Source organism: Dyadobacter bucti, from assembly GCF_005869225.1.
Lineage (GTDB): Bacteria > Bacteroidota > Bacteroidia > Cytophagales > Spirosomataceae > Dyadobacter > Dyadobacter bucti.
In genome coordinates, this window is record NZ_SWFP01000001.1 from 749,730 (window position 1) to 865,072 (window position 115,343).

The 115,343-nt window shown below is 49.3% G+C and carries 72 protein-coding genes (2 of these 72 cut by a window edge); 34 read left to right on the forward strand and 38 right to left on the reverse strand.

All coding sequences use genetic code 11. The annotated features are described in order from the left end of the window. From FBF61_RS02805 to FBF61_RS02885, 17 genes are all read left to right on the forward strand, one after another. Positions 1 to 1,084, forward strand: the end of a protein-coding gene (locus FBF61_RS02805; protein ID WP_138475640.1) for an ATP-binding cassette domain-containing protein. Its footprint begins 1,166 nt before the window's first position; the window shows 1,084 of its 2,250 coding nt (coding positions 1,167–2,250); the start codon falls outside the window, past its left edge; its stop codon occupies positions 1,082 to 1,084. Positions 1,085 to 1,392: 308 nt separating this feature from the next. Next, a complete protein-coding gene (locus FBF61_RS02810; RefSeq protein ID WP_310590258.1) occupies positions 1,393 to 4,536 on the forward strand; it encodes a SusC/RagA family TonB-linked outer membrane protein in 3,144 nt (1,047 codons plus the stop codon). A gap of 14 nt (positions 4,537 to 4,550) precedes the next feature. Continuing rightward, positions 4,551 to 6,029 (forward strand): RagB/SusD family nutrient uptake outer membrane protein, encoded by a 1,479-nt coding sequence (locus FBF61_RS02815; RefSeq protein ID WP_138475642.1) that lies wholly within the window; start codon positions 4,551 to 4,553, stop codon positions 6,027 to 6,029. 44 nt (positions 6,030 to 6,073) lie between these two features. Continuing rightward, entirely contained in the window at positions 6,074 to 6,838 is a 765-nt protein-coding gene (locus tag FBF61_RS02820; RefSeq protein ID WP_138475643.1) for a phytanoyl-CoA dioxygenase family protein, read from the forward strand. Between the two features lie 39 nt (positions 6,839 to 6,877). Next, positions 6,878 to 7,936: an exo-alpha-sialidase gene (locus FBF61_RS02825; protein WP_138475644.1), complete on the forward strand. Its 1,059-nt coding sequence runs from the start codon at positions 6,878 to 6,880 to the stop codon at positions 7,934 to 7,936. A gap of 30 nt (positions 7,937 to 7,966) precedes the next feature. Next, positions 7,967 to 9,229, forward strand: coding sequence for a spinster family MFS transporter (locus FBF61_RS02830; RefSeq protein ID WP_138475645.1), 1,263 nt, complete (start codon positions 7,967 to 7,969; stop codon positions 9,227 to 9,229). Further along, positions 9,226 to 10,344 (forward strand): sialidase family protein, encoded by a 1,119-nt coding sequence (locus FBF61_RS02835; protein WP_138475646.1) that lies wholly within the window; start codon positions 9,226 to 9,228, stop codon positions 10,342 to 10,344. Before FBF61_RS02830 ends, FBF61_RS02835 begins: the two co-directional genes overlap by 4 nt. 25 nt (positions 10,345 to 10,369) lie before the next feature. Continuing rightward, positions 10,370 to 11,575 (forward strand): sialidase family protein, encoded by a 1,206-nt coding sequence (locus FBF61_RS02840; RefSeq protein ID WP_138475647.1) that lies wholly within the window; start codon positions 10,370 to 10,372, stop codon positions 11,573 to 11,575. A gap of 48 nt (positions 11,576 to 11,623) precedes the next feature. Beyond that, positions 11,624 to 12,316, forward strand: coding sequence for a GDSL-type esterase/lipase family protein (locus tag FBF61_RS02845; RefSeq protein ID WP_138475648.1), 693 nt, complete (start codon positions 11,624 to 11,626; stop codon positions 12,314 to 12,316). 23 nt (positions 12,317 to 12,339) lie between these two features. Continuing rightward, on the forward strand, positions 12,340 to 13,128 hold the full coding sequence (locus tag FBF61_RS02850) for an SDR family oxidoreductase (protein ID WP_138475649.1): 789 nt from the start codon (positions 12,340 to 12,342) through the stop codon (positions 13,126 to 13,128). Positions 13,129 to 13,169: 41 nt separating this feature from the next. After that, positions 13,170 to 14,132, forward strand: coding sequence for a hypothetical protein (locus tag FBF61_RS02855; protein WP_138475650.1), 963 nt, complete (start codon positions 13,170 to 13,172; stop codon positions 14,130 to 14,132). 58 nt (positions 14,133 to 14,190) lie between these two features. Further along, on the forward strand, positions 14,191 to 14,991 hold the full coding sequence (locus FBF61_RS02860) for an HpcH/HpaI aldolase family protein (protein ID WP_229214892.1): 801 nt from the start codon (positions 14,191 to 14,193) through the stop codon (positions 14,989 to 14,991). Between the two features lie 26 nt (positions 14,992 to 15,017). Beyond that, positions 15,018 to 15,971 carry an aldo/keto reductase gene (locus tag FBF61_RS02865; RefSeq protein WP_229214893.1) on the forward strand — a complete coding sequence of 318 codons (954 nt, stop codon included), beginning with the start codon at positions 15,018 to 15,020 and terminating at the stop codon, positions 15,969 to 15,971. 167 nt (positions 15,972 to 16,138) lie between these two features. Further along, complete coding sequence (locus tag FBF61_RS02870; protein WP_138475651.1) at positions 16,139 to 17,059, forward strand: Gfo/Idh/MocA family oxidoreductase; 921 nt, start codon at positions 16,139 to 16,141, stop codon at positions 17,057 to 17,059. A gap of 1,074 nt (positions 17,060 to 18,133) precedes the next feature. Beyond that, positions 18,134 to 18,913: an SDR family oxidoreductase gene (locus FBF61_RS02875; RefSeq protein WP_138475652.1), complete on the forward strand. Its 780-nt coding sequence runs from the start codon at positions 18,134 to 18,136 to the stop codon at positions 18,911 to 18,913. Between the two features lie 42 nt (positions 18,914 to 18,955). Next, positions 18,956 to 19,339 carry a RidA family protein gene (locus tag FBF61_RS02880; protein WP_138475653.1) on the forward strand — a complete coding sequence of 128 codons (384 nt, stop codon included), beginning with the start codon at positions 18,956 to 18,958 and terminating at the stop codon, positions 19,337 to 19,339. Positions 19,340 to 19,398: 59 nt separating this feature from the next. Then, the gene (locus FBF61_RS02885; RefSeq protein WP_138475654.1) at positions 19,399 to 20,334 is read left to right on the forward strand and encodes a 3-hydroxyacyl-CoA dehydrogenase family protein; all 936 of its coding nucleotides are present in this window, start codon (positions 19,399 to 19,401) and stop codon (positions 20,332 to 20,334) included. A 40-nt stretch (positions 20,335 to 20,374) separates the two neighbouring features. Here the strand turns inward: FBF61_RS02885 and FBF61_RS02890 are convergent, their stop codons facing one another. Further along, positions 20,375 to 21,241, reverse strand: a complete 867-nt coding sequence (locus tag FBF61_RS02890) for an AraC family transcriptional regulator (protein ID WP_138475655.1) — start codon at positions 21,239 to 21,241, stop codon at positions 20,375 to 20,377. 110 nt (positions 21,242 to 21,351) lie between these two features. Next, positions 21,352 to 23,793: an ABC transporter permease gene (locus FBF61_RS02895; RefSeq protein ID WP_138475656.1), complete on the reverse strand. Its 2,442-nt coding sequence runs from the start codon at positions 23,791 to 23,793 to the stop codon at positions 21,352 to 21,354. 285 nt (positions 23,794 to 24,078) lie between these two features. Here FBF61_RS02895 and FBF61_RS02900 point away from each other — a divergent pair, with 285 nt between their 5' ends. The 3 genes from FBF61_RS02900 to FBF61_RS02910 all read left to right on the forward strand — a co-directional run bounded on the left by FBF61_RS02900 (position 24,079) and on the right by FBF61_RS02910 (position 27,629). Further along, complete coding sequence (locus tag FBF61_RS02900; protein WP_138475657.1) at positions 24,079 to 24,483, forward strand: hypothetical protein; 405 nt, start codon at positions 24,079 to 24,081, stop codon at positions 24,481 to 24,483. 158 nt (positions 24,484 to 24,641) lie between these two features. Beyond that, positions 24,642 to 25,070: a hypothetical protein gene (locus FBF61_RS02905; RefSeq protein WP_138475658.1), complete on the forward strand. Its 429-nt coding sequence runs from the start codon at positions 24,642 to 24,644 to the stop codon at positions 25,068 to 25,070. Between the two features lie 9 nt (positions 25,071 to 25,079). Next, positions 25,080 to 27,629 (forward strand): M4 family metallopeptidase, encoded by a 2,550-nt coding sequence (locus FBF61_RS02910; protein WP_138475659.1) that lies wholly within the window; start codon positions 25,080 to 25,082, stop codon positions 27,627 to 27,629. 81 nt (positions 27,630 to 27,710) lie between these two features. Here the strand turns inward: FBF61_RS02910 and FBF61_RS02915 are convergent, their stop codons facing one another. From FBF61_RS02915 to FBF61_RS02950, 8 genes are all read right to left on the reverse strand, one after another. Beyond that, complete coding sequence (locus FBF61_RS02915; protein WP_138475660.1) at positions 27,711 to 29,306, reverse strand: RagB/SusD family nutrient uptake outer membrane protein; 1,596 nt, start codon at positions 29,304 to 29,306, stop codon at positions 27,711 to 27,713. 39 nt (positions 29,307 to 29,345) lie between these two features. Next, a complete protein-coding gene (locus FBF61_RS02920) occupies positions 29,346 to 32,765 on the reverse strand; it encodes a TonB-dependent receptor (protein ID WP_205748214.1) in 3,420 nt (1,139 codons plus the stop codon). Positions 32,766 to 32,970: 205 nt separating this feature from the next. Next, positions 32,971 to 33,987, reverse strand: coding sequence for a FecR family protein (locus FBF61_RS02925; RefSeq protein WP_138475661.1), 1,017 nt, complete (start codon positions 33,985 to 33,987; stop codon positions 32,971 to 32,973). A 99-nt stretch (positions 33,988 to 34,086) separates the two neighbouring features. Beyond that, positions 34,087 to 34,671, reverse strand: a complete 585-nt coding sequence (locus tag FBF61_RS02930) for an RNA polymerase sigma factor (protein WP_229214894.1) — start codon at positions 34,669 to 34,671, stop codon at positions 34,087 to 34,089. A 166-nt stretch (positions 34,672 to 34,837) separates the two neighbouring features. After that, the gene (locus FBF61_RS02935; RefSeq protein ID WP_138475662.1) at positions 34,838 to 37,144 is read right to left on the reverse strand and encodes an arylsulfatase; all 2,307 of its coding nucleotides are present in this window, start codon (positions 37,142 to 37,144) and stop codon (positions 34,838 to 34,840) included. A 37-nt stretch (positions 37,145 to 37,181) separates the two neighbouring features. Further along, positions 37,182 to 38,750: a RagB/SusD family nutrient uptake outer membrane protein gene (locus FBF61_RS02940; protein ID WP_138475663.1), complete on the reverse strand. Its 1,569-nt coding sequence runs from the start codon at positions 38,748 to 38,750 to the stop codon at positions 37,182 to 37,184. 43 nt (positions 38,751 to 38,793) lie between these two features. After that, positions 38,794 to 41,847 carry a SusC/RagA family TonB-linked outer membrane protein gene (locus tag FBF61_RS02945; protein WP_229214895.1) on the reverse strand — a complete coding sequence of 1,018 codons (3,054 nt, stop codon included), beginning with the start codon at positions 41,845 to 41,847 and terminating at the stop codon, positions 38,794 to 38,796. Between the two features lie 124 nt (positions 41,848 to 41,971). After that, positions 41,972 to 43,039 (reverse strand): sterol desaturase family protein, encoded by a 1,068-nt coding sequence (locus FBF61_RS02950; protein ID WP_138475665.1) that lies wholly within the window; start codon positions 43,037 to 43,039, stop codon positions 41,972 to 41,974. A gap of 543 nt (positions 43,040 to 43,582) precedes the next feature. Between FBF61_RS02950 and FBF61_RS02955 the strand changes: the two genes are divergently transcribed. Then, on the forward strand, positions 43,583 to 44,860 hold the full coding sequence (locus FBF61_RS02955) for a hypothetical protein (RefSeq protein WP_138475666.1): 1,278 nt from the start codon (positions 43,583 to 43,585) through the stop codon (positions 44,858 to 44,860). 35 nt (positions 44,861 to 44,895) lie between these two features. On the opposite strand, the gene FBF61_RS02960 is transcribed toward FBF61_RS02955, so the two are convergent. Continuing rightward, the gene (locus tag FBF61_RS02960; protein WP_138475667.1) at positions 44,896 to 45,684 is read right to left on the reverse strand and encodes a mechanosensitive ion channel family protein; all 789 of its coding nucleotides are present in this window, start codon (positions 45,682 to 45,684) and stop codon (positions 44,896 to 44,898) included. Between the two features lie 174 nt (positions 45,685 to 45,858). Here FBF61_RS02960 and FBF61_RS02965 point away from each other — a divergent pair, with 174 nt between their 5' ends. The 5 genes from FBF61_RS02965 (at position 45,859) to FBF61_RS02985 (ending at position 54,535) form a co-directional block, all read left to right on the forward strand. After that, on the forward strand, positions 45,859 to 46,413 hold the full coding sequence (locus FBF61_RS02965; RefSeq protein WP_138475668.1) for an RNA polymerase sigma-70 factor: 555 nt from the start codon (positions 45,859 to 45,861) through the stop codon (positions 46,411 to 46,413). Between the two features lie 77 nt (positions 46,414 to 46,490). Next, on the forward strand, positions 46,491 to 47,516 hold the full coding sequence (locus FBF61_RS02970; RefSeq protein WP_138475669.1) for a FecR family protein: 1,026 nt from the start codon (positions 46,491 to 46,493) through the stop codon (positions 47,514 to 47,516). Between the two features lie 164 nt (positions 47,517 to 47,680). Further along, on the forward strand, positions 47,681 to 51,346 hold the full coding sequence (locus FBF61_RS02975; RefSeq protein WP_138475670.1) for a SusC/RagA family TonB-linked outer membrane protein: 3,666 nt from the start codon (positions 47,681 to 47,683) through the stop codon (positions 51,344 to 51,346). Positions 51,347 to 51,356: 10 nt separating this feature from the next. Beyond that, positions 51,357 to 53,033, forward strand: a complete 1,677-nt coding sequence (locus tag FBF61_RS02980; RefSeq protein ID WP_166444405.1) for a SusD/RagB family nutrient-binding outer membrane lipoprotein — start codon at positions 51,357 to 51,359, stop codon at positions 53,031 to 53,033. Between the two features lie 269 nt (positions 53,034 to 53,302). Next, on the forward strand, positions 53,303 to 54,535 hold the full coding sequence (locus FBF61_RS02985) for a PQQ-dependent sugar dehydrogenase (RefSeq protein ID WP_138475672.1): 1,233 nt from the start codon (positions 53,303 to 53,305) through the stop codon (positions 54,533 to 54,535). A gap of 6 nt (positions 54,536 to 54,541) precedes the next feature. Here FBF61_RS02985 and FBF61_RS02990 read toward each other — a convergent pair whose 3' ends face one another. From FBF61_RS02990 to FBF61_RS03020, 7 genes are all read right to left on the reverse strand, one after another. Continuing rightward, the gene (locus FBF61_RS02990; RefSeq protein WP_138475673.1) at positions 54,542 to 56,797 is read right to left on the reverse strand and encodes a DUF4838 domain-containing protein; all 2,256 of its coding nucleotides are present in this window, start codon (positions 56,795 to 56,797) and stop codon (positions 54,542 to 54,544) included. A 3-nt stretch (positions 56,798 to 56,800) separates the two neighbouring features. Next, entirely contained in the window at positions 56,801 to 58,045 is a 1,245-nt protein-coding gene (locus FBF61_RS02995; protein WP_138475674.1) for an alpha-amylase family protein, read from the reverse strand. Between the two features lie 113 nt (positions 58,046 to 58,158). Further along, the gene (locus FBF61_RS03000; protein ID WP_138475675.1) at positions 58,159 to 58,605 is read right to left on the reverse strand and encodes a hypothetical protein; all 447 of its coding nucleotides are present in this window, start codon (positions 58,603 to 58,605) and stop codon (positions 58,159 to 58,161) included. A 301-nt stretch (positions 58,606 to 58,906) separates the two neighbouring features. Continuing rightward, positions 58,907 to 60,664, reverse strand: a complete 1,758-nt coding sequence (locus FBF61_RS03005; protein WP_166444406.1) for a SusD/RagB family nutrient-binding outer membrane lipoprotein — start codon at positions 60,662 to 60,664, stop codon at positions 58,907 to 58,909. A 12-nt stretch (positions 60,665 to 60,676) separates the two neighbouring features. Further along, positions 60,677 to 64,255 (reverse strand): SusC/RagA family TonB-linked outer membrane protein, encoded by a 3,579-nt coding sequence (locus FBF61_RS03010; protein ID WP_138475677.1) that lies wholly within the window; start codon positions 64,253 to 64,255, stop codon positions 60,677 to 60,679. Positions 64,256 to 64,305: 50 nt separating this feature from the next. Continuing rightward, positions 64,306 to 65,358, reverse strand: coding sequence for a FecR family protein (locus tag FBF61_RS03015; protein WP_138475678.1), 1,053 nt, complete (start codon positions 65,356 to 65,358; stop codon positions 64,306 to 64,308). 72 nt (positions 65,359 to 65,430) lie between these two features. Beyond that, on the reverse strand, positions 65,431 to 66,006 hold the full coding sequence (locus FBF61_RS03020; RefSeq protein ID WP_138475679.1) for an RNA polymerase sigma-70 factor: 576 nt from the start codon (positions 66,004 to 66,006) through the stop codon (positions 65,431 to 65,433). Between the two features lie 272 nt (positions 66,007 to 66,278). Here FBF61_RS03020 and FBF61_RS03025 point away from each other — a divergent pair, with 272 nt between their 5' ends. After that, entirely contained in the window at positions 66,279 to 66,866 is a 588-nt protein-coding gene (locus FBF61_RS03025) for an RNA polymerase sigma factor (RefSeq protein WP_138475680.1), read from the forward strand. Here FBF61_RS03025 and FBF61_RS03030 read toward each other — a convergent pair. Continuing rightward, positions 66,854 to 70,657, reverse strand: a complete 3,804-nt coding sequence (locus FBF61_RS03030) for an ATP-binding protein (protein WP_166444407.1) — start codon at positions 70,655 to 70,657, stop codon at positions 66,854 to 66,856. The two genes, FBF61_RS03025 and FBF61_RS03030, sit on opposite strands and share 13 nt — an antisense overlap. 460 nt (positions 70,658 to 71,117) lie before the next feature. Here FBF61_RS03030 and FBF61_RS03035 point away from each other — a divergent pair, with 460 nt between their 5' ends. After that, positions 71,118 to 72,098: an alpha/beta hydrolase gene (locus tag FBF61_RS03035; protein ID WP_138475682.1), complete on the forward strand. Its 981-nt coding sequence runs from the start codon at positions 71,118 to 71,120 to the stop codon at positions 72,096 to 72,098. A 65-nt stretch (positions 72,099 to 72,163) separates the two neighbouring features. On the opposite strand, the gene FBF61_RS03040 is transcribed toward FBF61_RS03035, so the two are convergent. The 4 genes from FBF61_RS03040 to FBF61_RS03055 all read right to left on the reverse strand — a co-directional run bounded on the left by FBF61_RS03040 (position 72,164) and on the right by FBF61_RS03055 (position 74,135). After that, on the reverse strand, positions 72,164 to 72,352 hold the full coding sequence (locus FBF61_RS03040; RefSeq protein ID WP_138475683.1) for a YodC family protein: 189 nt from the start codon (positions 72,350 to 72,352) through the stop codon (positions 72,164 to 72,166). 47 nt (positions 72,353 to 72,399) lie between these two features. Beyond that, positions 72,400 to 72,594 carry a hypothetical protein gene (locus tag FBF61_RS03045; protein ID WP_138475684.1) on the reverse strand — a complete coding sequence of 65 codons (195 nt, stop codon included), beginning with the start codon at positions 72,592 to 72,594 and terminating at the stop codon, positions 72,400 to 72,402. Positions 72,595 to 72,674: 80 nt separating this feature from the next. Then, the gene (locus FBF61_RS03050) at positions 72,675 to 72,974 is read right to left on the reverse strand and encodes a hypothetical protein (RefSeq protein WP_138475685.1); all 300 of its coding nucleotides are present in this window, start codon (positions 72,972 to 72,974) and stop codon (positions 72,675 to 72,677) included. A gap of 174 nt (positions 72,975 to 73,148) precedes the next feature. Next, positions 73,149 to 74,135 carry a Kelch repeat-containing protein gene (locus tag FBF61_RS03055; RefSeq protein WP_138475686.1) on the reverse strand — a complete coding sequence of 329 codons (987 nt, stop codon included), beginning with the start codon at positions 74,133 to 74,135 and terminating at the stop codon, positions 73,149 to 73,151. 315 nt (positions 74,136 to 74,450) lie between these two features. On the opposite strand from FBF61_RS03055, the gene FBF61_RS03060 reads away from it, so the two are divergent. Then, positions 74,451 to 77,885, forward strand: coding sequence for a metallopeptidase domain-containing protein (locus FBF61_RS03060; RefSeq protein ID WP_138475687.1), 3,435 nt, complete (start codon positions 74,451 to 74,453; stop codon positions 77,883 to 77,885). An 815-nt stretch (positions 77,886 to 78,700) separates the two neighbouring features. Here FBF61_RS03060 and FBF61_RS03065 read toward each other — a convergent pair. The 10 genes from FBF61_RS03065 to FBF61_RS03110 all read right to left on the reverse strand — a co-directional run bounded on the left by FBF61_RS03065 (position 78,701) and on the right by FBF61_RS03110 (position 96,437). Further along, on the reverse strand, positions 78,701 to 79,993 hold the full coding sequence (locus FBF61_RS03065; RefSeq protein ID WP_138475688.1) for an MFS transporter: 1,293 nt from the start codon (positions 79,991 to 79,993) through the stop codon (positions 78,701 to 78,703). Positions 79,994 to 80,000: 7 nt separating this feature from the next. After that, on the reverse strand, positions 80,001 to 80,786 hold the full coding sequence (locus tag FBF61_RS03070; RefSeq protein ID WP_138475689.1) for a 6-phosphogluconolactonase: 786 nt from the start codon (positions 80,784 to 80,786) through the stop codon (positions 80,001 to 80,003). Positions 80,787 to 80,835: 49 nt separating this feature from the next. After that, on the reverse strand, positions 80,836 to 83,670 hold the full coding sequence (locus FBF61_RS03075; RefSeq protein WP_205748216.1) for a TonB-dependent receptor: 2,835 nt from the start codon (positions 83,668 to 83,670) through the stop codon (positions 80,836 to 80,838). 29 nt (positions 83,671 to 83,699) lie between these two features. Beyond that, complete coding sequence (locus FBF61_RS03080; RefSeq protein ID WP_138475690.1) at positions 83,700 to 84,947, reverse strand: hypothetical protein; 1,248 nt, start codon at positions 84,945 to 84,947, stop codon at positions 83,700 to 83,702. Further along, on the reverse strand, positions 84,934 to 87,528 hold the full coding sequence (locus FBF61_RS03085) for a glycoside hydrolase family 20 zincin-like fold domain-containing protein (RefSeq protein WP_138475691.1): 2,595 nt from the start codon (positions 87,526 to 87,528) through the stop codon (positions 84,934 to 84,936). Before FBF61_RS03085 ends, FBF61_RS03080 begins: the two co-directional genes overlap by 14 nt. Beyond that, positions 87,529 to 90,411, reverse strand: coding sequence for a CARDB domain-containing protein (locus FBF61_RS03090; RefSeq protein ID WP_138475692.1), 2,883 nt, complete (start codon positions 90,409 to 90,411; stop codon positions 87,529 to 87,531). A gap of 201 nt (positions 90,412 to 90,612) precedes the next feature. Continuing rightward, a complete protein-coding gene (locus FBF61_RS03095; RefSeq protein WP_229214896.1) occupies positions 90,613 to 92,145 on the reverse strand; it encodes a glycoside hydrolase family 28 protein in 1,533 nt (510 codons plus the stop codon). Between the two features lie 50 nt (positions 92,146 to 92,195). Next, a complete protein-coding gene (locus tag FBF61_RS03100; RefSeq protein ID WP_138475693.1) occupies positions 92,196 to 93,113 on the reverse strand; it encodes a sugar phosphate isomerase/epimerase family protein in 918 nt (305 codons plus the stop codon). A gap of 294 nt (positions 93,114 to 93,407) precedes the next feature. After that, a complete protein-coding gene (locus FBF61_RS03105) occupies positions 93,408 to 95,282 on the reverse strand; it encodes an ulvan lysase-like protein (RefSeq protein ID WP_138475694.1) in 1,875 nt (624 codons plus the stop codon). An 81-nt stretch (positions 95,283 to 95,363) separates the two neighbouring features. Beyond that, on the reverse strand, positions 95,364 to 96,437 hold the full coding sequence (locus tag FBF61_RS03110) for a LacI family DNA-binding transcriptional regulator (protein WP_205748217.1): 1,074 nt from the start codon (positions 96,435 to 96,437) through the stop codon (positions 95,364 to 95,366). 332 nt (positions 96,438 to 96,769) lie between these two features. Between FBF61_RS03110 and cysC the strand changes: the two genes are divergently transcribed. Continuing rightward, the gene (gene cysC / locus FBF61_RS03115) at positions 96,770 to 97,327 is read left to right on the forward strand and encodes an adenylyl-sulfate kinase (RefSeq protein WP_229214897.1); all 558 of its coding nucleotides are present in this window, start codon (positions 96,770 to 96,772) and stop codon (positions 97,325 to 97,327) included. A 54-nt stretch (positions 97,328 to 97,381) separates the two neighbouring features. On the opposite strand, the gene cysQ is transcribed toward cysC, so the two are convergent. The 5 genes from cysQ to FBF61_RS03140 form a co-directional block, all read right to left on the reverse strand. Next, positions 97,382 to 98,143 carry a 3'(2'),5'-bisphosphate nucleotidase CysQ gene (gene cysQ, locus FBF61_RS03120; protein ID WP_138475696.1) on the reverse strand — a complete coding sequence of 254 codons (762 nt, stop codon included), beginning with the start codon at positions 98,141 to 98,143 and terminating at the stop codon, positions 97,382 to 97,384. 3 nt (positions 98,144 to 98,146) lie between these two features. After that, a complete protein-coding gene (locus FBF61_RS03125; protein WP_138475697.1) occupies positions 98,147 to 99,109 on the reverse strand; it encodes a glycoside hydrolase family 16 protein in 963 nt (320 codons plus the stop codon). A gap of 138 nt (positions 99,110 to 99,247) precedes the next feature. Then, on the reverse strand, positions 99,248 to 100,666 hold the full coding sequence (locus tag FBF61_RS03130; protein WP_138475698.1) for an aryl-sulfate sulfotransferase: 1,419 nt from the start codon (positions 100,664 to 100,666) through the stop codon (positions 99,248 to 99,250). A gap of 13 nt (positions 100,667 to 100,679) precedes the next feature. After that, positions 100,680 to 102,248, reverse strand: a complete 1,569-nt coding sequence (locus FBF61_RS03135) for a RagB/SusD family nutrient uptake outer membrane protein (protein WP_138475699.1) — start codon at positions 102,246 to 102,248, stop codon at positions 100,680 to 100,682. A 24-nt stretch (positions 102,249 to 102,272) separates the two neighbouring features. After that, positions 102,273 to 105,365: a SusC/RagA family TonB-linked outer membrane protein gene (locus tag FBF61_RS03140; RefSeq protein ID WP_138475700.1), complete on the reverse strand. Its 3,093-nt coding sequence runs from the start codon at positions 105,363 to 105,365 to the stop codon at positions 102,273 to 102,275. Positions 105,366 to 105,649: 284 nt separating this feature from the next. Between FBF61_RS03140 and FBF61_RS03145 the strand changes: the two genes are divergently transcribed. The 4 genes from FBF61_RS03145 to FBF61_RS03160 form a co-directional block, all read left to right on the forward strand. Further along, a complete protein-coding gene (locus FBF61_RS03145; RefSeq protein ID WP_138475701.1) occupies positions 105,650 to 109,771 on the forward strand; it encodes a hybrid sensor histidine kinase/response regulator transcription factor in 4,122 nt (1,373 codons plus the stop codon). A 143-nt stretch (positions 109,772 to 109,914) separates the two neighbouring features. Next, on the forward strand, positions 109,915 to 111,009 hold the full coding sequence (locus FBF61_RS03150) for a substrate-binding domain-containing protein (RefSeq protein ID WP_138475702.1): 1,095 nt from the start codon (positions 109,915 to 109,917) through the stop codon (positions 111,007 to 111,009). Positions 111,010 to 111,131: 122 nt separating this feature from the next. After that, positions 111,132 to 114,122, forward strand: coding sequence for a glycoside hydrolase domain-containing protein (locus FBF61_RS03155; RefSeq protein ID WP_166444408.1), 2,991 nt, complete (start codon positions 111,132 to 111,134; stop codon positions 114,120 to 114,122). Between the two features lie 221 nt (positions 114,123 to 114,343). Continuing rightward, positions 114,344 to 115,343 carry the start of a SusC/RagA family TonB-linked outer membrane protein gene (locus FBF61_RS03160; RefSeq protein ID WP_138475703.1) on the forward strand. It continues 2,015 nt past the right edge of the window, so the window shows 1,000 of its 3,015 coding nt (coding positions 1–1,000); it begins with the start codon at positions 114,344 to 114,346; its stop codon lies off the right edge, out of view.

Here is a 115,343-nt window from a genome sequence, read left to right on the forward strand (position 1 = left end):
GATCGTGGTCGAACATGACCCGGATGTGATCAAGGTGGCAGACCATATCGTCGATGTGGGGCCGCATGCCGGAACCAGGGGCGGCGAAATTGTTTTCGAAGGAAGTTTTGAAGACCTGGCGAAATCCGACACCCTCACCGGAAGGCATATTAAAAGATCGGTGTCGATCAAAGACCGTTTCCGGAAACCGGCGGGCAAGCTGCCTGTTACCAATGCCAGGGTCAACAACCTGCACAATATCAGTGTCGATATCCCTGCAGGCGTACTTACCGTAGTTACGGGCGTGGCGGGTTCGGGGAAAAGTTCGCTGATCAACCATGTATTTTTAAAACAACATCCCAAAGCCATTGTCATAGATCAGTCGGCCGTGGGAACTTCCACGCGCTCCAACCCTGCCACCTACACCGGGGTGATGGACGATGTACGGAAAGCATTTGCGAAAAACAACAACGTCAGTGCATCCCTGTTCAGCTTCAATTCCGAGGGTGCCTGCCAGAACTGCCAGGGACTTGGGGTTATTTATACGGATCTGGCTTTTCTGGATGCAGTCAAAACACCCTGTGAAATCTGCGAAGGCAGGCGTTTCAAAGAGGAAGTGCTGGCTTACAAACTCGACGGAAAATCGATTTCCGAAGTGCTTGAACTCACTGTTGAACAGTCGCTCGATTATTTTCAACAGGCAGATATCCGGCGGAAACTTCAGGCTATGAGCGACGTTGGCCTGGACTATCTGACACTCGGGCAGCCGCTCAGCACCTTATCCGGCGGTGAGTGCCAGCGGATCAAGCTGGCCAGCGAACTGCACAAAAAAGGCAGCATCTACGTCCTAGACGAGCCTACCACCGGGCTGCACATGTCAGACATCGGGCATCTGCTCTCCATCATGAACCGCCTGGTCGATTCGGGCAATACGATGATCGTGATCGAACATAACCTGGATGTGATCAAAAATGCAGACTGGATCATAGATATGGGACCCGACGGCGGCACCAAAGGAGGAAAAGTCATGTTCGAAGGAACGCCCCGCGAACTGCTTGAAAACAAGGATTCCATTACCAGCACATACCTGAAAGCCAGTCATTGAGGCCGCAGGACCGGTTACATCCGGTCCTTTCATTTATATGGTTCCGGTAGTATAGCGGGAGCTCTGTTTTCCGGGCTGCCACGGTGGTCTATTATACTGTAAACCAATCAAATCCCTCCATTTGTCCCCTGAAAAATAGTATTACAAAAGCAAACAAAAGTAGAGGAACGGCATTTTGGCGAAACTTAATTTTGTAAAAGTTAAATCAAGCCAAACCTTCTAAGCCCATTGCTATGCAAAAGAGAATATTACTAAATCTTTTTCATTGGAAGCATTGTTTGTTATTTGTTGTACTGATGTGCTTTTGTATGCCCGTTACGTTCGCTCAAACAGCAGTCAGGATCTCCGGAAAAATAGTTGACGAGAAGAACGAGGCACTGCCGGGCGTGAATATTCAGGTCAAAGGCACCACCACCGGGGCAAGCACCGATGCCGAGGGAAATTATACAGTGAGCGCCGAATCCGGCACATCGCTGATCTTTTCCTTTATAGGATACCAGAGCCAGGAAATACCGGTTGGCAACAGTTCCGTGATCAATGTGACCCTCAAAGCGGACGTCGCGGTACTACAGGAAGTGCTGGTGGTCGGCTACGGGGTACAATCCCGCGAAACATTGACCACCTCGATTTCAAAGCTGGATACCAAAGTATTTGAAAATGTACCATTTACCAACGCCGCCTCCGCTTTACAGGGCACAGTATCGGGGGTAAGGGTGCAGAGCACGTCGGGACAGCCCGGCGCAGCGCCAAGGGTGATCGTAAGGGGAGGAACGTCCATCAATAACCCCAACGGGGCCAGCCCTTTATACATTATTGACGGTGTGATACGTACCGACATGAACGATATCAATTCCGAAGACATTGAGTCCATGCAGGTGCTGAAAGATGCGGCTTCCACAGCTATTTACGGAGCGAGGGGTTCCAACGGCGTAGTGATCATCACCACCAAGAACGGAAAAGCAGGCCAGACCCGGATTTCCTATTCATACGACCTGACCACCTCCAAACCGGGAAAACTGTTTGAACTTGCCAATGCAAGGGATTACCTGACCATCAACCGGTTAGGTGTTTTCAGCGATGCCAAGTTCGGTGATTATACTTCCAGGCTGACATTGCCTATGGGATACGGAACCGGCAACGACCTCAGCAACAATACGGCCTTCACGACCCAGTACCTTACTGCCGCCAATGAGCATAAACTCAATGAAGGCTGGCAAAGCATGCCCGACCCGGCAGATCCGACCAAAACACTGATTTTCCAGGACACAGACTTCCAGGCCCTCAACTATCAGACAGGTATTTCGCACAACCATAACCTTTCTATTGCAGGCGGGACCGAAAAAGCGACTTTTAACGCAGGTGTGGGCTATATGGCGGCCGACGGTACTGTGATCACCACAAAATACAACCGGTTAAGCTTCAATCTTAACGGGGATATCAAGGTGAAGAAAAACCTCAGTGTTTTTTCAAGGGTAATGTATTCGAGGGCTAAATCCAATATGCCTTACGGTTCCACGGCTGTGACATTTTACCGGAATGCGGGCCTTGCCCCTACTGCCAAGTACAAATTTGAAGACGGGACACTGGCACCCGGCACCAACAACGGTATAGGAAACCCGGAATATCAGATGAATACCAGGGTTTACGACAATTCAAACGAGAAACTCACCCTCAGCCTCGGCTCGCACTGGGATATCCTTCCGGGATTGTCTTTTGATCCTCAGATTTCGATGTACAATGTATCCAGGGATATGCGCAACTTTCAGCCGGGTTACTGGAACGGCCCCCTTGCGTTTGTAGATTCCCGTGTATCCTCTGCCAGCGCATCCAAATGGCGGCAAACACAGGCGGAAGGTGTTTTTTCCTATACCAAAACACTGGCAAAAGACCACAATCTGGACTTGAAGGCAGGTCTCTCCTATTTTGTCCGCGATACCTCGGGTATCAGTGCCAGCGGCAGGGGCGCCTCTACCGACCTGATTCCTACTCTGAATGCGTCAGGGGAAGCCACGGCGGTAGGCGGTACCGTCACCAGTCAGAAGATCATGGGATATTTCGGCAGTGCGAACTACAACTACCGCCTCAAATACCTGCTCACTGTGAACATGCGCTACGACGGAGCATCCAATCTGGGTGAAGATTACAAATGGGGATTTTTCCCGGGGGTATCATTGGGATGGAACATCCATAAGGAAGATTTCTGGGGAGGTGTTTCCCGAACCGTGTCCCAGCTGAAACTGAGGGGAAGCTACGGGGTTAACGGAAACATTACCGGGCTGGGCGATTTCACTGCCGAAGGTGCCTATGGCGTAGGTAACAAATACGGAGGCGCAGCAGCGATCCAGAACACTGTGATCCCGAACAGTGAACTGAAGTGGGAACAATCCAAAACCTTCGATGTAGGGGCTGATCTTGGGTTTTTCGATAACCGGATCACCATGATCGTCGATTATTACAGGCGCGTGACCAGCAATTTGCTTACGAACCTCCCGCTACCCCAGTCCACCGGTTTTGGCAGCGTACTCACCAACCTCGGTACACTCGAAAACAGGGGATTTGAGATAGAACTGGGCGCCCGCGTGCTGCCAGCCAATTCTCCCCTGCAATGGAATATCGCCTTTAACGCTTCAAAAACAAAAAATAAGGTTCTGAAGCTGCCGTACAACGGCGTTGAAAATAACCGGGTGGGCGGTCTCCTGATCTGGGATGACGCAAGGCAGGACTACGCCTGGAAAGGAGGCTTACAAGAGGGCACCCGCCTGGGCGAAATGTATGACAGACAGCAGGTACGCATATACCCCACGGACGAAGACGCCAAAAACGGCCCGGTTGCTTCCTACATTGTAGGTGCGGACAAAACCCAGTACGGGGGTGATGTGGAGTTTTATGATGCGGACAAAAACGGCATCATCGATTCAAGGGACAAGAGATACATGGGGAATGCTTATCCGCTGTGGACCGGTGGGCTTTCCAACAGCCTGAGCTATAAGAACTTCAATCTGTATGTGCGGATGGATTATACCACAGGCCATACTATTTTCAACTGGGGACGGATGTTCCTGGACGGAAACATGTACTCCGACGGCAACCTCACCCAAAGAATGGTGGACCGCTCCTGGAAAAAACAGGGCGACATTACCGATATGCCCCGCTCCTACTGGGGTGGCGAAAGGGTACAGCGCAACCTGTTCGACGGGGTGACGACATCGGGAAATTCGATGTACATGGAGTCCGGGGATTTCCTGGCGATCCGCGAGGTCACACTCAGCTATTCGGTTCCATCCAAAATTCTGAACAAGCTGAAAATAGCCAATCTGCGGTTTAATGTGACAGCCAACAACATTCATTATTTCACCAAATATTTAGGACTGAACCCCGAAGAGGGAGGCGTGGACGACGGACGTTACGCAATGCCTAAAAATATCATCTTCGGAGCCAATCTATCATTTTGATAAAAAAGGAAATCATGAAAAAATTGAGAACAATACTATTGATCCTGCTGGTATGCTTATTCGGAGCTTCCTGTGATGTGCTGGACGTATCCCCTACCAGCGTGATCACCACCAGCTCTTTCTGGAAAACGCAGAACGATGCCGAAGGTGCATTGAACGGAATGTATGTCAATCTGAGAAACATATCCGGGGCCATTTATACAGTTGGCGAGCAGCGCAGCGAAGTTTTTGAGGGAGGCGTTTACGGCAGCGGCCGGAACGATCTCTTCCTCAACGAGCTCAGCGGCGACCAGCCTAACCACCCGGACTGGAGTGCATTTTACACGGTGATCAATTCCGCCAACCTGATCATCAAATATGTACCGGGTATTACTTTCAAAACGGAAGCCGCCAAAAACAACGTGCTGGCCCAGGCATACGCGATGCGCGCCTATACCTATTTTGTAATGACCAAAACCTGGGGCGACCTCATCATCCGCACCGAACCTACGGAAAGTTCGAATGCAGAGATCACCATCAAGGAGCGGGCACCCCAGGCCGAGATTTTCACCCTCATCAAAAGCGATATTGAACAGGCGCTGTCACTTTTTCCCGATAACACTTTTGCAACCGGCCGCTCAAAATGGTCGCGGGCTGCGGCCAATACATTGAAAGCAGACGTATTTCTATGGACAGGCAAGAAGCTCAACGGCGGGCAGGCGGATTTCACCACGGCCCTCAATGCCGTCGCGGAAGTGGAAAAAGCAGACGTTTCATTGCTCCCCAAATTTTCAGACCTGTTTGAGTATGCCAACAAAGGCAACAAGGAAACGATCATGACCATACGCTATCAGGATCTGGATGGCGCGGCCAATAACCAGTTCTGGCTCCACTGGATCATCGACAGCGCCGTTCCCGCTAATATCGACGCTGAAACCAAGGCTTTGATACAGCCGGTGGGCGGCGGCCAGGGGCTGCTCGTGCTGACTTCCCTCGTGCGGAACCAGTTTACCGAAGACGACACCCGGAAAAAGGGTTCATTCCATGAAATATTTACCTACGACGCAGCGGGCAAGCCTACGTTCTATTCCACACTGGCGATGAAAGGCCGCGGACTCCTGACAGGCGGAACGAGATTGTTCCTGAGCGACATTGTCCTTTACCGTTATGCCGATGTCATATTGATGAAAGCTGAGATCAAAAATGCCCTCGGACAAAACCCGGCGGAAGAGATCAACAAAGTGCGCGAGCGGGCCTACACCACCAATTACAGCAAGCATATTTTCGTGAACGGTACCAAAGAGGCCAATGACGAGGCGATTTTGAAAGAAAGGCTTTTTGAACTGGTGTATGAAGGCAAAAGATGGTGGGACCTGGTAAGGTTCGGAAAAGCATTCGACCTGGTGCCTAATCTCCGGAGCCGGAAAGGCCAGGACTACCTGCTGCTGTTCCCGATCGCCAATACCGTACTGAGCCTGGAACCGAAAGTAAAACAGAATCCGGGTTACAAATAATCTGGAAACCAGTAGTAAATACCCAATCAAACATTCTGTAAACAATGGATATTGAATTTGTTAAAAAGAGATTTGAAGAAGATGGTTATGTCTTCCTGCCAGGCTTCCTGTCGGAAGAAGAAATAGCTGTGCTGAATACAAAACTGGATGGCTTCATTGAAAATGTAGTGCCGGGCATGCCTGCCACAGATGTTTTTTATGAAGATAAAAATGACCGGTCTACGCTGAAGCAGATCATGCACGTATCGAAATACGAGCCTTCTTTTGCGCCTTTACTCCATGACAGCAAGTTCAGCAAAATCGCGGAAGAACTGCTGGAAGATAAGGTAGTACCCCGTATCCTGGAATATTTTAACAAGCCGCCCAAAATCGGAAAACCCACTCCACCGCATCAGGACGGCTACTATTTCATGCTTAAACCTGCCAAGGCCGTGACCATGTGGATGGCACTCGAAAATGTGGATGAGGCCAATGGGTGTGTCAGGTATGTGAAAGGCTCTCACCTGAAAGGCATGCGCCCCCACGGACGGACGCAGACACTGGGATTTTCGCAGGGAATAACGGACTTCGGCATACCGGAGGATATGGAAAACGAAATAGCCTTCCCCGCCAGACCGGGAGACTTGCTGATACACGATTCCCTCACCATTCACCGGGCCGACGGCAACCAGACCACCGACCGCACGAGGAAAGCGCTTGGCTTCATATACTTTGGGGAATCGGCCAGGGAAGACGTGGAGGCCAAGGCTGCATACCAGGCGCAGCTGCAAAAGGAAATGCAGGCAAGAGGCGAACTGGTTGCCGAATAACCTGCATACTAAATTTTCAACCACCAATCCCACCGACACATGTTAAAAATAAAATGGTTCATATTGATGCTCCTGCTGTCAGGTTTTTTCCTGGCCCAGGCCGGCACCAAGCTCCCAGGTGATTCGATCACGGTCACGAGGGTCTGGGACAAGGAAAACCACAATGCATTTCCTGATCTTGTGAGGTTCAAAGGTTATTTCTATATCACATTCCGCGAAGGGGCAAACCATGTCGGGAACGAAAACAATGGAAAAGTAAGGATCGTCAGGTCCAAAAACAGGAAGGACTGGGAATCGGTAGCGCTTTTTGATATGGACGCCGAGGATGTACGGGAAGCCCGGCTATCGGAAAGACCCGACGGAACCCTGATGGCGATCGTTGCGGCGGGCATTTTCAAAGACGGCAAATACCTGACGCTCGCGCCTTATGTTTCTTTCTCGGACGCCTCGGGGACAACATTTTCCCAGCCCGAAAAAACAACTTTCGGCAGCGACATCACACCCACCCTTGACTGGATCTGGCGGGTGACCTGGCACAAAGGTACCGGCTACGGTATCATGTACACGGCCGATTATAAAACGGTGGAAGGAAAGCGGGTCAGGACAATGTATGCACAGCTCCTGAGCACGAAGGACGGCAAACATTACGAAAAAGTGCCCGGGATCAATATTGATGGAAGTCCGAACGAATCCACCATCCGGTTTGACAAAAACGACAAAATGTACATTCTCGTCCGGAGAGAAACCGACGACAAGATGGGTATGCTTGCGGTAAGCGATTTTCCCTACAAAACCTGGACTTATCATAAGATGGACGTAAGGCTGGGCGGACCTAATTTTCAGTTTCTCGGCAAAGATCAGCTCATCATCGGCTCGCGCCTGCACGAAGAAAATACCGCTTTCACTGCCTTGCATGTAACGGACCTGAAAGGAAAAATCCTGAAGACCATCAAACTGCCCAGCAACGGTGACAGCAGCTATCCCGGCCTGATACTCGATAAAAAGGAGCTTTGGGTAGCCTATTATTCCAGCCATGAAGGCAAAGCAATCGTTTACCTCGCGCAGGTACCGGTAAGCCGTTTAAGCACCAAAAACTAATTGTAATTAAAGTCCATTGAATTAAAACCTATGTCTGCAACCGAAACAGCGCCATTGAAAGCCGAATATGTGTTACCCTCAGGAGCCTGGCGCGTTGTGGCCTTGTTATGTGTGGTCGGTTGCCTTAATTACCTGGACCGTACCATGATCACCACCATGCGCACGTCGATTGTACAGGCAATGCCTATGACCGACGCACAGTTCGGGTTGCTGACCTCGGTGTTTTTATGGGTATACGGTATCCTGAGTCCCTTTGCGGGATTTCTTGCAGATCATTTCAACCGAAGCCGGGTCATTATCGTCAGCCTTTTTATATGGTCGGCGGTGACCTGGCTCACTGCCTACGCCACTACTTTTGAACAGCTGCTGGCTACCAGGATCCTGATGGGCATCAGCGAGGCCTGTTACATTCCTGCCGCCCTGGCCCTGATCGTCGATTACCACCAGGGGCCCAGCCGCTCACTGGCCTCGGGCATCCACATTGCCGGGATCATGGTCGGCCAGAGTATGGGATTCGTGGGGGGCTGGATCGCCGAGCTGCACGACTGGAACACCTCTTTCAGCGTTTTCGGGGTGATTGGCGTGGTCTATTCGCTTGTCCTGCTGGTTTTCCTGAAAGACGCTCCGAAAAGCCGGGAAACTGAGGCGAAACCAGCCGGACCGCCGGTGCATTTTTTCGAAGCCGTCAAGAGCCTTTTTGCAGAAAAATCCTTTTTGCTGCTGATCGTTTTCTGGGCTTTTCTGGGCATCATCGGATGGATGGTGGCCGGATGGATCCCGACTTATTATCAGGAACATTTCAAACTTTCGCAGGGAATGGCCGGGTTATATGCAACGGGTTATCTCTACCCTGCTTCCATTGTGGGCGTTATCCTGGGCGGTTTCCTCACCGACCGCTGGGGCCGGCGCAATCCCGATGCCCAGATATACATTCCGGTGATCGGGCTGTTAATCGCCGCGCCCTGCATTTTTGTGGCAAGCTACACAGATATACTACCCCTGACTATCACGATGTTCATGGTTTACGGACTCACACGGATGTTCTGCGACACCAATATTATGCCCATACTTTGCCTGAGCGCCGATCCGCGTTACCGGGCCACGGGCTATGGGATACTCAACCTCTTTGCCTGTATCATCGGCGGGCTGAGTGTTTACGCAGGTGGCTTGCTGCGTGACATGCACGTGGATCTCGGCAGGATTTTCCAGTCGGCCGCGATCCTGATGATCCTCTGCATAGGATTATTATACCTGATCAAAAAGGAAGCTGACAAAAAAGCCGGGACACTATGAAAATCGTCAGCAGAGGTACTATTCCTAAATCCCCCCAAAATAAGGACCTGCGGAGCAATACGTTTCCGGCCATGGCCATACTGCCTTCCGGACGCTGGCTCGCGGGTTTCAAAGCAGCCGAGATCAAAGGTGACTGCGCGTTTCAACATGCAGTGATGACCTGGTCGGACGATGAAGGACAAACCTGGACCGAGCCTTTTGAACCCATAAGACTACCCGCTATCGACGGAGTACCCGGCCTGAGCCGCATCCTCTATTTCCTGTCGCTCGGCGGCAAACGGGTCATGATGCTGACCAACTGGATGGACGCTTCCGACATGTCAGTACCCTACTACGACCCGGAAAATGAAAGCCTGAAAGACACGCGGATATTTGTCAGTATCTCGGACAATGAGGGCGAAAGCTGGTCTGCACCGGAGCTGATGTTCATCCCCGGTGCAGACGGCCCCGTACCGTTGACAGGCCCTCCCCTTCTGCTGGCCGACGGTACGATCGTATGCCAGTTCGAGATCAACAAATATGACCGGGACCCTGCGCCCTGGATACATCGGTCGGCTATGGTTTTTTCTTACGATGGTGGAAAAACGTGGGGCGACATGGTCAATGTTACGCAAGAAAAAGATATGTACTACTGGGACCAGCGGCCGGCAGTTTTAGCCGACGGCATCTCGCTGATCGATTTTTTCTGGACACTGGACGGCAAAAAAGAAGCGTATATCAATATCCATGCAAGAGAAAGCAAGGATGGCGGAAAAACCTGGGGCGACATGTACGATACCGGAATCTATGGCCAGCCCGGGCAACCGGCGGACCTGGGCGACGGGCGCATTGCCACCATCTGTATCGACCGGACTTCCTCACCCTTCATCACCGTCCGCACCACCCGCGACGGCGGCAGGACTTACGGAGAATCGCTGGTGGTATACGAAAAAAGTAATCTGGGCAAACAGGACAGCCGGCAAATCAGCATGAATGATGCCTGGGCCGAAATGGCCGCATTTTCGGTCGGCCACCCCGCCCTTTTAAAACTTGGAGCGTCGGAACTGCTGGCCTTTTATTACGCCGGTGACCATACCGACATGACCAGTATAGAATTTGCAAGAATCAGTTTCTAAATCTTATAACCGAATACCTTAACTCATGAAATTAACCAGCTTAACAGGCTCCGTATTAGTATCCCTTCTTTTTGCCGGCAGCGTCCAGACAAACCTTCTGGCCCGCCCCACGGAAACCGCCGTTCACGCCGACAGTGTACCGGGAGTTCGCAAGATCGAAGATGTGATCATTTACAATGACGACAAATTCCATTCCGCTTTTCCTTCGGTCATCAAAAAGAAAAACGGGGAAATACTCCTGGCTTTCCGCCGCGCCCCCAACCGAAAAGTTTTTGGTGAAAAAGGTACAAACCACGTCGATCCGAACAGTTACCTCGTAGCTGTGAAATCGAAAGACGGTAAAACCTGGACAAAGGAGCCGGAACTGATATACGCCCACACATTCGGGGGTTCGCAGGACCCCTGCCTGCTCCAACTGAAAGACGGCACGCTGCTGTGCGCAAGTTATGGATGGGCATTTGTGCGTCCGGACGGAATGCCTAACCTCAAAAAACCGTATCTCGAAACCAGTGGCGCCGTATTCCTGGGCGGTTATGTGATGCGCTCTACGGATGGTGCCAAGTCATGGCAGGGCCCTCTTTACCCGCCACATATCAAGCCCGAAATTAACCATACTGCCCTGGGAAATATGGTACCTGCCTACAACCGCGGCGCCATGTACGAAGGCAAAGACGGGCGTATATTCTGGGTAGTGGCGGCCACCGACCGGGAAACGCCTAACAAAACATCCAACCACTTGCTCATATCTTCCGACAAAGGCCTGACCTGGACCTATTCCGCCCCGGTTGCTGTGGACGACAAAGTTTCCTTCAACGAAGCTTCCGTATATGAAACACCTAAGGGAGACCTGGTAGCCTTCCTGAGAACGGCCGGGCTGGACGACCAGGCGTGTATCGCAAGATCAACCGATGGCGGCAAAACATTTACGCAATGGGAGAAAATGGGATTTCAGGGACATCCGATGCAAGCCCTGCGCCTGCCCGATAACCGCGTGCTGATTTCCTATGGTTACCGTCACAAACCGCTGGGCATACGCGCACGTATCCTCAATGCAGAATGCACAGATTTCGCGACGGCTCCGGAAATTATATTGCGCACCGACGGCGGCAACGGCGACCTTGGTTATCCCTGGGCAGTACAGCTGGACAAAAACAGGGTATTGGTCAGCTACTATTTTAATATACCAGGCGGCCCGCAGCATATTGCCGGAAGCATCATTGAGATAAAATAAACTGGCTTTTAACACATTTGCATCTTTAGACCATTGAAAAAAGCATTCATGAAGGGGACTTGTTTTCACAGAGCGCTTATTGCACTTGCGGCCTTCTGGCTGATCGCAGCCGAAGCACGCAGCCAGCAAGCCGCCTGGGACAGCATGGTGCGACCGGAGGTGTATGCGCCGCGTGTTGCCCTGATGCGCACATTCCGCCACTCGTCCAAAGACATTGTATTTCTGGGGAACAGTATCACCTTCTGGGCCGAATGGCATGAATTACTGGGAAACCGGCACATCAAAAACAGGGGCATCCCGGGCGACACCAGCTATGGCGTGCTGGAAAGGCTGGACGAAGTTACCGGCGGAAAACCTGCCAAAGTATTTCTGATGATCGGCATCAATGACCTTGCACGCAATACACCTGCAGCCGTGCTGGTTGAAAACTGTCGCAGGATTGTAAGCAGGATCAGGACAGAATCACCGGCGACGAAGATCTACATACAATCCATGCTACCGACCAATGATTCTTTCAACAAGCTTCCCAATCATTGCAATAAGGACGGGGCGATCAGGGAGGTAAATATGGAATTGAAAAAACTGGCCGCTGCCGGAAGTACTGTTTTCATTGATCTCCACAGCCATTTCACGGACGAAGCCGGAAAACTGAAAAAAGAGCTGACCTGGGACGGCGTGCATTTAACTGCCGATGGTTATCTCAAGTGGGCAGAAATCCTGAAAAACGGCAAGTTCTTATAGCAGCTACAATATATTCATTCAAGATGACCGATTCTATTCCCGACATACTGAATTTAAAAGATAAACAGATCTGGGTTTTCGGCGGTGCCGGATACCTGGGGCAGGCCACGGTAATCCTTCTTCAGCAAATGGGCGCAAGCGTGCTCTGTGTCGATCTGGGCGACCGGGCAGAGGATTTTGTCAAAAATAAAAACCTGACGAATGTGGACTTTGCCACACTGGATATCCGCGACACCGATGCCGCGGAACAGTTTGTTGCCGCCAGTATTGCCCGACGCGGTATCCCGGACGGCTATGTAAACCTGACCACTGCCACCACTCCAAAAAAGATGGAAGACCTTACCGCCGGAGATTTTGACGAAGTAAATCATGGTGGCCTTACCGCCACATTTATCCTCACCCGCGCCATCGGCCGGCAGATGGCGGCGAAAAACCGGGGCAGTATCGTGCTGTTTTCGAGCATGTACGGATCGGTTTCGCCTTACCCTGAGGTTTACGTTGACCCAATGAATAAAAACCCTTTGGAATATGGTGTGGGAAAAGCAGGTATTACGCAGATGACCCGTTACCTGGCTGTTCATTGGGGGAAATCCAATGTGCGGTGCAATTGCATTTCGCCGGGTCCTTTCCCAAACCCCGATGTACAAAAAAACCATCCGGCTTTCGTGGAAAGGCTGGCCGGCAAGTCGCCCATGGGGCGCGTAGGACAGGCCCGGGAGATAGCGGGATCAGTAGCGTTTCTGCTTTCGGAAGCGGCGTCATACATCACCGGCCAGGACCTGGCGGTCGACGGCGGCTGGACCAGCTGGTGAGGTAACTTTCAAAGTAATACAACAGCATTATCCCCGGAACTATGAAATTTAGGACAATCGGTTTAACAATCAGTTATTTAGCAATGACACTTGGCGCCTGTACAAATCAAAATACCGAATCAAAAGAATCGTCTGGCCTGGAACAACAGTCGGTAGCAGTGCTGCGGGACGTGCTGGCAGAGCAGGCCGAATGGGTAAAAGTGCATGCGGCAGAATACCTCATCTGGGCGGGACACCCTGAGGGCGTCAAAGATGTTTTTCTGCAAGAAGAGAAACAATCGGGAACAAAATCTCCCTACCGGATCGGGATATGGAGGGTACTGGCGCAAGCTGCTACCTCCGACGCAGAGAAAAAAATATGGACGGACAAGATCATGGCGGCTTTCACCGATACATTAGGGACCGATCGCATCCACGCCGCAGAAACCTTGGCGAAACTCAGGATCGCGCCCGGCCCGGAAGAGAAAGTTTTGACTGAAAATACGCTGAACAGCCCGGTCAAACCGCTGGCCCTGTATACCAAATGGAGCGTGGCCTTTATTTCTACAGATTCTCTCAAGATGGCGCCAAGCCGTTTTTTGGAAATGATCGGCGAGAAACCCGGTGAACCTGCTGACAGGATCATTCCAGCCTACGCCTTACGCCAGTTGAAAGGACTGTCGGAAAAAGAATGGGAATTGCTTACGCAGGCAGCACTTTCCGAACCTGCGGCTTCACCAGCGAGGATTTACCTGCTGAGTGCTGCTTTTACAAACGTGCCCGCCAACCTGCCGCCGCAGGCTGCCAGACAGATCCATACAGAAATTGTTAAATATAAAACTTCGGCTTCCAAAGGGGAAATATCCGAAATGGCCGCGGCGCTGGCTGAAAAAGGAACAAAGGAGGATATAGCGTTATTGGAACCCCTGCTTACGAAAGCGGAGCAGCTGACCAGTGATACCGACCGGGCCGACGTTGCCGCTGCTGCAGCCCATGCGATCCTGAGAATTAACAAAAAACAGTAACAAGGAAGAAGAAGTCTGTTGAAAACATATCAATCTGATTAAAAATACCATGATAAAAATGCGTGAAAGCCGGGTGCTGAAAAAATTAAGGGCTGGGGAGATCGTGAGCTGTTTTAAAATAAACCTCGCTGATGCCAGGGTCGCCGAAATCGCAGCGATTTCGGGGTTCGATTGCGTCTGGACCGATCAGGAACACATCGGACAGGACTGGTCCATACTGGCTTCGAACATCTGGGCTACCAAAGCGCACGACACCGACATCCTGGTGCGGGTACCCAAAGGCAGTTACAGTGACTTCGTTCGCCCCCTCGAACTGGACGCCACCGGGATCATGGTGCCGCACATCATGAATCTGCAAGAAGCTGAGCTCATCGTCAATATGACACGCTTTCACCCGACCGGCAGGCGGCCCATTGACGGTGGCAATACCGACGGTGCCTATACTGCCCTGGATTTCAACGATTACCTCGTGCAGGCCAACCGGCAACGGTTTGTCATTTTCCAGATCGAAGACCCGGAGCCTTTGGAAGAACTGGAAGAAATAGCCGCGCTGGATGGTTATGATATGCTGTTTTTCGGGCCGGGGGATTTTAGCCAGGGAATCGGCGCGCCGGGCGTGTGGGACCATCCCGAGCTGATCGCCGCAAGGAAAAGAGTGGCCGAGGTAGCCCGCAAACACGGAAAGTTCGCCGGAACTGTGGGCGGGCCGGGCAATGCTGAAGAGCTGATCGCTATGGGATACCAGTTTATCAGCATGGGCGCTGACGTGGTCGGGGTCAAAAATTATTGTCAGGACCTGGTGAGTGCATTTAACAAATCGTCGGTCACCGGCTCACGGAATTCCTACATGGAACGCTGATCAGGCAAACAAAAAAGCGTTTTATAATGAAAAAAAGACAACTCGGAAATACGGGGATCGAAGTATCTGAAATCGCTTTTGGCGGGGTCGAAATTGGCATGCCGTACGGGATCGGTGTTGAAAGTAAGGACGATATGCTGTCGGAAAAAGATGCTGTTTACCTGCTGCATGAAGCCCTGGACAAAAAGATTAATTTTTTCGACACGGCCCGGCTCTATGGCGAAAGCGAAGCCATTATGGGCAAAGCTTTTTCGGGCAAACGGAAAGATATTGTACTGGCCACGAAATGCCGTCATTTCCGCCAGGAAGGAAAACTCCTTCCTGATAACATGTTGAAGAATTTTATAGAAAGTTCATTACAGGAGAGCCTTAACGCCCTAAATACCAACTACCTGGATGTTTTCATGCTGCATCAGGCGGATATGGAAATTCTCCGGAACCCTGTGATCGCCGATACATTTGCCGGACTAAAAGAAAAAAAAGTAATCCGCGCCACAGGTGCGTCCACCTATTCAGCGGAGGAGACAGAATTGGCCATTGAAACCGGTAACTGGGACATTATTCAGCTGCCATTTAACCTGATGGACCAGCGTCACGGCCAGTTTTTTGGGAAAGCCCGCGAAAACGGTGTCGGCCTGGTGATACGCTCGGTATTGTTAAAAGGACTGCTGAGTGACCGGGGCAAAAATCTCCATCCCGCCCTGGCTGAGGTGGAAAACCACATTGCAGGTTACAGTACTTTAATCGGCAACCAGTTTCCCGACCTTCCGACACTGGCCACCCAGTTTGCACTGTCTTTCGAAGAGGTCTCGTCCGTGCTTGTCGGAATTGATAAACTGGAGTATCTGTACAAAGCCCTGGCCACAGCTAATGGGCAATATATGGACGAAAAAATGCTGAAAAAGGCCCGCGAACTGGTGTATCCCGACCCGGCATTCCTTAACCTGCCGCATTGGGATAAGATGGGGTGGTTGAAGTGAGGATCTGTCTTTGGCTGTTAGCTGTCAGCTTTTAGCCGTTGGCTTTTCAGCAGTTATTTGAAAAAAAAACGAGGCTAAGTAAAAATAGGTAGTTAACAACAAAACAAACAAAAATGTTAAAGCTAACAGCTAAAAGCTAAAAGCCATCAGCTAAAAGCCAATTTAAAATGATCAACATAGGCATAATAGGAATGAGTCCGGGAAATGCGCATCCATATTCCTGGGCAGCAATTATCAATGGATACTTTGATGCGGACGAAATCACGCGCACGGGCTATCCGGCCGTGGCAGCTTACTTGCAGGCCAACAGGGATACGCTTGGAATCCCCGGCGCACGGGTGACGCATGTCTGGTCGCAGGACAAAGAAATTTCAAAAAGTATTGCCCGTGCGGCGTCTATCGACATTATCTCAGAGAGTCTCGAAGACATGGCTGCGGAGGTCGACGCGGTAATCCTGGCTAGGGATGATCCGGAAAATCACAGGGAAATGGCGGCACCTTTTATCAAAGCGGGTATTCCTCTTTTTATTGATAAACCACTCACCTACTCCACCGAGGACCTGCAATGGTTTTCGGACCAACAGGCAGCAGGCAAGTTCATCATGTCATGTTCCTCCATGCGCTACGCCAACGAGGGCCGGATCGCGCGGCAGGAACTGCATACGCTCGGGAAACTTGAACTTATAACAGCAGTAGGTAAAAAGGACTGGAAAAAGTACGGTGTGCATTTACTGGAAGCTGTGTTCGGCATTCTGGACGATCCTGAACCTGCTTCGGTACGTCACGTAGGCGAGCTCGACAGGGAAATCGTACTCCTGAAACTTCGCAACGGCCCGGAAATCACTTTCCATCTTTTTACCGATATCAGCGGCACATTCCAGCTCTCCCTTTTCGGCCAGCAAGGCTGGAAGCTGGTCGATATCCGGAATTCCTATTCGATGTTCCGTGACAATATCATCGAGTTTGTAAGGTCTGTACAGGAAGGAAAACCGCGCCTCGCATTCGAAAAAACCGAGCGAATCATTAAAATTATCATTGCAGCAAAGGAAAGCAGGGAGCAAGGCGGGAGGGAGATTTTTTTGAAATAAAGGGAGGAAAGGGAGAAAGGAGGAAAGGGAGGAAGGAGGAAAGGGAACACAGAAAAGCCCGAAGGGCTGAAATTATTATAACCAAAGCAAAAAAGCCGACAGGACGGAATTTTGAGAAAAAGCCCGAAGGGCTGAAATTATTATCGACAAGCAAAAAAGCCGACAGGGCTGAATTATGAGAAAAAGCCCAGAGGGCTGAAATTATTATCGACAAGCAAAAAAGCCGACAGGACGGAATTAGGAGAAAAAGCCCGAAGAGCTGAAATTATTATAGCCAAGCAAAAAAGCCGACAGGACGGAATTAGGAGAAAAAGCCCGAAGAGCTGAAATTATTATAGCCAAGCAAAAAAGCCGACAGGACGGAATTAGGAGAAAAAGCCCGAAGGGCTGAAATTATTATAGCCAAGCAAAAAAGCCGGCAGGACGGAATTAGGAGAAAAAGCCCGAAGGGCTGAAATTATTATAACCAAAGCAAAAAAGCCGACAGGACGGAATTAGGAGAAAAAGCCCGAAGGGCTGAAATTATTATAGCCAAGCAAAAAAGCCGACAGGGCTGAATTACGAGAAAAAGCCCGAAGGGCTGAAATTATTATAACCAAAGCAAAAAAGCCGACAGGACGGAATTAGGAGAAAAAGCCCGAAGGGCTGAAATTATTATAGCCAAAGCAAAAAGGCCGACAGGACGGAATTAGGACAAAAAGCCCGAAGGGCTGAAATTATTATAGCCAAGCAAAAAAGCCGACAGGGCTGAATTACGAGAAAAAGCCCGAAGGGCTGAAATTATTATCGACAAGCAAAAAAGCCGACAGGGCTGAATTATGAGAAAAAGCCCAGAGGGCTGAAATTATTATCGACAAGCAAAAAAGCCGACAGGACGGAATTAGGAGAAAAAGCCCGAAGGGCTGAAATTATTATAGCCAAAGCAAAAAAGCCGACAGGGCTGAATTAGGAGAAAAAGCCCGAAGGGCTGAAATTATTATAACCAAGCAGGCAAAACATTACAATCAAAACCCCAGAGGGGTGACATAATATTAGAAAAAAAAACGAAAGCCGAAAGCCGATAGCCCAAAAAAAATGAACGTCAAAGAACTGTTAAGTCTAAAAAATAAAGTCATTCTCGTAACCGGAGGTTCGGGAAATTATGGCAAGTGTATTGTAGAGGGATTGGCCGAAGCAGATGCCACAGTGATTACCTCGTCGAGGGACCTTTCGTCTGCCGAAAAAACAGCTGCATTCTTTGTTGAAAAAGGTCTGGACGTACGTCCTATGCAGGCCGATCAGGGCGATAGTGAATCTATCGAAGCTCTCAAATCAGGAATCATGGAGACATTCGGCAGGCTGGACGGATTTGTCAACAATGCAGTATCAAGGCCCATGAAAGGCTATAACGGGCCGATCAGTCAATTTGAAGAATCGATGCAGGTGAATGCGACCGGCATGGTGAACCTGCTGCGGGAAATGACTGAACTGATCGTACAAAGCGGTGGCGGCAGCGTCATCAACATTGCTTCAATGATGGGTATGTTCGGGCCCGATCTCTCCAATTACGAGGGCGCGCCGGGTATGGGCGATCTGCCGCCGGATTACTTTTTTCACAATGCCGGACTCATTAACCTGAGCCGGTATATGGTGCAGATGAACGCAGGTAAAAATATCCGGTTCAACTGCATCAGTCCGGGCGGGCTGCTCAACAACCAGCATGAGGCCTTTTTAAATAATTACTGTAAAAAAGTACCGCTGAGGCGCATGGCCAACCAGGACGACATCAAAGGCCTGGTGGTACTACTGTCATCCGATGCAGGCGCTTACATCAATGGTGAGAATATCCTGATGGATGGTGGCCTGAATGCCTGAAAATCTATTTTTAACAACTAAAATTTTAATTAACAATTCATCATGAAAAAAGTAAATCACCCTGACCGGAACCCTGACTTTGCCACCGGTGCGTATTCCGACGGTATCGTTGTTGACGGTTTCTTATTTGTAAGCGGCCAGGCGGCTGTAGATTTCAAAACCTCTCAATTCGTACTGGGCACCATCGAAGAGGAAACGCGGCTTACACTGGACAACATCAAGGCCATTGTGGAAGCCGCCGGGGCATCGATGGAACATGTCGTAAAATGTACCGCACACCTCGCCGATATCAAAGAATTTGACCGTTACAATGCCGTATATGCAACCTATTTTCCGGGTATCAAACCAGCCAGGACCACTGTTCAATCTGTGCTTGCCGAAAACATTCGCGTCGAAATTGACTGCATTGTAAAGCTCCCCGTCTGATAACGGACAGCTTCGAAAGCTGTCCCTGCCACATTAACCGCACTTCTATTTATTGACAAATGAACAAAACGGGAAATCATCAACAACCTGTTCTTCTTTCGGGAAGCAACAAACTGGCTTATAGTATCGCCCTCTGCCTGCTGCGCGCGGGGCAAAAAGTGACACTGCTCACCTCCGATGCGGGAGCTGCCAGCCGGTATTTTACCCGGCATACAACCGCGTCCCTTACCAAATGTGATCCTGAAAATCTTGAAATTACCACGCACCTGCGTGTGGCGTCAGATTTTTCGATGGTAATCGCCCTGACCGGCGAAGATCTTTCCGAAAAACAACAAGTGATTGCAGAACTTGAAGCTATCCTGCCTGAGGAAACACTGATCGCTATCAACACTGAGGTGATCCCATTGAGCGAACTACAGGAAAACACAGTAGCGCCGGAGCGTATCCTGGGCGCCAACTGGGTCGAGCCTGCGGACACGACCTATTTCCTGGAAATCATCGCAAACGGAATAACCCTCAGTTCTTACACGGATTATTTTTGTAAGACCGCGGCCGAAAATTGGCTCAAAGACCCTTATGTGATCAGCGGGGAATCGGGGATCAGAATGCGGCTGTTTGCTGCGATGCTCCGCGAAGCTTTTTATCTGGTCGGGAATGGCTATGCCAACATCGGGGACATTGACCGGGCTTGCAGAAATGATGCAGGATATTACCTCCCGTTTGCCGGAAACCTCCGTTACATGGATTTAATGGGAACGCACGCCTACGGTATGGTCATGAAAGATCTCAACCCCGAACTGGCCAGGGACATTGTCGCGCCGGATTTCTTCACGGAAATGATCCGAAACAAGCAGCTGGGCATGGAAAGCGGTGCCGGTTTTTATAGTTACCAACCTGGCGAGAGCGAAAAATGGGCGTTGTTAATGGAGGAGTTCAGCCGTGAGATCAACGGTTTGTTCCAAAAATATCCGTTTAATGGCAAAGCCCCTTCCTGATACTATCCTTCAAAATCGCGCAACTTGACTTTGAACGATCTTAAATATTCAGTGTCCGCCGGTAATCGCTTGGCGTCATGCTTTTGAGTTTTTTGAACTGCCTGTTGAAATTGGCGAGATTCGTAAAGCCGCACTCATAGGCCACTTCAACAACTTTTCGGTCATTCTGAGAAAGCAGCTTGCAGGCGTGCCCGATGCGGACAGTGGTGAGGTATTCAACGAAGGTCACACGAAACTGCTCTTTGAAAAAATTACAGAAAGCTGTAACTCCCATGCTGCTCACCGAAGCGACTTCCGCAAGACTGATATCTTTATCGAAATTCTGCATGATGTATCCGGTGATCTTCTTGAAACGGTCCGAAGAACCATAGTGGAAATTCTGAATAAATCTGGGGCTGGCCAGCAAGTCATATTCCGTTGTATTTGACATGATATCAAAGATCAGGAGCAAGGAAGACAACCTCTGAAGTCCGTTCATTTCAGGCATTTGTTTGATCAGCGCATTGATCTTCGTACGCGTCTCGCCACGCAGCGCCATCCCCCGTTCAGCCAGTTTCAGCACCTTTTTAAAATTCTCTATTTCCGGAATATTCATAAAATCTTCCCCCAGGAAATCATCCGTAAAATGCAGTACGAGTGCATCCGCCTTGTGGTCGGCCCGGCGTTCGAGGTAGATCGGATCATTGACCCAGACATGCGGCAAAACCGACCCCATAAAAACAAGATCTTCTTCTCCGAAATAACCGATATGGTCGCCGACCATCCTTCTCCCGGTGCTTTTGGTGACCAGTACAAATTCGTAATGGACATGGTAATGCCAGGGCGCGGGGAAGAAATCGCCGGTCTCCCGAAAAACAATAAACGACTTATCTACATCCTGAGGTAGGTGAAATTCAACAGCTTTCATTGCCCATAAATTTATTGTTTATGAAAAATAGTATAACTATTGATTTTACACCAATTTGTGAAAGATAGTATCAGAAATATAGATGATAGTAGCACCCTGTACCTCCCCGCCTACTCCGACCGCAGGCTGGTGACCGGATTCGTCAAAGCTGCGCTGATTGCCCTGTAACCCACTGTACCGAAGGCCACAAGCAACGCCCCGACACCGGCCCAGGCAAATACCCACCACGAAATACTTACGCCATAGGCAAAATCCTGAAGCCACTTCTGCATAAAATAATACGCCAGTGGAAATGCGATCAGTATGGACAATAATACCAGCCGCAGCAAATCATTCGAAAGTAACCTAACAATACTGAAAGTGCTTGCACCCAATACTTTCCGGACGCCGATTTCTTTGGTTCTCTGTTCCGAAATATAGGTTACCAGTCCAAACAGGCCCAGACAGGCGATGAACATGGTAAGGGCCGCGAAGATCAGAGCTATTTTGCCGACCCTTTGCTCGGAACGGTACATCTGGTCGAACGAATCGTCCAGAAAATTGTAACTGAAAGGTATTTCCGGGGTCAGCGCTTTCCATTTGGCTTCGATCTGTCCGAGGAGGGCGGGTGCATCTTTGCCGTCAATGCGGAAAGCCAGTTTCCAGTTACTGTGTCCCAAAATCATGCATAGCGGGCCTACGGAATGCCTTAGCGATTCAAAATGAAAATTCCTGACTACCCCGACGATCTCGTAGGGGACGATATCCTCTACATGCGCACCGCCATCGTAGGAATATATTTTCTTGCCGACAGGATTATCATATCCTAATATCCTGGCTGTCGATTCGTTGATAATGACCTTGTTGAAATCCGCTGCACCCGACGCTACAGAAAAATCGCGCCCCTGCTGCAACTTTATATCCATGGTTTTGATATAGTCATAATCCACCCGCCAAAACTGCATAACCGTACCGTTTTTCTCGTCCATAACAGGATCTTTCGAAAATATATGGCCTGCCCCGGAAGAATTGCCGACAGGTAAAAAACCCGCGTTGGAAGCACTTTTAACACCAGCTATACCTGCGACCTGCCGTTTGAACACCTCCGTCGAATTTCCAAGCGCATCAGTGCCGTTCACGACAAGCACCTGATCCTTCGAAAAACCGAGATTTTTTGTCTGAATGTAATTAAGCTGCTGGTAGACAATCATCGTTCCGCAGATCAGTATCAGGGAGGTCACAAACTGAAAGGTGACCAGAATATCCCTCAGGTTGCTACGCGTATACCCTCCCCCGAACTTGCTTTTCATGGCTGTTATGGGCTGAAATGACGACAGAAAAATGGCCGGATAGTATCCCGCTGCAACTCCGACCAGGATTGGCAAAAGCAGCAGATAAAACAGAATACCTGAACCAAAAAGCCCGCCCACAGAAAAGGATTTCGTTGTAATGTCATTGAAAACAGGTATCAGCACAATGACGATCAACAACGCAATAACAAAGGCGAAACAACTTGTAACTGTCGACTCTGTGATGAACTGCATAATCAGGGAACTACGCTCCGATCCCAGGGTTTTCTTGATCCCAACCTCTTTGGAACGGTTGGCGGAACGGGCCGTGGTAAGGTTGATAAAATTGATGCAGGCGATAATCAGAATAAACAGGGCGACAACCGAAAAAATGTATACGTACTGGATATTTCCATTAACATCGAGCTCATCGGCCCTGTCAGATTTCAGGTGGATATCGGTGAGGGGGATCAGTGAATATTCATATCTGTTCCCCGCCTTTTTAAAATTAGCCATGGTATTGATACCAATGAAATGATTGATCTGAGGAAGGATATATTTAAGAATGAGACCTTCAAAATTTCTCTCAAATAGCTTATAATCCACCTGCTCTTTCAGTAAAATATATGTATGAAAGTTGTTCGCCAGGTAATTTCCGGGTGTAAAACGAAGGTCGCTCATCGGCAGCAGGAAGTCCTTTTTGAAATGGGAATTGGCGGGAATGTCCTGGTACACTGCTGTTACCTTGTATGCGACCGGCTCGCTGGAACCAATGGTAAGGATTTTCCCGGTGGCGTCGGAGGTCTTAAAATATTTGAGGGCCGCTTTTTCACTGATCGCTATGGATTTCGGACTGCTGAGCGCCGTGCTGGCGTTACCGTAGAGTACCGGCAATTTGAAAACTTCGAAAAAAGTGGAGTCAGCATAACATACATTGTTTTCTGTAACAAACGCCGACCCGTTTTTTATTTGCTTCGCCCCTTCCATCGTATATAGTCTTACGTACTGCTCCACCTGGGGATAATCCTTTTTCAGCGTAGGGCCCAGCGGATCGGAACTGAGGGCGAGGTTCAGGTCGGTCCCGCCAAAACGTATATCAGCATTGATCCTGAAAATCCTTTCAGCATTCGGGTAAAAACGGTCATAACTGACCTCGTCCAGGATATAAAGGGAGATAAAAATGAAGCAGGCCAGCCCGATCGCCAGTCCCATGATGTTGATGATGGAATAGACTTTGTTTTTGAGGAGGCTGCGGAAGGCGATTACCAGGTAGTTTTTGATCAAGATTTTTAAGCTTTTTGCGTGGATACCTGAGTTGGTAAATATAAATTCTATACCAAGAAAGCAATACATTCATTTACAAAAAGTTGTAAAAATCCCTCTGCAGAATAACTGTCCATTTCCGAACAAACTGCGAACAAGCTAGCGCCGAGCTCCGCTCGGTGCCACCTATTCCCCGAGTTCTACTCGCCCCCCTACCATTAAATAACCGCGCCCCGCCGCCTGCTCATTTCCTCAGAAAATTCACCGGATAAATATCAAATTACCCGCGAACCAATCAACAGCTATATGAGAAAACAAATTCTTCTTTCAACACTGTGCATCGCACTCATCATCGCACTCAGTTGCGAAAAGAACAGGCCTGATCCTGAGTGCAGGGATGCGTCGTGCTGTCATCCGGAGTATAACAGGTTTGTAGAGTACATCGAAAACGTGCCCGCCAGCCTGAATGGATACCGCCTAACATTTGCCAAATATTATCCTTCTAATAGCCTATTAAACTCGAATAGTGCGGCTATCTGTGAAAACTGTCTGGATAAAATCAGAGGTTTTGAAAGTGATACTTCGAAAACGGATTCTATAAAATACTCTTACAGAGTATCTGGAAAGATTCTCGAAGATTATGTAAATCCAAGGTTTGCCGAAAACCCAATACACTCAATATACATCTACAAGATCGAAAAGATAAACTAACCCTAGCCAGCTAGCGCCGAGTTCCGCTCGGTGCCACCAATTCCCGAGTTCTACTCGGCGTCCCTGCCATTAAATAATCCGCGCCCCGCCGCCTGCTCATTTGCCCAGAAAATTCACCGGATAAAGATCAAATTACCCGCGAACTAATCAACAGCTGTATGAGAAAACAACTACTACTTTCAACACTGTGCATCCCACTCATCATCGCACTCAGCTGCGAAAAGAACAGGCCTGATCCTGAATGCAGGGATGTTTCTTGCTGCTATCCGGAGTATAACAGGTACAGAGAAGATATTGTAGATGTGGCTGCCTGCCTAACTGGGCCACCCCAGTTTGCCGACTGGGCTTTTATTGTAAAAAAGGGCTATCCGACTGATAGATTCCCAAAATCTAGACACCTTCACCCCTGCGAAACATCGCTAAGCAAGATTGAAGGATTTAAAGCTGACCTGGTAACCATGGATTCCAGCCAGATGACCTACTCCTACCGGATTTCCGGGAAGGTGTTTGAAGACACCATCCATCCCAACATCGTCATGTACCCAGGAATCTATTTCTCAATAGACAAAGTCGAAAAAATTAACTAACACATACCCATGAAAACTGTAATAAAAACAATCACATACTATTTCATTGCAAGTATCATGAGCATCTGCCTCGCTCAGCCACAATATCAGGCTAACTACAAGATTCATAATGATGAAACTTTCAATTCGCTGTTCAGAGAAATTACGGATGGAGGCTGGCTTCATTTCAAAGAGAACACGAATGTTGCGCCGGGAACATTTTTCAGTCGGTATGCTAGCAATCTTGGTATTTCCGAATCCTATATACTACGAGAGATCAAAAATGAAACTGATAACGAAAGTCAGATCAGGATGCGGCATCAACTTTTTCAGCTACATTACAAAAATATCCCGGTCGAAGGCTGTGTGTTCAGCCTTCACTCCTCTGACAATGTATTGAAGGTAGCCCACGGACGTATCGTCCCGGGATTGGACATTAATGTGGTTGCTCAGGTGGATATGCAGACGGCACTAAATGCTGCCATGGAAGATCAAAAACTGACATCTGAAAGTTTCAGTGAAACGGAAAAGCCTATTGGCAAACTGATCCTGACTCGAACAGATGAAAACTTCTTGAAAGAAAGCTATCGTCTTGCCTATGTTTTTGAATTAAAATCCGAAAAAATCACGCACCCTTATCAAGTGTTTGTGGATGCTCAAAACGGGCAGATCCTGAAAAGGATTCCTCTGTTTAGGAGTTGCTCTGATGCACATAAACCGTTGGTTGCGTCTGTTATGCTTCCCAACTACAACCGTTATCTTAATGGGCAAGCCAATTTGGGGTTCGAGACTGAGATAGTGGGTAACCAATACAGACTGAGTGCCTACGGTAACAAGCTTAATACACGAATTGATGTAAATAGCTCAGGAAATTGGAACAATAATCCCGATGTTTTCAACCCAACAACAAACTGGAGTAACGCGAATAGTAATGCAACTACTGCACATTATCTTGGTCAGAAAGTCCATGAAATGTATCAACTTCTGTTTGGACGAAACGGAATTAACGGAGGCGGCTCCTACCCAAAAATCTTGGTCGGCTGGAATAGCGTAGGTGCAGAATGCTTTGGCGATATGCTCAGATTTGGCAGCAGCCCCCTTAATAATAGCCTCGTTTGTGCAGACGTACTGGGTCACGAATATACACACGCCGTGATTAGTAATACGGCCAATTTGGTCTATCAGGGCGAACCAGGTGCTTTAAATGAATCCATTTCCGACATTATGGGTACGACCTTGGAATTCTATCTTTTTGGTGCAAAGGGTAATTATGAATTAGGAGAAGACGCAGACCAGATAAGGAGCATGTCAAACCCTCGCCAGGGTTTTCCTATATGGGGTGGACAGCCCCAACCAGATACATACCTCGGAGCAGACTGGGTACCAACAAATAGTCAAGATGATCATGGCGGCGTTCACACAAACAGCGGCGTGATGAACAAATGGTACTGGTTTATGCGTACGGGCGGGCCGACGGGGACACCGCTGGATTATAATAAACCTGCACGGATTGTTTATCGTGCACTGCAATTTTACCTGCACCAGAACTCCACTTATTATGATGCCGTGGAAGCGACAGAACAAGCCGGCATAGACTTGTACGGTGCATGCTCGGACGTTGCCCGTCAGGTATCTTATGCCTGGACACAGGTCGGGATACAGAGTTCCACTTCCTGTACCGATTGCAATTTTACCATCACCGCTACCGCATCGCCTGCACCGGCTACATGCGGCGCGCCGATCACGTTGACCGCCAATTGTGTTGGCTCGGGCTGCAACCATATCAACAGCTACGGCTGGACGGGCTCCAATATCGTTGGCAGCTCGGTCGGCAAATCAGTGCAGATCAATGCGCCGGCAGCCCAGGGTGCGTACCTGTACAATGTCTCTACAATTAAATTGGGTTGTTTTCTTAATGTGGCTCCAGTGACCGTAAACACCCAGTGCGGGCAGCAGCAGGTCAATGCATGCAGTGCTGAGTTTATCGCTGGGTACGGCAATACTTCAGAAAACTATACTTACACAGTTAATGTTGCTTCTGCGGGTTCGTACAAGCTGAAAGCCAACTATGCCCGGTGGGAAGGTAACACTACCGTAGTCGGAAGTGTGAAAGTCAATGGCGGGGCAAATCAAACTATGAATTTTGCCTATACCGGCGGGTCTGAAAATTATCAGGATGCGACATTAGTTACCAGTCTGAAAGCCGGCAACAATACCATTCAGATTTTCGGAGGGCCTCAGGGATATTTTAAAACTAAAAAAGTCTGTGTGCAGAGCGGAGCCCGTGTGGGATCCGAAAATTATACGGATGACATTGTTATGAATAATGAAAGTCCCCTTTTCACCTCGCCTAACCCCAGTTCCGGAGAATTCGATGTTTCGTTTTTTCTCGAAAAAAGTAAAGAAGCCCAGATCAGCGTTTTAAACAACCAGGGAACCAGCATTTACAAAAAGCACTTGACCGGAAAAGGAATGCACAAAGAAAAGGTAATCCTGCCCGACCATCAGTCAGGTTCTTTTATTTTAATATTAAAAAAAGAGAATGGATTGGAGTATAGTAAAATAGTGGTGGTTGAATAGCTGCCGGCCATTTCAAAAATGAACGAGGCCGTCCGGAAATCTTCCGGACGGCCTCGTTTTTCAATAATTTTCACACGCACATCACCAGCCAGGTGTCTGCTTGTACGCCCCGTTACTTCGGGAAACCTCGTCCGGATTGATCGGCCAGGCCAATTTGGAAGCGCTGAAATTTCTTGCAGGCCATATCACTTTTACCTCGTAAGCAGAAGCCGGATCGGTTTTGTTGGTATGGATACGTCCGTGCAGCGGCGCATTGATCTGATCGTAGTCGCCCCAGCGTTTCAAGTCGGCCAGACGGTCGGTCCACTCGCAGGCCAGCTCTACGCGGCGTTCGTGTTTCAGGGTTGCCATTGTGGGGTTTTGGATTGGGGCTAGCCCTACCCTTGCCCGGATTTCGTTTAATGGTGCTGCGGCTTCGGTGTTTTTTCCTTGCTGGATCAATGCTTCTGCCTTGAATAACAGGATTTCGGCATAGCGCATCAGAGGCAGGTTCAGCCTGGTCGACGGGCCATCGCCATTCTGGTTGATCATCAGGTTCGTTCCGGGATTTTCGTCGCTTCCGTAGCTGTAAGGTTCCATGTATTTACGGATCTGGAAACCCGACAGGCTGTTGGTGGAATAGTAGGAACGCTCCACGCCAAAATAGGTGAACTTATCTCCGAATTTAAGGATAGTAACCTCCCGGCGCGGATCAGTGGCTTCGTATGCATCATACAATTCTTCGGTCGGTTGGAAATATCCCCAGCCGTTGAAAATCCCCCAGCCTTTGTTTTCAAGACTAACTCCCGGAAAGATCGAACCGCCCTGGATCCCGGAGTTCACAGACCAGATATATTCTGGCCCCCAGTTATTGGCAACCGTAAACACAGCCTGGTAATTCTCCTTTGCGCTTCCCTGACCGGTAATCAGCGCACGGCCGCCTTCTGTTTTTATTTTATCACAGAGATCCGGGATCAATGCCCATTTGGTAGCATCGTACTGCGCCATGTACGCATAGGTTTTCACCAGATAACCCCATGCAGCCGCTTTATGCGCCCTGCCCTGGTCTGCGGAACCATAGGCAGAAAACAATGGCAGAAGGTCAGCAGCTTTCTGAAGATCCAAAACGATCTGCGCATAATTATCCATCACAGACGGAAGCTGTGGCGGTATCCTCGTGCCATATTCAGCACTTTCAGGACCATCAAAAGGCACACCCTGGTCTTTGTGCCCCCACAAATAAGCTATCCAGAAATGAGAGAAAGCGCGGATAAAGTAAGCTTCACCCAGTGCCCTGTTCTTCACTTCCTCGGAGACACCGGACGAGGCAGGAATACCTGCGATCACCTGGTTGGCCTTGTTCATCATAAAATAAAGGTCCGTCCAGCAGCCGGCGATCGAACTTTCGCGACCGGTAATATTGAAGTTTTTGATATTGTCACTTTCCGCCCGAACACGGCCCGTAACCACATCGTCGCTCGCATTCTGCATCCAGAACAGGTTCCTTCCCCACGTACTTTCGTAAGACATCGGCACGTACATCGCAGCCACGGCCTTGTTCACATCGTCTTCACTTTTCCAGAAAAATGCCGTGGTCGGTTCTCCGTTCGGTTTGGTATCAACCCACTCATCGCTGCAGCCGGTCATAGAAAGAGCCAGTACCGCCGCTGTGAAAATATATTTTATATGCAATTTCATGTTCATTCAAATTTTAGAATTGAGCAAAATTTCCCGCGATCAGAATTTCAGCCGCAGTCCGACTGAATACACCCTCGACACCGGATACTGTCCGCCGTCAAGTCCGACCTTGCCTACTTCCGGATCCATTCCCGAGTATTTTGTAAAAGTCAGCAGATTATCGCCGCTCAGGTAAACGCGCAGGTTCATATTTGCCGGTAAGTTCGGGAATGTATACCCGATCATCAGGTTTTTCAGGCGCAGGTAATTTCCGTTTTCAAGGTACCAGTCCGAGTTGGTCTGGAAGTTTCTGTTCGGATCGTTTGCCGCGATACGCGGGATGTCGGAACCGGTATTGGTAGGCGACCATGCGTCCAGGATCTTATCCCAGCGGTTATAGCCTTGTTCCGCACCGTTCAGGGTCGACTGTTTGAAAGCATTGAAAAGCTTCACGCCCCCAACTCCCTGAAAGAAAACACTCATATCAAAGTTTTTCCAATTGGCATTTGCCGTAAACCCATAGGTTACTTTCGGGAAAGCATTGCCCATATAAACGCGGTCGAGGTCATCGATTTTGCCGTCGCCGTTCTCATCTACAAATTTCAGGTCACCTGCTACTGCATTGGGCTGGATCCTGGTTCCGTTCGCACTTACATAAGCCTGCGCTTCCTCGTTAGTCTGGAAAATCCCGTCATTTTTTACCAGCCAGTACGAGTACAATGGCTGTCCGACGGTAGACCGGAACGGTACCAGGATGCCTCTCCAGGCATCCGTATGAATCCAAACCGAGTTGGGGTTTTCATCAATATAGTCAACGCGGTTTTTCAGCGTGGCGAAGTTTCCGCCGATCTCATATCCCAGTTCACCGATTTTGTCTCTCCACGAAGCGGATAGTTCAAACCCTGTATTTCTGATTTTACCCTGATTGATATACGGAGCACCATAACCGAAGGTATTGGTCCATTCGGTATCCTGCTGCTTGATCAGGTCGTAGGTCAGTTTGTTAAAATAATCACCGGTCAAAGTCAGCCTTTCTTTCAGGACACTGATGTCAAAGCCGATATCTGTTTGCTGGGAAGTTTCCCATGACAAATTGGGGTTGAACCGTGTGTTAACATAATAGGCGCTGCTGATTGGCGCGCCGTCACCGATCTGGTAGGTCCTGTTGGCCGTTAGCTTCGGATATCCGTAGTACCTTCCGATAGAACCGATGTTACCGATACGCCCCCAGCTTGCCCGGATTTTGAAAAGATCAACTGCCTTGATATCAAAGAAAGGCTCCGAGCTGATTTTCCAGGCAGCAGTAAGTCCCGGAAAGCCTTTGCCCCTGTTGCCTGCGGCAAGCCTTCCGGCAATATCGTACCGGTAGCTGCCTGTTACAAAATACCTGTCGGCCCAGCTGTAAGAAAGCCTTCCCACATAAGATGCATTCCGGTCTTCCCATTGGGAATCTTCGGGACGGTTCTGATCAAAAATCGTTGCATTTACAAAAAACTGCGACCAGTCTGCCTCATTCTCAAAACCTCTTGCAGCTGTTTTGAAATAACGGTTCCCGTTTTCCTGCGCAGTCATGGACGCCATTGCGCCAATATTATGTTTACCAAAAACGCGGTTGTAATTGGCGGTATTCTCCCAGATCCAGTGGAAACCGCGGTTGGTTTCATATGTAAGCGTGTTCTGGTTATTAGGTTTTCCAGGTTCCGTACGTTTAGGCTCAAAGTTTTTATACATCGAGGTATTCTGACGGTAAGAAAAACGCGAGATAAAATTTAACCCGGGAATAACAATGTCAGTCAGGCCCAGTTCAGTGACCGAAAGAATGTCATTGCCTTTGTTGAAAGGACGGTAACGCTGCAACGTTCCCACCGGGTTGATCGCATCCCCGTGAATACCCAGATATTGCGAATCCCTGGGCCCTACCCCTCCGAAACTGCCGTCTTCGTAATAGGCCGTGGCCGAACGCGGCATATAGATCGCCGAAAGTATTGTTCCGCTGTAGCCACTTTCCGTTTCTGTTCCGCGGCTGTCGCTGTTATTGTAAAACAGCTCCTGACGCAATTTCACTTTGTCATTGAACTTATAGCTCGCATTGAAACGCAGCGAAAGATTTTGCGCATAAGTGTTGATCAGCGTTCCGTTATTCTTTTCATAACGTGCCTGAAGTAAGGTCGAGAATTTATCCGTTCCTGCGTTGACACTTACATTATGTCTTTCAATCCGCGATGTCCGGAAAATTTCATCGATCCAGTTTGTCCTGGTAACCTGTGCGTAAGGATTTTTGGTAGCATCCCAGCCGTCGAGCGGAGATAATCCTGCGTTGGTATAAGCCAGGTTCGACACCCGCGCCTCATCCGCTGCGGACAGCGATTGCGGCAATTTCCAGGCACTTTGCAAACCGGTAAAACCGCTGTATTCCACACTTGGTTTTCCTTGCGCGGCCTGTCTGGTTGTGATCAGTATAACACCCGCAGATCCTGAGAATGCCCCGTAGATCGCAGCAGAAGCCGCATCTTTCAAAACAGTGATCGATTCGATATCGGCAGGATTATAGGGCGCATTCGGCACGCCGTCCACTACATACAGCACACTTTCATCCCCGCGCGAACCTACGCCGCGGATCGTCACTTTCGGAGTCTGGTTCGGGTGACCGCCGTTATTAACAGCTGTTACCCCGGCCACTTTTCCCTGCATCATACCACCCACATCCAGCACCGGCCGGTTTTTGATCTGTGCCATATCAGGGACTGTGGAAACAGCCGCTGAGAGATCGCCCTTTTTTGCAGTACCATATCCGATCACCACCACTTCTTCCAGGGATTTTGTATCCACCGCCAGCGACACATTCACCGACGATTGCGTGCCCACCACCACTTCCTGGCTGGCATATCCCACAAAACTGAACACGAGCACCGATTCCACGTTCGGAACGGTGATCTCAAAATCACCGTTTACATCCGTGGAAGTACCGCGCTGCGTACCCTTTACAACCACACTCACGCCGGGAAGGCCTTCCTTATTATCGGCCCCGGTCACTTTCCCTCTGATGCTGATATCCTCCGGTAAAACCTGGCTGTACAACCTGCTTTCCAGCTCGGCAATAGACGTCATGGTTTTACTCTGTAAGCTCGCCAGAACGATCTGCCCGTTGATCAGCTTGTAGCTGATGCCGCGCGGGAGCAGCAGCTGATCGAGCACTTTTGACAGTTTCTGGTTTTCAAAATTGACCCTGATCTTACTCTGAAGTGAAACGCGGCTGCTGTAAACAAACTTCACTTCAGCTTTTTCCTGTATCTGTCCCAACGCTTCCTTGAGCGTTACGCCGTTGAGCTGCAGCGTCATATCCTTGCTCAGGACAGACTGTGCCGAGCTTTCCTTTGCATAGCTGACGCTGGCCAGCAAGGCGGCGATGATCCATTGGAGCAATCCGATGCGCATAAGTTTTTGCCAGTTGATCGGCTTGTTACGTACTGATTTTTGCATAATTTTGATTGTCTGACTGTTAGAACTATTGGACATTTATTTCCCGGATCAAGGTGGTACTTGAAATGAGAAATCATTGCGGGGAATGAAGCAATACCGGGTCGGTTGTGGTGGTACACAGCCGGCCTTTTTTTGCTTCCGAGAATCAGGGTGGAGCAGTAAAATCGTTGTTCATAGAGGTTTGTTTGGTGAATAATCGTACAGTCTATTTACAGGCTGCGCCTTCGATCAGAATGGTGTTTTCTGACATCGTATAACTGGCATCCAGGGACGCACAGAGCAGTTCAAGAATCGATGGAAGCGACTGCTGTTCAAAATCAGCAGTGAGCTTGCAACTGTTCATATCGGGGTTGATCAGGTGAATATGCGTTTCGAATTTCTGTTCCAGCTGCCGCACTACCGAGCTCAGCGGTGTTTCCTCAAACAGGATGGTAACAGGCTCAAAAATCTCTTTCTTAACCTGTACAGGCATTTTGATAAAAGTCAGGCGCTTCGAACCTGTTTCGAAAAAAGCTTTCTGCTTTGGTTTCAGGATAATCCCTTTTGAATCGTTTCCTTTTCCGGCGGCACTTACCGAAACACTTCCCGACACGACCGCCACTTCCAGCACTTTCTGCTTTTCCCTGGCTTTTACATTAAACCGGGTTCCAAGTACTTTAATCTGCATCTCGCCGCTCCGGATCATGAAGGGCCGGTTTTTATCATGGCTGACATCAAAAAAACCTTCACCTGTAAATGTTACCTCCCTGCTACCGGGCGCAAATACTTTCGGATAGCTGATCTCCGCGCCTGCATGCATCCACACAGAGCTGCCGTCGGGAAGCTGGTGCATCACCATTTTCGCCATATCATTCTGAAAGTTTATAAAATCAGAAACGGGCTGCGATCCCGTCTGCACCGCAACCTGGCGGCTGGAATCTGCCGACGGTCTGAAAAAAAAATAAATCCCGAATCCTATGAGCAGCGAGGCCGCGGCACCGGCAAGCCAATGAAATGAGGTAATGCGGAACTGCCTGGTTTCTCTTTTTACAGAGATCTGATTTTCAATATATTCATAGGTTTCCTGCTGTAAAAGGAACTGCTCGCTTTCGGAAAGCGAACCGAGGTAATCGGGTCTTCCGCTCAGGGAAGCATACCAGTTTTCTACCAGTTCCTTTTCCTGAACGGTGCATTTTTCATTCAGATATTTTTCCAGAAGATAAGCCGTGATTTCAGGATGCATGTGCCAGTTTTTGTATCAATTACAAAAGCATGTCGTTTGGGAAAGGCCTTACCCTTATTCAAATTGAAAAAATTTTTCAGGGGAGATCAAGAGGGGGAATCAGGAGAATAACGAGCTGGCGAGAATCAAATAAGCCAGATGCTCCCGTAAATGCTGCCGCAAGATCCGCAAAGCCTTGGTAATGTGCTGCTCGACAGTTTTTTCAGAAATAACCATTTCAGCGGCAATTTCGCGATTGGAAAAACCCTGACGGCTTAGAATAAAAACGTCCTTGCACTTGGCGGGAAGCATTTGGAGCGCACGTTCGTATTTGTCCTGAAGGTCGGCGGTGAGGATGGTCTGGTCGGTCAGTTCGGTAACCACGGAAGCCTGGATCTCCCATTGTCCGTAATGGTGTTTTCGGGTAAACTCCTTCCGGTAAAAGTTGATCACCAGCTTTTTGGCCATCGAAAACATATATGGCCGGCACACCTGAATATGCTTTTTCTCCCTTTGCTGCCAAAGGCTTACAAAAAGCTCCTGAACAATTTCCTGGGCAGAAAACCGGTCCTCTACTTTGGAAAAAACGTAATTGAAAAGCGGCTTGAAATAGCGGTCATACAGTTCGGAGAATGCAAGTCGGTCATCTTCAGTGATCAGTTGAAGGAGGTCTTCATCAGAGGAGGTAAGATAAATTTGATTCATAATCCGAAGCGGACGTTGATCCGTTTTGCATTCAGATGATGAACTTACAACATTCAGGTTAAACTGCAATGCCCGGACCGCATTGGGAACGGCCCGGGGATAAAAATAGAGTGTGTGTAGTTTCCTTTGTATTACTTCCCGCGTTGTTTCTTTTATGTTAACCTATCTATTTCAACCCTACTTCCTGAGCGGGACTGTAGTCGATTGTGACTCTGTCGATTTTTCCGGTGAATGCAAAAGGCACCTTATAGGTATCTGTAACAGGGGTCAGGTCGTCGAAACCCACGTTCACGCCCTCGTGCAGATAAATGTAGCCAGTGGTTTTCTCCAATTTTGTTGCCCCTGATTTTGTACCGTTTACATACAAGCTGATCGAACCTGTACCGTCCGTTTCGTATTTTACATCGGCCCGCAGCTGTACTTTTCCCGCCGGCAGGGTAGCATTTTCGGACGTCACAGAATATCGCGTGCCATCTCCTACTGCATACACAAAATTCAGTTTCCGGTTCTGGACAAAGAAACTCAGGCCTCCTTCAAAACCTCCGCGCGACAACAATACGCCTTCGGTTTCCACGCCGGAAAGCTCGGCATCGGCAATGAGGCTGAATGATTTTTTGATCGCAAATGGCCCGGCGACATCCACAATCGTCGATTGTCCCGGGTAGAGCACTACCTTGTCCAGATCTTTGTAGGCCGTTTGCAAAGTATATCCCTGGGTGCCGTCTTTCAGCGGGAACACATTGTATTTGGTGGCTTCGCTGTCAAAAAGTGCGCGCAGTTCCTTCAATTTGGCAGGCTGCTCCGAAGCCAGGTCGGTGGTTTCGTTGAAATCCGATTTCAGGTTATACAATTCCCATTTGTCCTCATTAAAATCCTGGCCTTTCACATGGAGCGACCCGGCTTTCCAGCCGTCTTTGTAAATGGCGCGGGAACCGTGGATTTCATAATACTGAACAGTATGGCGGTCTTTGGCGGCAGCATCATTCAGGCTGTAAGCCAGGCTGGTGCCTTCCACGGCGTCCTGCTTGTAGCCGTTGATGTTCTCCGGTATCCTGGCGTTGACAAGTTCCAGTGTAGTGGGCAGAATATCGATCACGTGCCCGTACTGGTTACGTATGCCTCCTTTTTCCTTAATGCCCTTCGGGTAAAAAACAATGAGGGGGTTATGCGTCCCGCCTTCAGCATTGGCATCCTGTTTCCAGTGACGGAAAGGAACATTCGTCGCGGCCGCCCATCCCAGCGGATAATTCACTTTCGAGAATTCCGAACCAATGAGATCGATGTTTTCGAGGTTCTTTTTCAAACGCACCTCTTCTGAAATACCCGTCCCGTAGTTATTCACGGTTCCCACAAAAGTACCTTCCTTGCTCGCGCCGTTATCCCCTACTGAAACAAAAACAAGGGTGTTTTCCAACTGACCTGCGTTTTTGAGGTGACGGATAAAACGGCCGATCTCATAGTCGGTATATTCCAGGAAGCCCGCATAGGTTTCCATAAAACGGGCGTATAGTTTTTGCTCGTCTGCAGAAAGCGTATTCCATTCCTTTACTCCCGGATTGCGGGGCGGCAGCTTTGCATTCTGGGGCACTACACCCAGTTTGATCTGGTTAGCGAGCACTTTTTCGCGGTATTCGTCCCACCCGCCGTCAAATTTTCCTTTGTATTTATCAGACCAGCTTTTGGCTACCTGATGAGGGGCATGCCCTGCGCCGGTGGCAAGGTATAGGAAAAACGGTTTGTCAGGGTTCCCGGCTTTCTGGCCCGACACGTAGCTGATCGCCCTGTCGGCTATCAGCTCATTGAAGTGTTTTCCGCTTTGCTCGTCCTTTTGCCGGTGAGTGCCTTCCCATAGCTCAGGATGCCATTGGTCGATACTGCCGCGTGACGGAAATCCGTAAAATTGCTCAAATCCGCGGCCTGTCGGCCAGCGGTTAAACGGCCCGGCCGGTGTAAGGTCGGCCAGAGGCGTAATATGCCATTTGCCCAATGCGAAAGTATTATAGCCGTTTTCTTTCAGTATCTCGGCGATGGTCGCTTTTTCAAACGGGATCTGTGCGTCGTAACCCGGAGTACCGATGGCGGTTTCGGGGAAAAGGCCCATGTGAGCGGAATGGGAGTTACGGCCTGTCAGCAAGGCTGCACGTGTAGGGGCGCAGATGGCTGTGGTGTGAAAATTGGTGTAACGCAGACCATTATTCGCGAGGCTGTCCAGCGTGGGTGTATTGATCAGCCCTCCAAAAGTACTGATCGCACCATAACCGATGTCATCCAGCAATATCCAAACCACATTGGGCGCGCCTGCCGGGGCTTTTTTCTTCTCCGGCCAGGACTCCTGCGTATCCTTTACAGTTTTACCGGCCTTACCTTTATAGAGTTGTACAGGCGTATATTGTGCGTTTAGAAACTGACTCGTACCCAGAAATGTCAGGGCGGCCAGACTCAGATTCCGTATCGGGAAAAATATATTTCTCATCTTTTCAATGTTTTTTTGAAGCTGGTAAAACAAATGGTTATTCCCAGCCAGGATTTTGTACCAGCAGCTTGTTATTATCAATTTCCGATTGCGGCAACGGATACAGACGATGCTTTTCAGCCGCATTGGTTTTGCCGACTTTGTGCAGATTGGCCACGAAGCTCGACTTACCGGTAGCATCCTTTTGCCGGATCAGGTCGAACCAGCGCTGGTATTCGAAGGCCACTTCGAGGCGGCGGTCCAGGTACACCGAGTCCCTGAACTGGTCTTTGGTAAGCCCTGTGGTAAGATTAGGAAGCCCTGCCCTGTTCCTGACCCTGTTCAGTGATTTATATGCTTTGGCAGTAGGGCCGTTTGCTTCGTTTTCTGCCTCGGCGTGTATCAGCAGGAGTTCAGCATAACGTATGATCGGCACATTGGCAGCCGACTGGTTGGTCACCGCGGTGGACGCCGGGTCCCAACATTTGTTCCAGAAAGGCGTTGAATCACCCGGAACAGCCGTATTCGCAATCGGCAAACCATATTTGCGGCCATTGGTGGGGCTTGTAAAACTTCTCACAAAAGTCGCCTCGCGGCGCTTGTCCTCCGGCTTGTAGAGTTTATAAATACTGAAAGATTTATCCTGACCATTGGTATAAAACCTTACCATATGGGCATAATTACCGTTCAATCCCGGAATCCCGGAAAGTATGCAGCGCGGACTCTCATTGTTGCCCTGATTGAGCGAATTGGACTTGAACTGAGCAGAAAATATATGCTCTTTGTTGTTTTTAAATGCAGGCAAAAACACCTCGGAATAGTTCGTAACCAGGTCATAGCCATAGGTTCCGGTGCCTCCGTCAACCGAAGAAAGTACTTCTTCCGCTTTTGTAACAGCATCCTGATAATGTGCGGCAATGTTCAGGGGCAGGGATGCTTTGGTCAGGTAAACCTTCGCCAGCAGCGCCTTGGCAGCACCGGAAGTTGCCCTTCCTACATTGGGAGAGGCGTAGCTCGCCGGTAAAACAGCAGCTGCTTCCGTCAGGTCCTTTTCGATCTGCGCATATACTTCCGTGGAAGGAGATTTGGCGATCTCGTATCCTGCGGGATCAACGAATTTCTGGTATTGGGTAATGAGCGGTACATCGCCATACAATCGCACCAGATTAAAGTAATAGAGCGCACGCAGAAATTTGGCTTCTGCCAGCAAACGTTGTTTAAGTGCATCTTCAAACTCGATGCCAGGTACTTTTTCCAATACCACATTTGCTTTTTTAACCGCCGCATAATGCTGCTGCCAGAGTTCGTAAATACGAAGATTGGTTGAAGAATGCGCCAGAACGGACAATGAACGGACGTCAGGATTGGTCGCTCCCGGACCCGGATCCTCGTCGTCACCCGCCATATTCATACCCGTATTGAACAAAGTGTTATAGGGTGTCTGGATAGTGCTTCCCCCCGAATTCAGGAAGAAATATACCGCGTTCACCGCATTGATCGCATCAGTCTGCGTTTTATAATACTGATCTTCGGAAAGAAATGCTTCCGGCTCCTCTTTCAGGAACTGCTCGCAGGAACCCAGCCCCAAAGCCAGGGAAGCCACAAGGATATATTTTAAACTTTTCATCTGAAACTATTGATTTAAATACTGGAACAGGCCAACTGTTTTGTTAAAATGACAATGAGATACCTGCCTGGAAAGATTTGTTGTTGGGGTACACACCGGAGTCCACACCTTTGTTGATCAGCGACTGTCCGTTCAAACTTACTTCGGGATCATAGCCAGTGTATTTGGTCCAGGTGAATGCATTCTGCGCGGAAACATAAACCCTTAATGAACTGATATTGATCCTGGACAGCACCGATTTGGGGATTGTGTAGCCGAAAGAGATGTTTTTCAGACGGTAGTAGGTCGCATCTTCGATGAAGCGGTCCGAAATCGTGATCGCCGGATCCTGATAGGCCGCCTTCACATCGGTATTCGTATTTGTGGGTGTCCAGCGGTTCAGCAGAACGTCGGACCCGTTTACATAACCTGTCCCGAGTTCAAGGTTGGCGCGGTTTTCATTATAGAGTTTTCCGCCGATCGATGCCTGAAAAAACACGGTCAGATCGAAACCTTTGTAGTTGAATGTGTTGGTAAGACCAGTCGTAAAACCCGGCTGATTCGACACAACTACCCGGTCACCGGCCTGCGTGATCACGCCGTCTCCGTTGATATCCTTGTACTTCTGCCCGCCCGGATTTTTGTTTTGCTGGGGGGTCAGCGCTGCATCGCCCTGCTGGATAATGCCGTCTGTTTTATATACAATAAAAGAACCCAGCGGATAACCTACCTTGGCAATGGACGGTGCGGAAATAACCGGAATGATCTGCTCCACCCCTTGTCCGAGGCTGAGAATCTTGTTGGTGTTTTTCGCCCAGATCAGAATGGTGTTCCATTTGAATGCGCCGGTAGTATTCTGCGAATTTACATACAGCTCGATACCCTGGTTACTAACCTCTCCAATGTTCTGATATACCACGGAAGCCTGGCCGCCGTAAAAGTTGGAAAGCCCGGAAGTACCTGCTACTGTTCTGGTCAGCAAAAGATCTGTTGTTCTTTTGTAATAATAATCGGCGATGATGCTGATCCTGTTTTTAAACAGGCCCAGGTCTATCCCGCCATCAACCTGGAAGGTTTTTTCCCATCCCAAATTCGGGTTGGGAACTGTATTGGGCGCATATCCCGAAACAGTAGTATTCGAAAAATTGTACCGGAAATAGGCAAGCTGCGACAAAGACTGGTAAGGCGGTATGCTCTGGTTTCCGGTCGTTCCCGCGCTCAGCCGGAGTTTCAGCAGGCTTATTTTTTTGAATTGCTGGAAAAACTTTTCGTTGTTGAGGTTCCAGCCAATTGCCGCTGACGGGAAGTATCCCCATTTTTTGCCTTCTCCGAAACGCGAGGAGCCGTCGGCCCGGAGCGTGAATGTGAACAGGTAACGGTCGTCAAAAATATAGTTGACCCTGCCCAGATACGATGCCAGTGCCCATTCGCTCGCCACCGAACGCGGTGCTACGTTCGTAATACCGGTCGCAAGGTTATTGTATTCAAATGCATCTGTCGCAAATCCCGCGGCTTCGGCCACCGCACCTTTGGACTGGGATGTCTGGGCCGTGAAACCTACTACGGCATTCACACGGTTTTTATCGTCAATATCCTTGTCAAAACTTAAAGTGTTTTCGTTCAGCCAGTTGGTAGTGAAAATCGAACCCACGATGGCGTTGCCGCTCAGCGCCTGGCCTTCTGCGGTTGTGCTGGGCAAATATCTGTTTTGTTTGTTCCCTACGACGTCGGCACCCACCAGCACTTTGGCTTTAAGGCCTTCCAGGATGGTATATTCGCCCGAAATATTTCCGAGAAATCGATTGGTAATGGTCTCATTCAGCTGGTTGTAAAGCGAATTGATCGGATTCTGCAAAGCTGATTCAAAAGGGCTGTTCACGACAAAGTTCCCGTTGTCCTGGTAGATCGGCAAAGCAGGCGGTGTCTGCAGTAAATTCCCGACGATCGCGGCGGGGGCTACATTGGCCTTGGTATTGCTGGCATTGAGGCTGGTAAAAATCCGGAAGCGGTCATTATACTGGTGGTCGAGGTTGACCCTGGCCGAAAACCTTCTGAAATCGGTATTTTGCAGGATTCCGTTCTGTTTGAAGTAGTTACCCGAAATCGCAAGCCTGGTTTTATCCGACCCTGACAAAATGGATAAGTTATGGCTTTGCTGGGAAGCAGTCCGGAAAGCAGCATCCTGCCAGTCGGTGCCGGTGCCGGTGGTATCCAATGAATAACCTGCAATGTTGGGAATGGCGACGGTTTTACCGGAGTTGGCAGCTGCATCTTTTCTCAGTGCCCACCATTGTCCGGCATTCAGCAGCGGAATGGTGCGTATTACTTTCTGGGTTCCGTAAAACGCATCGTAGTTGATGGAAGATTTGTTTTTTGAACCGGTTTTGGTGGTGATGATCACAACACCGTTCGCGCCTCTTGACCCATAAATAGCTGTTGCCGAGGCATCTTTAAGCACATCAATATTTTCTATGTCAACTGTGCTGATGGACGACAGCGGATTGATTTTTGATCCGTTGGTAACACCCGCATCGTTCAGGTCGTAATCGTTATTGATCGGAAAACCGTCGATTACATACAGCGGGTCGCTTCCCGCCGTTATGGAATTGTTCCCCCTGATCTGCACGCTTACGCCGCCGCCCGGCTGCCCGGAAGTCTGCGTTACCACGGCCCCGGCCACGGAACCCTGAAGCAAACGTTCCACAGACGCTACGGGCTGACTTTTGATTTCCAGCGGAACCGATGCCACCGAACCGGTTATGTCTTTTCGTTTTTGTTCACCATAACCTATTACCACCACTTCATCGAGCAAATTGGAGGTTTTCAGTACCACTTCAACCGCTTCTGTAGTAAGTTCATAGATTTCGATCTCCTGCTGCTGGAAACCTGTGACGTTGATCTGTATTGTAAAAGGAAACTGTTTTGCAGCGGGAATACTGAAGTTCCCATCGATGTCGGTCAGCGCATATTTGGAAGTGCCTTTTTCCACAACTGTGGCTCCCGGCAGACCCTGCCCCGATTCGTCCTTCACGATACCGGTAATCACATCCTGTGCCATCACCAGGGAAGAAGTAAAGATAAGTGTACCCAATAACACAATCAGGTATAGGTTTTTCATTCTCATTTGAATTAAATAATGGTTAGATAAAACACAGGGGCGCACCGGATACCATTTCCTGTGAAACGGTATCCTGTATACGATCCAAAATCCTGTTGAAAAAAACCGGAGGCCCGGCCGCAGGCTATCCAGCCGTGGATGTTTGCAGCGATTCTTCGGCTCTTACCTGCACAGGTACTTCGTCCCCGACCATCGGCCCGTCAGCAGAAAGCTCACTGCCCTCTTTTTTTGATTTAATGATCGGCCATAAAAACTGCGCGTACCATTCTTCTTCCTTATAGTGCTTGATACCGTAGGAAGACGGATATTTTCTGGTGATGATGCCGGTCCCGAAAATAATGTCCCATATAAAGAACATATTACCGAAATTACCTTTGTAGTTGCCTATGCCGTCGTCAGCGGTATCGGCATGGTGCGCATGATGGGTTGCAGGCGTGGAAATCAATCTTTCCAGTACCCAGCCGATCGGGTTCAGCCATTTGATCTGATAAAACGGCTTGTCCCAGGGAATGCTGGAATGTGCGCCGGTGGTAATCAGCGACTTGATCACTTTCACAAAAAGCGCTGCATAGCCCAGGCCCAGATAGGTAAGCGCCGCGGTGAGATAGGTTTGTGAGAAGAAAATACTGTAAATGATATTCTGGCGGCTGGCCATGGCCATACCCATATAAGGTGCGCTATGGTGCGTCCGATGGAAACGCCAGAGCCAGGGCAGCTGATGATGGATGCGGTGGTACCAGTACTGCGTCAGATCGTCTGCTACGGCAATAATCGCAAAGGCCCACCAGAAAGGCACCCACGAAAACATGTCCTTCCCGCCTGGCAGCAGCTCCGGCAGTAACAGAAGACTGTAATAGGTAACCAGCGGACGGATGATGATCTTGGGAATTACAAAACAGGTGATGTCGAGCAGGCGCTCATTTTTTGTCCACTTGTTTTCGTAAAGCCCTGCCACAGCCTCAACCGCCCCGATCACCAGTACAATCACCGGCAAACCCCAGGAGCTCAGGTTTTTAAAAATCCCTTCCAGGAACCGGGGTACCTTAAACGGCAGCCCGCTGCTGCCTTCCCATGGCTTATAACCGGTGAGGTAAAAAGCCGTGAACATCAGGGCAATAGGTGTCAGATACAGAAAGACACTGATCGCCGCGTCGCGCTTGATCCTTTGCGCAAGATCCTGCTCTAGTTTCATAAAAGTTAAGAGATAATTGGATGATTGGTTACCTGAGAATATTGAATGCAATCCATATCCCGCCGGCTATCAGCGCGAGCGGAACGAGCGTCAGCAAAATACCGACTGCAATTTTTTTAACGAGGAGCAAAACATCGGCAGACGTCATGACAGTACATGTTTGTTATAAAAAGAAATTTGAATTACAAAAGGTACCCGGCAATTGCCAGGTCAGTAAAAAGAAAGCCTTCTTTGCTGCTTGCTGTGGCCGACAAACATGCGCCCGCCACGACGGGAACATTCGTTACAAAAAGTTCGCTTTCCTAAGGCCGGGTGGTTCAGCCTATAAGTCTATAAAATAGATAGACAAAGTAAAGTTTTTAAAATAACAGAAGCAAATAAAATCTGAATTATTCGCAATATCCTGCCCCATTTGGCCACAAGTCTGCTTTAAATGTAGGTTGATCCCGGAAATTTATTATTTTTGGCAGACAGTGGGAATGAAGACGATCGTTTCAAAACCGTTCATTCCTGTTTAAACTCAACTGACCTTTTAGTTACTTAATGGCTGATTCCCTTTCGTTTCGCTCGACGGATAAACCCGTATTAGAGAATAAAAGAGAAAGAAATCCAGGATTTGCAGGAAGAAAATTTGCCGGTTTTGACCAGAAAAGCTTTGACGGTTATCATGGCACCCGCCTGCAGGTATTGGTTATCGCCCTCTTAGCGTCGGCAGTTGTAGCGCTGTTCACCTATCCCAAGTACCTGGAACTGCTTCTCGACCCGAAACTGGCTGAACGATATTCTTACTTTTTTCATAAAATAGACTTCCCGCTCAGCCCGGTGCATACGCTCCTGGAACAACACGCCTCCAAGATCGACTTCCGGCTTACCATACCGTTACTGGCAAGACTGCTCAATGTTTCAGGAAACGATCACAGTATTATTTTAATCTATCTGATCCAGTCGGCTCTGCTCATTCCGTTTTTTTATGTGCTGATCCAGTTCCTGAGAAGATACATGACCAATACCTCGGTACTGTTCTTTGTCATCGGAAGTGCTTCGGTGTACCTTTGCAAAGCCTTTATCTGGGATTACGACTTTTGGTTCGACGGCTACGCTTACTTTTTTCTGCTGCTCGGCATGTACTTTCAAAGCCGGTCAGCCATATTCCTGACACTCCAGCTTGCCTGCTGGACAGACGAACGGGCAGTAGTCGCCTTGTCTTCGATCTATCTGTTTCATCTGCTGGCCGAGAACAAATTTGATGTACGCTCACTGGGCCAGATCTTCGGGGGGCTTTCATTCAGGAACAAATCCTCTGTCGTGCTGCTGGCTGGCATTGTTTACCTGATCGGCCGGCAAGTCCTTTCTCAGAAGTTCGGCCTGCAGACACCCACAGGCGAAGGCTCGGGTGTGCAGCTCAGCCTGATCCCCTACCAGCTGAAACACCGGCTTTCCGGTATTTTCCTCACATTTGAGGGATTGTGGCTGATCTTTATTTTATGCCTGAGTATGCTGGTCAAAAGGCGGAACCTGTTTCTGGCCAGCATCCTTTGTGTGATCCTGACAGTCCATCTTATTATCGCATACAGCGTTTATGACATTTCAAGAAGCATCACTTACACATTTCCTCTGATCATTATTTCGGCAATTCTGGTGGCGGAATACAGGTTCCCCTACCAGCAATATCTGCACCAGCTCGCAGCACTTTTATGCGTGCTGATCCCCACCCAGTTCCTCATTTTCTTCCTCAGGCAGATCCCCTGGACCATTGCCAGCTTTTCCGAGCTGAAACCGATCGCAAAGGCTGTCTGCGCTACTCTCAATATACATTTATAGACTGGCAAGTCCAATTCACGATCAATAAATGAAACTCATCCCAGGCCTGGCAATTTCAGTCCCGATCCTTTCAGGGCCTCCATGATTTTCTGCTGGATCTTCATTTTTGTATCTACAAAGCCGTGCGCATCAACCCAGACATTGATCATGACCTTGTAACCATCCGGTTCCAATGATGAAATCCCGATCCTGTTTTCATACGCACGCGCCGCGTCTGCTGCATTTTCGATGATCGGGGCCATCGTATTTCTTACCGTTTCGAAATCGATGCTGTTGTTGAATTTTAGCTCAATATCGAGTCTTCTGGTCCCCAAACCGCTGGTATTGATGATCACTTCATTGGAAAGCTTGCTATTGGGAATGATCACCATTCTGTTGTCAAAAGTGGTGACGATGGTATGAAAAATCTTGATCGCAGTCACAGTGCCTTCCTGTCCCTGGGCGAGTATATTGTCACCTGCCTGAAAGGGTTTGAGCAACAGGATCAGGATCCCGCTGGTGAAATTCTGCAAAGTACCGGAGAGCGCCAGACCTGCTGCCACGCCGATCGCACCGATCAGGGCGGCGAAGATAGTCATCTGGATACCAATGATCTGCATGGCCGAAACGATCAGCAGAATCCTCAGCACAACTACGGTAAGGCTTAGTAGAAATGGTGTTAACGAAGGGTCTACCTCTTTTTTGAACAAATGCCCGTTCATCCATTTGGCAAGTATTTTGATCAGCCAGAACCCGATTAATAAAACGCCCACTCCCAGCAGTAATGAAGGACCCTTGTCAAGAATCCAGGAATAAGCCTTGTCATAAAATTCGTCAATCCTCATTGTAAGCTACATTTGATGTCGGTAGCTCGCGGTAAAAATTCGTACCAGGATGATTGTAATGGGTTCCTCTGTCTTTCTTAAATTGATACATTAACAAATTGTAAAAAACCTTTAATTGGAGAATTTATTGTTTAATTTGCATCGGGAGCATACTGAGGCTCCTGTTTGCGGCCTGTGAAAAACTCTTCAGATAATCAGCTGTTCACGAAGATCGTATCAGAAAGTAGCATGCCTGCCTTCGTGGAGCTTTTTGATAGGTACTGGCAAAAATTATTCACCACAGCTTATGCTCGTCTCGAAAGTGAGGACGATGCCAAAGATTGCGTCCAGGAAGTTTTCATTACGATCTGGACAAAAAAAGACCATCTGAGTATCCCGCTTTCCGTACCTGCCTACCTTTTTACAGCCGTCAGAAACCGGGTTTTCAACGTCATCCATGCGCGGCTCACACAGCAGCAGCATTTACTCTCCTATATCAGCGAAGTTGATACCTTCCAGGGCAGCAGCCAGGACGGCGGGGTCGACGAGCTTTTAATGGTCATCGAAACTGAAATTGCCCTGATGCCCGAACAAATGAGAAAAATATACCTGCTGAGCCGGGAAGAAAACATGTCGGGCCAGCAAATTGCGGATCATTTGTCCATTTCCCACCAAACCGTGCGCAACCAGATCAGCACCGCGCTCAAACGGATCAAAGATCGTGTGGTACGGTATCAGACCGGCGGTTAAATTTTTTCATACAATTTTACAATTCGTCTGGTACAAACGCTTTTCCCGATTGTCATAGAAATAAACGGGACAAAAAAGTGGGAACAGAACGACTGGCATTACTTCTTGAAAAATTCAGGGACGGAATATGCACCAGCGAGGAGCTGGAAGAACTCGACGCCTGGTTCGACCGGTTTGCCGACAGGGAAGACGAACTTAAAAACCTGCTGGCCAATGATCCGGAAGAAAGAAGGCGGCTCAAAACAGACATAACATCAGGCATAAAAGAACATATCGTCCACTTCGGCGAAAACGGAAATGCCGGTGACCGAAGAATCCGGAAACGCATTTGGTGGCAGGCTGCGGCAGTTTTTCTGTTGCTGCTCCTGGCTGGCGGGATCTGGTGGAAACGGTCCGATACAGTCATACCGGCTTATGCAACCACCAAAACTGCGCAAAAACAATTATCCAGAGTCGTCCTCCCGGACAGCTCCGTTGTCTGGCTCAAAGAGGACAGCGAACTGAAGTACCAAAAGAAATCCGATGGGCAGACGCGGGACGTTTTTCTGAGCGGAGAAGCGTTTTTTTCCGTCACCAGAAACGAGGAAAAACCTTTCATCGTGCACACGTCGGATCTGACGATCAAGGTACTGGGCACCTCGTTCAATGTACGGTCCTACCGGAACGATCAGACTGTTGAAACTACGCTCGTACATGGAAAGGTAGCGATCAAAAAAAACAAAGACCGGAAAGACGAACCGGAATATGTGGTGCTATCTCCAAACCAGCGGGCTACCTACTCGAAGAAATTCAAAACAATGGACATCAACAGACTAGTCGATGCCCGGGAAATTGCCGTATTAAACATGCCTGAAAGAGAAAGCGTCAGCATGGTATTCGATGAGCTGCCTTTCACGGAAGTACTTTCCCGTCTGGAAAACAGATTCAGCATCAACATCCATATTGAAAACCGTAAAAAGCTGACCTGCACTTTTACGGCAGATTTCGAAAAGGAAAGCCTGCCCGAAATCCTCGACCTGATCGCCGCGTCCCACAGGATTACTTACACGGTAAAAGGGGACGATGTGTTCATCAGAGGTGATGTTTGTGCGAAATCCCTTTGAATTTAATAACTATCCATGAACCCTAAAAAAAGAATCAGTCTATGAAGAAAACAGACTTTTAAATAAAAAAACGCCGGAAGTGCTACCAACACCTCTGGCGTTAAGCATATGCCGGGAGAGGCAGCTGCTTTCGTTTTTCGTTCTATCAAAAAACTTTTAAATGTATGAAAAAAACTCGACTACCAGCCGGGAAGGGATTGTTCCGCCCTTTAATATATAATGTTTCAGGTTTCAAAAAATCACCGCACCGGATCATGATGACAGCCTTCATCCTGGCCTTTTCTTGTCTTTTCCAGCAGGTTCAGGCCAGCGGGCCAGGCAACCGACAACAGCAGATCTCGATCAGTAAAAGCGCGATCCCTATTAAGGATGTGCTGAAGGAAGTGGAGCATCAGAGCCCGTTCCGTTTCCTTTACAACCACACGCATGTGGACGTATCCGAAAAAGTGAATGTGAATGTCAGGAGCGTTTCCGTTCCGAAGGCCCTCGACGAGATTTTTCGCAATACCGACATCGGGTATAAAATAAGCGGCCGTCAGGTGATACTGTACAAGCGGGCTAACCTGCGCCTCGATTCGGTTTCACTCAAAACACATGATGAAATGCTGCGGTCGGGAGCTCCTGTTTTTCTGGTTTCGGGAAAGGTTACTACATCTTCCGGCGAGGCTATACCTGGAGTAAATGTACTGCTTAAAGGCAGGCAGTCGGGTACCACGACCGATCTTTCGGGCAGCTATTCAATAGAGGTTCCCGGAGAGAGTGCAGTACTGATCTTTTCCTACATCGGCTTTGTGACACAGGAAGTTGAGATCAAAAAACAGACGAATATCAGCGTGACACTGATCGAGAGCGTGGAGACATTGCGGGAAGCGGTGGTTACTGCACTCGGAGTGAAAAGGGAAAAACGGTCACTCGGGTATTCTGTCGGAAATGTGGAGGGCACATCCATCAACCAGACTCCTCAGAACAATGTCCTGAATTCGCTTTCAGGCAAAGTAGCCGGGGTACAGATCTCTCAAATGGGCGGAGGGGTAGGTTCTTCGGTGAGTATGATCATTCGCGGCGCCAATTCGCTGAACAGTGACAATCAGCCACTTTTCGTGATAGACGGGGTGCCGGTTGCCAACAAGCTGTCAAATTCATTTGCCGGTGCCGACATGGGAAATCCGATCTCCGACATTAATCCCAATGACATCGCCAACGTATCCATCCTGAAAGGCCCCAGCGCGGCAGCGCTCTATGGGTCGAGGGCCGGCAACGGCGTCGTGCTGATCACCACCAAGTCGGGCACGGGCGGCAAGAAAGGGCTTGGCGTTTCGCTGAATACGTCCGTAGTACTGGATATGCCGCTGAAATACGTACAGGTCCAGAACAAGTTCGGGTCTGGTAAAGCGACGCACCTTTTGGGAGAAGAAGAAAACGAAACCTGGGGTGCCGAGCTGGATGCCGGCGAACTTTGGGCTCAGTGGAATTCCAATGGGGTGAAAGTGCCTCTGGTATCCTATCCCAACCGTTTCAAGGATTTTTTCCAGACCGGCCTTACCAATACCAACAACGTTTCGGTGAACGGAAACTATGAAAAAGGGAACTTCCGCCTTTCGGTAGGGAATATGAAAAACCGGGGAATCGTCCCTAACACCGACCTTTCGAGGATTACGCTGGCACTTAACACGACCTACAATATCACCGATAAACTACGGGCTTCGGTAAACCTGAACGTGACAGAGTCGGGCTCGGACAACCGCCCGATGATCGACGCAAGCCGCAACGATCCCGTCAGGAGTATTTATGAAACAGGATCCCAGGTGAACATCAATGACCTGCGGGAGTACTGGATGCCCGGTCTAAAGGGTATCGAGCAAAGAAGGTACAAATCCAAGCAGAACAACCCGTTTTTCCTGGTTTACGAAAACCCGACAAGCTTTAGACGCGACCGGACCGTGAGCAAGATTCAGCTCGATTATGATATTACCAAAACAATATCCATCACCGGCAGATATGCCCGGGATTCGTACGAAGAAATCCTGGAAGCGAAAAAAGCTTACAGCAATTACGAGGCGGTGAAAGGCGGATATGAAGTTTCGAACAATTACCGCAAGGAATCCAACCTCGACCTGATCGTTGCCTACAAAAAGAACTTCAATGAGAACTGGAGCCTGAACGCCATGGCGGGGGCCAGCAGGCTGGAACAGTATACCCGGTCGCTTTACAATTCTGCCAGTGCGCTGGTTATTCCGGGATTGTACACAATCTCCAATGGTGCGCCGGGAACCTTCGATCCACGCAGCAGCCTGATACGGAAATTGCTTTATGGCGTTTATGCCTCGGCGTCAGTGGGATACAAGGATATGGTTTACCTTGACCTTACCGCCCGGAACGACTGGACGAGCACACTCAAAAAGGGCAACAACTCATACTTTTATCCGTCCGCATCGCTTAGTGTCATCGTTTCGGAAATGGTCAAAATGCCCGACTGGATCAATATGGCGAAACTACGGGCCGGTTACGCTCAGGTCGGAAATGATGTAACGCCTTACAGCCTCGTACAGACCTACTCTACCGCTCTCGATTGGGGTGAAGCCAAAAGCATGTTTATGGACGGCACACTTAGAAACCCGGAACTGAAACCGGAAATCTCCACTTCCCATGAAATCGGGATAGATATGAAATTTCTCAATAACCGGCTCGGACTCGAAGCTACGTATTACGAAAGAGGTAATAAAAACCAGATCCTGTCTATCGGTACGCCTATCGAATCGGGCGCCAGCAGCAAGCAGATCAATGCCGGTCTGGTGCAGAGCAAAGGTTTTGAGCTGGGTATCCAGGCCACACCGGTACAGAATGAAAATTTCACCTGGGACATGAACTTTACGCTGAGCCGTAACAGGACTTACATCAAAAGACTGGCTGAGGGGATCAAATATTTTGCGTTTACTTCATACAGCGGTGCTGAAGTCCGCACCTATGAAGGCGGCCAGATCGGTGATATTTACATGGCGCCTATGCTGACGGTCAAAGACCAGTCGTCACAGTATTTTGGTTACCCGATCGTCACAAACGGCGGGTTTTACCAGACGGACAACGATGTCAATAACCTTGTAAAAATCGGGAATTTCAACCACGATTTCATGATCGGTTTCCAGCCGACGATCAGGTATAAGAACTTTACGCTTTTTGCTAATGTCGACTGGCGCCAGGGCGGACAGTTTTATTCCAATACCATGATGTTCCTGGGCAACAACGGACAACTCGAAGAAACCCTTTCCGGGGTACCCTACGATCCCAACAGGAGCATAGAAGAACAGATCCGTGAGAATCCTGAAAAATACCTGGGCAACTGGGTCGGTGGCCGTAATGCAGCATACGGAGGTTTTCCCTGGCCCGAAGGAAGCTCGGAAGCCGCGATCAGGAAACAGGATGCAAGCCTGAACCCCGGTGTTTTCGTAAGCAAGGATGCCGCCGGAAAAGATGTATACAAAGAGAACCTGGGCGGCCCGGGCAGCAAGTGGATCGACACGTTCAGCGCTTACCGTTACGCGAACCGGCCTTTCCCCGACCGCAACCTGTACAGTGCTACCTATGTAAAGCTGCGTGAGGTTTCTGTCACTTATCATTTGCCCAAAACCTTTGTAAACCGCTTCAAAATACAGAACGCGTCGCTTGCCGTGGTCGGGAACAACCTGTTTATGTGGACAAAAGCGGGCATCGAAGGGCTTGACCCGGAACGGGCTTTCAGACCAAACGGTACCAGCTGGTCGCAGGGTGTGGAATATTACAATGTACTGCCCTGGACAGGTTCGCTCGGGTTTAAATTGAATGTCGATTTTTAAAACAGGAGAAATGATGAAAGCTATAAATTCTATATATGTGACGGTGATTATGACGCTGGCTGTCTTCCTGAGTTCCTGCGAAGATTTGTCGGACATCAACAAAAATCCCAACAACCCCGAAGAAGTATCTGCAAACTACGTCCTTACCTACGTACTGACCAACACCGGCAAGGTAATTTTCAACCTCGGAAGAGACGGATCGCGGATCGGCGGGGCTATGCAGTACATGCAGCAGGGTACGAACACCGGCGCACCGGAAGTAAACCAGTACGACTGGTCGCGGGAATCCTGGGAAAGCTACTATGTCATTCTTCGCAACAATGCGCTGGTCTACGAAAGCGGCGTGCGGGACGACAACCGTTTTTTTCAGGCGATCGCTTTGGTGATGCGGTCGGCGATATACGGGCTCCTTACCGATCTGTATGGCGATATTCCCTACTCCGAATCACTGAAAGCCGGCACAGGCGCCTTTTTCCCGAAATACGATGACCAGGCGGAGGTGTACAAGGGAATCCTGACAGATCTCAAAGAGGCTGACAATTTGCTCGGCAGCCTGGCACCGAAAGATGCTGTGAACGCGTCGTCGGACGTGATGTACAAGGGTGACGCTTCGAAGTGGAAAAAATTAGCCAACTCACTCAGGCTCAGATACTGCATGAGGCTTTCAGAAAAAAAGCAGGACATGAATGCAGCCGGGATCAATATTGAGGCGGAATTCAAGGAGGCGAGCGCAGGGGCATTTGTCAGCAACGCTGACGATGCTTTTATCAACTGGATCGGAACCGCCCGTGACAACTCAGCTCCCGGTGGCCCGCTGAACAGCGCGAACCCCAACTTTGCCCTGAAACCCGGAAAACCATTTGTCGATAAACTTTATTCTCTCAATGATCCGAGACTGTATCGATTCGTTCAGCCTGTGCAGCGGAAATGGGATACCAAAGTGACCAAGGAAACCACGGTGACGGTAACCAATATATTCGGCGAATCTTACCCTGTGGTATATGTGCCGGCTTCCCCTGCCAGTGCAGACACCTCTTTGTATGTAGGTTTGCCGATCGGTCTGCCGATAACCGCGCTGGTTGTTTACAACAAAGGGAACGACGGTACCGTATACCACGCAGAACGAAGCCCGTACATTTCTTTTCTGCATGACAGGTACCGGAAAAATACGGACGCCTATGCACCTATGAACCTCATGACTTATGCAGAAGTTGAATTTATCCTGGCCGAGGCGGCGCTGAACGGAGGTTTCGGAATTGCCGACCCTGCAGAGCATTATAAAAAAGGGATACGCGCAGCCATGACCAAAGTGGGCGTTTTTGAAGCGGCTAGTTTCAATTTCGACAACTACTATGCCCAAACTACTGTGGATTATGCCAAAGCCACCAACAAACTGGAGCGTATTATGGAACAGAAATGGCTGTCGTCCTGGTTTGGGATCCAGTCGTGGTTTGACTGGCGGCGCACCGGTTACCCTGCGCTGAAAGCGGGCGTTGTTGCCCAGTACGGTGATGCGATCCCGGTGCGGTTTATGTACCCCTCACCCAACCTCGATCCAAGCTATGTTGTCAATTACAATGCGGCAGTGGAGAAACTGGGCACTACCCCATTCATCCCGTCCGGCCAGAGCAAAGATCATCCTTACGCCAAAATGTGGCTTTTAAACGGAGGTTCAAAACCCTGGTAAACACTTTTACCCGAATAAGAACAACACATTTAGCAATAACTTCATCCGGCGCAGATCATTTGTATCTGCCATGGATGAAGTTATTGTTTCTTGTAAATGAGGGTTTTAAAATACATCCCACGCCCTTGATATTTGAATTAATTAACGATTGATTTGAATAGTGTTCATTTGTTTTGATCTTAAAATCGATCTTTGCGGTTGTAATAAGATATGTGACGAAATTTGCACATATCCGGGTCTGATTTTAAAACCTGTTAACTTTAAAAACAATGACAAAAAGTATTCTGGTAATTCTCGCAGGGGCGGCTCTCGCCTTTGCATCCTGCCAAAAAAAAGCATCCGAATCTTCTGAATCGGCCCAGGCCGACAGTACTGCCGCACCCGTCGAAACTCAAAAAGCGAATGCTGACTACAAGCCTGCATTCCCCGGCCAGACCAGGATCGGCGGTGTGAAATCGGCTACTGCTTACGAAGGGAAAGTCCTGACGAGCGACCTCAAAAATCCATGGGGCGTAACCACACTGCCCGATGGCCGCCTGATCATTACCGAAAAGGCAGGTTCCATGCGTATCGCCACTACGGACGGAAAATTGAGCGAGCCGATCACTGGTATTCCGGCCGTTAATTCCGACGGTCAGGGCGGGTTGCTGGGTATCCGGGTCGATCCCGCTTTTGAACAAAACAGAATGGTATACTGGGTATTTTCCGAAGCCCGCCCGGACGGTAACCTGACGTCCGTTGCCAAAGGAAAACTTTCAGCAGACGAGAAAAAAATCGAAGGTGCAACGGTCATTTACCGCGCTACTCCGGCCTTCAAGAGCAATCTTCACTACGGCGGACGGATCCTTTTCGACAAAAATTCCGATCTGATCATCAGCACCGGCGAACGTTCCGACACGATCACCCGCCCGCAGGCACAGCACCTGAATTCCAGCCTGGGAAAAGTGATCCGCATTACCAAGGAGGGCAAGCCGGTGAAAGGCAACCCGTTTGAAGGTCAGGCTGACGCAAAACCTGAGCTGTATTCTTACGGGCACCGTAACGTACAGGGCCTGGCATTTCATCCGGTATCGGGCGATCTGTGGGAAGTAGAGTTCGGTCCGAGGGGCGGTGACGAGCTGAACCGCATTCAGCCCGGAAAAAACTATGGCTGGCCAACCATTACTTACGGTATCGAATACAGCGGCAAGAAAATCGGCGAAGCGATTCAGCAAAAAGACGGTATGGAGCAGCCTGTTTATTACTGGGATCCGGTGGTATCTCCAAGCGGCATTACGTTTTACAGCAGCGACAGCATACCTGAATGGAAAAACAACCTATTCATCGGCGGGCTGAGCAGCATGCACATTGTGAGGCTTGTCATCGAAGACAACAAGGTAGTTGGCGAAGAAAGACTGCTTGCCGGTGAAGGCCAGCGTTTCCGCGACATCACCGAAGGCAAAGACGGCGCACTTTACGCCGTCACTGACCAGGGAAGATTGTACCGCGTTTACAAGAAATAAGACCCGTCAAAGTTCAGAAAAATAAAAGCCCCAGGCTCGTTTTAACTGATCCACTTTGACAAGAACGGTGTTTTCACCTGCCTGCATGGGCACTTCCACAATATCCTGATTGGGCTCGGCTTTCCTGGAAACAGGACGGTCGAGCACCAGTTTTCCATTGACCCACACACGTACCCCATCGTTACTTCCCACCCCGAATTTCATGGTTTTTGGTTTGGCTATTTTAAAAGTACGGGCAGCATAACCGATCACATTTTCATTGGGTGAAAACAGTTTCGCAAAATCAATGTAACCCGACGACCTGTCTTCGTACTTTTTCCAGCTGACTGCCTGTCCATCCGACGTTACAAAATTCTGTTTTGGATTAAAACCTTTTTCCGGGGCAAGCTTTTTTGCCAGACCTTTCCCGTCCGAATTATCAAATGGCCCCGCCAGCCACCAGTCGGAATAGAATGTGGGTGCGTTTTCTACCCTGCTTATGAATGCGGCGAGATTGCCATAAGTGGCTTCCATATCGCCTATTGCCCGGATACGGTGTTTCGCTATTACTTTTCTGAATCTTGCCAATGCCGCAGGCAATTCTGCTTTGCTGAGATAAGCAGTGCCGCCGATGGAGTAGAAAAATAGTTTGGTATACAACACCGGCAGATAAGCCAGCTCCACGCGCCCCGCGAGCGCAGTATCCCCTTGCGCGGCTTTAAAAGCAAGTTGAAAAAGACTGTCGGCTTTCTGAATAGTTGGCACACCCAGGTAATTGACCTCGATAGGATGCGACCAGATCCCGAAAAATACTTCCTTCGGCTTTACCTGCCAATGGAGCAGCCCGATGTATGCACTGATATAGGGTGACGCGCCGCCATAAACGTTGGCAACAAATTCATCGATCAGCTTTTGTCCGTCTTTTTTTGCATTCCACATCAGCTGGGCAAAAACCCAGGCCCGCAATTCCGAAAACTCGCCCCCGCCATTGTCAGGAACATTGTTACCCTGCGCAAACAACCCGACAATCCCTCTGTCCGCATAATACCGCACATCATTTTTAAGGGTTTCAAAGTTGGGAAAAGGCATCAGGTATTGGGAAAAATCTGTAAAATAATCCCAAACGGTCACTCTTTTTGCAATTTTCTGCCAGGCATCGATCCTATCGCGGTAAGGCTTATGGTTGTCACAGGCCTCGATCGGATGGGCTGAACAATAATTATAATGGCAAAGGCGAATTGTAACGTTATCCGCCGGACGGATGGTCGCAGGCGGGATTTCCGTGTAGGCGTATGCGAGCGTTTGCAGCTTGATGTCCGGGTATACCTTCCCCACGGTGTCGGCAATGCGGTTTACAAAAGCCAGCAGCGAACCCGAGTGGCTTCCTTCCTTGTCGTCAATGGCCTTGCAATGCACACATTCGCAATAAGCCTCCCCATCGTTCTGATCTACCGAGAAAACATTGGCTTCCGGGTGTTCCTTAATCCAGGCAAACACCTGGGCGGTAGCGATTTTCAGCACTTCGGGATTGGTCAGACATAGCTGTGCATCCTTTCCTTTGCGTACCCCGGCCACTTCCGAAAAATACTCCGGATGCTTTTCAAAATGAGTTTCAGGTGGTACCAGCGCATAAAACGTATGCACGAAAGGAAAAGTGACATAGCTTCCGCCCAGCGAGTCAGGGATTGGTTTTCCACTCGGATTAAGCCTGTTATGCATCGCCCAGCGTGCATTGTAAGCTTCTTCATACCACGCTTCTCGGTATTCAAAGGAAGGCTTCTGCCGGTCATTGAGAGCAGTCAACCTGATGGTTTTCTGCTGCGGCACTTTGGTCACCTCCCGCGTGTACCACCGGCAGCCGAGATAATCGGACAGATAACCGATGACCCCGTACAAAGTCCCTCGGGGCGCGCCGCCTGCAAGCAGCAGGTTTTTACCGTCAGAGCGGATTATAAATTCTTCTTTATCAAATTTTTCCGGCTGCACATCTGCCAGCAATTCCTTGGGTGCGTTTTTAAAACCAATATAAACGGCAGCTTTCCCATTGGTAGTCTGATGGACCACGGGAAGCCGGCAGCCGCTGATTTTTTCAAGATATGTCTGCAATTCCAGTGCGGCGTGCTTTTCAACGACCGAAGCTGTTTCCGAAACGAAGATCTGATAATCGCTTCTGCCGTTTTCTACCAGCAAACCCTGGGAATGAGCGTGCAGGGATATTATCAGCAGGACAAAAAACACCTGCCAGCGAATGACCATCGCTGTTTTTCCAAGCATATGTTTCATGATTTAATGTCGGGTTTTTAACAAATACAATTTTCCTTCACCAGGCAGAAAAGTCTCTGTCAGAAGACGAGCTTTTTTATCAAAAGGCACTTTTTTCGGCTTGCCGTCCGAGGCTGGGATCTGCTGTATTTTCTTTACCTCAGCGGAAACCCGGAATGCGACCTGTGCCGGCTCTTGAAAGGATTTATTGACCAGCATCACATAGGTTTTGCCATCGTACCGGTCTTTGAAACGCGTAAGGATCACTTTGGATGTCGGGTCCTGCGGACGCACCACAAAGTCGGCGGGCGGTAGCTGCGTACCCATCCAGAGGCTGTCGCCGGAATGATATACTTCATTGGCGTCCAGCCGGATGAGTGTTTTCCCCAAAGTTTTCATTTCCGCATTAAATGCCTTGAAAGGTTCATAAAGGTTCGTTTTCTGACCGAGCGAGTCGATCACCGAATTCATGAATACCTGGCTGCCCTGGCCGGTGGGGGTAGCATAGCAAAACCAGACCGGATTCTTGATCCCGTATGCCAGATTGGAGTATACATTCAGCCGCATTTCGTCGACCGTCGGGCGCCTGTAAATATCCACGATACCAAATGACTGCAGGTAATTGGCAGTTTTAACATGATACTTCAGCCCGGCCCTCCTGATAATATCCAGGTTGTTGTAATAGGATTTCTCAAACCGTCCGTTTCGCTTGTACGGGTAAATATCGAAGGAAAGGTAACGCAGGTTCTCTTTGCCCACGCCTTCGATCCACCGTTCCACATAGCCTTTTTCGTAATTTTCTAGCGCAAAATCGGGGAACAGGTTGACGTGCGGGTTACGGGCAGTATCCAGCTGACCAATAAGCCGGTATGTTTTGATTGCCCAGTCGAGCATAGTGCTGTCGGGTTCGTCGCGGATGTAATATCCGCCTGTCGCGGGGTGGTTCCGATAAGTATCGACCATCGCCCTGATCTCCTCCTCGCTGCCGGTCACCCGGGGATCGGATACGTATACTTTCATGCCGTATTTTTGGGCAAGATCGAGCATGCGGAAATTCTTTTCGGGAGTGTTCAGGTCGGTGCTTGAAACGTTCTGAACAATGTCCACATGCGTTTCGCTCAGGATGCGGTACTGCTCGTCGGTAGTATGTTTCCACACCGGCGGCCAGAAAATTCCGATACTGAAAACATCGTCTTTATGCTGGGCACTGACATGGAAGCAGCAAAGCCATAGTATGGCCGGTAAAATTCTTTTCAGGAAAAAGCGCATTTTTTAAAAGGATTTAGGATTTCCGTTCCGCAAGGCAGGCACGGAGCTATATTGAATACGCGCAATTGTTACCGAAAGGCTATCTGACCGGCTGGCTTTGTTACACCCGCAGTTTATTTTTCCCTGATGTACTTTTTGCTGATTTCTTCACTACGGAGTTCCGCTTTGGTAGTTCTTTCGTAGAGCGAAAGTTCGTCCTGCGACGTTTGTTCAACCCGGTAGCATTTGGTTACACCATCGGTTACTGCTTCCATGATGTCGTTCTCGAAATTCAAAAAGTAATCGTAAGTCAAAAACTTGGTTTCTGGCCCGGTTTCAGGCTTTTTATAGGAAATAGCAATGGTCATATAGCCGCTCTCTTTCCGGAAGGTCAGGGTTTCTGCATAAAAATCAGATCCCTGCCCCTGCGTCTTATACGTCCAGTTGCCTACCAGGTACTCCGCCAGCTCTTTGTCCTTGACAACGTCGGCCAGCGTCCGGGGTGTAGCACTGCCCTGCATACAGGATTGAGCCACACAAAACAAGGTGGTTAATGCAAAGAAGAATAAAAGTTTTTTCATGGAATGGCAGTAGCTAACCCGTTGAAAACCTAAGACTTTGTTTGTCCGGGACGATTTATTTTAATAGAGGATTGACATTATAGACGTAATTCTACAAAAACCAAAACTAATATCAAAAAATGCGCGAAATAATTATTTTTTCGCTTTGCTACTTATCAACTATTTACAATAATCTCTGAAAACTTTTATATAAAATCCCACTTCACACATGCTATACATGACACCTACCGGTACGCTCTGGATCAAACTGCCTTACCAGCCGGCAGAACTCCCGGCTGGTAAAACATAGTCTGATTTCACTTTACCAGGGTTTTGAAGTTCCCTGGATCAGCCACATTTTGGACCACTGCTCGTTTGTCGCCGGGGTTAAGCGGGAAATCGCCGTGTTGGTGCTGGCCGCATTGTAATTCAGCTCACTCTCTCCGTAAATGTAGCGGACCGGGATCTTCTCACCCATCGCTCCGTTCTGAACGTTTTTGCCAATATCCGGAAAACCTGTCCGTCTCCAGTCGAACCAGCCTTCCATGGTTGAGAAAGATGCCAGCCATTTCTGCTGCATGACCAACTCCAGCGGGTCGGCTGCTGCCTTAAATTCCTTTTCCAGCGCGCTCAGAAAAGTAACCGGTTGAAAAGCTTCGGTCGCGTGGGTGATCGGGTTGTAAACCTTGGCGTCTCCGGCCGCAACACCATATTGTTCCAGCGAGGCGGATATCCCGGCAGCGGTATGCGTCCATGCGTCCGACGACAACCATCCGCGAACGGCCGCTTCCGCGAGCATAAAATTCACCTCCGAGGCCGATATAAAAGTACTTTTCACCAGCGGGCTTGTGTTAGCCCTGTACATGGTACCGAGGTAGGACACAAAGGGGTTGGCTGCACCGCCATCATAAATCCCGCTGCCCAGCGCCACTGCCTGCGCCCGGTGCGCAGCATTGTTATTGTTATAGCTGTCCGGGTCCGAGAGTGCGATTTTCAAACCGACGTACAAGGAAGTATCAGTCCCGGCGATGTAAGTTTTCACGTATCTTTTCACCGCCCCCGCGGCATCTTTTGCAATCACCACATCAGCGCCGCGGTCACGCACCAAAGTCTGTACTTCTACCGGCCTGAACCAGATCGTGAGCCGTGGGTCTTTGCGGATTTTCAGATAATCCACTACTGTGGAAGCTGCTTTTACCCGGTAAAACTCAGACTCTCCCGTCGTGATCAGCGGCCCGAGCGGCCAGGAATCTATTGTGTTGGTACCCGGAAAACCTACCGAAGCATTGTCGGTAGCAGCGGTAATGATCGGATATTTGACAGCATCAGCAATCATTTTGGTGAAATCCGCGCTGACATTGATGCCAGCCGCGGTCATATCCGCGGCTTTTTCCGACAGCCTCAGCAGGTATCTCAGGTGGAGTGAGTTGGCAAATTTCCGCCATTTGAGCACGTCTCCGCCATACAATATATCAGCCTTTTTCATCACCGCGGAGCTGACAGCCCCCGCCTTTTGCAAGTCCGTGTTAGCTTCTTCCAGGTCGGCGATGATACCGGCAAAAACATCCTTCTGCGCATCAAATGCAGGTTGGAGATTTGCAGTCCCCCGAAAAGCCTCTTTGTAAGGAATATCGCCCCACATGGAGCTGTGCATCCCGAACCAGAATGCCTGCATTACCTTCGCGGTACCCTTGATGAACAGCGAGTCGGGATTGCCTGGTGCGCGGGTTTCGAGATAGGCAGCATTGGACAACGGCTGGTGCAGGCCCCGGTAATCGAAAGACAGGGGCGCCCAGGCAAACTGATTTGTGATCGAATATTCCAGAAAATCCCGCTGGGTATACTGCATCGCATCGGGAACCAGTTTCTGTGTTACATTCCCTGCAAAAGTCAGATCCGTCAGTTCGGTGGCGCTGCCCGAAATCACGGAAGTCAGCACATAAGCCGGGTTCACTTTATCGTCCGTCAGCTCATTGGGATTGCGGTTGATTTCGGTAAGGTCCTGACAGCCAGTAACCAGCAGCATAACGAACAAGCCCGAAAAACCACTCCATGTACCGAATCTATGAATGGATATCATGTTGAACTGCATTTAGAATTGAATGTTTAATTTAAGACCGACCGACATGGTCGTAGGATAAAAAGAAGCCCTGTCGAAGCCCAGCAGGTAGTTGGTAGACGTTGAAAACTGATCGTTGGTGTTCATCATCGTAGATTCCGGGTCCAGATGGTTTTTTGCTTTGGTCCACAACATAATGTTCCGGGCAAAAACCGACACCGACACTCCACCCGATGCGACCCGCCGCGTGATCGTTTCCGGCAGGCGGTATGCGATTGCCAGTTCTCTAAGTTTGATAAAAGATGCATCGTAAATCCAGCTCTGCACGCCCCGGCTCCAGTAACCCGATCCTGGATCGGCGATGAGGTCACTACGGAAATATTTGGTCCCCGCAGCTCCGAAATTCTCGATATACTCGCCGTTTCCGTCCGAAATCACACCCGGGAAAAATGCTCCGTTCGCAACGGCTCCTCCATAATCAAAGCCACCCAGTTCCGCCGTGCGCCCGCCCACGTATGTCAGACCATCCATCGCATTGTATTTCTGAGGATTATTTTTGATTTCGGCAGCCAGCTGGGCATTGTCCCCGTTGAAAGAATTGTTGCTGAGTATACCGGTAAAAGTGCTGGAACCGTCCCCCTTGTACCAGCTGTCCTGGCGGCCGTCCCGGGTCATGCGTTTCATGCTTTCGGAATAATAGTCCCCGCCTTTGCGCCAGTCGAGGCTGGCAGAGATCGTAAAACGTTTTACATTCAGATTGCTCTGCAGCCCGAGCGTGAAATCGGGGATAACATTGCCCAGCTTGATATTGGAAAGGCCCTGCTGAACGTAGCCATTGTTATTGAGCAAAGGCCAGCCCGCATATTCCCCCTCCGTTACACGGATCACATCCGGCCCCCAAAGGTCGCCGACGTTACCACCCAGGGTAGTCTGGCTGTAAATGTTGTTCCTCGACCAGAACTGGTGGTTGCTTACCCCCTCCGGCAAGGCTGTCAGCTTGCTTCGTTCTTTGGTAAAATTAAAAGTAACATCCCATAACAGGTCCTTTTTCTGAACCGGAACTGCACGGAGCGAAATTTCGACGCCCCTGTTGCGCACCACCCCGGCATTTACATTGGCACCGGTATAACCCGTAGAGCCGGAAACAGAAATACTGGTGATCTGTTTTTTGTCCTCCACATCATAATAGGTAAAGTTTAAGCCCAGCCGTTTTTTGAAAAATGCAGCGTCCAGACCGATTTCAGAGGAAATAATACTTTGCGGCAACAAATTGTTGGTTGGCGTCGTACCCGGCAGCGAATAAGTGGTATTCTCGCCCCAGGTAGATCTTGACAGCGCCATCGACAATCTGTAAGGATCGGTGTCCTTTCCGACATTGGCCCAGCCGCCCCGCAGTTTCAGAAGAGATATTGATTTGGGAAGTGCCAAAAGATCCGAAACGATCACGCTCAGAGAAGCCGAAGGATAAAAGTATGACCTGTTGTTGACGGGCAAAGTGCTGGACCAGTCGTTCCGTCCGGTAAGTTCCAGAAAAACCGCATCCCGGAATCCGAATGAAGCTGTTCCGTAAAGGCTGTTGATCCTTTTATTGATCTTGACCGCGGTATAGCCGACCGACGAACGGTCGATATTACTGGCAGTATACAGTCCCGGAAGTACATAACGCTGTCCCGTAATGGTCGCAAGCTGGTTATTCTGGAAAAACAGGTTTCCTCCCCCGGAAGCATCCACAGAAAAGTGGCCGAGCACTTTTTTATAGTTCAAAAGAAAATCCGTATTGATCTCCTGAAAATTCCGGGATATATGTGAGTACCCTCCCTGCGGCAATGATTTTTCGGACATGGCAGTCCGGTTATCGGTCGTGTAAGACTCATTGAAGCCCCCAACCCTTGCCATCAGGCTGAGATCGTCGGTCATGTTATAATTCAGCCTCACATTGCCGTAAGGCCTTACTTTTCTGAAAGTATTGATGTTTTCATTTACAGTAAACCATGGATTGTTAAAGCCGTTTGCCCAGACATTCTGCTGAACATCCTTCTCGGCCCAGTAATTTTTCAGATCGTTAATATCCAGCCAGTTCGGGGTAAAATAAAGATCCTCGTAGGGATAATTGTCGTAGGATAAACCTCTGAAATTATCCGATCCGGAATTGAGATAGTTAAAATTGGCATTCACGCTCAGCTTTTTGGTGAACTGGTAACTGGCTGAAAGCGCGAGTGCGTCTTTGCGCAGGTTGCTCTGCGGGTACACGCCTTTCACACGTGTATCTGAAAGCGAGAGGGAAAAGCTCAGCTTTTCATTGGTGTTTGAAATCGTGATGTCATTTACATAGCTGTTTCCGACAGTTACGAAATCAGTAACATTGTCGGGATGGGGTGTCAGCGGCGTGGCTTCACCGTTGGTTCCGAACCTCGCCACCGATGTTCCCATTTCGGGTCCCCACCAAAGGTTGGTCGCCTGGTTAAAATTTCCGTTGGAGCCGGTGGCAAACCGCTGCTGGATGGGTACGTACTGGTAGGGAATGCTGGCGGTGTAAGCTGCATTCACACTTACTCCCAAACCTTTTTTTCCCTTATTGCCGCTTTTGGTAGTGATCAGCAACACCCCGCTCCCTGCTCTCGAACCATATAACGCAGCCGCACTCGGCCCTTTCAGCACATTCACGCTTTCAATATTGTCCGCGCTCAGGTCGGACAGTACGCTGATGTCCGTGCCGGTCGGCAGGCCGTCCACCACGATAAGGGGAGAATTATTGCCTGACAACGAAGTGTAGCCGCGGATCAGCACAATAGGATCGCTGTTCATATCGGGCGTAGTGTTGATCACCCGCACTCCGGTTACTTTTCCCGTAAGTCCATTGACCACATTGTCCTGCGGGACCCTTGTCAGGTCTTCATTCTTGATTTCACTGACCGAGTATCCCAGCGCTTTTTTGCTGCGCTGCAACCCAAGCGCCGTCACCACCACTTCGTCCAGCGACTTGTTGTCCTGCAAAAGGCGAATGGTCAGCTGGCTTTCTTTACCCACCGTAATATCCTGAGAAACATACCCAACGAATGAAAATGTGAGAATGGCCCCCTGATCCGGTATTTGCAGTGAAAAGCGTCCGTTTTCATCGGTCGTGGTCCCGCGTTGCTCGCCTTTCAGCAGGATGCTCACCCCCGGCAGCGGCTGCTGCTGGTCATCGAACACGGTTCCGGTAACGCTCCTTTCTGCCGGTATTTCCGGGATAAATGATTGAACACTATCTGCTAAAACCGTCACAGGAAGGCTCAGGATAATACGCTTCCCCATACTCCGGTAATTGATCTTATCGGGTAAAAACAGTTCGTCGAGAATCTGCGCAACTGTTTTTTCACTGGAACTGATACTTACTTTCCGGTTCAGCGGGATTGAACGTGAGCTATATACGAAACTTACTTTTGCCTGATTTTCCAGCTTTTCCAGCACGGCCCTGATACTCGTTTCCCGCACGTTAAGCTTTACTTTGGCATACAAAAGATCCTGTGTCTGCGTGCCTGGATCCTCCGGAAACCCGAAGGCCAGGAATGGCAGAAGGATCAGGGCGAGCAATATTTTCCCGCAAGACTTGTACCGTCTTCCTTTTTTCATACTTTCCAATATTTTGGGTTAACAAGCGTTTTCCGGGATTTTCCGGAATGTCATTGATTAGGTACTACGCGGCCTGATACCGGCCCACAACCTCCTCCACTGATGTAAATACCAGCCTGATCTACGGTAAAGTGTGCATTCAAAGCACTCATCACGATGTCCAGCTGGGTTGAAAGGTCTTCGTCCGACAGGTCGGCTGTGACGGGGCAGTTGGGCAACTCCCGGTTTTCGACCCGGATTTCCACCCCATAGGACTTTTCCAGCACCGTGATCACCTCCGCGAGCGGGCGGTCATTGAACAGAAAGATATTGTCCGTTCGAACACCGGCCACAGGTTTCGGCGTTTCCACCAGACCAACCACCAGTTCAGGCTTGCCCGGCTGATAAGTTGCTTTCAGATTGGCGGTGAGGATCACGCGTTGCGTTTCGCGTCCGGCGACCGGCTGGCCGTCTTTCCCGAGCATCGCGACTTCGACCTTTCCTGAGATCACTTCCACCTGCGTTGCCCCGCCCGACGGATTTTTCCTGATACTGAATTCGGTGCCCAGTACACGTGTCAGGATCGCCCCTGCCCGGACAATAAAGGGAATGTTTCTGTTTTTGGTAACTGAAAAAAATGCATCTCCCGTCAAAAGGACCGTGCGGGTAACTTTGTTAAAATCCGCCTCGTACTCGATACGTGAACCGGGATCCAGCTTAACGATACTCCGATCCGGCAATACAACCCGAAGCGGTGAATCCGTCCGGTTTTGCTGCACGACCGAAGTGCCGGAGGTAGCGGGCCCGTTTTCTTTCAGGTTCTTTGAAAGCTGGAACCAGGCAAAACCGCAAACCAGCAGAAGAACAGCCGCGGCGGGATAAAAGTAACGGAAACGGTTTCCGGAGCGGTGCACAGCATCCGGGCGGCCCTGATCAGAGGCTGTCCGTTCGATTATTTTCATCCATACCTTTTCGTGCTCTCCCGGTTTCCGGCTCACATCGATGTCCGGATCGTCCAGGGCTTCATACCAGGTTTCCATAGCCTCACTTTCGTTGGCATCAGACTTACCTCTCCGGAACCGGGCAAGCATTTTCAGGAAACCTTCGGTGGTGTTGGACCCCATGTTTTGCGGGTTGTTTAGTGACAAGACGTTTCATTGCGGAATCACCGCAAATGGTACCGTCATTTTTTTTATTTATGAAGAAAATAATACGATCCAGAGCGGAAGAAAATCTTTCAGTGCCGTCCGCATGGTGCGTAAAGCAACTGTGATATGGTATTCCACAGTTCTTTTGGGAAGGGAAAGCAGTTTCGAGATTTCCCCGGCGGATAACATTTCCCGGCGGTTAAGCTGGAAAATTTCCTTTGTTTTTTCGGGCATTGTACGCATTGCAGTATCAATGGCATTACTGAGCTCGTGCAGGGCCAGGAGGTCAGCGGTGGTATTCCCGAATTCCTCTGCCCGGCTTGCAAACTCCCGGGCGTAATTCCTGCGGACGATCTGCGCACGGACGTAGTCGAGAACCTTGTTCCGTACAGACCGCAGCAAGTAGTTCCGGATAAGCCCGATCTCCGCCTGGTGACGGTTTTCCCAGAGATTTACAAACACATCCTGCACGATTTCCTCCGCGACTTCCTTTTCGTGCGTTTTTCTGAGCGCGAGACGGTACATTTCTTCCTGATACCGCTCATAAAGATCACGGAATGCCTTTCGGTCACCGTTGGCGAGATTGGAAACCAGTTGCGTGTCACTTGGAAGAAAAGGGTTCATTGATATACTAAGCTACACGCCTATAATGAAGGATGTAAAAGTAGGAGCATAATATGATCGGGATATTAACAAGCCGTTAATCTAAGATTAAGACGTCGGAAATGCAACCGAAAAGCCATTAATCGGTCAAACAAAAACGGCTTCGCGAATGAACTGATCTCTTCGCCCCTGTTCTGGTTTCTTACCGGGTCAAACTGACGCAAAAATTACCCAGAATCAGATGTTCGATAACTGGAACAATTTTAGTTAGCTGACCTGAAAGCCAGACCGATATGCAACCTGTATACCCGAAATTAGAATCCTATCCTGAAAATGAACTGGTTGCCCTGCTCAGAAGCAATCACAGAGGAGCTTTTGAGTATTTATATGAACATTATGCGCCAGCGCTGTACGGGATCATCTGCAAAATTTTAAAAGACAGGGACAAGGCCGATGATGTTTTGCAGGATTCTTTTCTCAAAATTTGGAGAAACATCAGATTTTACAATTCTGAAAAAGGAACGCTCTTTACCTGGATGCTGAATGTGGCACGTAATACTGCTATTGACAAGTTGCGATCAGATGTAAAATTCGACCAAAATGTGGACCTGGAAAATGTACCGGAAACCCAGCTTTGCAGAGATGCGATCTTTAATCCAGTGCCAGCAACAATGGATGTAAGCCTGGTGGTCGGATGGCTGGTCCCGGAAAGAAAGGTACTGATCGAAATGGTTTATTTTCAAGGTTATACGCATCAGGAGGTGTCTGAGCAGCTCAATATCCCGCTTGGTACCGTCAAGTCACGGATCAGAGCGGCCTTACTGGAGTTGAGACAGATATTTGCGGTTCCCGCCCCGGCTGAAAGACTTCAATTTGCCTGAGAGAATGGCAGGTACACCTCGAAACTCGCTCCTTTATTTTCTTTACATCCGGCAACAATATGTCCGTTGTGGGCTTCGACGATCTTTTTGCAGATTGAAAGCCCGATACCAGTCCCCTCAAAATCACGGGCGCTGTTCAGGCGCTGAAAAATGGTGAATATCCTGTCGGCAAATTGCTCGTCAAATCCGATTCCCTCATCATTGAACGTTACGAGGGCATACTTTGTAAAAGGCTGCAAAAAATTATGTTCAGGTGTTTCACCTGCTTCAATGGCCCGGTAAGTGATGTCAATGCGTGGCTGCTCCCTGGTAAACTTCAGACCGTTGCTGAGCATGTTATAAAAAAGCTGGTTCATATGCAGCGGCACTGCCTCTATCACCGGAAGCCTGTCAGAAACGATTCGTGCTTCCTTCTGCTGGATCGATAGTTCCAGATCACTTTTTACATTTGCAAGCACCTGGTTAAGATCTACTTCGTTAAACCTCGAATCGGAGTTGACGATCCTTGAATAACTCAGAAGATCATTGATGAGCGCTGACATGCGTTTAGAGGAAGAAATGACCCTTTCGAGGTAATCCAGCGTTTTGTTGTCCGATCCGGAAGTATATTGTTTGATCAGCCCGGAAAATACCTGGATTTTTCGAAGCGGTTCCTGCAGGTCATGACTGGTGATGTAGGCAAACTGTTCCAGTTCCCTGTTGGTTTTGATCAGCATTTCATTGCTTTTTACCAATTCGGCAGTGCGCAAGGACACGTGCCTTTCCAGGGTTTCCTGCTGGGTTTTCTGATCATGGATATCTGTACTTGTCCCCACCCAGGAGGTAATCTCGCCAGACTCTGCGCGTTGGGCGATACCCCGGCTGAGATGCCACCGGTACTCGCCGTCATGCCTTCTGTACCGGTGTTTATAAGTAAAATCCTCTCCGGTTCTCATCGCCTGTTGCCAAGCCTTCATATTGTCGGAGCGGTCGTCGGGATGAACGATGCTGATCAGCCCGCCTTCGAGGAGTTCTTCCTGCGAAAGGCCAGAGTAATGGATGGTGAATTCATTATAAAAGTTTTTGCCGCCCTCCCTGTCGATCCGCCACACCAGCAGCGGCATACTGTTGGCAAGCACCCTGAAACGGCTTTCACTTTCGCGTATGAATTCCAGCGCGGTGATCAGCTCGGTCACATCATTGGCAACCACCATTACGCCGGTGACCGTGCCATCCAGGTTTTTCAGCGGCTCCAGTGAAAGGTTGACGTACAACTTTTTTGATCTGCTGCCGCGCGAAATATTCAGCGGCCATTCACGCAGTATGCGGGACTTACCGGACACCAGCACCTCATGCGCAATCACATCCAGGCCGTCGGAAGGCGCCCGTTTGAAGGCGGACAAATACGGCAATCCTACCACCTGTTCACTGGTTTTCCCCCAGTAGGTCAGCATCAAATTATTCGCCACCTCAATGACCTGCTCGTGTCCGCGGAAAATCCCTATCGCCACCGGAGCCTGGTGAAAGATGTTCCTGAGCTCAGACTCTGTCTTTTTCCTCACTGCATTCACCCGAATGAGGGCATTCACCTTGGTAAGCAATTCTCTGGCAGAAAACGGCTTCACCAGATAATCGTCCGCGCCCCAGTCCAGCCCCTCGATCCTCGACTCCTCCCCCGCCCGGGCCGAAAGCAGGATCACCGGTATATGCTGCACCCGGGCCTCCCGGAAATGCATGAGCATCTGTCGGCCATCCATTACCGGCATCATAATGTCGCTGATGATGAGGTCAGGCGTATTGATCCGCGCTTTTTCTATACCATCCTCACCGTTGACAGCATAGTCGACGGTAAAGTATACGGACAGGAGGCGCCCAAGATAAAAACGCATATCGGCGTTATCGTCCACGATCAGCACACGCACATCCTTCTGCACTTCCATGCCAGGACCATCCTGCGAGACGTCGTCGTCCCCGGTGGCTGTGACGGTTTCGGCCTCCGTCGGCGCAAGCAGGCTCATCGCCTCCCTTACAAACGTCTGCCGCTGCGCGGAAGCCTGCTGCCTGTCTCTTTGGTTAACAATCTGCTCACTTTTCAGGTGGTCGTCGCCCAGCGGGATCAGTACTGTAAACACCGAACCTTTCCCCAGCTCGCTTGCAACCGAGATCGTTCCGTGATGGAGATGAATGAGTTCCCTGATCAGCGACAGGCCGATGCCCGTACCTTCGTGGGTGCGTCCCAAAGAATTTTCGACCCGGTGGAAGCGTTCGAACATGTGGGGCAGCTCGTTTTCCGGGATGCCCACGCCGGTGTCGGATACCTGCAGACAGGCCTGACCGTCTTTTTCAGATACTGAAACAGTTATAGTTCCTTTCAGTGTATATTTAAATGCGTTGGACAAAAGGTTCAACACGATTTTTTCCCACATATCCCTGTCAACATACACGGGTGCAGTTAAATAAGGCTCTTGGATGGCTAGCTCCATCCCGGCACTTTCGATGACCGAACGGAAGTTAGAAGCGAGGTCGGCAGTGAGTGCGCCGAGGTTCACGCTTTCAAAAACCGCCTTTACCCTGCCGGCTTCCGTTCTGCTGAAATCGAGAAGATTATTGACAAGTTTCAAAAGCCGCAGCGCATTGCGGTTCATCGTTTCCACGTCTTCCCGCTGAATCCGCTGCTCCGGCTGGGGTTTTTCCATGAGTTCCTGCAAAGGCCCGAGGATCAAAGTAAGCGGCGTCCTGAATTCGTGACTGACATTGCTGAAGAAAGCCGTCTTGGCTTCATCAATTTCTGCAAGCTGCTGCGCCCTTTTCTGTTGTTCCTGGTAGGCATCTACATTTGAAAAAGCAGTAGAGACGGTATTGGCCAGGAGCTCGAAAAAATTCTCATATTCCTGATCCAGTGCGCGGGCGCTGCTCACGCCTGCGACCATGAATCCATAAGGTTTCTGACGACCGCCTATCAGCACAGGAAAAATGAGGGCTGTATGGGGCTGCTGCTCAAAAGGTCCGCTCCCAAATTCCCCGAAATGCACCTGAAGGTTTTCAACCCTTTGCGGGCTGCCCGTTTCCAGGACTTCGAAAAATGGCCAGGCTTCCCCTCCCGGGCGTGTTGTATCCATTACGGGCCATACCAGTGCATCCCCGGTAATTCCCGAGGAAGTTTTTAGTTTGGCATGGTCGGCTTTTTCGCTCAGCTCATAAAGCTGAATGAAAGGAAGATCATAGATAAATGCGGGATGTGCTTTCAAAAGCTGCTCGCAGATCTGTTCGATACTTTTGGCTTTTCCTATATGTACTGCCAGATCCCGGAGCACCTGTGTTCTTCGGGCACTCAGGATTTGTTCGGTTGTCTCAGTTATCGGGTGAAAAATCCCGCCCACATTGCCCGACTCATCGCGGATCGGGGCAAAAGAAAAAGTCATGAATGCTTCCTCGATGTATCCGTAGCGGTCGAGCAGCATCTGCTGGTCTTTGATATAGGTACCTTCGCCGGCAAGCCCCCGGTCAAAAGCGTCCCCCACCACCGGCAGGGCTGTTTCCCAGCAAATCTTGAAATTCTGCCCCATCGCCTGCGGGTGTTTGGCGCCACAGATCGGTCGGTAGCTGTCGTTGTAGATCTGGATCAGTTCGGGTCCCCAGGCGATCAGGATCGGGAAGGTTGAAGAAAGGCAGAGGCTGACGGTTGTACGCAAACTTTGCGGCCAGTTGTCAACCGGCCCGAGGGCGGTTTTACTCCAGTCCATAGAGCGGATCAGCGCTCCCATCTCACCACCTCCTGACAAAAACTGCTGGTTTTCAACCAAATCTTGCATCGTATTTTCAATCCTGATGAGCCGCATGGTCAAAAAACCACGTCTTTTTGCAAATTAACCACGATAAGGCAGAAAACGACAGGATGACGCCTAATTTTTCAGAGCCCACCCTGTGCGATTTACACGCCATGATCAGGTTTTAACAGTTCATTGTCACAACCAGCTGCTCCTGTTTCATGCCCGGTTCCAGCTTTTTAATATTCTGATTGGCTGTGGGGATCATGTTATGCGTTACGCAGGCAATGATCACAGGCGTGAAAGAATGTTTTTAATACGCATATCTTGACTAAATAGTTTTGAAATACCCAGATGTTTCCAAAGAACAGATACCTGGCGGGAAAAATGTACAATGAAAGTCGCAATTTGTGCCTTCGCCGGGTTTGGTCGCTGATGTACCTTTGTCCTGTTACAATATCACCAGGTTATCCATTCTGATTTTTTCACTCAAAATACAATGAACATGGCACAGCACAGACCTTTTAAAGGCGAAGACGATCCAGCTATTTTTACTGAAGTAAAAGCATTTCTTAAAGCCCTAAATTCCGGTGGCGGCGAACCGATTGAAAAACTGAGCCCCGCAGATGCACGTCAAGTGCTTGTCGGTGCACAGAAATCGGTAGAAGTTGACTATTCCGGTATTGAGGAAAGTGAACGTCAGATTACGCAGAACGGTCTGACCGTCAACATTCACGTCACCAAGCCTGTCGGTGCCGCAGCAAATGCGCCGGTATTTGTTTTTATTCACGGCGGCGGCTGGGTGCTGGGCGACTACCCTACTCACCGCAGGCTGGTCCGGGACCTGGTTGTGGAAAGTGGTGCCGTAGCCGTATTTCCAGATTATACGCCGTCTCCGGAGGCGAAATATCCAACGGCTATCAACGAGATTTACGCAGCTACCCAGTGGGTAGCCGAAAATGGAAATGAGATAGGTGTTGACGGCAAAAATCTGGCAGTAGTGGGCAACAGCGTAGGCGGAAATATGGCTGCCGTAATTGCATTGATGGCCAAAAATAAAAAAGGGCCTGCGATCCGGCTTCAGGTGCTGCTATGGCCCGTAACCGACGCCAACTTTGAAACCGAATCGTACAATCTGTTTGCCGAAGAGCGGTTCCTTACCAAAAATATGATGAAGTGGTTCTGGGACAGTTACCTGTCCGATACCACTAAACGTAACGAAATCTATGCCTCTCCTTTGCAAGCTGAGATTGAGGCTTTAAAAGGCTTGCCGGCGGCGCTGGTGCAAACCGCTGAAAACGACGTGTTGCGCGACGAAGGCGAAGCTTATGCCAGGAAGCTGGATGAGGCAGGTGTGCCTGTTACCTTGACCAGATATGCAGGTCTTATCCACGATTATGGCCTGCTCAATCCGATCGCGCACGTTCCGGCGATACAGGTTGCGATCACGCAGGCAGCTGCAGTAATCAAAAAGCAGCTCAGCTAGCCGATAGATTGGCAGCGGTTGGATGCCTGCGGGCAATTCCACCGGAGGGGAGACAAAAGTGACAATCAGATCGAAACAAGATCATCTTCCGGAAAACCAGCTTCCGTCTCCTCTCCGGATTCCGTTTTATAGCGGCAGCGGACTTCCCCCTGCCCTTCTGCGTCATCTTTAGTATAACCTACTACGGTCATTCCACGGGTGCCATTCTTCTCTTTTACCCAGTCGCCTTCTTTGAATTTCGTATCATCCATCATTGTGATTTTTAAGGCTGTCGGCCGAGTTTAATAGTTCATCCGCTGGCCTATTGATAAAACCGCACGGAATACAAGGGTTTTTGGATACGGCGTCTTTTACCCGGCTTCGACGCTGACGTCACAAGGTTGTGGTTCACAATTTCAAGCTCTTCGCTCTGAAACGGATTTGTATTTTCTGTCTTGGCTTTACGTATAAAACCATCCTGAAAGTCTGCTTCTATATTCTGTACTCTGGTTCTCATGGGTTCATTAGTTTGTTTGTGTATGATGGTAACTAAAATCATGCCTGGAATGACAACCAGGCATCTGATCTTAACCCGGCCTATTCGTGTTTGTTGGGTTTGTCTTTTTTCGGTTTAACGGAGGTGGTGTCGTCGTCATGCAGCTTGCTTGTAGAATCGCTGTTTAAATTGGACTGGTTTGTGGGGTATCCCAACGTATCTTTCTGCCCGCCTTCACCAGTTCCCAGTGCCGCACGGCTGGGTGTCGCTGAACTGTCATTGGCCGTTGTCTGCGAATCCGATCCACTGTCTTGGCCTGTGCTTTTGTCTTTTCCGCAAGAAGTGCATAAAAGCACGATAGCAAGACTGAAAATCCCTATGCTTTTGCCTATTGTTTTCATAAATGGTTTTAGTTTTTTGTGCCTAGATATCAATAACCGTTCCAACCGGGAACGATCCCCAGGTTTTTCACCCTGGCAGACACCAAAACCAATTCTGCCAACCCATACTCTGCAGAGAAACAACTTACCACAGTACTGATGATTATGTGCCTCAGAATGATGAAAATGGAGATTTTAATGTTCTGACCGCCTCTTCAGAGCCCATACATCCCCTTTCCAGACCGGATTACCGCCAGTATGCTTCCCGCTGAAAAGCCACAGCTGATCTTTGAATACCACACTGTGGCCACCGCTGCGCACGGTCCACGGCGCATGTTCGGTTTGTTGTATCCAGTTGATACCATTGCGCGAAAACCACACATCGTTCTGTGCGGCCAGGTGATGATCGGCAAGCGTATCCCGCCCTCCAAACACCCAGATCATGTCATCGTAGACAAGCGCCCCTTTGTCGGAGCGTTTTTTCCATGCTGCTTCGGATGTCAGCTGTGTCCAGTTTTTGCCGTCTGCCGAACGCCACACATCTCCCAAGCCCTGTCCGCCCAGCAGATAAAGCGTGTCTCGCATTACCAGCACGTCGGCTTCGTCCCTGGCCGACCATGGCGCCTGGTCTACCTCTTTTTCCCAAAACAAACCATCATGTGAAGACCAGATATCGTTCTTCATTTCCAGGGGAACAAAGTCGGGGGAGACATCCGTAACGCCTCCGAAAAGCCAGAGCTTATTCTTAAAAGCAACCATTGCATGACCTTTTCGGGGCTGCCATGCGGCATTTTCAGCCTTCTCCCAGGAAACACCGTCCGTGGTGGACCATACCTCGTTGAGCAGTTTCCTTTCCTGATACTGCATTCCTCCGTACATCCAAAGTTTATTATCGAAAAAAACCGGGGTAATACTGATACGCTCGCCCCAGTCCTTTTTGGGATGCCGGACCCAGTTTGTACCGTCAACCGACGACCAGGCCGATTTTTGACCTGCCATCCAGAGCTTTCCCTGAAAACCCAGCACCGGCTTCAACCCCATGGGGTAAGTACCCGGTTTCCATTCAAACTGATGAGACCCGTTTCCAAAAGGTAATATCTGTACCCACTCGTATTTTTTGTCGGGTGAGGCTGACAGAAATATCAGGAACGTTGCGGCAAGGATGCGGTTTCGATAGTCCATGGCTGATTATTTTAATTTAATAAAAAATCTTTCAGACAATGGCCGGACCCGAAAGTCCGACCGCTGTAAAGGAAGATAAAAACAACTGGTTCAGGAAATTAGATCGATCAACGACGCAGAAAGTAGAGGAAAAACCAATAGACTGGCTTTCGGCAGGGGTCGTTTGCATTCCACTAAATAAGTTCTGTGCCCTCCCCACGGTCTATTGATTTGATGGTGCCGGTCGCGGCCTCATTAACCGTAATTTTATTGCACCTACCACGCCGTCTCAAAGACTTCCATCAACCAATTGTTCCACTTTTTAACTATACCACTATGTCAAATCTAGTTCAGCTTGCACAGAATTTTAACAAGCCGGTAGCGCTGAGGGTCAACGCAGCAGCCGACAAAGTGATTGTCGCCCAGAGAAACGGGAGGTATTTTTCCATTGACATTGCCACAGGCGTTTCATCCCAGATTTTCAAAGTACGGGCAAAAATCAATTCTTTTGATATTGACAATGACGGGGATACCCTATATATGGTAGGACCTGCCATCGGGTTATGGAAAGACAGGATCAGCGGTGGCCGCGCCCGCAGGCTACTCAGAAATCCAATCAATCCCACAAGTGTGTTGATCCTGAATGACCAGACAATTCTGGCCACCGAGGACAGCGCGACCGGCAGATTGTTCGCTTTGAACGAACCAGCCCGAACACTGGATGTTCTGTCCAGCGACCTTAACCAGGCTGTTGTAGTCCTGAAACAGGAAGTCACCGGAAGAATTCTTGTAGCCGAAAATTCAAATGGAGGTCGCATTCTCGAACTGATCAGTGGGGGTGCACCGGCTGTACTTTTCGATAATCTGGGCGATATCGCTGATGCCTGCTGGACAGACATTCATCAGCAGCAGCTGTTCATCGCTGACAGATCCGGGAAACGTATATTAAGTGCCGATATACAGCAGCCCGCTATTGCCCCGGCAGAGATCTTTACGGGCCTCACTGAACTTTGGGCCGTACAAGCTATTGACAACGAACGTGTTGCAATTGGATGCAAGGAAGAAGTACTGATCGGCGAACTCAGGTCAGACCCGGTTACGCTAAAAGTACCGGATGAAGAGCTTTTCATCTCAGGATGGGTGAGGGTTCCGGTCAGGATTAACAAGCCTACGATCAATTTCGATGATCTCCAGTTCTTTGTCCACCCCAAAGAATCGGGTGCCATGATCTCTTATTCAAGGGACAACAGCTTTGATCCATCCAAACCGCACATCATGCTGACCGCCGGCTGGATGACGGGTAAACACAAACTAGAAGTAGTCCATCAGGGCAATTCCATCGCCAGTACCGTATTTGAAGTGCTTGACAACTGGACAAAAAAGGACTACGGCCCACCGGTTTCTACTTTCGGAAATGTGGAATCGGGACCATCAGGCGGCACATGGGGCGGGCCCGACAGTGGGGATTTCCAGGTACCGCAGAACGTAAATGTGATCCCCGCACTCGGTACCCGGAATATCGGCCTCGTTCTGGTCGACACTGCCAGCGGCCGCTACCCGACCGGCGCTGCACTGACGACGATCATCAATGATTTTCAAGATGAAATGGTTAACGGCGTCGGCGCGCAGAACCGGTCGGTTTCCCGGTATTTCAACGAGGCTTCAGGCGGTGTCTTCAACGTGAACCTGGTTGGCATAGCCGGGCCTGTTATGCTGCCGAATAACTGGGAATCGTACTTCACACTGGGTACAAACTGGGTTGCGAACAACGGCCTGGACAGCACTATCATATCACAGATCGTGCAACAGAATATGGCTGCCCAGCAAGCAGGAAACCCTCCTATACTGGATCTTTCCCAGATAGATTCCCTTGTATATGTGGTGAGAAGCGTTAATCGGACTGCTCCCGATGATGATCTTTTTGTGTGGCCGAGGGCATCGCTCAGTACTACCCAGCAGCTGGTCGGTGTAGATATGTCGGGCGGTTTTCCTGTTCCGCAGTTCCGTGGCGTGGCAAGGGTATTTATGCCCGACGACTGGGCGGCGCGAGATGGTGCAAGGCAGTTTCACGAAACTGTTGCCCACGAGCTTGGCCATAATCTCGGGCTGAACGATCAGTACGACCAGAGTTCTTTCAGTGCGGATGCGTCGAGCCGGATTGCGGGCTTTAACCCCAATCAAAGCTGGGAGCTGATGACCTGGGAACGCGACCTGCCTTTACCTTCTGCCGCGCACCGGCTGATGCTCGGATGGCTCAACCCCAACCAGATCCGGATGTATAACTTTGGTGTTTTCGGAGCGATCGATGAAAACATTACACTTCATGCCACCATGGCCGGACCAGTGCCTGCGGGCCGCTTTTCGGCGGCGGAAGTCAGGCTGGAAGATGGCAAGAACTATTACTTTGAATACCGGCCCAGCGTGGCGGGTGTTACTGCTGACAACAATCCGCCAAAAGCCAATGCTGTACTGGGAACGGAAGTAATTTTCCGGGCTACCAACCCCAGCGACAGGCCCAATATCCTCCGTGTGGAAGAGGATGTGGACGCTGTCACCGACGAGGGTTCGTTTTCTATTACCCAGGATTTCAGGGACAGGGACACTACCACACCGGGATTTGAACAGGATTTTATTGTGGACGTCACCAATACCACAGCCAATGCCGCAACGATCCGCGTTCGTTATGCTGCCGATCTGAAACCTGATCCGGCTTTAACTCCCTGGTCACCGGGATCAAACTGGCAAAGTCCTGACATCGAAGTGTTGAACGGCCGTAACAGTTCCGATCCGGCGTTCCGGAATATTCCCTGGGAGGGACATAACAATACGGTCATTGCGCGGGTTACCAACAGAGGTTCCAGCGACGCACACAGTGTTACAGTAAGGTTTTTTGCCAAAGACTTTACTTTTGGCGGAGGCGCAGAGTCACCTCTCGGTCAGCAAACACTGGATGTACCGGCGGGGGCCACGGTTACTTTTACTGCACCGGATGTATGGCGGCCTGCTACCATCTCAATCCCGTTTGGTTCGATTCAGTATAGCCAGCATGCATGCCTGGTCGCACGAATGGACCCGTTTCTTGATCCGGTCAGCAATATCTGGGAGGTTACACCTGAAAACAATGAGGCGCAATCCAATTATACCTGGATGGCATCGACAACCAGCTCACCCGCATCGCGCGAAGCAACGGTACTTGTGGCCGAAAATACCCTGAAACATCCTGCGATAGTCTATTTCACAATTCACCAGCCACATCCGCTCTTCCGGGTTTATCTCGATCACCGCTGGGTATTCCTGCAACCCGGTGAGAAAAAGCAGATCCTTGTCATGACAGAATCCTTGCTGGGCGATGAGCGTTTCAGCGAACTGACCAAGAATATGATACGACGGGAGCGACGGATCGCTACTAACCTGCGCCTTTCCGCATTGGGTGACACCGGCAGATCCTGTGCTGCAGAGGTAATCGGCGGAGCCTCCCTGCTCGTACTCACGGGCCTGGGTACCCATTTTGAAAGATTTGAAGCAGAGCATGGCATAGCGTTCGGCAAAATTGTCCGTAATGACAACGGAGACGGCGTAAACGGAAAAGTAATTGTTTCCATCAAAGAAAAAGATACGAGAGGAAGAAAAAGCGAGTCGTTCCGGGAAACGACGGTCTCAAACGGAATCTTCCGGGTCCAGATCGGCGACGTAAAGGATGTGACGGTGCAGGGCCACTACCTGGGACAATTGCTCCTTGCCCCCTGTGATAGCAAAGAGGTGCAATTGTGATTTTTTGATTACCCAGTCCTTCGCGGTTGGCGAAGGGCGGGGTAATTGATATTTGTTGGGGAGGGGGTCGGAAGGCGATTTCGAAAAATATTTGTCGCCAGCGATGCGCGATTCCGCTGGGATTGAAAAAAATTCGAAACATATTTTAGCCAACATTATGCGACGTCACAGGGGCAGAAACCATTCCAAAACACATTTGTCGCCAACAATATGCAACCCTGACAGGGTCGAAAAATTCCTGCGAAACACATTTCTACCAATATGTGACCCCGACGGGGTCGGAAGGTGATTCGAAAAATATTTGTCGCCAGCTATGCGCGATTCCGCTGGGATTGAAAAAACATTTCGAAACATATTTGCTACCGATATGCGACCCCGCTGGGGTCGGAAGACGAAACCGTCCCAGAACATGTTGTCGCCAACAATATGCACGCCCGATGGGATTGAAAAACATTCCGCAGACATATTTGTCGACAAAAATATGCGACCCCAACGGGGCCGAAAAAACCTCCAAAACACATTTCCAGCAATATGTGACCCCGACGGGGTCAAGCGACGATCTCGAAAAATATTTCCCCTCAACATTAAAAACCAAATTTCCCACTCCACCAAACCGCCAGGCCCCAGCGGGGCCAAATATCGGTAGAACAATGGTCGTTTACGGGAATTTTAAAGCCCCTGCGGGGCTTCCTGTTTGTTAAACCAGACCGATTTTTACAGGTTCGCGGGATTTAAAAGATTTGGTATCATGATTATTTCGATGTTTATGCCTGCCGGGATTAAACATTTCCTTTCGCAATTATTTACATTTATTCCTACACCTCGACCGGCTCCATTTTGGGTGTAAGCAAATGTATGGTCAGCCACGCTATCAGAAATGATACCCCGCATACAATGAATATAATATTATAACCGGCCACCATATTTCCGGCTTTTTTGTACATATCGAGGGTAAAACCGATAAACAGCGGGAAAAGGACACCCCCGATCGCCCCGGCCATGCCGCCAATCCCGATAACCGAACTGACTGCGCTTTTAGGCAGCATATCGGAGACAATTGTGTAAATATTTGAACTCCAGCCCGCATTGCCCGCTACTGCAAGACCAATCAAGCCGACTGCCACCCACATATCGGAAACGAAACGTGCGCCGATGATCGGCACCACGCATATCGCAGAAATCAGCAATGCAGTTTTTCTCGCTTTAGAAACTGTCCAGCCCTTTTTCATCAACCAGGACGACAACAAGCCACCTCCTATTGCACCAACAGTAGCAGCTGAATATACAATCACCAGCGGCAATCCGGGCTTTTTAAGATCAAGATTGAATGTTGTGCTGAAATAGGATGGCAGCCAGAACAGGAAAAAATACCAGATCGGATCTGTCAGGAATTTCCCCAAGATAAATGACCAGGTTGGCCGGAGAGAAAACAGTTTTGTCCAGGCTATTTTTTCGGCAGGTAGGTCAGATCCATCTGTTCTTTCATCGTCGCTGCGGATGTAGGCAAGCTCTGATGCGGAAAGCTTCTCATGTTTTTCAGGCTGTTGGTAAATAAGCCTCCACGCAATGAGCCAGATGAAACCAATGGCGCCGGTGATGATAAAGGCCGCCTGCCAGCCATAAACGCCCAACAGCCAGGGAACCAGAATAGGCGCGACGCAGGCCCCGATGTTGGAGCCTGAGTCGAGAATACCAGTGGCCAGCGCACGCTCACGTTTCGGAAACCATTCAGTGACTGTCTTTACAGCAGCCGGAAAATTTCCTGATTCACCGATCCCAAGCGATGCCCTGGCAATGCCAAAACCCAGGGTACTGTTGACCAGCGCATGGCACATGGCAGCGATACTCCAGATCGTCACAGAAATCGTGTAGCCGGTTTTGGCGCCTATTTTATCCACAATCCTGCCAAAAACCACCAACCCGATCGCATAGGTAGCGGTGAACGCCATCACGATGTAGCTGTAATCCTGCTCCGACCAGTTGTATTCTTTTTCGAGCACGGGTTTCAGTAAGCCCAGTACTTGCCGGTCAAGATAATTGATGGTCGTGGCAAAGAATAGCAAGCAGCAGATGGCCCACCTGTAATTTCCGGTTGTGTTATTGATCATGATCGAACTATGAAAAAGCCAGAGCCTGGTTCACCATCTTCGCGCTGTCCTCGTCCAGAAGCAGCCAGGCATTTGACAAGGTACGTAAAATGGAGGATGGATAACGTTCCGAAATATCGTCCACCAGCGTATGGTATACTGCCTCCGCTTTGGAATGGCCGGGCACCATGCTGTAAATCGCCTTGGCTTTCAACAATGCCGGTACTGTGAGCGTGTAAGCGATTTCCGGCACCTCGTTGAGATATTCGAAACAGCCTTCGTTCACCTGCTGCTGCCGGCTTTCCACCTGCAGTTTCACAACTTTTACCAGCCTGCTTTCGTTGAAATCCGCAATAAACGGATCGTTGAAAGCAAGGTGGGTGTTTTCACCAATCCCCATGCAGGTAATGTCAGTAGGATACTGCAGCAATAGCGCTGAGTAGCGTTCACATTCTTCGTCGGTTTTTTCGACCGTCCCGTCCAGGCAGAAAACGTTGGCAAAAGGTACTTTGTCAAAAATCCGCTGACCCAGAAAATAGCTGAAATGCTGTGGCGCACCGGCGGGTAGCCCTATATATTCGTCCATGTGAAATGCATTGACCCGCGTCCAGTCCACATCCAGGGTAATGAGCCTGGCCAGAAACTCATTTTGTGAAGCCGCAGCAGCAAAAATGATGTTCACAAACTCCTGTTCCTGATGCAGTTCCCTGATTTTCTCCGCAACCATATTCGCAGCGTCCGCTCCCAGTTCTTCCCGGGTTTTAAAGATCTTAATCTTCAACTTGTCCGCTGTGCCTTTTCTAATAACCGACATTACTGTTTATTTTAAATTAATTGAAATTTGAATGAATTGGCAGTGCCGGTCAGAACCTGAATTTCACCCCGGCCCGTCCCCAGAAAGAATAAAACTGCTTCTGGTACAACCTCGAACGCTCCCCGAAATAATCCATCTGCGGCGCTTTCGTCAGGTTTTGAGCCTCCACGTAAACAGAGATCCTGTCCGTGATCCGGTAAGACGTATTGGCGTCGATCTGAATTCTCGCATTACGCACCACGTCGGTAGCATCCTGGTCGCCCAGCAATACGGTATATGCCCCGTTGTAATTGAGGTTACCCTGAATGGTGAATTTTTTGTGATTGAAAGAAAGCGATCCGTTCGCCGCGTGGTCGGCCTGGCCGGGCAACCTGAGGTCTTTCCTGAACTGTGCGTCCGCATTGGAATGCGTGTAGGTGTAGTTGGCCATCAAAGAGATGCCTTTCAAAATACCAGGCAGGAAGGTAAGGTTAGCCTGTACATTCAGCTCTACACCGAAAACATTTGCATTGTCCCCGTTCAAAGTCCTGAACCATCTCCATCCCTCGTAGCGGGCGGCACCATCAAACTCGTTTCCTACCAGTGCAAACACACTGTTATACTGGAATTTGTTGATCTTTTTGTAAAAAACACCTCCTGAAATAATCCCCAGGTTATCCAGGTACTTTTCATACATCAGGTCAAAATTTGTAGCAAATGCCGGTTTCAGCTCGGGGTTACCGTCCGTGATGGTTTCGCTCAGAATACTGATCAGGCGGCCCGGTACAAGGTCCACAAAATTGGGACGGGAATATCCGTAGGTCAGCGCCGCACGAACCAGTGATGATTTATCGATGTCGTATTTAAGCTGCAGATTGGGGAGTACTTTAAGATAGTCATTTTGCTTCCTGTTCGGGGAGGTCGATGCCCAGTTGCCGTCTGCATCCGTTTCTATGATGTTACCTTTGTAATCCACCTCTGTTCTTTCCAGTCTCACACCCGCCAGGAACATCAGCTTATTAAACTGGATCCGGTTCATGAGGTAGGCGGAAGAGACTGTTTCAGAAGCATCATAATAGTAAGAATCGATGCTGTTCCGGGTTGCACCTACATTGATCGGAAATAAGGCGCTCCCAAGGTTATCGTCCAGAAAACTGATGGTTTTATCTTTATCTACGCCCAAACCGAAATTGGTATTACCATCCAGCAGGTCGGAAGAAACTTCCGGCGATCCCGAAAAATTGGTAAGCCGGCCCGCGTCAGCTGCCCCTGCATAAGTGGTCACGATGGTCTCGTCGGGACGGAAACGCTTGTTATGCATGCGCTTCACTTTCACACCCGCCTTAAAAAATGCGGAATTGCTGCCGATCTGATAAGGAACGCTTGCATTGAGGCGTGCGGTAAAGTTGGTACCATTGGTCGTCCACCAATCCCTTTCAACCGTGTTATAGGTATAAAGAGAAGCATCGTTTTTCCAGTCGGTGCCGTAAGGCGCCAGATAATCTGTGCTGATGTCTGAAATAGCCAGCGGGATGTTTCCGGTGATAAAATTGTAAATACCCGATTTGTTAATGAATTGCGATTTGTTCATAAAAACACCCGCATCAAGCTTCACACTACCCAGTACAGTTTCACCCTGAACATTGAAATTGAGGTTACTGTTGTCTTCCGTTGCCGCCTTGATCTCGTTGTAGCCGCGTCCTCTTGAGTTGGTATATTCACCCTCCTCATTCAATACATTCCTGGCGGTCTGCATGCGGGTACGTTTACGGTACCTGGTCAGCTCGTTGTTATGATTGCTGTACATGAAGTTCGCAACGATATTGGTTGTCGGGCTGAAATTGTAATCGACTGTCGCCGATGTACCGATTCTTGTCCGCTGGTTTTCCACATACAAAAGCCTTACATCGGTCGGGAAATAAATGCTGCCGTTTCCGTAATCGTTTGCTTCCCACACCTGTGCACGGATCTCGTCATAGCCGTTTTTCGTCCGGAAATAACTTCCTGTCGCCATCAAACCGAGTTTCCCGTTCGGGCTTTTATCATCCGCAAAAAAGCGTTTACCCCATGACGCGTTTCCGATACCATTGAGGTTGCTGCGCAGATTGTTATAACCGGCACCCAGGTCTACCGAAAATTTGGATGTCAGGGAAGTAGCTGTGGGCGTTTTCATGTTCACCACACCTGCAATTGCGTCCCCGTCCAGGTCAGGCGTCAGCGTTTTGACCACTTCCATGGAAGAAAGCACATTGATAGGAATAACATCCAGCTGCGCGTTCCGGGAGCCATCTTCCTGGGTACCCATGATCTGCTCGCCATTCACATTGATGTTGGTAAAATTACCCGGCGTTCCCCGCATCTGTACCGTCGCACCTTCCCCGCTGCTGTTCCTGCCGATGGTAACACCCGGCAAACGCTGCAAGGATTCTGCCACGTTGAGATCCGGATAACGGCCCATGAGATCTGCCGAAATCACCTGTTTGATGTTATCCGAATTCCGCTGCTGGTTCAATGCCTTGCGCTGGCCTTCCATCACGGCGGTTACCGTTACTTCGCCCAGGTTAAGGTCTGCGGATTTCAGTTTTACATTCATAAAAACCGTCCTGCCGGCCACCACAGCCACTTCCTGCTCGTCGGGCTGAAAACCCATGTAAATGACTGAGATCGTCTGATTGCCCGCGGGGACATTGAGCAAGGTGTAATTCCCGGAAAGGTCCGTGGCAATACCGATCGTGGTGCCTTTGATAAAAACGGAGGCGCCGGGAAGTATTTCACCGTTGGCACCGGTAACCTGCCCTTTGATATTGCCGCTGCTGTGCTGGGCAAAGGCAGGTGGACCCATAAGCAGCAGCAGGCCCGCCATAATACCCGCGAGGGTAAGGTAATTAGTGAGTAGTTTTTTCATGATAATCAAGAGCGGTTATATTGAAGGATTTATTTGAATTTGTAGCCGATGTAATCCACCAGAAAACGAATGGCAAAAATGCTCCCCGTGTCACGGTTGGTAAGCCATACCTTTCCTTTTCTGAACCTTGTGCGTGTTTCCAGCACTGCTCCCCTCAAATTGGGATCAGGGTGGTTTTCCGCATACCTGTTATTGAGCAGCCACGTTGCCGACCTTTCTATGTTCTGGTCAAATTGCTTGTAGCCGTTTTGCGAAAGCTGTATCCATACGATACCCGCCAGTGCTGATGCTGAACCGGTTACGGAGCCTTTGTCGGGCTGCCGGCCATTGAGATAGTTGTCGTAAAAAATCGTCCCGTCCTTTTGCTGCGCATTGGCGAATACCTGCGCAGTGCGGGCAGCGGCATCCAGGTATTTTTTATCATTGGTCAATTTGAAAGCCTGTATCAGCGACTCGGCATACCAGAGTGAAAAGCGCGGGTGAAAAGATGTGGCTTCGGCGAAATTGGGCATAAAGCTCATCCATACGCCCTCAGGCCCCTGTTTTTCGATCAGGCTGTTGCAGAGGTTGATAAAAGCATCTTTGAATTTGGTGTCGCCCGAAAACTCGAATGCATCTTTGAACAACCAGCCTTCGGTATTGGGCCGAGATACGTCGAATAACGTTTGCTCCGCCTTGTTTTTCCAGAACGGACTGTTCTCTTTCAGCACTTCGCCGGTTTTGGCATCGATGTTGTCGTAGCAAATACCCTTTTCGGCATCGTACATATTTTTCAGCATCCAGTCAGCGGCGGAAGTCGCGACTTTGGCATACTTGTCGTTTTTGGTTACGCGAGAGAGTTCGTAAATTCCAGGCGTACCATCCGAAACCGTGGCAAAAACAATAAAATCCTCCCCGATCGAATCCCCGTGCCGGGCATCCACCATGCCTTTCAATACCGGGTGGTCTTTAATTTCCAGGCCCGCCCAGTAGTTGCCGCCTTTGATCGCAGCATCCAGGTATTTTTTGTTTCCGGTTTGCTTGTAGGCAGCGAGCAGCGCATTAACCGCCTGACCTGTATGCCAGGGCACTTCGTACTCGTACCATTTGCCCTCCGTCAGGTTATAATCGCACCTCGACCGCCCTTTTTCATCCATCATCGGCCCCGAAACATACTTGGCGATCTGGTCCACTGCACGTACAAAATCTTCTTTTTTTGGCTGGGCACGCGCGACCGATGTCCAGACGGATAAACACATGATGAGTAATAAATAGTGGGTTGGGTTATTCGACTTCATAAGTTTTATTTTTAGAATTCGTCTGATACTTGTGTTTGGTGTTCACGACCTGTATTTCATCGCGCAGCCTCATGCTGAAATGCCAGGGTACGCCCGTTTCCTGAGGTATTTTTAAAAGGAACAAGTGCGTTCCCTTCGGAAGGGAAACCGGTATTTTCTGGTCGTCAACAGCATTTCCGTTTCCCGAAATGACACCTACTTTTTTCCCGTCACAAAAAACTTCCGTCCCGGCGGTAGCCCTGACAAAAACCTCGCTGACTTCCTGGCCTGTGATATTGAGCGTGCAATATGCATAACCGATCGCGGGGCCGGTTTTCCCAAAATATTCTTTCAGATCGATCAGACCGCCGCTTTTTGAAGCAAACTTGTGCCAGCGATAGTTTTTTTGCTTATAGGTGGCAATGCCTCCGGGAATAGGCGGCTTGTTGTACTCATCGTTTTCCGAGTAGAGAAATTCCGGAACACTTCCCTCCTTTTCGGACGGGAAAGGCCCGCTGAGCAACCAGTACGAGAAGTAGGTATGCGGGGTTTCATCAATATCAAAGCTGATCTGGCCGGGAGCAGGAAAAGCCGATGTCCCAGCGGCAGCCTTTCTCAATGCATTTTCAAGCGTGGCAAGCGCAGAGGTTTTCACATCATAAGTGGCCATGACCACATCCAGCCAGTACAGCTGATTTTCTTTCAGCCAGGCAGTTTTGAAATTATCCTGAATCTGTAAATACCTTTCTCTCAGATTTTTGATGGCATCCGCCGACTGAACAATGATCTTTCTTGCCTCGGCAGGTTTTTCATTTTTCAGCGCCTCCCGGTAACGTGCAGCCTCAGCCGCGAGGACCAGCCGGGAATCCATCATGATGTTATACTGGGCAATCGAATGTGCCAGCGTGCTGATGTCATCGTGATTCAAAGCGGCCTTTGTTACGGCAAGAAGATCTCCCGCTTCTTGGAGGATCTTTTTCGCTTCGGCTATGGATGTATTGTTGAGCCACAACTGTTTCCTTTTTGCGGGTAACAATTCCTGCTGCCACAGTACATCGTTCATATTGTAAGTCAGCGGCAAACCTCTTAATTCCAGCAGCTTAAAAACCGCTTTGACATAGTTGTTATTGGCTGATCCATAAGCCGTTTTGCTGTATCTGGAATCAAAACCGGACTCATTTTCAGCAGCCAGGTTCCAGCTTTTTTCAGCAGCTGCATATACGCCGTACCAGTCGCCGGAGAAAAGATAGGCACCGCCGTCGTCCCACAAAGTGGTGAATACGCCCGTGGCTCCCTGTGCTTTGCCTGCTTCCGAAAATCCCTTGATATTGGCCTTGGCCATCACCATGTCGGGAAACATCCGGTAGGAATTCAGGATGCCGGGGCAGACCATAAATTCCAGTCCGCGGCTCGCAAATGGTTTGATCCAGCGGTCGTAGTTTTTGGCGTCGCCGTACTCCCAGGTCAGGTAAATCACGTCTTTGGGCAGCATATCCATGATCTTTTCGTGCTGCAAAGCCACGTCGCCCCAAAGCATCATTTTTTTATTATGCTTTTTCAAAACCCCGTAAAGGAAAGTCAGATGGTCCGCATAAAACCTGTCCGGGCCAATGCTATCGATGAATGCTTTCGATTTTCCTTTGTTGAGGTCAAATGTTTCGTCACAGTTCACGTTGAACCAGGGCGCGTTGAAAGCCTCGCAAAGTTCTCCGATCACATCTGCCAGGAATTGTTTTGATTTCGGATCAAGTGGCGAAATCAGTGAATGGGTTTCACCCATCGATTTGTACTGAGGCAGCGCCAGTATTTTTTCAAAATGCCCGAAAGACTGAAACCCGCCGATCAGTTTTACGTGATATTGTTCTGCATAGGCTGATAATTCCTTGATCTGCGCAATGGTCAGCTTACCATTTTTGGGTGCAAAATCCGGGTGGGAAATCGGCTGCACCACATGTTCGATGTAAAAAGACAAGTAGTTGACTTTCAGCTCCGCCAATCGCCTGATCTGTTTTTTGATATAATCCAAAGTCGAGATCGGTCCGCGGCTGATGTCGTCGAAAATAACACGCGTCGGGAACGCCGGCCAATCGGCTATGAACAACTCCCGGTCCCAGTTGGCACGGGTAAGCTGACGTAATGTTTGCAACCCATAAAAAAGTCCGGTTTCGGTACTGGCAGCGATGATCGTTTTGGCGGCGCTGGCCTGCAAAATGTAGCCCTCGGTGCCAATGCTGTCCCGGTAGTTTTTTGATCTGGCCAAAAACCCGGCTTCGCTCGCCGGAACATTATCCAGAAAAACAAGCTCGACGACCTGCTGCTTTGTATTTACCAATATCTTCTGTTCAGAGGCGAAGGCTTCCCAATGTGATTTCAGCCTGCCCGATTGAGCTGCTGTCAAGCCGGTTACCTTAAAATTCACACGACCCGGAAAAGTCATTCGCCCCGGTTCTTCCCGGACAACTTGCGGAAACGGCAAAACGGGAAGTACCGCAGCGGCGTTCTCCGCCGGTAAAGCCCAGACACCCTGGTTATTGTCCGGCATGGCAGCAAGCTTTTGCAGCATTATGCATTGCAGGATCATTAAAAACAGTCTTCTGCTCATTTATTCTAAATTTTTCGTCTCAAAATATTTGTAACTGACCGTCGCACTGTTATTGCGGGAATTCAGTTCCCGTCTGTTATTTTTTACGCTTACGGTAATTTGATTGCTGCCGTTTTTGGGTTTAAAATCAAATTTCACCGGCTGCATACGCGGATGCAGATCGTTAGGCGCCTGCACGGGCGTGACCGTGCAGCTATCTTTTTCTATCCCATTGACAATCAGATAGGCCATCGATTCTTCCGAAACCGCATTCCCAATATTATGCACCTGACATGTAACCTGAACCCTGCCCGGCTTGCCCGGAGCTTTCGCAACAGCCGAAACCAGGATATCCCCGGCCGAAATAGCCAGATCTGCCAACGGCCTATCATCCCGCGCAAACAAACGCTCCTGAACTATCCTGATAACAACTTCCTGCCGGGCAGGCAGCGAAACAGGGATCAAACCCACTCGTTCCGTGATCGTAACCAATTCTTCCCGTAGTATCTTATCAGGAATTGTATCATCATTTTGATCCGTACCGATCGTCATTTTATAAACACCCGGCGCGAGCATCCAGGTATTCATTTCAATTTCTTTTGCGGCCCCTGCATTGTAAAGGGAAACAACCGCGGACGAAGTATCGCCCTTTCTCACAAAAACATTGACTTCTGTACCCGTATTCTTCCAGGTCGCGACCAATGCCGGAAACTCAAAACCTCTTCCAAAATGGCCGGTGTACATGCCTGTCAGCAAATCGCTGCCGCGGACATACACCCTGTCTGTAAACTTCACTTCACTGGTCAGCAGCGGGAGATTGTAGCGCAATGAATTCAGTATCTGGTCAAAACCGCCCAGCATTTCTTTCTGGTTGCCGGTAAGCTGGTATTGGTTGTAAGGCGCAGCATATTTTCTGATGAGATCATCAAACCGTTTTTCGCCGGTCAACCTGGCCGTCATGGCAAAAATATTTCCGAAAGGATTCGCACCGGCTGTTTTATCCTCCCCTCCATCCGTCAAAGTCTTTTCAACCCAATTCAGCGAACCTGGCTGGTATGTGTTTTCCGTTGCGTCACATTTTGTAATCAGTTCGGCAACTTTGTTCACTGGTTTGAGCAGCGTCGGATCGCCGGCCAGATAATGCATACCGGTTAAAAAGCTGTAGAGCTCACTGATGTGTCCCAGGTGATCCCATCGATAGTAATCGTACCGTAATTCGGGATCATACCATTTGTCCGAATACCCTCCTATTTTCTCCTTTTCAAAGGATACTGCCGGCGGAACAATGCCCGCAGGCTTTCCATTTTCTGCCCGCTCCGAGTCCTCTACCCATGCCTTCGACCATTCCGAAAACAGCCGGATCAAGACCGGGTTCCGGTTATACCATGCAGTCCATAGTCCGGTCAGCAATGCACGGGCATTGAGCGGCACATCCACACCGTAGGGTTCTTCGGGCAAAGTTTCTGTGGCTGAGAAATAGTAGGATTTGAAATGTCTGTGTCCCGAATGCGTAATCCCCGACCAGATTTTTTCAAAATTCTGCATACTGATCATGCCGCGCTCCACATAAGCCGGGTCACCATAACGCACCAGAAACATCCCTGCATGCGAATCTCTGAAAAGCTCCGCAGCGTGTTCGACATCGTCGATCTTTTTATCATAACCCCTGACCAGTTCACCACTGTTCCAGATCCCGTCGGCCATGCGGGTATATCCCTTGCGCGCAATAGCATCGTCGGCGCCGAGAATAGCGGGCAGCCACCAGCGCAGCATTTCCACATCGTCGGCATACTTTCCGCCGAGCTCTCCGTTGGGGGCTTGCCTGTGCTCAACCCACCAGTGAATGACTTTCAGCATCCTGTCCATGGCCTCACGCTGCAGAACGGCCCATTGCGGCGCTCCGTTCATATTCGTTTTTGACGAATACGGGTCTTCAATCTGGTCACCCTTGTACATGCTGATCAGCTCGTGACCGGGGAATGTTTTTGCCAGTTCAGTAAAAAACTCCGTTGCTTTACTGTCGGGTAGTAGCTCACTGTCTTCTTTGCTGAGCCAGTAATGTACTTTGGCAAGCAGGTAAAGGGATTTATGATAAATTGGATCGCGCGCATCGGCTACGATCTGATCCAGCAGGTCGATAGCGGCATACATGCGCTGGATCTGGTTCATTTTTGTCTTTTTCACCGCCTCCGACCAGCCGCCCTGTTCGTAAAACGTCTCGGCCGTCAGGTGTTTTTGTAAAATATCCAGCCTGTTGACCAACGCCGTATTACCTGGGCTTTTAACAAGTTGTTTTTCAATAGATCTGATTATTGCAGCTATTTCCCCCGCCTTCGTTTCCGGTCCTTTTGACAATGTACCAGCAGAAAAATCACCAACCGGCCTGAATTCCAGCCTGTAAATTCCTGCCATTTGGGATGCCCCCGTTCCCTTGATCCGCACAACAGCGCCCTCATTTCCGATAGTCACCTTTTTCCGCACAGATCGGTAAGGAAGCCGGAACCAGGGTGTAGTAATACTTTCTGTCAGTATGCTTGCATTCACCTCTATCTGCATCGTACATACCTCAACTCCCGGATACCCGACGGTAGCCAAAACAAAATATTCACCCGGCGGAATATCCGTCTTGAATACTATATTGCCTTTTCCCGTAACCCCATCGCGCAAAACCGGATCGGGAATGCGGTTATAAAGGGTATCAAAGGCATCGATGGGTGCCGTTATCCACCCGTAGGCTCGCTGGCTGGTATAAACCATGGACGGTGTAACCTGCACATAACCTTGTTCAATGCCCGACGACGTGGTACCCATATCAAAAAGATAGTTTCCGTCCTGCCTCCCGTATGAACTACAAAAGGTAAGAAGCGCTCCCGTGAGCAGAACTATGAATTTGACTAACGGCACAAGGTATACGTTTTATAAGAGTAGTGCTTTTGAGTAACACTTAGCTTTTTGGTCAGGGATTGTCATTGGTCGTCATTTATTGTCATTCGTTGTTATTTGTAATCACATGCGGTTAGTTGGTATTTTCTTCTTCTATTTCCCGTCACTCGCCGACAATAAATGACCACACATGACCACACATGACAATAAATGTCCACTTCCTCATTCCAGCCTAACTTTAACGTTCTTCGACTCAGCATCTTTTTTCAGGAGATTGCCCGACGGAAAATCGTAGCTTTTTGCTGCCAGTATTCCATTTTTACTTTTTTCTACCATTACCAATGTCGGTGTTACTTGTTTGGCAGCTATATCCAAAATCGAAAATGACTCTGCATCCGATATGAAAAAGGCAGGCCGCTGCTCGGGTGTTTTGGTACTGAGGCTGATACCCGACATGTTCAAGCCTTTCACATGACGGATGAAAAAGCCATAAGAAGGCAGTTTACCAAACATCGTCCCCTCGGGGTAATGATCTTCCAGCTCTTCTATTTTTCTGCTAACGTCCGCCGCCATGCCCCCGCCTGCAAATTCGACCCTGATATTTCTTAATGAAACATTTTCAACATAGGCGTTTCCAACTCCGGAAACCGAACAGCCCGTAATGCCGGCATTTGTGGCCACTATATCAGAAATATTGATATTCTTCATTTTCCCAAGAGGTGGCGTAGGCGCCGTGGCAACATATTTGCGGGCGCGGTTGCCCAGCCTGACAAAAATCGGTACTTCGGGACCATCTATCACCAGGTTACTGACGGTAATCTGTTCCATTATTCCCCCATCGACCATTTCCATAGCCAGCCCGCCTATGCCCGCAGGCTTGCCATAAATCGTCTTTTCCTGGGCCGAAGGCTTGATCACGCAATTTGAAATGGTAATGTTCCGGAACCCTCCCACCGACTCTGTACCAAACTTGATCGCGCTGCAATGGCTGCTGAGCACGCAATTGGTGATCGTAATATGTTCTGAAACAAGAGGCGAGGTGCTTTTGATAGTGATACCGTCGTCGTCCGAATCACCGGTAACATTCGAAACCGTAACATAGCTGCAACCATCGATGTCCATCATATCGTTATTTTTATTCGAATGGTTCCAGATACTGATGCCGTCGATGCGCACCTTTTTGCACCCCAGATAATGCTGCATCCAGAAAGCAGAATTGCGGAGCTGCACGTCCGTGACAGAAACATTTTCGCAGCCGGCAAACCACAGCAGATATGGCCGGTCTCTGTAACGGTCTGGCTTTTTCAGGGTTGTGGTAACAAAAGCAGCGCCCTGGCCGTCAATGGTTCCTCTGCCTTCAATGGCTACATTTTTTTGATTTTTACAAAAAATCAGCGCCTGCTTCGCCCAGTCTTCACCATAGAACGGGATACCGGAGTTCTGGTACGGATAAAACCGGGAAGCAGGCTGTCCAAGCAAGGTTGAACCTGCTGAAAGATGAAGGGTTACGTTGCTTTTCAATACGATTGTGCCGGTGAGGTAAATGCCCTGGGGTATGTACACCGTGCCGCCGGTAACCGAGCAGGAATCTATAGCCTTTTGGATAAACAAGGTGTTGTCAGTGGTACCGTCACCTACGGCGCCTGAGTTGCGGATATCGTAAATCTGTGCCCACAAGCTTTCCGCCAGCATCAACTGAAATAGCGACAACATAGTCAAAAACAATCCGGCCTTCCACTTTCTAATCACACTCATTAAACTTTAATTAATTAACTATAAACACTTTGTATAAAATACCGTGGTACTTATCCTCCTCTAGCCACCCGCTCCCGAAGCCAGTTGGCAGTCCCCTTATACGCTGCATCAATATCGGCTATGGGCGTTTCCGCACCGCCGACGTCGATAGCAAGTTTCCCATTAAAATCGATTTCCCGAAGTACCGAGAAAAAGACCTCCCAGTTGATATTACCTTCACCAGGCGCGAAATGACCGGCTTTCACACCATCATTATCCGAAATATGTATGTATTTGATCCTGTCTTTCAGCCGGATCAGACTCAATGGCAGATTGTCCCTGATCAGAAACTGGTTGGCTGTATCCAGGTTGAACATCAGATTCGGAGCGCCCACCGCCTCAGCAAAAAACAAAAATGAATCGGTCGAAACCGTCAGGCTGCCTTCACATGGATGCAGGTGATAATCAAGGCCGTACTTGGCAGCGATCCCGCAGGCCAGCCGGTAGGTTTCCGTCAATTGCCCCCAATAGTGTTCCCATTTTGAAGCAGGCAAAGGCAACAAAGCATCCATTTCGGCCCCGCTGTAATGCCGCATGACCGGCATATCGGCAGGATATTGCAGCGGCAAAAGCGGCCCGTTGTCCAGCACACCTTCCGCTCCGAAAAATTTTGCTGTTTCGCAGCCCATCTCAAAAGATTCCAGACATTCTGCCCTTTCAGATGCAGTGAGATCACCTCCCAGCTGCGGCAGCACCACGCAAAAAACCGGTACCGAGCAGCCATGTTTTTCCAGCACGTCCCGGACGGCCGTTTTGTTTCTAAGCAGGTACTGAATGTTCTCTTTACCGATCCCTTCGAGCTCTATGGACGAAAAGCCCAGCGCAGCCATTGCTCCGATATGTTTGACCGTATCGGCGACCGGCGGCGGGTATCCATACCGCGAGATGATATAGAGGTACGCACAGCAAATATCCATGGGGTTATTCATCTTAATTCGTTTTCGATGAATTTTCGTGCACGTGCACGAAAATATTCAAAATAAAAATACCCTAGTGTGTAGCTGGTCTTAAAATATAAATCTGTTGGAGTGAATTGAAATCGTGCACGTGCACAAAATTAGAATAAAAAAATAGACAACCAAATTATTTACCAGCTTTTTCATGTTTCAATCCAATAATAGCGCTCCAAAAGGTAAAACAGGGAATGATTAATCTATTAAAATTGAAAAATTCAGTTCTTTCACCATCCTCAGCATAATTTCGATGCTACCGTATTTTCCTCTTCATTTTTTTAAAACCACACGGTAAGTCACAGATTTTGTGAAGCCATGGCCCGGAGGCGCAATTTCCATTTCGACGGGGAAGGCGCGAACCGCAGGATAAGGTGTCCAGTAATCAGCCGCATCCCGGCCGACGACCAACTTTGCAGACCCGTCGGTTGTAAAAACAAATTCCTTTTTTCCACCTGATATCGCAACTTTTGATTCACTTTCCTTCTTAACCTGCATACCGGGTTGCATGATGAACGGTTCTGTGATCACGACCACCGGAAAAGCATCATGGTAGGTCAGGTCTATTTTCTTTTCGATAAATTCATCAGAAAATGTGTAGGTAATATGGTATGCCACGCCACCGTTGATCCAGTCCCTGTTTTTCAGTTCCCCCGTTGCCTCCACACGAAATCCGCCGTTTTTCAGCGTAATAGTGGCCAGACGTGCATCGAACTCAAACAGATTGGTAAAATAGCCCAGGGAATCCCGGTAGGATATTTGCGGCGTAAGACATTTTACTCCGGGCGCTTCCGGAAAACTCATGGGCTCCGGACGTGAATATTCGGTCACGCTCGATGCCTGTAGTGCGCCATGGCCCTCAACCCACAAATACGAAACTGCACCTCCATTGGGACGGAACATATATTTACTTTTTGCCCCGGCCTTCTGGTCTTTGTACCGATAGCCGGTTACTGTGGCCATGAAATTTTTTGTCCGTACCTGCACCACATCGAGATTGCTAAAATGCTTCATCCAGCCTTTGCTTTCCGAAGGCAGCGCAGCATAGGGCCGGGAATCTTTTACTTCCAGCTGGTAGGCCAGTGCGAGGTTCTTGGCTTTTGTAAAAGTGGGATAAATGCAAGGCTGGGTTTTGAAAACCTCACTGTGCTGAGGACCGTAGCCGATGAGCCCGTACGGTAATATGTTCCGTCTGAGGAACAACAGGTTTTTGTAAGAAGCACTGGCATACCGCTTGTCTTCATCCGCATACATGGACAACAGCGCCTGACACCCGTCCGAAGTAGCACCACCGTACATGGTCCATTTATTCGAACGTATGCCCCAGGAATTATCAAGCGAACCATCCGGATAAATAAAATACAGATGTTCTTTGAGCGAATTTCGTACACGGTTATTGACCAGCGTATCTCCGGTTATTTTTGCATAAAGGCCCAGTCCCCAAAGCGACATTTCCATTTCATAACCCAGATCAATGCCGAGTTTGGCACCCAATCCCCTCCCGCCTTCTCCGTTGATAAAGCCTTTTTCGTCCATTTTCGATACCGTCCTGTGCGCAAGCTCGGTTGCCCGTGTGCGGTACCGTTCGGTGCCTGTAAGCTGATGGGCCTTGGCCAGCGTCGCCGTGGTGGTGGCCACATAGTTGATGCTGGCAAATTCGGGTTTCATGACCTTGTACAGATAATCTGCGGCTTTATGGATAGACGCGAGCCATAAGGCATTTTCCTGCCCGGTCAGTTCTGCTGATATGACCTCATGGGCAAGCATCAGCATCAACAGCTGGTCGGTGGTGGTACCTGTCCATTCTTCAGGGGTTTCTTTCCAGCTTCCGTCGGTTTCCTGCTGCCTGATCAGCCAGGATGCCGTGTTTTTGGCTGCCTTTAAATAACGTTTTTCTCCAGTGATTTTATAAGAAAGGGCAAACGGGTAAACCGCCTCCGCAGCCCGGGTATGCAGCACATTACAGTTTTTACAAATCAGCGCTCCGCAGTCTTTGTGATCCTCTCCGTCTACCTGCAAAGCCATCAAAACGTCGGCAAGCTGCAACAAGGTCGCCGCATACTCCTTTTTAATCTGCACAGACTGCGATATACCCGGGACCGTCAGGTACATCAACCCCCCAAAAACTAAAATCAAAAACCGTTTCATCAGCATTTGTAAAATGGACAACCAGTCAATTATAAAGTAGTGTACGTGCACGAAACTACTTTAAATAAAAACACATCAACTTTAATTCCTATAATACCGGTAATTGGCACTGGTAATGATGTCGATCGGAATGAGATAGGATTCTTCGACGGTCGCGGAAAAGACCAGGTACTGAAACAACGACATTACCCCTCGGTAACCCTGTTCCTGCGGCTTTTCACACAAAAGAAAATCGATGATCCCCTTTTTCAGGAACTCTATATTTTTGGCAAGATAATCGTAGCCGATCAGCACAATATCCCCTCTTCCGATCGATTCGAGCCACTGCGCCACCAGCGCTACCCGGGAATTGGTAACGTAGATAATCCCTACCTGTTTCTCCTGTTCCAGCAACCCGCCCAGCCTGGCAGCTACGGCGGGGTAACTCGTATCGGTAGTATTGAGGTGTACGAGCAGATCTTCGGAAAGCTTTTCTTTGAAATAAGCCATAAATCCGTCTTCCTTGCGCAAGATCGCCACGTTGCTTTCTATCTCCCGGGCAATGTTGACGATCATCGCCTTTTGTCCTTCTTTCAGGCAATAATGTACCAATTGGGCCGAAAGGTACCCGCTGTCGAAAAGCTCTGGGCCGATATAACAAAGCCGCTGCTGGTCCGGAATGTCGGAGTTCATGAGTACACAGGGGATCTTCTTTTTCTTGCAATACTTCATCAGCACAACCGACTCTTTCTCAAAAGTAGGTGTGATGAGCACGCCGTCCGGATTGTTCTCCATGATCCGGTTCACCTGTTCTGCAAAATGCGCCTGCACATTCTGGTCAAAAAAGTAATGCTCCACCAAAACCCCGTATTGTTTGATCTCGGCTTCTGCCTTGTTGATTCCTTCAAGAGGGGCTTTCCAGTATTCGGTTTCTTCGGAAATATCAGGCAAAAGAACGGCAAGGCGCAAGGTTCCTCTGGACGTCAGCGCAAGCCGCCTCGCCAGTACATTGGGCTGGTAATTCAGCTCTTCGATGATCGCGTTGATACGGTTTCTGGTTTTGACAGCCACCCCCGCCCTGTTGTGGATCACCCTGTCCACGGTTCCAAGGGATACCTTTGCCCTTCTGGCTATTTCCTTAACCCCGGAGAGCGCACTGTCTTCTTTTTCTTCCACAATAACTTACGAATTAGATTGTTGCGTGTTACTCCAATAACACGGTCGACGACGCACGATTGACACAGGCATCGTCCCAAAAATGTCCGCGATGCCGGATCAAATCTTTGTCCCAAATTAAATGGGGAAAAGTAAGATATTCGATGGAAAGAAGCAAACGGATGAAGTTGGGTGCAGCTATGCCCAACCCTCCTTCCACCAAAAAAGTCACCGCTATATCCTCTAAAAATCCCTTCGGAAAAGCTAAATTTGTGTATTGGCATTAATAGCCTTACCTGCATGCAAAACCACCGGCCTGCGTATTGACATGTTGCCTGCTGAAAATGCCACTGATGATGAATGAACAAAAAGATCTTTTAAGCCAAAAGGGACTGGTGATCTGGCTTTTGGGGTTATCGGGCGCCGGAAAAAGTACCGTAGCAAATCTGATGAAGGAAAAACTGTCCGGTCAGGGTTATTTCTCCGTGGTGCTCGATGGCGATGAACTACGCGCCGGGATCAATCAAAACCTGTCCTATTCAAGCGAGGACCGGGCGGAAAACGTCAGACGGGCGGCGGAAATTGCGAAAATACTCGTCGGGAACAATATCATCACGATCTGTTCATTTATTACACCGCTGCAAGAACACCGAACCATGGCAAGCGAAATCATAGGTGAGCATTATTTTGAAGTTTTTATCAACTGCCCGCTGGAAATCTGCGAACAAAGGGATGTGAAGGGACTTTACAAAAAAGCCAGGACCGAAGGGTTATCAGACTTCACCGGAGTAAGCGCCCGGTTCGAACCGTCCCTGAATCCGAACCTGACCCTGTTTACCAACACCCAAACCGCCGAAGAAAGCTGCGACCTGCTGTACGCGAGTATTTTACCTTATATCACGGCAAAATAGATAACCCGCAACGGTTTCATTTGTCAAGCCGGACGGAGCCGAGACTTGGCAGTGCTACGCTACAACACACAAAAAGCTTCCATTAAGCAGAGAAACTTTATTGTAAAGAAATGGCTCCCCGTCTGGCCGGGTTACTTTTGCGCCACTGTAATTGGCTATTGCATGCCCGGCGGCAGTATCCCACTCCATGGTAGGCCCGTGCCGGTAATATATCTGTGCTTTGCCTTCTGCTATCATGCAGAATTTCAGCGAACTTCCTACGGATATGGAAGAAACTACAGGATAACCGGCCAGTACCTTTTCATCTTCCTCCGAAGCATGCGACCGGCTGCCTACCGAAATCCAGTTGTCAGCGGGTTTGGTCACCTTCAGCGCAGTTACAGTTCCATCATCCGACTGTTTCCAGCTTCCGTCATTTTCGCCCGCATAGTATAACACATTCCGGACAGGCACATAAATTACACCCAAAACCGGCTTGTCAATATGAATAAGAGCGATATTAACGGTGAATTCTCCGTTTCTCTTGATAAATTCCTTGGTACCGTCCAGCGGGTCCACGCACCAGAAATATTCCCAGTCTTTCCGGTCTTCGTACGGGATATCCCTGCCTTCTTCCGAAATGATTGGGATTGATGGATAAGCCTCTCTCAGCGCGTCCACAATGATATGATGTGAAACACGGTCGGCCGCAGTGAGCGGAGAATCATCTGATTTCAGGGTTGTCTGAAAATCGGCATTTGGATTATTGTAAACTTCGAGAATACCTTTTCCGGCTTCGAGGGCAATCGCATTGATTAGTTCTATGGCTATCTGCATGGGTCAATCTGCTAGAAAATCGTCGTTGGGTTCGTTAAAAGGCGTGAATTTAACCCAATCCACGAACATCTCCATCGAATCGAAATTCGGGGCTTTGTAGGTTCCGCTATCATTCCCCGCCCACCAGGCAAACCAGTTGCCGATATTGATATGGGACGCAATGTAAGGGACCCTGGTCGTGCTGGTCCGCATCAGCTGATTGTCAATATAATATTCCACCCTTGCCTCCTGACCGTTGCCGCCAGTATGCCAGTCCCAGCGGTACACATGGAATTTCTGATCGTTCAGTCCGGCGGGGTAAACAATATTTTTGCTATCGTATTCTCCCGACTTTTCTCCTACCCAGTTGGTGTAGATCGGGTTGCCGAGGTTGGCCCCTTTTACTTCGATATCGATTTCGTGGTTCAGCGTAATCCTGCCATTATCCGCAATATTGCCCGCCGCCACGGCCTTCTGCCACGCTGCCGGGTCGGAAGCCTGGGTAATTTCCTTGTACCAGAAACTCCATGCTGCCGACACCACGCCCATATCAGGCGCCTGCAATATCCTCATTTTGAATTCATAGCGACCAGATGCGAATCTGCTTGTCGATGTCAGTACCCCGCCCAATCGTTTGCTATGTCCTTGCGGCCCACGCAGTGCACCGGTATATTGGTCGCCAAGTGCGCGCATCACTGCATGCCCACCCTTGACATATACATTTTCAGGAATAACGCCCCCGTGCTGGTAAGCCGCGTTCGCGGACTGTCCCCAGAGTCGGTTCATTTTATCCCATTTCGCAGCGTCCAGCTCGGTTTCGAATTTGTCATAAAAAGTACCCGGAAGAGTCAGGTCGCCTATATCCGGGTCACCGTCAAGTTCTTCTTCAACCGGCTCCGGCTTGGGATCAGGATTAGTCTGGCCGTCAGATTTGCAGCTGGCAAGAACAGAAATGGCGAGGGTTAAGAATAGAATGTATGTTTTCATATGAGGCTTTCGGCGGTCGGTTATTAGTGGGTAGAATGAGATTTGAATGCTTTTAAATGGTCATGTATGGTCATGATTTGTAAGTTAAAGCTATAATCGCTTGCCGAAGGCCGATAGCTGACTGCCGACGGCCAATAGCTAAAAGCTTCTTTCTCCTTCCTGCTCAAACCCCGGTGTTTCTTCCAGCCGGTACGGATCTCCTCCTACCTGGATTTTCCAGAGGATTTTTCCTTTGAAGTCGGTGACCAGAAATACCCTCGGGTCGGTGATGCAGTAAATAACTTTGTCTGTGCCAAAAAGCTGCGCATTTCCCTTTGCCGTGCTGTAATAATCTCTGGCCAACGGAATATCGAGCTCTTTCCTGGCTTTTTTGCCCGACACATTGAGCTTGAATGACAGTGCCCTGGTGATCCCTTTTTTAACACCATTGTCGAGCGTCATCAGTTCCCCTCGGGCATTGATGTGTGCATAGTGCTGCGCGCTGAAAAGTTCGTCTTCAGCCAGCGTGAAGTCACCTTTTTCACCCAGTTTCCAAAGTACATCTCCCGTTTTGTAGTCTACTTTCCATACCTGGTTCAGGTCGCGGAAAGAGATGAGAAAGTTTCCGTCCTCTTCCCTGAAAAGTGAGTTGGCATGTACCCAATCCTTTTTATTTTTCATGATATCAGGGTCTGAAAGCGGGTCCAGATGATCCAGCATGGTCCATTCCCATATCTTTTTTCCTTTGCGGGAAAAAATAACAATACCGTCGCCTTTCACAGTATCCTGTTTCGCTCCGCCAACGCTGGTCAGATCAAAAACCTTTTTATCGAAGGTCAGTGCATAAATGTTGCCGTCCTTGTCAGTCCGGACTTCGTGGTGTACCATTTTGTCCATATCACCTTCTCCGGTCTGTAAATGCGTAAGCACCTTCCCTGACAGGTCCAGCTCCACAATTTCATCCCCTCCGGAAGAAGGTATTTTTTCCGGACCTACTATACACATCACCGTTTTTTCCGGCGTCCAGTGCGAAACCTTCACGCCTTTGCGGAAGGGTTCGTACCAGACAATTTCTCCTTTGTAATCAATGATCACGGCCGAGCCGGGTTCGGTCAGGATCTGGGTCAAAAAGTATCTGCCTTTTATTTCTTCCGCAAAGCTGCTGTCCAGATGTTCAAGGGTAAAATAAGGTGTAGCCTGGTAAATGGACTTGGTTTCGAGCGGATATTTTTTGCTCACTGCTTTTTGTGAAGCCGTAGAAACCACCACCTGAAAGGTATAGTCCGTTTTTCCCTTGGTATTTGTGATCCAGAGCGCATGCGTGTGCCCGCCTTTTGAAATTGTGGAATAAAGCGTATCACTGCTTTTTTTTGACCAATATTTCAAATAGGCATCGCAGTCGCGGTTGGTCGTCACATCTACCCTGAAACGCAGCCTGTTTTCCGGCACATGCACCAGGCCGACATGATCGACCCGGATTGGGGCGACGGCATCTTTCACACTATCAAACTGCCACAGAATACCCGTCGACACCAAAAGTATCAATCCAAAAAACAGCAACTTTTTCAAACCCGACATACGTACCAAATAACTATTTTACCCTACCTGCATTAATGCTTGCATCCAGCGAGGTATTGCTTTGAATTTCATTTTGAGGATAAGGGAACACCGTATAGTCAATAGCGTCCGAGTAGGTGGCCGCACTCCGCAAAGTAGGAACCACTTTTTCCTTGAATTTGGCGAGTGCGTTCGAGCCGTTCGTAGCACTTTTACCCCAGCGGATCAGGTCGTCCCTTCTTCTGCCCTCCATAAAAAACTCCTTATTGCGCTCGTCGAAGATCTTGTCGCGCAGGCCCTCCTTCGTAGGATAGGAAGCCAGGGTAATAGCCGGCAGGCTGCTTCGCGTACGGATCTGGTTGACCAGTGCGATACTTTCTGCGTTCGGGCCGTTGAGTTCGTTCAGTGCTTCGGCGCGCATCATCAGCACGTCTGCATAACGCAGGATGGTGACGTTATTGAAACCGGCATAATTGTAGTTGTTGACGTGCGGGTATTTCAGATTGTAAATAAACTGGGCCGCCACCGTATCAGGAGCTGCTCCGCCGATGCCGCCATATTCTTTCGGCACGCTGATCACCTGCCCGTAAAGTGTTTTGAAGACGCCTGTCAATAATCCCCTGCGGTCATCGTCTTTGTCAAAAACCTTATAAAAATCAAGATGAATAGGAAAATTCCCCCAGCCTCGGTTCAGGTCCCACGGCGTGGAATTGATCCCGAAACTATTGCTGTTAACCCCGTAAGCACCTGCTTCATTGGAGGATTTCAACACAAAAATAAACTCATTATCCGACCGGTTGGCCGTGTTGAAAAGCGATGCAATGCCTCCTTCGGCTTTGGTGCGAAGATCAAAGTTCGTGCCGATGATCTCCGTCGATTTGTCAACCGCTTTCTGCCATTCTCCACGCCGCATATATAACCGCATCAATAGCGCCTTGGCAGCGCCTTTGGTTGCGCGGGCCACTTCCGCAGGCGGATAAGAAGCAGGCAGGTTCTGCTCTGCAAATTGCAGGTCGGCGATCATGGCATCTTCTACCACGGCTTGCTCCGTCATTTGAGGGTTTTCATCGGCTTCTGTAAATTTCGAGGACGATTTGAGCAGCAGAGGTACATTTCCCCAGAGCGAAGTAGCATCATAATAACCCAATGCCCTTAAAAAACGCACTTCTCCCAGATTCTGGTTTTTCAATTGGTCTGTAGACGAATTCCCGACAAAATCCACATTGCTGATCAGCTCCTCTGCCTCGTTGGTCCGGGATATCAGCTTAAAAATGCTGATCCAGACATCATTCAGCACTGAATTGGATGCATCATAGGTCAATTGATCGAGCTGACCGCCCTGGCGGGATGTAAGTGCTGTCGTCACCACATCGCCCGGATATTCGTACAGCCAGTACAGGTTTCCGGCATAGTAGCCGAAGCCTCCGTTGTCTTTCAGTGCCGCATAAGTCCCGCGCACAGCCTGTTCGGCATGCTCCGGCTTGGTCAGCACGTTTTCATCGTATACCGAGAAGGTCTCTTCTTCGAGGCCATTCTCGCAGGACATCACCAGTGACAGGCACATCAGCAGGGTCACGCTGGCAACTTGATATATTTTTTTCATTATCAACCGGATTATTTTTTTTGATCAAAAGGTCAGTCTTCCACCTAGCAGCAACATGCGGTTTACGGGATAGGCATTGAAATCAATTCCTCTGGCCACGTTCCTGTTTTGCTGCGAATTGCTCACCAGGTTCCCGATTTCAGGATCCAGGCCCGAGTAGTTGGTGAATGTATAAAGGTTTTGCGCATTCACGTAAATATCAAACGCCTGTATCCCGATCGATTTCAGAATCGACGCCGGAACCCTGTATGTAAGGGTCACATTTTTAAGGCGCACAAAATCAGAACTTTCCACGAAACGGGAGTTCACCCACCCGCCATGCGTATTTCCGTAAAAGCTCCGCGCCGGGATCGTTCCTTCGGGCGTTTCCGGGGACCAGGTATCGGTCAGCACGTCGTTCAGCACATTACCCTGCGTGATCGGGTTCAGCAAATCCACTTTCTGTACGTTTACCAGTTTACCGCCTGTTTGTCCTTGTAAAACCACGTCCAGGGCAAAATTCTTGAATGTAAAATTATTGGTAAAACCCAGGTTCACTTTCGGTACGCCGGTTCCCAGTACTTTCCGGTCGTCGGCATTGAGGATACCGTCACCATTCAGGTCCACAAATTTCGGGTCGCCCGCCTGTGCGTTGGGATGTGTGGTGGTCAGCGCAGGATCGTTTTCCTGGATGATACCGTCGTAAACATATCCGTAAATCGCGCCGATCGGTTCTCCTACGCGGATGATAAACGGACTTTCAAAATTGGCCCCGCCGTCCGGTTTGAAGCTGCCGACATAAATATCCGAATTATTGGCACCCAGCGATTTCACCTTGTTTTTGTTCACCGCAAATGAAACGGTACTGTTCCATTTGAAATCCTTGCCGGCCATATTCACAGTTTGCAAACCAAGTTCGAGACCCTTGTTTTCAACTTTCCCGGTATTTCCGAAGCGGGTTTCGAAACCGGTCGAAGGCGCAATGCTTCGATCGAGCAGCAGGTCATTGGTTTGTTTGTTATAATAATCAGCTTCCAGGATCAGCCTGTTTTTGAAAAAACCTACGTCGATCCCGAAATCCCAGGCGGCAGTTTCTTCCCATTTCAGATCAGGGTTCGAAATCCTCGTCACAGCAATACCGCTCACGGTCGTAACACCGTCAAAAGTGTATTTGGTAGAATTGTCGGCCGCATAGGTCGCCAGCGAAATGCCGGAGCTGATCCGGTCGTTCCCGGTGATACCGTAGCTCACCCTTGCTTTACCCGACGATATAAAACCGAGGTCTTTCAGCGCATTTTCCTCGCTGAATTTCCATGCGAAAGCAGCCGATGGGAAATAACCCAGCTTATGGTTGCTGCCGAAAACCGACGAACCGTCGACCCGGTAAGTACCTGTAAAAAGGTATTTGTTGTTAAAATCATAGTCCACGCGTCCGAACCAGCTTTTGCGTTTCACGACATTCTTGCCTGAATAAGCACTGAATTGCTGGGCAGTGGCCAGGTTGTCGTAACCCAGGTCGTCGCTGCTGAAATTGGTCGCGGTAAGGCCCGTTTCCTGGTATGTATAATTCTGACTGTTATAGCCCGCGAGCAGTTTGACCGCATGTTCGCCCGATTTCAGATCGTAGGTCAGCGTCGGGTTCACGATCAGGTCTTTTTCATTGGTCTCGGTTACGGTTGCAATACCTTTGGTAGCAATGGCATTCGGCACTGTCGAAGGTGCGAAATACCGGTACTTGCCGCTGGTGATGTCCGCACCGAAATCGCCCTGAAGCAACAACCCTTTGATGATCTCATATTTAAGGGAAAAATATCCGTTGGTACGGTAAGAAACATTTTCCCGGTTTTCGGCCTGTACAAAGTGCAGCGGGTTACGGGCGTCGCGCTGAGGCGGAATGCTCGGGTCAAAAGTGGAAGCCGGGTTGGCTTTCAGAACCTGTTTCAGGAAACCGTTGATCGTTGAAGGTGCCAGTGGCAGGTCATTTTGTACACCATAATTTCCGAAAACCCGGGCCGAAACCTTAAATTTATCATTGATAGCATGGTCCACATTCACCCTTCCCCCTACTCTTTTGTATTTGGAATGAACAATGATACCCTCCTGGCTCAGGTAATCGAAACTGGAAAAAACCGAAGTTTTATTGCTTCCACCCGTGAAATTCACGCTGTGGTTCTGAACTTTCGCAGTACGGAAAAGCTCGCCCTGCCAGTCGGTACCGATGAATCCTCTTTGCAAAGAATCCAGCCTTGACGGGCTGTAAGGTGCCAGGCTTCCGGTGAGTCCGGATAATTTGTTCAGCCGCACCGCATGGTCGTAAGGCCCGGTAAGATCGAAACGGTCTACCACTTTTTGAATACCAAAATAACTGTGCAGCGAGAGCCTGCTTTCTTTGTTGATACCATTTTTGGTGGTGATCATAATTACGCCGTTTGCGCCACGAGCACCATAAATGGCGGTAGAGGCCGCATCTTTCAATATCGTTACCGAAGCAATATCCTCCGGACTGAGCGAGTAACCCACCTGCGCGTTCACAGGAAAACCATCGATGACGTACAGCGGCTCGCTGTCCGCATTCAGCGAGTTGGTACCCCTGATCCGGATCGACAGTGCTGCTCCCGGTGTACCGTTGTTCTGGCTTACCTGCACACCGGCCGCCCGGCCCTGCAGTAAATTCGCCATCGAAAGGGACGCTTTGTTCAGGTTCTCCGAATTCAGCGTTACCGCCGAGCCGGTGAAATTGCTCTTGTTTTTGCTTCCGTAACCCACCACCATCACTTCGTCCAGCGCAGCAATGTCAGCTTCCATCACAATATCCACTCTGGATTTTCCGCCTACGGGTATCTCCATAGGAACATATCCGATCATGCGTACGACCAGTATGGCGTTGTCTTCCACCTGCAGGCTGAACTTCCCGGCGGCGTCGCTGCTGCCTCCATTCTGCGTCCCTTTTTCCTGTATAGAAGCACCCGGCAGCAATTCGCCTTCCTTGGAAGTAATGGTACCCGTGACCATTATTTTTTGAACCGGCTTGTTCAAATTCACATAGGGCGCGCGGGCAGATACCGGCAGCCAGCCGCCGGCCATGATCGCGGCAAGCAGCAAAAAGCGTCTGAAATTCTTTGTAAATAGTAGCATCATTTGATTCACTTAATGATCAGAAAGATTTGGTAAAAGGGTTTAGGAAACTAGTGGGCTTACCCGGAATTACGGCACCATTTTTGGTTCGATAAAATTACCCTACAGCCGTCCCATCCCTGTTCCAATAGTCCCGATTTGCAGTAAATCCGTCCCTGAAACGCCATTTTCGCCCATTAAAGCGAATATTTTTAATGTTATTCCTGAAAAGTCAGTTTAATAATTCACGAAAATCGTAGATTCAAGAATTAAAGACGGCGAAGCGAAGTGATCAGGAAATTCTGTATATGCGTATTGGTTTAGTAATCCTTTTGTGTTGTGCCCCCCTTCACCCCCTGTTTGCGCTTACCCAAAACATCAGGTTCAGTCAGATCGGTGTCAATGAAGGATTGTCACAGGGATCGGTCCGGTTTGTTTTTCAGGACAGCAAGGGGTTTATCTGGTTCGGGACCAAAGACGGCCTGAGCAAGTACGACGGCTATAAGGTGACCGTCTATAAAAAGGAGATCAAAAACAGCAACAGTTTAAGCTCAAACGATATCAAATGCATTTCCGAAGACCGGGAAGGCAAGCTCTGGATCGCCACCTGGGAAGGCGGGGTGAATGTGTTTGATCCCAAACTCCAGCGATTCACCAATTACCGGAAAGGCAGCCCCGGCCCGCTGCACCTGTCGAGCGATTATATCGAATGCATTTTTGTGGATAGCGACAACAACGTATGGGTCGGGACCGCTGCCGACGGCCTCGATTATTTCGACCGCAAACAAAACCGTTTCATACATTTTTCACACGACCGCGTCAATTCCCGCAGCCTCACCGACAACGGCATTTCCACCATTTATGAGGATAGCGAAAAAAATATCTGGATAGGAACCGTCAACGGACTGAACCGTTTTGATAAAAAGACTAAATCCTTCGGACGTTACAGCCACGGCCCAGGCACCGGAAAACCTGGATTTTACAATAGCATCAAGTTTATTTTCGAAGACAGCCGCAAAAACCTCTGGCTGGGCAGCTATGGCGGCGGCCTCAACCTCCTCGACCGGAAATCGGGCTCCTGGGTTTCATTTAAAAACAATGAACTGGGCAATGTTTCATTGATGTCCATGGCCGAGGACGACCACGGTATACTCTGGATCGGTACGGAAAATAACGGGCTGGTGCGGTACAATCCGCTGGACGAAAGCTTCAAAAGGTTTTGGGCCAATGAAAATGACAAAACCGGCATCAGCAGCAACACCATCAATTCGGTACTGAAGGATGCAGACGGGAATATATGGCTGGGCACGCAAAACGGCGGGGCTAATCTGCTCACGCCGGGGGCCGATAAGTTTAACCACTACCGGCACCAGCAAGGCGTGAACAGCCTGAGCCATAACATTGTCAATGTGATTTTTGAAGATTCCGATAACATGCTCTGGATCGGCACCGACGGCGGCGGCCTCGACCGTTTTGACCGTAACAAACAGCATTTTACGAACTACCGTAACCAGAAAAACAATGCCGCTTCCATTTCCGGGGATTATGTGCTGGCCATTGCCGAGGACGAAAAACACAACCTCTGGCTGGGGACGTGGGGCAAAGGGCTTACGGTTTTCAACCCCGCAGAAAACCGGTACCGGCATTTCCGCAATAACCCCGCCGACCCGCGCAGTGTGAACAGCAATTACGCCTTCGCGATCTTCCGCGACAGCCGCAACCGTCTCTGGGTAGGTACCTACGGTGAGGGCCTGGATTTGTACGACCCCGCAACCGATTCTTTTACGCACACCCTCAATGACCCGAAAAACCCGGCGAGCCTGAGCAGCAATTATATCCTCAATATCAGGGAGGCCAGGAACGGCAACCTGCTCATCGGCACGGAAGGCGGCGGCCTGAACATCATGGATGTCCAAACCGGAAAGTTCCGCACCTACAAGCATTCGGATGCAACCAACAGCCTCAGCAACAACGGTGTATCCTCGGTATGGGAAGACAAAAAAGGAAATATCTGGATCGGGACCAATTACGGCCTGAACATGCTCGACCCGAAAACCGGCCTGTTCCGGCATTGGTTTACAGAAAACGGCCTGCCCAATGATATCATCACGAGCCTGCAGCCCGACGGTGACGGTAACCTGTGGATCAATACCACCAAGGGGATCTCCAAATACAATCTTGCAAAAGACACCTTCGAGAACTTCGGGATCGCCGACGGTCTTCAGGGAAACGAGTTTAAAGACGCGCGCTGCCTGAGCCGCGACGGACGTATGTACCTGGGCGGCTATAATGGTTTCAATGAATTTTATCCCAAAGACACCCGCGCAAGCCTGGAAGAGCAATCCATTGTTTTCACAGGATTTCAGATCTTTAACAAAGAGGTCCCGGTAAGCCGTGAAGGTGCATTGAAGGAAAGCATCAATTCGGTGCGTGAAATCCTGCTTTCCTATGCCGAGTCCGTTATCACTTTCGAATTTGCCGCCCTGAATTTCACCAACCGGGACAAGATCCAGTATGCCTACATGCTCAAAGGTTTTGATCCGCAATGGAGCCGGATCGGTTCCAAAAATAACGTCACTTACACCAATCTCGACCCCGGCGACTATACGCTGCGCGTAAAAACAGTTTCAGATAAAGGGAACCTCTCCGAAAAAGAGGCGAGCATTAAAATCACAGTGCTGCCGCCCTACTGGAAAACCTGGTGGTTCCGGCTGCTTGTGGTATTGCTCGTGGCGGGTATTATCCTGTTCATATTTTACCAGCGCATCAATTCGGTGAAAGAGCAAAACCGGCAGCTCGAAGAGGTGGTGGCCCGAAGAACGCACGAGCTCAAAGAAGCCAATCATGACCTGGAAATCAGTAACCGTACCAAGGACCGTTTTTTCTCCATCCTTGCCCACGACCTCAAAAATCCGATCGCCGCATTGTCGGGGATCTCGGATCTGCTGAAAGCGAAATTCCCGACTTTGAGCAGTGATGAAGTGTATGGCTATATCAGCGATATCAACAAAAGCTCCAATTCGGTCCAGGATTTGCTCATGAACCTGCTCGACTGGGCCAGAACGCAAAGCCAGAACATTGCCTACACCCCGGAAAATATCAGTATTGAAGAGCTGCTGATCAAAAACCAGTCGCTGATGGAGCAGCAGCTGAAACGTAAGAACATCCGTTTTTTACTATCGTCCGATCCGTCGCATTCGATTTATGCAGATCCGCAAATGGTCGACACGATTATCCGTAACCTGCTCAGCAACAGCATTAAATTCACCCCGACCGAGGGCGAGATAAGCGTAAGCTCACGGGAAGAAGGAAATATGATTGCGATTGAGATCAGCGACACCGGCATTGGGATGACAACTGAACAAGCTGACAGTCTGTACGATATCAAAAACCAGCGGATCGCGAATGGTACAGAAGGTGAAACAGGCACGGGACTGGGACTTGTGATCGTCAAGGAATTTATGGATGCCAACAACGGTACGGTCGAAGTGGCAAGTACGCCTTCAAGAGGTACTACTTTCACAATATCCTTGCCCAGATCAAGGGCGGCGGAGATTAAACGAACGCACATGCAAATCGGATCAACCGAAAACAAAATTAACACCAGCCAATCCGAACCGTTTTCAGAAGAAAAGCTGGCCGTCCTGAAAGGTAAAAAGATCCTGATCATTGACGACAATCCGGAAATAAGGGGTTTTCTGAGGCTTCTGCTATCGGGCACGTTCAAGGTCTTCGAAGCCAGAAATGGAGCAGAAGGCGTCGAAATTGCCTCTGTTTCCCAGCCCGATGTCATCATTTCGGATATGATTATGCCTGTCATGAACGGACTGGAATTCTGCGCGATCATCAAAAATGAGCCGCGTACCAACCATATCCCTGTGATCCTGCTCACGAGCCAGGCCAACGAGTCCAGCCAGCTTTCAGGCTATGAAGCCGGAGCCGACAGCTACCTCATGAAGCCGATCCGGCAGCATTTACTGTTCCAGGTGATCTACAATTTTATCCGTAACCAGGAAACCATACGACAAAAATTTGAGCAGTCAGAAGACATTTACCCCCCGGACCTGGAACACAACAAGCCGGACAAGGAATTTCTCGACAGCATTATCGCTTTCATCGAAGAAAATCTGACCGATCCAGATCTGGACCATAAAAAAATCAGCGAACTCACAAACCTGAGCCGCACAGTACTTTATGCTAAATTCAAATCCCTCACAGGTCAGGGCGTCCATGACTTTATCAAGTCGGTCCGGCTCAAAAAAGGCCTCAAACTCTTACAGGAAGGCCGACTGAACGTAAACCAGATCGCCTTTGAAGTGGGCTTTAACACACCCTCCTATTTTTCCAAGAGTTTTATCAAACAATATGGCGTCTCACCCTCGGAGTATGTGGCGAAGCTGAAAAGCAAGACTGCAAATGCACAGGCCTGAGCAGGCAAAAGCGTTACTTTTCCGATATGATCTTGGATTTCTCCGGATATATTTGTGATATCCTGGCATGTAGCTGCTCTTTTTTTACAGTATTAACCGGCATGCAGATGCTTTGAAAAATTATCAAACGCATTATACTGCAAATGGAGAATAAGACAATCCGCATCAAAGACATAGCCCTGAAAGCCAAAGTATCTACGGGTACCGTCGATCGAGTGATCCACAACAGGGGAAAAGTGGCGGAGAAAGTGAGGCTCCGCATCCAGAAGATCATCGATGAGTCCAACTACGAGCCTAATCTGATGGCGCGCGCACTGGGTTCCAAAAAACAATACCGCTTCGCAGCGCTGATCCCCGACCCTGAAATCGACTCGTACTGGCAGGGACCGAAAGATGGCATTGAGCTGTCGGTTAAGGAATTGAAACAATATGGCGTATCCGTAGAGCAGTTTATATTCAATCCTTTTGATGTAAAATCCTTTACCGAGAAAGCCGCAGAACTAACCGGATCAACACCGGACGGGATCTTTTTGTCACCGATCTTTTACCATGAAATACTGCCGTTTTTCGAGAAATGGAAAAAAGCAGACATTCCGTTTGTGCTTTTCAACACCGAAATCGAGGATTTTGGCTTGCTGAGCTATATCGGGCAGGACTCTTACCAGAGCGGGAAACTGGCCGGAAAGCTTATGCATTACGGGCAGTCGGAGCCTTGCTCTGTGCTGGTGGTGCATATTGATGAAAAAACCAGCAATGCGGCACACCTTGTAAAAAAAGAAACAGGGCTGCGCGACTATTTCGGGCAGGCTGACCCGCAAGGCCAGTACCATATCAGTACCATCGAACTGGACCGTTCAGATCCGGATGACTTTAGAAATCAGCTGGATCGTGTACTGGAAACTACGCCCGACCTGAAACATATCTTCGTCACGACTTCCAAAGCACACCATGTTGCCGCATTTCTGGAAGAGCGGCACGCCGGTCACATAAAAATTATCGGCTACGACCTTCTTGCCGAAAACCTCCATTACCTGAAGAAAGGAACGATCGGTTTCCTGATCAACCAAAATCCAAAGCGGCAGGGTTATCTGGGCATCAAACAGCTGGCAAATTTCCTTGTATTCAAGAAAAAAGTACCCCGGCTTAAATTTCTTTCGCTGGACATCGTCACCCAGGAGAACCTGAGCTACTATCTGGAGGAAGAACAAGCAACCGCAACAGAAGAATCGGTTGCTTAGTGCCTGTTCCAATTTGTATTTCTTTATTTCAAAATTGAATATTCCGTATTTTTAACTAATAATAGATTAAAATTTGGTTAAAGTGTGCACGTACACACCTCAAATTTGGTAGGTTTGTCCGTATGAAACGAGCACTTTACCTCTCCCTGTTCTGCCTCCAGTTATTCATTCAGGCTCATGCGCAGGAACTGAAATATGCTGCCGGGCAAAACCAGTGGAATGCTGATTCACTGGGAAACCACCGGGCTGTTGTCCAGGTGGAACAGGCCACCGGTGCAGCAAAGGCGACCATCGACTGGCGCAGACGCGACCACCATACCGACAGTGAGATCATTGTCGTTGACGGACAAACCACCCAGCGCATCCTCAACGTAAAAGCAGAAAACATCAGCCGCGAGTCAGGCGACATTTTCTTCGAACCGGTTTCAGGGCCGGGGAAATATTATATCTACTATCTTCCTTACAAGGTCAACGGACGTTCCAACTACCCTACTGCTACTTATCTCAAAAGGACGGAAACGGCAACGAAGGCCTGGAAACAAAACGTAGCTTCCAAATCCGTTGCAGCCCGGGTAATAATGCTCGAATCTGTGAATGCGATCAACAGCTTTTACCCGATGGAGGTGATCGCCAAGGCTTCCGAAGTAAGCCAGCTGGCAGCAGCCCATGCATCGAAGCGTTACCTTGTATTCCCGGAGGACCGGATGCACCCGATTAAAATGACGGACGATCTGCCACAAAGATGGATACTGACCGAAGCCGCCACAGATTTTAAAGCAGAGGTGTCACCTGGCGAAAACTTCTCGTTCCAGCTTGGGATATATCCTTTGAAAGCAGATTTAAAAAATGTTACTGTCCGTTTTAACGATCTTAAAAACGGAACCAACAGCATCCCTGCCAATGCATTTTCCTGCCTCAATACAGAAGGCACCGCCTGGGACGGAAAACCGTTGAAAAACACTGTCAATGTGGCCAAGGGCAAAGTACAGGCGCTTTGGTGCCTGAGCGACATTCCGTCGGATATTCCGGCGGGAATATACACCGGCACAGTCCGGATATCCGCCGATAACGAACCTCAGTATGACGTCCAGCTGACTTTTACCCTCGGTGCAGACAAGCTCCATGACAAGGGTATCAGCTCCCCCGAAAAACAAACCCGACTTGCCTGGCTGAACTCGACGATGGCACAGGACAATCAGGTGATCAGCCCCTACATCCCGTTGAAAAGGAACGGGAACAGCATTGATTTGCTGGGAAGAAAGCTGATCATTTCGGAAAACGGCCTTCCGGCAGGTATCCAGACTTTTTTCACCCCGGAAATGACAGGGATTTCGAAGACGCCCAAAAATATCATTCAGGCGCCGGTGAACTTTCAAATCACGGATGCCACGGGAAATGCCGAAAAGTTGGTAGCCAAAAGTTTGAAATACGACGTAGAAACGCCAGGGACCGTTGGGTGGTCTGCTACCAGCTCTTCTCAGAATATTAGTCTGGACATCAAAGCGCACATCGAATTCGATGGTTTTGTCGCCTATGAAATGAAAGTAACGGCATTGAAAGACATCGCATTGTCGGACATTTTTATGGATATTCCGATGAACAGGGATGCGGCCGGCTATATGATGGGCCTCAACCTGAAAGGCGGAAAACGGCCTGCTAGTTACGACTGGAAATGGGAGGTTGCTACCAAAAATCAGGATGGTGCATGGATCGGCGACGTGAATGCCGGGCTGAACTTTTCGCTCCGGGATGAAAAATATGTGCGGCCGCTCAATACCAATTTTTATCTGCAAAAACCTTTGCTGCTGCCGGCTTCCTGGGGTAATGATAACAAGGGCGGCATCAGGATCTCCGAAAAAGGTGATCAGGTTTTGGTCAGCAATTACAGCGGCGCCCGTACGATGAAAAAAGGTGAAAGCCTGTATTACAATTTCACGCTGCTGATCACCCCTTTCCATGCACTCGACACCGATTTTCAATGGCAAACCCGGTTTTATCACAAATACAATAACCCGGATTCGATCAAAGCAACCGGTGCGACAATTGTCAATATCCACCACGCCACGCCGATCAACCCTTATGTGAACTACCCTTTCATCGAGCACAAGGCTATGAAAGAATACATCGACAAAGCGCATCAGGACGGATTACAGGTAAAAATATATAATACGATCCGCGAGCTGTCAAATAGTGCATACGAGCTTGCGCCGCTGCGCAGCCTGGGCCACGAAATCTTTTCACCGGGCAAGGGGCTCGGTTATGCATGGCTGCAGGAACATTTGGGTGACGACTACATTGCTGCCTGGTATGTACCCGAACTGAAAGACGCTGCGGTAGTGAACTCGGGCATGAGCCGCTGGCATAACTACTATGTGGAAGGCATGAACTGGCTTACCCAAAAAGTGGGTATAGATGGCATTTATCTGGACGATGTGGCTTTTGACCGTACTACCATGAAACGCGTCAAACGCGTACTGACCCAGAACAACCATCCCGGGATCATTGACCTGCATTCGGCCAATCAGTATAATAAAAATGATGGCTTCAACAACAGCGCAAACCTGTACATGGAGCATTTCCCATATCTGAACCGCCTTTGGTTCGGGGAATATTTCGATTACGAAAAAAACAGCCCGGACTTTTTCTTGACCGAAGTGTCCGGAATTCCTTTCGGACTGATGGGTGAAATGCTGCAGGATGGCGGCAATCTCTGGCGCGGGATGGTATACGGCATGACCAACCGGATGCCCTGGGGCGAAGGCGATGACGCCCGGCCGATATGGAAAATGTGGGACGAATTTGGTATACAAGGCAGTAAAATGATCGGATACTGGGTGAAAAACAACCCTGTCAAAACAGACAACCCGGCCATTCTGGCTACCAGCTATGTCAAAGGAAAGTCGGTGCTGGTATCGGTAGCGAGCTGGGCCGAGGGCGACGCGGACTTTCATTTGAAAATAGACTGGAAGGCTTTGGGCATCAATCCTGCCAAAGCGCAAATAGAAGCTCCCGACGTCAAAAACTTTCAGAACAAATCATCTTTTACAAAAGGACAGGCCATTCCTGTGGCAAAAGGCAAAGGATGGTTGATAATCATATCCGAAAAGCCCTGAAAAGTAGAATTAAGTTTTTTCGCTGATCCGAACAGTAAAATTTTCTTTTGACGGGATAAATCGCAGCAATTTTTATTCAACAGTGTGTGCGCACACATTTTTGTATATACTTTTGTTTTCATCCCTAAAATATTTGTAATCAGTGTGTTCGGAAGAATGCTGACACGGTCGGCTATTTTTTTCCGGGAAGAATTTTTGTGTCAACCCAAACCCATGTTTCAATGAAGTACAAACTTTTATTCTTTTCAATTTTCGTCTCATTTCTGGCCGTCACGGCTGTTTTCGCACAATCGGGCGAAACACGCGTGTCGGGGAAAGTGACCGATGCCAAAGGGGCGGAGATCCCCGGAGCCAATGTTTCGCTGGTAGGTACAAATTCCGGCGTGATTACCGATGTGGACGGGAAGTTTTCAATCGCAGTTCCGGGAAGTGCTTCCGTATTGCGCGTTTCTTTTATCGGTTATAAAACAGCCGAAATGACCGTCGGAAACAAAACACAGTTCGATGTGATACTGGAAGAAGATTCCAAAACACTGGACCAGCTTGTTGTTGTCGGCTACGGAACGCAGAAGAAAAAGGACCTGACAGGTGCCGTAAGCTCTATCGCCAATGAAAGCCTGAACCTGGGAGGGGCTACTTCCAATGTGGCCCAGGCGTTTCAGGGACGTGCCGCCGGGGTGCAGGTAAGCCAGTCGAACTCCGCGCCGGGAGGTACCACAATCGTGCGTATCCGTGGCGGGAACTCGATTTCCTCTACCAACGAGCCGCTTTACGTTGTCGACGGATTTCCTTCCGAGACCGGAAAAGACATTAACCCAAATGATATTGAAGATATCCAGATCCTGAAAGACGCCTCTGCCACGGCTATTTATGGTGCAAGAGGTGCAAACGGGGTCGTGATCATCACTACCAAACGGGGTAAAGCAGGCAAGCCAACCGTGGTTTTCGACAGCTACTACGGTGTACAGAAGGTATCCAGCAGCTACGAAAAAATGAGCGGATTGCAGGCAATGGAAATTACCAATGCTAAAAACTCGGAAAGAGGCCTTCCGCCAACCTACACACCGACCGATCTCGCGAGCGGGATCAATAACGACTGGTTCAAGCTGTCTACGCGCAACGCGAGCGTGCAGAGCTACAGTTTAACGGCCAGCGGCGGGAACGATGATACAAGAGTTGCGCTTTCGCTCAACTATTTCTCCCAGGACGGAGCCCTCAAAA

Coding starts and splice junctions, on each gene's coding strand:
- cysQ (WP_138475696.1), bottom strand. CDS start 98,143: ATGCAGATAGCCATAGAACTAATCAATGCGATTGCCCTCGAAGCCGGA.
- FBF61_RS02935 (WP_138475662.1), bottom strand. CDS start 37,144: ATGAGAAATATATTTTTCCCGATACGGAATCTGAGTCTGGCCGCCCTG.
- FBF61_RS02850 (WP_138475649.1), top strand. CDS start 12,340: ATGACCGATTCTATTCCCGACATACTGAATTTAAAAGATAAACAGATC.
- FBF61_RS02950 (WP_138475665.1), bottom strand. CDS start 43,039: ATGAAACTAGAGCAGGATCTTGCGCAAAGGATCAAGCGCGACGCGGCG.
- FBF61_RS02840 (WP_138475647.1), top strand. CDS start 10,370: ATGAAATTAACCAGCTTAACAGGCTCCGTATTAGTATCCCTTCTTTTT.
- FBF61_RS03145 (WP_138475701.1), top strand. CDS start 105,650: ATGCGTATTGGTTTAGTAATCCTTTTGTGTTGTGCCCCCCTTCACCCC.
- cysC (WP_229214897.1), top strand. CDS start 96,770: ATGATGAATGAACAAAAAGATCTTTTAAGCCAAAAGGGACTGGTGATC.
- FBF61_RS02880 (WP_138475653.1), top strand. CDS start 18,956: ATGAAAAAAGTAAATCACCCTGACCGGAACCCTGACTTTGCCACCGGT.
- FBF61_RS03045 (WP_138475684.1), bottom strand. CDS start 72,594: ATGAGAACCAGAGTACAGAATATAGAAGCAGACTTTCAGGATGGTTTT.
- FBF61_RS03025 (WP_138475680.1), top strand. CDS start 66,279: ATGCAACCTGTATACCCGAAATTAGAATCCTATCCTGAAAATGAACTG.
- FBF61_RS03085 (WP_138475691.1), bottom strand. CDS start 87,528: ATGAGCAGAAGACTGTTTTTAATGATCCTGCAATGCATAATGCTGCAA.
- FBF61_RS02885 (WP_138475654.1), top strand. CDS start 19,399: ATGAACAAAACGGGAAATCATCAACAACCTGTTCTTCTTTCGGGAAGC.
- FBF61_RS02990 (WP_138475673.1), bottom strand. CDS start 56,797: ATGAAACATATGCTTGGAAAAACAGCGATGGTCATTCGCTGGCAGGTG.
- FBF61_RS03130 (WP_138475698.1), bottom strand. CDS start 100,666: ATGTCGGGTTTGAAAAAGTTGCTGTTTTTTGGATTGATACTTTTGGTG.
- FBF61_RS03070 (WP_138475689.1), bottom strand. CDS start 80,786: ATGTCGGTTATTAGAAAAGGCACAGCGGACAAGTTGAAGATTAAGATC.
- FBF61_RS02845 (WP_138475648.1), top strand. CDS start 11,624: ATGAAGGGGACTTGTTTTCACAGAGCGCTTATTGCACTTGCGGCCTTC.
- FBF61_RS02830 (WP_138475645.1), top strand. CDS start 7,967: ATGTCTGCAACCGAAACAGCGCCATTGAAAGCCGAATATGTGTTACCC.
- FBF61_RS02900 (WP_138475657.1), top strand. CDS start 24,079: ATGAGAAAACAAATTCTTCTTTCAACACTGTGCATCGCACTCATCATC.
- FBF61_RS03020 (WP_138475679.1), bottom strand. CDS start 66,006: ATGAACCCTTTTCTTCCAAGTGACACGCAACTGGTTTCCAATCTCGCC.
- FBF61_RS02975 (WP_138475670.1), top strand. CDS start 47,681: ATGAAAAAAACTCGACTACCAGCCGGGAAGGGATTGTTCCGCCCTTTA.
- FBF61_RS03080 (WP_138475690.1), bottom strand. CDS start 84,947: ATGAAGTCGAATAACCCAACCCACTATTTATTACTCATCATGTGTTTA.
- FBF61_RS03010 (WP_138475677.1), bottom strand. CDS start 64,255: ATGAAAAAAGGAAGACGGTACAAGTCTTGCGGGAAAATATTGCTCGCC.
- FBF61_RS02945 (WP_229214895.1), bottom strand. CDS start 41,847: ATGAAAAACCTATACCTGATTGTGTTATTGGGTACACTTATCTTTACT.
- FBF61_RS02980 (WP_166444405.1), top strand. CDS start 51,357: ATGATGAAAGCTATAAATTCTATATATGTGACGGTGATTATGACGCTG.
- FBF61_RS03035 (WP_138475682.1), top strand. CDS start 71,118: ATGGCACAGCACAGACCTTTTAAAGGCGAAGACGATCCAGCTATTTTT.
- FBF61_RS02825 (WP_138475644.1), top strand. CDS start 6,878: ATGTTAAAAATAAAATGGTTCATATTGATGCTCCTGCTGTCAGGTTTT.
- FBF61_RS02960 (WP_138475667.1), bottom strand. CDS start 45,684: ATGAGGATTGACGAATTTTATGACAAGGCTTATTCCTGGATTCTTGAC.
- FBF61_RS03095 (WP_229214896.1), bottom strand. CDS start 92,145: ATGAGTGTGATTAGAAAGTGGAAGGCCGGATTGTTTTTGACTATGTTG.
- FBF61_RS03005 (WP_166444406.1), bottom strand. CDS start 60,664: ATGATATCCATTCATAGATTCGGTACATGGAGTGGTTTTTCGGGCTTG.
- FBF61_RS03075 (WP_205748216.1), bottom strand. CDS start 83,670: ATGAAAAAACTACTCACTAATTACCTTACCCTCGCGGGTATTATGGCG.
- FBF61_RS03055 (WP_138475686.1), bottom strand. CDS start 74,135: ATGGACTATCGAAACCGCATCCTTGCCGCAACGTTCCTGATATTTCTG.
- FBF61_RS02905 (WP_138475658.1), top strand. CDS start 24,642: ATGAGAAAACAACTACTACTTTCAACACTGTGCATCCCACTCATCATC.
- FBF61_RS03100 (WP_138475693.1), bottom strand. CDS start 93,113: ATGAATAACCCCATGGATATTTGCTGTGCGTACCTCTATATCATCTCG.
- FBF61_RS03125 (WP_138475697.1), bottom strand. CDS start 99,109: ATGAAAACATACATTCTATTCTTAACCCTCGCCATTTCTGTTCTTGCC.
- FBF61_RS02860 (WP_229214892.1), top strand. CDS start 14,191: ATGCGTGAAAGCCGGGTGCTGAAAAAATTAAGGGCTGGGGAGATCGTG.
- FBF61_RS02940 (WP_138475663.1), bottom strand. CDS start 38,750: ATGAAAAGTTTAAAATATATCCTTGTGGCTTCCCTGGCTTTGGGGCTG.
- FBF61_RS02810 (WP_310590258.1), top strand. CDS start 1,393: ATGCCCGTTACGTTCGCTCAAACAGCAGTCAGGATCTCCGGAAAAATA.
- FBF61_RS02910 (WP_138475659.1), top strand. CDS start 25,080: ATGAAAACTGTAATAAAAACAATCACATACTATTTCATTGCAAGTATC.
- FBF61_RS03150 (WP_138475702.1), top strand. CDS start 109,915: ATGGAGAATAAGACAATCCGCATCAAAGACATAGCCCTGAAAGCCAAA.
- FBF61_RS02815 (WP_138475642.1), top strand. CDS start 4,551: ATGAAAAAATTGAGAACAATACTATTGATCCTGCTGGTATGCTTATTC.
- FBF61_RS02855 (WP_138475650.1), top strand. CDS start 13,170: ATGAAATTTAGGACAATCGGTTTAACAATCAGTTATTTAGCAATGACA.
- FBF61_RS02820 (WP_138475643.1), top strand. CDS start 6,074: ATGGATATTGAATTTGTTAAAAAGAGATTTGAAGAAGATGGTTATGTC.
- FBF61_RS02920 (WP_205748214.1), bottom strand. CDS start 32,765: ATGCAAAAATCAGTACGTAACAAGCCGATCAACTGGCAAAAACTTATG.
- FBF61_RS02925 (WP_138475661.1), bottom strand. CDS start 33,987: ATGCATCCTGAAATCACGGCTTATCTTCTGGAAAAATATCTGAATGAA.
- FBF61_RS03135 (WP_138475699.1), bottom strand. CDS start 102,248: ATGAAAAAAATATATCAAGTTGCCAGCGTGACCCTGCTGATGTGCCTG.
- FBF61_RS02890 (WP_138475655.1), bottom strand. CDS start 21,241: ATGAAAGCTGTTGAATTTCACCTACCTCAGGATGTAGATAAGTCGTTT.
- FBF61_RS02865 (WP_229214893.1), top strand. CDS start 15,018: ATGAAAAAAAGACAACTCGGAAATACGGGGATCGAAGTATCTGAAATC.
- FBF61_RS02835 (WP_138475646.1), top strand. CDS start 9,226: ATGAAAATCGTCAGCAGAGGTACTATTCCTAAATCCCCCCAAAATAAG.
- FBF61_RS03040 (WP_138475683.1), bottom strand. CDS start 72,352: ATGATGGATGATACGAAATTCAAAGAAGGCGACTGGGTAAAAGAGAAG.
- FBF61_RS02955 (WP_138475666.1), top strand. CDS start 43,583: ATGGCTGATTCCCTTTCGTTTCGCTCGACGGATAAACCCGTATTAGAG.
- FBF61_RS02985 (WP_138475672.1), top strand. CDS start 53,303: ATGACAAAAAGTATTCTGGTAATTCTCGCAGGGGCGGCTCTCGCCTTT.
- FBF61_RS02995 (WP_138475674.1), bottom strand. CDS start 58,045: ATGCGCTTTTTCCTGAAAAGAATTTTACCGGCCATACTATGGCTTTGC.
- FBF61_RS03015 (WP_138475678.1), bottom strand. CDS start 65,358: ATGGGGTCCAACACCACCGAAGGTTTCCTGAAAATGCTTGCCCGGTTC.
- FBF61_RS03050 (WP_138475685.1), bottom strand. CDS start 72,974: ATGAAAACAATAGGCAAAAGCATAGGGATTTTCAGTCTTGCTATCGTG.
- FBF61_RS02875 (WP_138475652.1), top strand. CDS start 18,134: ATGAACGTCAAAGAACTGTTAAGTCTAAAAAATAAAGTCATTCTCGTA.
- FBF61_RS03155 (WP_166444408.1), top strand. CDS start 111,132: ATGAAACGAGCACTTTACCTCTCCCTGTTCTGCCTCCAGTTATTCATT.
- FBF61_RS02930 (WP_229214894.1), bottom strand. CDS start 34,671: ATGAATCAAATTTATCTTACCTCCTCTGATGAAGACCTCCTTCAACTG.
- FBF61_RS03105 (WP_138475694.1), bottom strand. CDS start 95,282: ATGAAACGGTTTTTGATTTTAGTTTTTGGGGGGTTGATGTACCTGACG.
- FBF61_RS03065 (WP_138475688.1), bottom strand. CDS start 79,993: ATGATCAATAACACAACCGGAAATTACAGGTGGGCCATCTGCTGCTTG.
- FBF61_RS03030 (WP_166444407.1), bottom strand. CDS start 70,657: ATGCAAGATTTGGTTGAAAACCAGCAGTTTTTGTCAGGAGGTGGTGAG.
- FBF61_RS03060 (WP_138475687.1), top strand. CDS start 74,451: ATGTCAAATCTAGTTCAGCTTGCACAGAATTTTAACAAGCCGGTAGCG.
- FBF61_RS02870 (WP_138475651.1), top strand. CDS start 16,139: ATGATCAACATAGGCATAATAGGAATGAGTCCGGGAAATGCGCATCCA.
- FBF61_RS03000 (WP_138475675.1), bottom strand. CDS start 58,605: ATGAAAAAACTTTTATTCTTCTTTGCATTAACCACCTTGTTTTGTGTG.
- FBF61_RS02915 (WP_138475660.1), bottom strand. CDS start 29,306: ATGAAATTGCATATAAAATATATTTTCACAGCGGCGGTACTGGCTCTT.
- FBF61_RS03140 (WP_138475700.1), bottom strand. CDS start 105,365: ATGATGCTACTATTTACAAAGAATTTCAGACGCTTTTTGCTGCTTGCC.